Source organism: Amycolatopsis sp. NBRC 101858, from assembly GCF_030269325.1.
In the GTDB taxonomy this organism is placed as follows: domain Bacteria; phylum Actinomycetota; class Actinomycetes; order Mycobacteriales; family Pseudonocardiaceae; genus Amycolatopsis; species Amycolatopsis ponsaeliensis.
In genome coordinates this window covers 789561-888161 of the sequence record NZ_BSTD01000006.1, presented here as the reverse complement: position 1 = coordinate 888161, position 98601 = coordinate 789561, and the positions used below count along the sequence as shown (strand labels likewise).

102 protein-coding genes and 1 rRNA gene (1 of these 103 cut by a window edge) are annotated in these 98601 nt (G+C 71.9%); 54 read left to right on the top strand and 49 right to left on the bottom strand.

The window, feature by feature from the left end; all coding sequences use genetic code 11:
- The first annotated feature begins 4 nt into the window (after window positions 1-4).
- Window positions 5-121: ribosomal RNA gene (gene rrf / locus QSK39_RS43410) — 5S ribosomal RNA — on the top strand.
- Between the two features lie 496 nt (window positions 122-617).
- On the opposite strand, the gene QSK39_RS43405 is transcribed toward rrf, so the two are convergent.
- Both QSK39_RS43405 and QSK39_RS43400 read right to left on the bottom strand, forming a co-directional pair.
- On the bottom strand, window positions 618-1829 hold the full coding sequence (locus QSK39_RS43405; RefSeq protein WP_285483612.1) for a L,D-transpeptidase: 1212 nt from the start codon (window positions 1827-1829) through the stop codon (window positions 618-620).
- Window positions 1830-1933: 104 nt separating this feature from the next.
- A complete protein-coding gene (locus QSK39_RS43400; RefSeq protein WP_285483611.1) occupies window positions 1934-2803 on the bottom strand; it encodes a patatin-like phospholipase family protein in 870 nt (289 codons plus the stop codon).
- Window positions 2804-2873: 70 nt separating this feature from the next.
- Between QSK39_RS43400 and QSK39_RS43395 the strand changes: the two genes are divergently transcribed.
- From QSK39_RS43395 to QSK39_RS43385, 3 genes are all read left to right on the top strand, one after another.
- Window positions 2874-3833: a LysR family transcriptional regulator gene (locus QSK39_RS43395; protein WP_285483610.1), complete on the top strand. Its 960-nt coding sequence runs from the start codon at window positions 2874-2876 to the stop codon at window positions 3831-3833.
- A gap of 99 nt (window positions 3834-3932) precedes the next feature.
- Entirely contained in the window at window positions 3933-4496 is a 564-nt protein-coding gene (locus QSK39_RS43390) for a papain-like cysteine protease family protein (protein WP_285483609.1), read from the top strand.
- 2 nt (window positions 4497-4498) lie between these two features.
- Window positions 4499-5248: a hypothetical protein gene (locus tag QSK39_RS43385; protein ID WP_285483608.1), complete on the top strand. Its 750-nt coding sequence runs from the start codon at window positions 4499-4501 to the stop codon at window positions 5246-5248.
- 120 nt (window positions 5249-5368) lie between these two features.
- Here QSK39_RS43385 and QSK39_RS43380 read toward each other — a convergent pair whose 3' ends face one another.
- The 4 genes from QSK39_RS43380 to QSK39_RS43365 are packed head-to-tail and all read right to left on the bottom strand — an operon-like array spanning window position 5369 to window position 8582.
- The gene (locus QSK39_RS43380) at window positions 5369-6019 is read right to left on the bottom strand and encodes a DedA family protein (RefSeq protein ID WP_285483607.1); all 651 of its coding nucleotides are present in this window, start codon (window positions 6017-6019) and stop codon (window positions 5369-5371) included.
- Window positions 6020-6064: 45 nt separating this feature from the next.
- Complete coding sequence (gene lipA, locus QSK39_RS43375; RefSeq protein ID WP_285483606.1) at window positions 6065-7066, bottom strand: lipoyl synthase; 1002 nt, start codon at window positions 7064-7066, stop codon at window positions 6065-6067.
- A gap of 25 nt (window positions 7067-7091) precedes the next feature.
- Complete coding sequence (locus QSK39_RS43370) at window positions 7092-8042, bottom strand: oxidoreductase (RefSeq protein ID WP_285483605.1); 951 nt, start codon at window positions 8040-8042, stop codon at window positions 7092-7094.
- An 18-nt stretch (window positions 8043-8060) separates the two neighbouring features.
- Window positions 8061-8582 (bottom strand): hypothetical protein, encoded by a 522-nt coding sequence (locus QSK39_RS43365; protein WP_285483604.1) that lies wholly within the window; start codon window positions 8580-8582, stop codon window positions 8061-8063.
- A gap of 129 nt (window positions 8583-8711) precedes the next feature.
- On the opposite strand from QSK39_RS43365, the gene QSK39_RS43360 reads away from it, so the two are divergent.
- Together QSK39_RS43360 and QSK39_RS43355 are read left to right on the top strand one after the other, a co-directional pair.
- Entirely contained in the window at window positions 8712-9323 is a 612-nt protein-coding gene (locus tag QSK39_RS43360) for a TetR/AcrR family transcriptional regulator (RefSeq protein ID WP_285483603.1), read from the top strand.
- Window positions 9324-9328: 5 nt separating this feature from the next.
- On the top strand, window positions 9329-10264 hold the full coding sequence (locus QSK39_RS43355; protein WP_285483602.1) for an LLM class F420-dependent oxidoreductase: 936 nt from the start codon (window positions 9329-9331) through the stop codon (window positions 10262-10264).
- A 37-nt stretch (window positions 10265-10301) separates the two neighbouring features.
- On the opposite strand, the gene lipB is transcribed toward QSK39_RS43355, so the two are convergent.
- Genes lipB through lpdA form a run of 6 tightly spaced genes read right to left on the bottom strand, consistent with a single transcriptional unit; the run spans window position 10302 to window position 16699 of the window.
- Window positions 10302-11045, bottom strand: a complete 744-nt coding sequence (gene lipB / locus QSK39_RS43350; protein WP_285483601.1) for a lipoyl(octanoyl) transferase LipB — start codon at window positions 11043-11045, stop codon at window positions 10302-10304.
- On the bottom strand, window positions 11042-11665 hold the full coding sequence (locus QSK39_RS43345) for a phosphatase PAP2 family protein (protein ID WP_285483600.1): 624 nt from the start codon (window positions 11663-11665) through the stop codon (window positions 11042-11044). The genes lipB and QSK39_RS43345 overlap by 4 nt, the downstream gene beginning before the upstream one ends.
- A complete protein-coding gene (locus QSK39_RS43340) occupies window positions 11662-12537 on the bottom strand; it encodes a TIGR01777 family oxidoreductase (RefSeq protein ID WP_285483599.1) in 876 nt (291 codons plus the stop codon). The genes QSK39_RS43345 and QSK39_RS43340 overlap by 4 nt, the downstream gene beginning before the upstream one ends.
- A complete protein-coding gene (locus QSK39_RS43335) occupies window positions 12525-13490 on the bottom strand; it encodes a serine hydrolase (RefSeq protein ID WP_285483598.1) in 966 nt (321 codons plus the stop codon). The genes QSK39_RS43340 and QSK39_RS43335 overlap by 13 nt, the downstream gene beginning before the upstream one ends.
- Before the next feature lie 10 nt (window positions 13491-13500).
- Window positions 13501-15270, bottom strand: coding sequence for a 2-oxoglutarate dehydrogenase, E2 component, dihydrolipoamide succinyltransferase (gene sucB / locus QSK39_RS43330; RefSeq protein ID WP_285483597.1), 1770 nt, complete (start codon window positions 15268-15270; stop codon window positions 13501-13503).
- A gap of 55 nt (window positions 15271-15325) precedes the next feature.
- Window positions 15326-16699 (bottom strand): dihydrolipoyl dehydrogenase, encoded by a 1374-nt coding sequence (gene lpdA / locus QSK39_RS43325; RefSeq protein ID WP_285483596.1) that lies wholly within the window; start codon window positions 16697-16699, stop codon window positions 15326-15328.
- Between the two features lie 182 nt (window positions 16700-16881).
- On the opposite strand from lpdA, the gene QSK39_RS43320 reads away from it, so the two are divergent.
- Window positions 16882-17226 (top strand): oxidoreductase, encoded by a 345-nt coding sequence (locus tag QSK39_RS43320; RefSeq protein WP_285483650.1) that lies wholly within the window; start codon window positions 16882-16884, stop codon window positions 17224-17226.
- Here QSK39_RS43320 and QSK39_RS43315 read toward each other — a convergent pair.
- From QSK39_RS43315 to QSK39_RS43295, 5 genes are all read right to left on the bottom strand, one after another.
- A complete protein-coding gene (locus QSK39_RS43315; RefSeq protein ID WP_285483595.1) occupies window positions 17223-17675 on the bottom strand; it encodes a GNAT family N-acetyltransferase in 453 nt (150 codons plus the stop codon). The two genes, QSK39_RS43320 and QSK39_RS43315, sit on opposite strands and share 4 nt — an antisense overlap.
- Before the next feature lie 10 nt (window positions 17676-17685).
- Complete coding sequence (locus tag QSK39_RS43310) at window positions 17686-18909, bottom strand: SMI1/KNR4 family protein (RefSeq protein ID WP_285483594.1); 1224 nt, start codon at window positions 18907-18909, stop codon at window positions 17686-17688.
- A gap of 9 nt (window positions 18910-18918) precedes the next feature.
- Entirely contained in the window at window positions 18919-19893 is a 975-nt protein-coding gene (locus tag QSK39_RS43305; RefSeq protein WP_285483593.1) for a TAXI family TRAP transporter solute-binding subunit, read from the bottom strand.
- Window positions 19890-21860 (bottom strand): TRAP transporter permease, encoded by a 1971-nt coding sequence (locus QSK39_RS43300; RefSeq protein WP_285483592.1) that lies wholly within the window; start codon window positions 21858-21860, stop codon window positions 19890-19892. The genes QSK39_RS43305 and QSK39_RS43300 overlap by 4 nt, the downstream gene beginning before the upstream one ends.
- A gap of 118 nt (window positions 21861-21978) precedes the next feature.
- Entirely contained in the window at window positions 21979-23478 is a 1500-nt protein-coding gene (locus QSK39_RS43295) for a leucyl aminopeptidase (protein ID WP_285483591.1), read from the bottom strand.
- 110 nt (window positions 23479-23588) lie between these two features.
- Between QSK39_RS43295 and QSK39_RS43290 the strand changes: the two genes are divergently transcribed.
- Window positions 23589-24434, top strand: coding sequence for a hypothetical protein (locus tag QSK39_RS43290; RefSeq protein ID WP_285483590.1), 846 nt, complete (start codon window positions 23589-23591; stop codon window positions 24432-24434).
- A complete protein-coding gene (locus QSK39_RS43285; RefSeq protein WP_285483589.1) occupies window positions 24427-25101 on the top strand; it encodes a ribonuclease FAU-1 family protein in 675 nt (224 codons plus the stop codon). The genes QSK39_RS43290 and QSK39_RS43285 overlap by 8 nt, the downstream gene beginning before the upstream one ends.
- On the opposite strand, the gene QSK39_RS43280 is transcribed toward QSK39_RS43285, so the two are convergent.
- Window positions 25058-25357, bottom strand: a complete 300-nt coding sequence (locus QSK39_RS43280) for a hypothetical protein (RefSeq protein WP_285483588.1) — start codon at window positions 25355-25357, stop codon at window positions 25058-25060. The genes QSK39_RS43285 and QSK39_RS43280 overlap by 44 nt on opposite strands.
- Before the next feature lie 107 nt (window positions 25358-25464).
- Between QSK39_RS43280 and QSK39_RS43275 the strand changes: the two genes are divergently transcribed.
- Complete coding sequence (locus tag QSK39_RS43275; protein WP_285483587.1) at window positions 25465-26568, top strand: branched-chain amino acid aminotransferase; 1104 nt, start codon at window positions 25465-25467, stop codon at window positions 26566-26568.
- A 53-nt stretch (window positions 26569-26621) separates the two neighbouring features.
- Here QSK39_RS43275 and cobT read toward each other — a convergent pair whose 3' ends face one another.
- On the bottom strand, window positions 26622-27731 hold the full coding sequence (gene cobT, locus QSK39_RS43270) for a nicotinate-nucleotide--dimethylbenzimidazole phosphoribosyltransferase (RefSeq protein ID WP_502873359.1): 1110 nt from the start codon (window positions 27729-27731) through the stop codon (window positions 26622-26624).
- Between the two features lie 53 nt (window positions 27732-27784).
- Between cobT and QSK39_RS43265 the strand changes: the two genes are divergently transcribed.
- Window positions 27785-28462, top strand: coding sequence for an IspD/TarI family cytidylyltransferase (locus QSK39_RS43265; protein ID WP_284750104.1), 678 nt, complete (start codon window positions 27785-27787; stop codon window positions 28460-28462).
- A 12-nt stretch (window positions 28463-28474) separates the two neighbouring features.
- Here the strand turns inward: QSK39_RS43265 and QSK39_RS43260 are convergent, their stop codons facing one another.
- Window positions 28475-28939, bottom strand: a complete 465-nt coding sequence (locus QSK39_RS43260; protein ID WP_284750105.1) for a hypothetical protein — start codon at window positions 28937-28939, stop codon at window positions 28475-28477.
- A 138-nt stretch (window positions 28940-29077) separates the two neighbouring features.
- On the opposite strand from QSK39_RS43260, the gene QSK39_RS43255 reads away from it, so the two are divergent.
- From QSK39_RS43255 to QSK39_RS43245, 3 genes are read left to right on the top strand one after another with little or no spacing between them, the layout of a single operon-like run.
- Window positions 29078-29827 carry a GntR family transcriptional regulator gene (locus QSK39_RS43255; RefSeq protein WP_285483586.1) on the top strand — a complete coding sequence of 250 codons (750 nt, stop codon included), beginning with the start codon at window positions 29078-29080 and terminating at the stop codon, window positions 29825-29827.
- Window positions 29824-30666, top strand: coding sequence for a phosphoribosylaminoimidazolesuccinocarboxamide synthase (locus QSK39_RS43250; RefSeq protein ID WP_285483585.1), 843 nt, complete (start codon window positions 29824-29826; stop codon window positions 30664-30666). Before QSK39_RS43255 ends, QSK39_RS43250 begins: the two co-directional genes overlap by 4 nt.
- Window positions 30659-30871, top strand: a complete 213-nt coding sequence (locus QSK39_RS43245) for a hypothetical protein (protein ID WP_285483584.1) — start codon at window positions 30659-30661, stop codon at window positions 30869-30871. Before QSK39_RS43250 ends, QSK39_RS43245 begins: the two co-directional genes overlap by 8 nt.
- Here the strand turns inward: QSK39_RS43245 and QSK39_RS43240 are convergent.
- The 3 genes from QSK39_RS43240 to QSK39_RS43230 form a co-directional block, all read right to left on the bottom strand.
- The gene (locus QSK39_RS43240; RefSeq protein WP_285483583.1) at window positions 30868-31857 is read right to left on the bottom strand and encodes an aldo/keto reductase family protein; all 990 of its coding nucleotides are present in this window, start codon (window positions 31855-31857) and stop codon (window positions 30868-30870) included. The genes QSK39_RS43245 and QSK39_RS43240 overlap by 4 nt on opposite strands.
- Before the next feature lie 59 nt (window positions 31858-31916).
- On the bottom strand, window positions 31917-32090 hold the full coding sequence (locus QSK39_RS43235; RefSeq protein ID WP_285483582.1) for a hypothetical protein: 174 nt from the start codon (window positions 32088-32090) through the stop codon (window positions 31917-31919).
- A gap of 364 nt (window positions 32091-32454) precedes the next feature.
- Window positions 32455-33102, bottom strand: coding sequence for a DUF3043 domain-containing protein (locus QSK39_RS43230; RefSeq protein ID WP_285483581.1), 648 nt, complete (start codon window positions 33100-33102; stop codon window positions 32455-32457).
- Window positions 33103-33248: 146 nt separating this feature from the next.
- On the opposite strand from QSK39_RS43230, the gene QSK39_RS43225 reads away from it, so the two are divergent.
- On the top strand, window positions 33249-33626 hold the full coding sequence (locus QSK39_RS43225; RefSeq protein WP_086681079.1) for a HesB/IscA family protein: 378 nt from the start codon (window positions 33249-33251) through the stop codon (window positions 33624-33626).
- Between the two features lie 70 nt (window positions 33627-33696).
- Here the strand turns inward: QSK39_RS43225 and QSK39_RS43220 are convergent, their stop codons facing one another.
- Entirely contained in the window at window positions 33697-33867 is a 171-nt protein-coding gene (locus tag QSK39_RS43220) for a hypothetical protein (RefSeq protein WP_285483580.1), read from the bottom strand.
- A gap of 149 nt (window positions 33868-34016) precedes the next feature.
- Here QSK39_RS43220 and QSK39_RS43215 point away from each other — a divergent pair, with 149 nt between their 5' ends.
- Entirely contained in the window at window positions 34017-35006 is a 990-nt protein-coding gene (locus QSK39_RS43215) for a carbohydrate kinase family protein (protein ID WP_285483579.1), read from the top strand.
- Between the two features lie 89 nt (window positions 35007-35095).
- On the opposite strand, the gene QSK39_RS43210 is transcribed toward QSK39_RS43215, so the two are convergent.
- Both QSK39_RS43210 and asnB read right to left on the bottom strand, forming a co-directional pair.
- Window positions 35096-35749: an alpha/beta fold hydrolase gene (locus tag QSK39_RS43210; protein ID WP_285483578.1), complete on the bottom strand. Its 654-nt coding sequence runs from the start codon at window positions 35747-35749 to the stop codon at window positions 35096-35098.
- 1 nt (window position 35750) lies between these two features.
- Window positions 35751-37685, bottom strand: a complete 1935-nt coding sequence (asnB, locus tag QSK39_RS43205; RefSeq protein ID WP_285483577.1) for an asparagine synthase (glutamine-hydrolyzing) — start codon at window positions 37683-37685, stop codon at window positions 35751-35753.
- 184 nt (window positions 37686-37869) lie between these two features.
- Here asnB and ctaC point away from each other — a divergent pair, with 184 nt between their 5' ends.
- Window positions 37870-38814 (top strand): aa3-type cytochrome oxidase subunit II, encoded by a 945-nt coding sequence (gene ctaC, locus QSK39_RS43200; protein WP_285483576.1) that lies wholly within the window; start codon window positions 37870-37872, stop codon window positions 38812-38814.
- 32 nt (window positions 38815-38846) lie between these two features.
- Window positions 38847-39272 (top strand): cytochrome c oxidase subunit 4, encoded by a 426-nt coding sequence (locus QSK39_RS43195; RefSeq protein WP_285483575.1) that lies wholly within the window; start codon window positions 38847-38849, stop codon window positions 39270-39272.
- On the opposite strand, the gene QSK39_RS43190 is transcribed toward QSK39_RS43195, so the two are convergent.
- A complete protein-coding gene (locus tag QSK39_RS43190; protein WP_285483574.1) occupies window positions 39220-40152 on the bottom strand; it encodes a DMT family transporter in 933 nt (310 codons plus the stop codon). The two genes, QSK39_RS43195 and QSK39_RS43190, sit on opposite strands and share 53 nt — an antisense overlap.
- A gap of 83 nt (window positions 40153-40235) precedes the next feature.
- On the opposite strand from QSK39_RS43190, the gene QSK39_RS43185 reads away from it, so the two are divergent.
- The gene (locus QSK39_RS43185) at window positions 40236-41189 is read left to right on the top strand and encodes a GlxA family transcriptional regulator (RefSeq protein WP_285483573.1); all 954 of its coding nucleotides are present in this window, start codon (window positions 40236-40238) and stop codon (window positions 41187-41189) included.
- A gap of 153 nt (window positions 41190-41342) precedes the next feature.
- Here QSK39_RS43185 and trpD read toward each other — a convergent pair whose 3' ends face one another.
- From trpD to QSK39_RS43170, 3 genes are all read right to left on the bottom strand, one after another.
- Complete coding sequence (trpD, locus tag QSK39_RS43180; RefSeq protein WP_285483572.1) at window positions 41343-42377, bottom strand: anthranilate phosphoribosyltransferase; 1035 nt, start codon at window positions 42375-42377, stop codon at window positions 41343-41345.
- 5 nt (window positions 42378-42382) lie between these two features.
- Window positions 42383-42793, bottom strand: coding sequence for a hypothetical protein (locus QSK39_RS43175; RefSeq protein ID WP_285483571.1), 411 nt, complete (start codon window positions 42791-42793; stop codon window positions 42383-42385).
- Window positions 42794-42854: 61 nt separating this feature from the next.
- The gene (locus QSK39_RS43170) at window positions 42855-43268 is read right to left on the bottom strand and encodes a ribonuclease E inhibitor RraB (protein WP_285483570.1); all 414 of its coding nucleotides are present in this window, start codon (window positions 43266-43268) and stop codon (window positions 42855-42857) included.
- A gap of 95 nt (window positions 43269-43363) precedes the next feature.
- Here QSK39_RS43170 and ctaE point away from each other — a divergent pair, with 95 nt between their 5' ends.
- The 4 genes from ctaE to qcrB all read left to right on the top strand — a co-directional run bounded on the left by ctaE (window position 43364) and on the right by qcrB (window position 47708).
- A complete protein-coding gene (gene ctaE, locus QSK39_RS43165; protein WP_086681061.1) occupies window positions 43364-43987 on the top strand; it encodes an aa3-type cytochrome oxidase subunit III in 624 nt (207 codons plus the stop codon).
- 66 nt (window positions 43988-44053) lie between these two features.
- Window positions 44054-44872 (top strand): cytochrome bc1 complex diheme cytochrome c subunit, encoded by an 819-nt coding sequence (qcrC, locus tag QSK39_RS43160; RefSeq protein ID WP_285483569.1) that lies wholly within the window; start codon window positions 44054-44056, stop codon window positions 44870-44872.
- Window positions 44869-46035, top strand: a complete 1167-nt coding sequence (gene qcrA, locus QSK39_RS43155; RefSeq protein ID WP_285483568.1) for a cytochrome bc1 complex Rieske iron-sulfur subunit — start codon at window positions 44869-44871, stop codon at window positions 46033-46035. Before qcrC ends, qcrA begins: the two co-directional genes overlap by 4 nt.
- Window positions 46032-47708, top strand: coding sequence for a cytochrome bc1 complex cytochrome b subunit (qcrB, locus tag QSK39_RS43150; RefSeq protein WP_285483567.1), 1677 nt, complete (start codon window positions 46032-46034; stop codon window positions 47706-47708). The genes qcrA and qcrB overlap by 4 nt, the downstream gene beginning before the upstream one ends.
- A 50-nt stretch (window positions 47709-47758) precedes the next feature.
- Here qcrB and QSK39_RS43145 read toward each other — a convergent pair whose 3' ends face one another.
- From QSK39_RS43145 to QSK39_RS43135, 3 genes are read right to left on the bottom strand one after another with little or no spacing between them, the layout of a single operon-like run.
- On the bottom strand, window positions 47759-47950 hold the full coding sequence (locus QSK39_RS43145) for a YdeI/OmpD-associated family protein (RefSeq protein ID WP_284750246.1): 192 nt from the start codon (window positions 47948-47950) through the stop codon (window positions 47759-47761).
- Window positions 47947-48228 (bottom strand): Lrp/AsnC family transcriptional regulator, encoded by a 282-nt coding sequence (locus QSK39_RS43140; protein WP_285483566.1) that lies wholly within the window; start codon window positions 48226-48228, stop codon window positions 47947-47949. The genes QSK39_RS43145 and QSK39_RS43140 overlap by 4 nt, the downstream gene beginning before the upstream one ends.
- 41 nt (window positions 48229-48269) lie before the next feature.
- Window positions 48270-49004: a maleylpyruvate isomerase family mycothiol-dependent enzyme gene (locus QSK39_RS43135; RefSeq protein WP_285483565.1), complete on the bottom strand. Its 735-nt coding sequence runs from the start codon at window positions 49002-49004 to the stop codon at window positions 48270-48272.
- Window positions 49005-49048: 44 nt separating this feature from the next.
- Here QSK39_RS43135 and QSK39_RS43130 point away from each other — a divergent pair, with 44 nt between their 5' ends.
- Window positions 49049-49954 (top strand): MerR family transcriptional regulator, encoded by a 906-nt coding sequence (locus tag QSK39_RS43130; RefSeq protein ID WP_285483564.1) that lies wholly within the window; start codon window positions 49049-49051, stop codon window positions 49952-49954.
- Window positions 49955-50158: 204 nt separating this feature from the next.
- Here the strand turns inward: QSK39_RS43130 and QSK39_RS43125 are convergent, their stop codons facing one another.
- On the bottom strand, window positions 50159-51862 hold the full coding sequence (locus tag QSK39_RS43125) for a DEDD exonuclease domain-containing protein (RefSeq protein WP_285483563.1): 1704 nt from the start codon (window positions 51860-51862) through the stop codon (window positions 50159-50161).
- A gap of 142 nt (window positions 51863-52004) precedes the next feature.
- On the opposite strand from QSK39_RS43125, the gene QSK39_RS43120 reads away from it, so the two are divergent.
- From QSK39_RS43120 to QSK39_RS43105, 4 genes are all read left to right on the top strand, one after another.
- A complete protein-coding gene (locus QSK39_RS43120) occupies window positions 52005-53393 on the top strand; it encodes an NYN domain-containing protein (RefSeq protein ID WP_285483562.1) in 1389 nt (462 codons plus the stop codon).
- A 67-nt stretch (window positions 53394-53460) separates the two neighbouring features.
- Window positions 53461-53715 carry a hypothetical protein gene (locus tag QSK39_RS43115; RefSeq protein WP_284750252.1) on the top strand — a complete coding sequence of 85 codons (255 nt, stop codon included), beginning with the start codon at window positions 53461-53463 and terminating at the stop codon, window positions 53713-53715.
- A 416-nt stretch (window positions 53716-54131) separates the two neighbouring features.
- Entirely contained in the window at window positions 54132-55184 is a 1053-nt protein-coding gene (locus QSK39_RS43110; RefSeq protein WP_285483561.1) for a C40 family peptidase, read from the top strand.
- Between the two features lie 82 nt (window positions 55185-55266).
- Window positions 55267-56433: a glycosyltransferase family 4 protein gene (locus QSK39_RS43105; protein WP_285483560.1), complete on the top strand. Its 1167-nt coding sequence runs from the start codon at window positions 55267-55269 to the stop codon at window positions 56431-56433.
- Here the strand turns inward: QSK39_RS43105 and QSK39_RS43100 are convergent.
- Complete coding sequence (locus tag QSK39_RS43100) at window positions 56421-57044, bottom strand: nucleoside/nucleotide kinase family protein (protein ID WP_285483559.1); 624 nt, start codon at window positions 57042-57044, stop codon at window positions 56421-56423. The two genes, QSK39_RS43105 and QSK39_RS43100, sit on opposite strands and share 13 nt — an antisense overlap.
- A 64-nt stretch (window positions 57045-57108) precedes the next feature.
- Here QSK39_RS43100 and QSK39_RS43095 point away from each other — a divergent pair, with 64 nt between their 5' ends.
- The 10 genes from QSK39_RS43095 to QSK39_RS43050 all read left to right on the top strand — a co-directional run bounded on the left by QSK39_RS43095 (window position 57109) and on the right by QSK39_RS43050 (window position 69476).
- Window positions 57109-57522 (top strand): SRPBCC family protein, encoded by a 414-nt coding sequence (locus tag QSK39_RS43095; RefSeq protein ID WP_285483558.1) that lies wholly within the window; start codon window positions 57109-57111, stop codon window positions 57520-57522.
- A gap of 20 nt (window positions 57523-57542) precedes the next feature.
- Window positions 57543-58745 (top strand): cytochrome P450 family protein, encoded by a 1203-nt coding sequence (locus QSK39_RS43090; RefSeq protein WP_285483557.1) that lies wholly within the window; start codon window positions 57543-57545, stop codon window positions 58743-58745.
- A gap of 17 nt (window positions 58746-58762) precedes the next feature.
- Window positions 58763-60043, top strand: a complete 1281-nt coding sequence (locus QSK39_RS43085) for an adenosylmethionine--8-amino-7-oxononanoate transaminase (RefSeq protein WP_285483556.1) — start codon at window positions 58763-58765, stop codon at window positions 60041-60043.
- Window positions 60044-60260: 217 nt separating this feature from the next.
- Window positions 60261-62492, top strand: coding sequence for a bifunctional SulP family inorganic anion transporter/carbonic anhydrase (locus QSK39_RS43080; protein WP_285483555.1), 2232 nt, complete (start codon window positions 60261-60263; stop codon window positions 62490-62492).
- A 199-nt stretch (window positions 62493-62691) separates the two neighbouring features.
- Window positions 62692-64866, top strand: coding sequence for a SulP family inorganic anion transporter (locus QSK39_RS43075; RefSeq protein ID WP_285483554.1), 2175 nt, complete (start codon window positions 62692-62694; stop codon window positions 64864-64866).
- Between the two features lie 878 nt (window positions 64867-65744).
- Window positions 65745-66464: a dethiobiotin synthase gene (gene bioD / locus QSK39_RS43070; protein ID WP_285483648.1), complete on the top strand. Its 720-nt coding sequence runs from the start codon at window positions 65745-65747 to the stop codon at window positions 66462-66464.
- Window positions 66465-66536: 72 nt separating this feature from the next.
- Window positions 66537-67550: a biotin synthase BioB gene (bioB, locus tag QSK39_RS43065; RefSeq protein WP_285483553.1), complete on the top strand. Its 1014-nt coding sequence runs from the start codon at window positions 66537-66539 to the stop codon at window positions 67548-67550.
- Complete coding sequence (bsaP, locus tag QSK39_RS43060) at window positions 67537-67743, top strand: biotin synthase auxiliary protein BsaP (RefSeq protein WP_285483552.1); 207 nt, start codon at window positions 67537-67539, stop codon at window positions 67741-67743. The genes bioB and bsaP overlap by 14 nt, the downstream gene beginning before the upstream one ends.
- A 72-nt stretch (window positions 67744-67815) precedes the next feature.
- Complete coding sequence (locus QSK39_RS43055) at window positions 67816-68412, top strand: DUF2567 domain-containing protein (protein WP_285483551.1); 597 nt, start codon at window positions 67816-67818, stop codon at window positions 68410-68412.
- A 44-nt stretch (window positions 68413-68456) separates the two neighbouring features.
- Window positions 68457-69476, top strand: a complete 1020-nt coding sequence (locus tag QSK39_RS43050; protein WP_285483550.1) for a M48 family metallopeptidase — start codon at window positions 68457-68459, stop codon at window positions 69474-69476.
- 1 nt (window position 69477) lies between these two features.
- On the opposite strand, the gene QSK39_RS43045 is transcribed toward QSK39_RS43050, so the two are convergent.
- Window positions 69478-70194: an LON peptidase substrate-binding domain-containing protein gene (locus QSK39_RS43045; RefSeq protein WP_285483549.1), complete on the bottom strand. Its 717-nt coding sequence runs from the start codon at window positions 70192-70194 to the stop codon at window positions 69478-69480.
- A gap of 40 nt (window positions 70195-70234) precedes the next feature.
- Window positions 70235-70867 carry an NUDIX hydrolase gene (locus QSK39_RS43040; protein WP_285483548.1) on the bottom strand — a complete coding sequence of 211 codons (633 nt, stop codon included), beginning with the start codon at window positions 70865-70867 and terminating at the stop codon, window positions 70235-70237.
- A 111-nt stretch (window positions 70868-70978) separates the two neighbouring features.
- Here QSK39_RS43040 and nadA point away from each other — a divergent pair, with 111 nt between their 5' ends.
- From nadA to QSK39_RS43020, 4 genes are all read left to right on the top strand, one after another.
- Window positions 70979-71992 (top strand): quinolinate synthase NadA, encoded by a 1014-nt coding sequence (gene nadA, locus QSK39_RS43035; protein ID WP_285483547.1) that lies wholly within the window; start codon window positions 70979-70981, stop codon window positions 71990-71992.
- Window positions 71989-73632, top strand: a complete 1644-nt coding sequence (locus tag QSK39_RS43030; protein ID WP_285483546.1) for an L-aspartate oxidase — start codon at window positions 71989-71991, stop codon at window positions 73630-73632. The genes nadA and QSK39_RS43030 overlap by 4 nt, the downstream gene beginning before the upstream one ends.
- On the top strand, window positions 73629-74522 hold the full coding sequence (gene nadC, locus QSK39_RS43025; protein WP_285483545.1) for a carboxylating nicotinate-nucleotide diphosphorylase: 894 nt from the start codon (window positions 73629-73631) through the stop codon (window positions 74520-74522). Before QSK39_RS43030 ends, nadC begins: the two co-directional genes overlap by 4 nt.
- Before the next feature lie 87 nt (window positions 74523-74609).
- On the top strand, window positions 74610-75773 hold the full coding sequence (locus QSK39_RS43020; RefSeq protein ID WP_502873366.1) for a S8 family serine peptidase: 1164 nt from the start codon (window positions 74610-74612) through the stop codon (window positions 75771-75773).
- 243 nt (window positions 75774-76016) lie between these two features.
- Here QSK39_RS43020 and QSK39_RS43015 read toward each other — a convergent pair whose 3' ends face one another.
- The 6 genes from QSK39_RS43015 to QSK39_RS42990 all read right to left on the bottom strand — a co-directional run bounded on the left by QSK39_RS43015 (window position 76017) and on the right by QSK39_RS42990 (window position 80193).
- A complete protein-coding gene (locus tag QSK39_RS43015) occupies window positions 76017-76388 on the bottom strand; it encodes a hypothetical protein (RefSeq protein WP_285483543.1) in 372 nt (123 codons plus the stop codon).
- Window positions 76385-77725, bottom strand: coding sequence for an alpha/beta hydrolase (locus QSK39_RS43010; protein ID WP_285483542.1), 1341 nt, complete (start codon window positions 77723-77725; stop codon window positions 76385-76387). Before QSK39_RS43010 ends, QSK39_RS43015 begins: the two co-directional genes overlap by 4 nt.
- Window positions 77726-77754: 29 nt before the next feature.
- Window positions 77755-79047 (bottom strand): WXG100 family type VII secretion target, encoded by a 1293-nt coding sequence (locus QSK39_RS43005; RefSeq protein WP_285483541.1) that lies wholly within the window; start codon window positions 79045-79047, stop codon window positions 77755-77757.
- The gene (locus tag QSK39_RS43000; RefSeq protein WP_285483647.1) at window positions 79044-79430 is read right to left on the bottom strand and encodes a hypothetical protein; all 387 of its coding nucleotides are present in this window, start codon (window positions 79428-79430) and stop codon (window positions 79044-79046) included. Before QSK39_RS43000 ends, QSK39_RS43005 begins: the two co-directional genes overlap by 4 nt.
- A gap of 98 nt (window positions 79431-79528) precedes the next feature.
- Window positions 79529-79831, bottom strand: coding sequence for a hypothetical protein (locus tag QSK39_RS42995; RefSeq protein WP_020644701.1), 303 nt, complete (start codon window positions 79829-79831; stop codon window positions 79529-79531).
- Between the two features lie 17 nt (window positions 79832-79848).
- Window positions 79849-80193: a WXG100 family type VII secretion target gene (locus QSK39_RS42990; protein WP_155541946.1), complete on the bottom strand. Its 345-nt coding sequence runs from the start codon at window positions 80191-80193 to the stop codon at window positions 79849-79851.
- A gap of 255 nt (window positions 80194-80448) precedes the next feature.
- On the opposite strand from QSK39_RS42990, the gene QSK39_RS42985 reads away from it, so the two are divergent.
- Window positions 80449-81912: a class I adenylate-forming enzyme family protein gene (locus QSK39_RS42985; RefSeq protein ID WP_285483540.1), complete on the top strand. Its 1464-nt coding sequence runs from the start codon at window positions 80449-80451 to the stop codon at window positions 81910-81912.
- On the opposite strand, the gene QSK39_RS42980 is transcribed toward QSK39_RS42985, so the two are convergent.
- The 3 genes from QSK39_RS42980 to QSK39_RS42970 are packed head-to-tail and all read right to left on the bottom strand — an operon-like array spanning window position 81909 to window position 83591.
- Window positions 81909-82385, bottom strand: coding sequence for a nucleotidyltransferase domain-containing protein (locus QSK39_RS42980; protein WP_285483539.1), 477 nt, complete (start codon window positions 82383-82385; stop codon window positions 81909-81911). The two genes, QSK39_RS42985 and QSK39_RS42980, sit on opposite strands and share 4 nt — an antisense overlap.
- Window positions 82385-82828, bottom strand: coding sequence for a YdeI/OmpD-associated family protein (locus QSK39_RS42975; RefSeq protein WP_285483538.1), 444 nt, complete (start codon window positions 82826-82828; stop codon window positions 82385-82387). Before QSK39_RS42975 ends, QSK39_RS42980 begins: the two co-directional genes overlap by 1 nt.
- A 58-nt stretch (window positions 82829-82886) precedes the next feature.
- The gene (locus QSK39_RS42970) at window positions 82887-83591 is read right to left on the bottom strand and encodes a S1 family peptidase (RefSeq protein ID WP_502873358.1); all 705 of its coding nucleotides are present in this window, start codon (window positions 83589-83591) and stop codon (window positions 82887-82889) included.
- Window positions 83592-83763: 172 nt separating this feature from the next.
- Here QSK39_RS42970 and QSK39_RS42965 point away from each other — a divergent pair, with 172 nt between their 5' ends.
- Window positions 83764-84252: a hypothetical protein gene (locus QSK39_RS42965; RefSeq protein WP_285483536.1), complete on the top strand. Its 489-nt coding sequence runs from the start codon at window positions 83764-83766 to the stop codon at window positions 84250-84252.
- 16 nt (window positions 84253-84268) lie between these two features.
- Window positions 84269-84574 carry a hypothetical protein gene (locus tag QSK39_RS42960; RefSeq protein ID WP_285483535.1) on the top strand — a complete coding sequence of 102 codons (306 nt, stop codon included), beginning with the start codon at window positions 84269-84271 and terminating at the stop codon, window positions 84572-84574.
- Here the strand turns inward: QSK39_RS42960 and eccCa are convergent.
- Window positions 84571-88500 (bottom strand): type VII secretion protein EccCa, encoded by a 3930-nt coding sequence (eccCa, locus tag QSK39_RS42955; RefSeq protein ID WP_285483534.1) that lies wholly within the window; start codon window positions 88498-88500, stop codon window positions 84571-84573. The genes QSK39_RS42960 and eccCa overlap by 4 nt on opposite strands.
- Window positions 88501-88643: 143 nt before the next feature.
- Between eccCa and QSK39_RS42950 the strand changes: the two genes are divergently transcribed.
- From QSK39_RS42950 to eccD, 6 genes are read left to right on the top strand one after another with little or no spacing between them, the layout of a single operon-like run.
- Complete coding sequence (locus QSK39_RS42950) at window positions 88644-89417, top strand: WXG100 family type VII secretion target (RefSeq protein ID WP_285483533.1); 774 nt, start codon at window positions 88644-88646, stop codon at window positions 89415-89417.
- A 38-nt stretch (window positions 89418-89455) separates the two neighbouring features.
- Window positions 89456-90523 (top strand): WXG100 family type VII secretion target, encoded by a 1068-nt coding sequence (locus tag QSK39_RS42945; protein WP_285483532.1) that lies wholly within the window; start codon window positions 89456-89458, stop codon window positions 90521-90523.
- Between the two features lie 3 nt (window positions 90524-90526).
- Window positions 90527-91888 carry a WXG100 family type VII secretion target gene (locus QSK39_RS42940; RefSeq protein ID WP_285483531.1) on the top strand — a complete coding sequence of 454 codons (1362 nt, stop codon included), beginning with the start codon at window positions 90527-90529 and terminating at the stop codon, window positions 91886-91888.
- Window positions 91888-92358, top strand: a complete 471-nt coding sequence (locus tag QSK39_RS42935; RefSeq protein ID WP_285483530.1) for a hypothetical protein — start codon at window positions 91888-91890, stop codon at window positions 92356-92358. The genes QSK39_RS42940 and QSK39_RS42935 overlap by 1 nt, the downstream gene beginning before the upstream one ends.
- Window positions 92355-92675 (top strand): YbaB/EbfC family nucleoid-associated protein, encoded by a 321-nt coding sequence (locus QSK39_RS42930; RefSeq protein ID WP_284740983.1) that lies wholly within the window; start codon window positions 92355-92357, stop codon window positions 92673-92675. The genes QSK39_RS42935 and QSK39_RS42930 overlap by 4 nt, the downstream gene beginning before the upstream one ends.
- Window positions 92675-94048, top strand: coding sequence for a type VII secretion integral membrane protein EccD (gene eccD, locus QSK39_RS42925; protein ID WP_285483529.1), 1374 nt, complete (start codon window positions 92675-92677; stop codon window positions 94046-94048). The genes QSK39_RS42930 and eccD overlap by 1 nt, the downstream gene beginning before the upstream one ends.
- A 20-nt stretch (window positions 94049-94068) precedes the next feature.
- Here eccD and QSK39_RS42920 read toward each other — a convergent pair whose 3' ends face one another.
- Together QSK39_RS42920 and QSK39_RS42915 are read right to left on the bottom strand one after the other, a co-directional pair.
- Window positions 94069-94944 carry a hypothetical protein gene (locus tag QSK39_RS42920; RefSeq protein ID WP_285483528.1) on the bottom strand — a complete coding sequence of 292 codons (876 nt, stop codon included), beginning with the start codon at window positions 94942-94944 and terminating at the stop codon, window positions 94069-94071.
- A 77-nt stretch (window positions 94945-95021) separates the two neighbouring features.
- Window positions 95022-96068: a type VII secretion protein EccE gene (locus QSK39_RS42915; RefSeq protein ID WP_285483527.1), complete on the bottom strand. Its 1047-nt coding sequence runs from the start codon at window positions 96066-96068 to the stop codon at window positions 95022-95024.
- 142 nt (window positions 96069-96210) lie between these two features.
- Between QSK39_RS42915 and eccB the strand changes: the two genes are divergently transcribed.
- The 3 genes in view from eccB to QSK39_RS42900 are tightly spaced (at most 11 nt apart) and all read left to right on the top strand, a layout consistent with a single transcriptional unit that may run on beyond the window.
- A complete protein-coding gene (gene eccB, locus QSK39_RS42910; RefSeq protein WP_285483526.1) occupies window positions 96211-97632 on the top strand; it encodes a type VII secretion protein EccB in 1422 nt (473 codons plus the stop codon).
- Between the two features lie 11 nt (window positions 97633-97643).
- Window positions 97644-98339, top strand: a complete 696-nt coding sequence (locus QSK39_RS42905) for a response regulator transcription factor (RefSeq protein WP_285483525.1) — start codon at window positions 97644-97646, stop codon at window positions 98337-98339.
- Window positions 98336-98601: the start of a response regulator gene (locus tag QSK39_RS42900; RefSeq protein ID WP_285483524.1), read on the top strand. It continues 391 nt past the right edge of the window; only the first 266 of its 657 coding nucleotides appear in the window; its start codon is at window positions 98336-98338; its stop codon lies beyond the right edge, outside the window. The genes QSK39_RS42905 and QSK39_RS42900 overlap by 4 nt, the downstream gene beginning before the upstream one ends.

Genomic DNA, 98601 nt, shown 5'->3' with positions numbered 1-98601 from the left:
GTGTTTCGGTGGTTTTAGCGTCAGGGAAACGCCCGGTCCCATTCCGAACCCGGAAGCTAAGCCTGATAGCGCCGATGGTACTGCAGCCGAAGGGTTGTGGGAGAGTAGGACACCGCCGAACTTACTTGGGGAAGGGCCTGGGCCCGGTTGAGACGTAAAGTCTCCCGGCCCGGGCCCTTTTCTTATGCCCGCATCCACTCTGCCCGACCCTCCAGGCACGCGACCCGACCGTCCGGGTACGCGAGCCGTCCCTCCAGCTACGTGTGTCGTCTGTCTGGGTACGCGTGTCGTCTGTCCAATCACGCGAGTTGGCTCCTCAATCACGCGAGTCGACCGCTCGGGCGAACGCTACCGGGGTGCTCGGGCACGTGACTGGCGCGAGCAGAACCGGAACTGGCGTGATCGAAGCCGGGTCCGTGTGTCTGAAGGGGGATCACGTGTGATTGGAGAGGCATCACTCGTGATTGGGAGGGCATCACGCGTGATTGAAGGGTCGACTCGCGTACCTGGGGAGTCGGGTCGCGTGCCTGGAGGGTCGGGGCGGGAGAGTCCGGTGGGGATAGAGAAGGGGGCCGGGAGCGGAGCTCCCGGCCCCCCTGGGGCAAGACTGAGGTGCGTTACTTCAGGGCCGAGCCGGCTTGCCAGTCGGCCCAGGACTTGGACCAGTCGCCGTACAGGTCCCACACCGGGAGCTGCGGGCCGCCGGAGTTCGTCACCTCGACGACGTCACCCAGCCCCATGTTCTGGAAGAACCACTGGGCGTTCGCGCCGTTCAGGTTGATGCAGCCGTGCGACACGTTCGAGCTTCCCTGCTGGCCCACGCTGTTCGGGTTCTCGTGGACGAACTCGCCGTCGTTGGAAATCCGCTCCGAGAACTTCTCGTTCGACCGGTACGCCTTCGGGTCGGGCGGGCAAACGCCGTACGTGCACGAATCCATCGTGTAATTCGCCTGTTTGTCCGAAATGACGTGCGCGCCCAAATGTGTCGGCGTTGCGTCCTTGCCCATCGAGATCGGCATGGACTTCACCATCGCGCCGTTGTGGAAGATCTGCATCTGCTCGGTGTTCCCGTCCGCCTTCGCGATCCAGGAATCGTGCACCTTGTACGTCTCCGTGCGGTCCTCCGCGCCGAAGACGCCGTTGCCGAAATCGACGCCGTAGATCTTGGCCGTCACCTTCAGCGTCGTGCCGGCCTTCCAGTACTCCTTCGGCCGGTAGTGGACGTTCGAGTCGTCGATCCAGTACCAGCTGCCCTCCTGCTTCGGCGTGGACTCCACCGTCAGGGCCTTCTCCACCGCCGCCTTGTTCTTCACGGCGATCTTCCCGAAGCTGAACACGATCGGCTGCCCGACGCCGACGCCCGAGCTCGCCACCGCGGACGGCGCCGGGATCAGGTTGGCGTTCGCCTGCTTCTTCGGCGCGATCGTGCTGATCTGGTTGTCCTGCTCGACCGGCTTCCCGTCGGCGCCCTGGGCGTGCGCGACGATCTTGTACGTCGCTCCATAGCCGAGTGGCTCGGTCGACGTCCAGCTGGCCCCGTCGTCGGCGAGCTTGCCGCCGACCTTGTTCCCCTTCGCGGTGTTCGTCACCGTGACGTCGAGGAGCTTCCCGTTGGCGGCCTTGACGACGACGGGCGTCGCCGGGTTCACCCCCGTGCCGCCCGCGGGCTCGAACGACACGGCGACCGGGGTCGCCGCAGCCGACGCGGAACCGGACACGGGCGCCCCACCGCCGGGTGAGCCGCCGTCGTCACCGGACGAGCAGGCGGAAACCAGCAGTGCTCCGGCGAGGATTCCGGCCACCGAAAGTAAAATCTTCTTGGGGGGCATATTGTCTCTTTTTGGGAAATTGGGGTCGGCGGGCATTCGTCATCAAAACTACGCGATAGCGATGACGTTCCTACCGGCGGATAGGTGCATCGGCGTGACGCGGATCACGTGACGACGAGGCCCGGCGCCCCGTACAGTCCCGGCCCGCTCACCGAGATCCCGTCGAGGAACTCCCGCGCGGCCGAGTACGCCTCTTCCGCCAGTGCTTCGGTGTGCCCGAAATCGAGCGGGTTCACACGTACCGGCGCCGGCCCCGGCAGGTACACGACCGGCACCCGCGCGGCCGCGACCGGCGCTTCCAGCACCGCCTGGTTCCGCATGGAGATCATCGCGGTGAACATCATCACCTCGGCGAACGTCCGCGGCGCCTCGGGCAGCTTCCCGGGGAACGCGCAGTCGAGCACCACCAGCGACTGCGCACCCATCGCCAGTGCCTGCCGCATCGGCACGTTCGCGACGAGCCCGCCGTCGTAGAGCAGCCGCCCTTCGTGCTCGACCGGCGGGAAGATCCCCGGGATCGCGCAGCTGGCCAGCAGCGGCTCGAGCAGCCGTCCCGACCGGATCAGCAGCGGCTCGGCGGTGTCGACCTGCGTCGTGACGACGCCGAGCGGCAGCGCCAGGTCCTCGAAGCGCGTTTCGGCGCCCAGGTGGTCGGCGATGATCGCGGTGAGGCCGGTGTTGGGGAACAGATGCGTCTTGCTCTGCGTCAGCGTCCGGACGCGGCTCAGCACGCCGCCGGGGAAGGCCTCGGCACGCGTCATGTGCGCCCAGATGCCGTGCAGGCGCGCCAAGGCGTCGTCGCCGGGCAGGGCCAGCACCGCCGCGTTGAGCGAGCCGACCGACGTGCCCGCCACCAGGTCGGGCGTGACGCCGGCTTCGGCGAGCGCGCGCAGCATGCCGACCTGCATGGCACCGAGGCTGCCGCCCCCGCCGAGGACGAACCCGATCGGCCGGGGAAGATCCGCGAGACTCATACCGCCGAATGTAGTAAGCCCGACTTTCGCAGGTCGTGCCGCCCGGGAAGACGGCGTTAGCCTGCTGGACGTGGCCGAGCTGGAGCTGCGGCATCTCAGGGCCGTCCGCGCCGTCGCGGACGGCGGCAGCGTGAGCCGGGCCGCGACCGTCCTCGGCGTCAGCCAGCCCGCCCTCACCGCGCAGCTCAAGCGGATCGAGCGGATCCTCGGCGGCGACCTGTTCGTCCGCGGCCCCAGCGGCGTGCGCCCGACCGAGCTCGGCCGGTTCGTGCTCGCCCGCGCCGACGCGCTGCTGTCCGACATGCAGGCCCTCGTCGCCTCCGCCCGGCGGCACGGCGAGGACGGGCCGGAGACCCTCCGGATCGGGTACATCCCGCTGCTCATCATCGGCCGCTTCATCGAGGAGCTGGGGGAGCTGGACGTCGACGTCCAGACCTACGCCGAACCGGCGTCGCTCACCCTGCTCAAGCTGCTCTCGACCGGCCGCGTCGACGTCGCCCTGCTCGAACGCTTCGACGGCACGGAGGCACACCACTTCGCCGGCCTGACCGTCCGGACGCTCGCCACCGAGCCGATCTTCGTCGGCATCGCCCACGGCCACCCGGCGATCCGCGACGGCGTCGTCGACCTCGCCGACCTGGCCGGCTGCGACTGGATCCTCCCGCCCCCGCACGAAAACTGCGTGCGCGTGCGGTTCCTGCAGGCCTGCGCGGCCGCCGGGTTCAGCCCGCGCGTCCGGCACTTCACGTCGGAGGCGGGCACCGCGGGGACGCTCATCGCGCAGGGCGCGGTCTGCCTCGCGCAGGCGGCTTCGGCGCCACCACCGGGTCTCGTCGCGCTGCCGCTCGCGGGTGACCCGCTGTGGACGACTTTGCTGTTCGCGACGCGCGAGGACGACGCCCGCACGCCGACGACCGACCGGGTGTTCCGGTGCGCGGAAGTGGCGTATGCGGCGTCGCGGCAGCGGAATCCGCATTTCGCGCGCTGGTGCCGCGAGTATTCGGGAAGCGGGCTGGCGCCTGCCCGATAGGCGGCATAACGCCGGTGTTATCCCCGCTGGGATTACTGCCCGGCGCGGCAACGGGAGAAGCTCACGAAGTCCCCACCTGTTGCCGACAAGGAGCAACGAATGCACTTCAGACGAGCAATGGCGCTCGGCGCGCTGTGCGTGGCCCTCACCGGCCTGCTCTCCCCGCCCGCGAGCGCGACCACCGAAGCGACCACGCTGTCGATCAGCCAGCTGGTCCAGGAGCAGGACCAGTGGTGCTGGGCCGCGAGCGGCCTGACCATCGCCCGGTTCCTCGGGTACGGCGCGAACGTCAGCCAGAACACCTTCTGCGACTACTCCCGCGGCTACCCGGCCGGTTCGCAGTGCCCCAACCAGGCCGGCGAGCTGACGTACGTCCAGCGCGGCTACCAGGCGCTCGGGCTGCGGCCCGGCACGGTGACCAACGCGTTGAGCTTCGCGTCGGTGCAGACCGAGATCGGTGCGCGGCGCCCGATCGAGACGGGCATCTACTGGACGGCCGGCGGCGGGCACGCCCAGGTGATCTACGGCTACGACGCGAGCGGGCTCGTCTACTACGGCGACCCGTGGCCGAGCAGCCAGCGCTACAGCGCGATGGCGCACTCGAGCTACGTGCGCAACGGGCAGTTCCAGTGGGCGCAGTCCCTCTACCGGATCGGGGCGTGAGCATGAACGTCTTCCGTGGACTCGCTGTCCTGGTCGCGGGTGCGGCCCTGGTGTTCGGTTTCGGCGGGACGGCTTCGGCGTCGGGGTCGCCCGACGAGGTCGCCGCGGCGGTCAAGGCTGCCGACGGGCAGCTTTCGGCGTTCTTCGGCCAGCTCGACCGCCGGGCGGGTGTCGCGCGCGCGGACGTCGCGCAGGCGCCCAAGGTGGACGGTGCGCCCCAGTCGGTGTACTCGCTGGACCCGGCTTTCGTCGCCGGGAAGCCGGGCGCCGCGCCGGCGTCGTTCGCGTACTACGCGGTGCGCGCTTCGGCGTCGACGGGCCGCCAGGCGACCGTGTGGGTGACGCCGGAAGCAGGCGGCTGGACCGCGAGCAACTTCACCACCGGCACCGAGGAGCTGACGTACCCGGCGCAGGCGGCCGGTGACCTCGTGTTCACCGAACCGCAGGTCAATGCGTGGTACCGGGTACGCGACGGTCGCGTGCTGGCGCTCAACGACCCGGCTCGCCAGCGGGTCGGCGAAGGCGTGACGCTGGCGGCGTACCAGCAGTTGGTGCACCGCCTGTACGGCGACAAGCTGCCTGGTTCGGCCTATCGGGAGCAGGGGAAGCTCGGCGGGTACGACCTCGCGGCGGCTCCTGCCCCGGGCGTGGCGCCGGGGACCGGAACCTGGCCGTTCGTCGCCGGTGGGGCGCTGCTGGCGCTCGGCTTGGTCGGCTGGGCCACCGGCAAGGCGGCGCGCGCCCGCCGCTGACGCCGGGAGGGTGCGGTCCGGGTTCGCTCGGGCCGCACCCTCGTGGGCTCGGGATGCGGCGGCTCTGCTCGGCTTCGCCTGCGCACCGAGGTGGCGTTGGGTGCGGTGCGCCGGTTCAGGTCAGGGGACTCGCTCGGGTTCGCGAGGCGGCTCGGCGGCCAGCGCCTTCCGCTTCTTCAACCGCAGCAAGAAGAACACTCCGACCGCCGCGAGCACGCCGACCACGATCAGGCCGCCCGTGTTCATCACGCCTTCGATCCGCTTCGCCGCCTCGCCCAGGGCCGCGCCGATGCTGATGTGGACCAGGGACCAGCAGAACGCGCCCGCCGCCGCGGCCGGGAGGAACTTGCGGAACGGCAGGCCGGACGTTCCCGCCGCCGCTGGGGTCAGGGTGCGGATCACCGGCAGGAACCGGGCGAAGAACACCGCCCACGCGCCGCGGCGCTCCAGGACCGCGGTTGCCTTGTCCCACGCCTCGAGGCCGTACTTGCGGATCAGTTTCGTCTCGCGCAGCCGGGGCCCGAAACGGCGGCCGATCAGGTAGCCGAGCGCGTCGCCCGCAGTTGCGCAGAGTGTGACCACCAGCCACAGGACCACGAACCGGGCGACCGTGGTGGCCGTCGTCGCGGCGATGAGCAGGCCGGACTCGCCCGGCGCCAGGAAACCCAGCCCGATCGTGCACTCGGCAAAGACCAGCCCGCCGGTCACCGCGACGAGCCCCGGTTCCGGGAGTCCTTGCAACCAGCTGAGGAGGTCCGAAACCAGGGCCATGCCACCCACTTTACCGATCCTTTAAGGAAGGTGGGGTGACGCGCGTCACCGTGCCAGCAGCGACGCGGCTTCCTGTGCGGCGGGGCCTTCGGCGGCCAGGTGCGCCAGGTTCTCCGGCAGCTCCTCGCCGCGGTGGGCCTTCGTCTGGGCGTACAGCCGTCCCGCGCGGTACGACGACCGCACCAGCGGCCCCGCCATCACACCGGCAAAGCCCATCGCCTCGGCAGCCTGAGAGTGCTCGACGAACTCCTCCGGCTTCACCCAGCGATCGACCGGGTGGTGCCGCGGCGACGGACGCAGGTACTGCGTGATCGTCAAGATCTCGCACCCCGCGTTGACCAGGTCCTGCATCGCGGGCGCCACCTCGTCCGGCGTCTCGCCCATGCCCAGGATGAGGTTGGACTTCGTCACCAGGCCCGCTTCACGTGCGGCCGTGATGACCTCGAGCGAACGCGCGTACCGGAAGCCGGGCCGGATCCGCTTGAAGATTCGCGGCACCGTTTCGACGTTGTGGGCAAGGACTTCCGGCCGCGAGCCGAACACCTCGGCCAGCTGCGCCGGATCGGCGTTGAAGTCCGGGATCAGCAGCTCGACACCGGTACCCGGGTTCAGGGCGTGGATCTGACGCACGGTCTCGGCGTACAGCCACGCACCGCCGTCGTCCAAGTCATCGCGCGCCACACCGGTCACGGTCGAGTACCGCAGACCCATGGCCTGCACGGACTCCGCGACCTTGCGGGGCTCAGTGCGGTCGAGGGCGGCGGGCTTGCCGGTGTCGATCTGGCAGAAGTCACACCGACGCGTGCACTGGTCACCACCGATGAGGAACGTCGCTTCGCGGTCTTCCCAGCACTCGTAGATGTTGGGACAACCCGCCTCTTCGCAGACGGTGTGCAAGCCTTCACGGCGCACGAGCCCCTTGAGTTCGGTGAACTCCGGCCCCATCCGCACCCGCGTCTTGATCCACGGCGGCTTCTTCTCGATCGGCGTCTCACTGTTGCGGACTTCCAGACGCAGCAGCTTCCGGCCTTCAGGCGCAGCACTCACGCCCTCAACCGTACGCCCGTCCGGGCTAGGCGGGATCGGGGGTGATGCCCGTCGACTTCGCCGTGAGCTCCCACAATGCGGACCCCAGCGGCTCGAGGCGGGCGGTCGCGAGCGTGGGCACCCGAGCCGGGTGACCACGCAGGTTGCCGAGCCCGCGGGGACCGAAATACGCACCGCCTTCGACGCCGTCCGCGGTCGCCGCGTAGAGCTGGGGGAGGGCGCCGATCCGGGGGCCCTGCGCGAACAGGACCTCGCCGACGCGGTGGCCGCCGGCGATCACGGACCGGACCACCGGGTTCGAGTACGACCGCGCCATGCCGCTGCCGAGCCCGGTCGCGGTGTACCCGGGGTGCGCGGCGACGCTCAGGATGTCCGAGCCCGCCGCGCGCAGGCGCCGGTCCAGCTCGAGTGCGAACACCTGGTCGGCGAGCTTCGACTGGCCGTACGCGGTGGCCGCGTTGTAGCGGCGGTGCTCGAAGTTCGGGTCGTCGAGGTGGATGCGCGCGCCCGTGGCGGCGAGGCTCGACAGCGTGACGACGCGGGCGTGCCGTCCACCGCGCAAAGCGGGCATCAGCAGCCACGTCAGCGCCGCGTGCCCGAGGTAGTTGGTGCCGAACTGCAGCTCGAAGCCGTCGGCGGTGCGGCCGCGGGCGGTCGCCATCACGCCGGCGTTGTTGACCAGGAGGTCCAGCTTGTCGCCGGTCAGCTCCCGGGCCGACGCGGCGGCCGCGCGCACCGAGGCGAGCTCGCTCAGGTCCAGTGGGATGAGCTCGGGCTCGGCGCCCGCGGCGGCCGCTTTGACGATGTCCAGTGCCTTCGCGCCGCGTTCGGCGGAGCGGCAGGCGAGGAACACGCGGGCCCCCTTGCCCGCGAGCACCTCGGCGGTGCGCAGCCCGAGCCCCGAGTTCGCCCCCGTGATCAGGGCGGCCCGGCCGGTCTGGTCGGGGATGTCGGCGTCGGTCCAGCGCTCCGTCATGCGTTGTATGTACTCCTGTTACGCACTGGGCGCGAGCAGGCGCCGCAGGTGTCCCATGACGGGACGGCGGCGGGCGGGCTCTTCGCGGCTCGTGCGCAGCAGCGCCTCGAGCGCGTGACCCACCTTGACGATCTCTTCACCCGGCTCGCGCGGGTCGGCCAGCCCGGCCGTGACGGCGAGCATCCGCAGCTCGCCTTCGTGCATCCGGCGCAGCGACGCGTGCCGCTCGTAGCCGCCGTCGAGCACCGCGCGCAGCGTCTCGTGCTCGTCGGCGGACGCGCGCCAGGCGCGGGTGACGGCGTCGACGTGGTCGCCGAGGCCGTCGGCGTCGTCCGGGTCGGTGACCTCGGCGCGCAGGCGGCCGCTGAGCGTCCTCGTCCACTGGTACTGCAGCGCCAGGAGGACGTTCTCCTCGGTACCGAAGTGCTCTTCGGCGCCGGGGACCTCGTCGAGCGCCAGCGGCGCGGCCGGGTTGCGGCCCGCCAGGCGGACGGTCGCTTCGAGGATTTCCTGACGTCGGTAGAAGTCTGTCCAGCTCATCGTGGGCTCCCCTTCCGTGGCCCGGGTCATACCGCGGGTCTGCGGCATACTCCCGGTACGGACCTGACCAGGCGAACATACCATGAGTATGGAGAGATCCTCCCGGCGTAAGGTGTGAAGGTGGCGACAATGAGGTCCAGGCGGCTCGACTACTCCGAGTCGACCCGGTCGGCGCTGGTCGACAGCGCGGTGGAACTGTTCACCAAACGCGGTTACGCGGGTACCTCGCTCGACGAGATCGCCAAACGTGCCCGCGTCACCAAGGGTGCGCTCTACCACCACTTCAGCGGCAAGCAGGCGCTCTTCGAAGCCGCGTTCGACCAGGTCGAAAGCCTCGTCTACGACCGTCTCGACAAGATCATGACCGGCGACGGCTCGCCGTGGGAGCGGGCCCTCGGCGGGCTCAACGCGTTCATCCGGGCCTGCCTCGACCCGGCGTACCAGCGGATCGCCATCCACGAAGCCCCGGTCGTCATGGGCTGGGAGCGCTGGCGCGAGGCCGAGGAGCGGTGCAGCTTCGGGCTCGTCCGGTCCGGCCTGCAGTCCTTGATCGACGCGGGCGAGGTCGAGCCCGTGCCGGTCGAGGTCACCGCGCGGCTGCTCTTCGGCGCGCTGTCGAGCGCGGCGACCGAGATCGCCAGCTCGCCGGACCCGAAGAAGGTCGGCGCCGAGATCGAGGACGTGATCGTCCGGATGCTGGTACGGCTGCGGCGCACGGAGCCCGACGTCTCTATAGGCTGACTTTCGTGGACTTGAGGATCTTCACCGAGCCCCAGCAAGGGGCCAGCTACGACGACCTGCTGCGCGTCGCCAAGGCGACCGAAGCCGCCGGCTACGACGCCTTCTTCCGCAGCGACCACTACCTGAAGATGGGCTCGGCCGACGGCCTGCCCGGCCCGACCGATGCCTGGATCACGCTGGCCGGCCTGGCGCGGGAGACCAGCCGGATCCGGCTCGGCACGCTCGTCACCGCGGCGACGTTCCGGTACCCGGGGCCGCTGGCCATCTCGGTCGCCCAGGTCGACCGGATGTCCGGTGGGCGCGTCGAGTTCGGCCTCGGTTCGGGCTGGTACGACGCCGAGCACGAGGCGTACGGCCTCACGCTGCCGCCGCTGAAGGAGCGCTTCGACCGCTACGCCGAGCAGCTCGAGATCATCACCGGGCTGTGGAAGACGCCGGCGGGCTCGACGTTCTCCTTCGCCGGTCAGTACTACACCTTGACGGAGTCGCCGGGCCTGCCGAAGCCGGCGCAGTCCCCGGCGCCGCCGGTGATCATCGGTGGCCAGGGCAAGAAGCGCACGCCGGCGCTGGCCGCGCGGTTCGCGGACGAGTTCAACCTGCCGTTCACCGACGCCGACACGGCGGCCGCGCAGTTCGCCCGCGTCGACGCGGCGGCCCAGGAGATCGGCCGCGACCCCAAGGAGATCCTGCGTTCGGTGGCGCTGACCATCGCCGTCGGCCGCTCCGACGCGGAGGTTGCCCGCCGGGCCGAGGGCATCGGCCGGGACGTCACCGAGCTGCGCGCGAACGGCCTGGCCGGGACGCCCGCCGAGGTCGTCGAGCGGATCGGGCAGTGGCGGGAGAAGACCGGGATCACCCGGGTCTACCTGCAGCTGCTGGATCTGTCCGATGTGGACCAGATCGAGCTGGTCGCGGCCGAGGTCGCGCCGCAGCTGGACTGAACGGGAACGGGCGCCTCCCGCGGGAGGCGCCCGTTTCTCAGTTCTGGAGGGCGAACGTCACGCCGGGCGCCTGGGGTGCTTCGGGACGCGGGAGCCAGCGGTCTTCGCTCACCGGCAGCTCGCCTTCGAGGGCGGCCAAGACGGCGTCGCGGGCCAACGGCAGCACGGCCTCCACGCTCACGTCGCGCTGCAGCTCGTACGACAGCGACGTCACGCCTGCGTCGCGGATCCCGCACGGCACGATCGAGTCGAACGCCGAGAGGTCCGCGTTGCAGTTGAGCTCGAAGCCGTGCATCGTCACGCCGCGCTGGACGCGGATGCCGATCGCCGCGATCTTGCGCTCGATGCCGCGCTCGTCGGCCGGGATCCAGACGCCGCTGCGGCCTTCGACGCGGCCGCTGCGCACGCCCAGCCGGTCGCACACGTGGATCAGCGCCTCCTCCAGGCGCCGCACGTAGTGCACGACGTCGATCGGGTCGCCGAGCTTCACGATCGGGTAGCCGACCAGCTGGCCGGGGCCGTGCCAGGTGATCTTGCCGCCGCGGTCGACGTCGATCACCGGGGTGCCGTCGGCCGGGCGGTCGGCCGGCTCCGTGCGCTTGCCCGCGGTGTACACCGACGGGTGCTGCAGCAGGAACATCGTGTCCGGCGCGGTGCCGTCGGCGCGCTCGGTGAGCCGGCTCCGCTGGAGCTCCCAGGCTTCGGTGTACTCGATCGTGCCGAGCTCCACGACGTCGACGGGCTCGGTGGTGGCGCGGCAGGAGGTGCGGGAAGAACTCACCCGTCGAGGCTACGCCCGTCACCCGGGGGAAGCAGCCGCAAGGCGCACGCTGAGAGCAGCCCGACACCGGTCACCGCGAGCACTGCTCCGATCGTGTCGGTGACCCAGTGCACGCCCAGCACGACGCGGCAGGCGGCGCCCAGCACGACGGCCACGACGACCGCCACCGAAACCCGGCGGACCAGCCGCGGCCACAGCCACGCGCACAGCAGGAGCAGGACGAACCCCGTGCTCGCCACCGACACCACGTGCCCGCTCGGGTAGCTCAGGTCCGGGTAGTCGCGCGGGCGTTCCCGCAGGAAGAGCGGCTTGAACACCAGGCTGGTCAGCCGGCAGAGCACCAGCACCACCGCGAGCCGCACGCACAGCCCGAGATGCGCCCGCTGCCGCAGCGCCAAGGCGAGCAGCGCGGCGCCCAGGACGAAGGGGAGCACCGGCCCGAGAACGTCGCTCCCGGCCTGCGCCACCCGGCCGAGTGGCTCCGCGTAGACGCCGTGCAGCGCGTCCGCGACTTCGACGTCGAGGGTCAGCGGCTGCCGCGCCACGCTGAGGCCGAGCACGACGAACGCGGCGGAGAGCACCACGCCGACGACGAGCCAGCGCTGCAGCGGAACGCTCATGCCGCGGCGAGTGCGCTGTCCAGGGTCCGGTGCCGGAACTCGTAGCCGGACCGCTCCAGCGCGGCCGGGACGGCCCGCTGCCCGAACAGCGCCATCTCCTCGCCGGCCTGGCCGAGCACGGTCTTGAGCGCGATCCCGGGCACCCACCACGGCGCCGGGCGGTGCAGGGCCTGCCCGACCGCCTTGGTGAACTCGGCGTTCGTCACCGGGGCCGGGCCGCTGAGGTTGACCGGGCCGGCCAGGTCGTCGTGCGTGAGGACGTGGACGATGGCGCCGACCTCGTCCTCGAGGGCGATCCACGGCATGAACTGGCGGCCGTCGCCGAGCCGCCCGCCCAGGGCCAGCTGGAAGAGCGGGCGCAGCGTTTTGTAGAGACCGCCCTTCGTGGACAGCACCAGCCCGGTCCGGATGTTCACGACGCGCGCGTCGCCCGCACCCGCCGTCGCCGCTTCCCAGGCTTCGCAGAGCTCGGCGAGGAAACCGCCGCCGCGCGGTCCCGATTCGTCCACAGTGGACTCGTGCGTGTGGCCGTAGTACCCGACGGCGGAAGCGTTGACGAGCACGCCGACGCCGTGTTCGGCAACGGCTTCGGCGAGCACCTCGGTCGGCTCGACCCGGCTGTCGGTGAGCTCCTGCTTGCGCATCGCGCTCCACCGCCCGGGGAACAGCGGCTTGCCACCGAGGTTCACGACGGCGTCCACGCCTTCGAAGGCGCCGCCGGCGATGGAGCCCGACGGCGGATCCCAGCGGAATTCGCCGCCGCCGCGCGCCTCGCGCCGCACCAGCCGGCGGACGTCGTGGCCTTCGCGCCGCAGGCGCTCGCCCAGCGCCGACCCGATCAAGCCGCTCGCTCCGGCGATCAGTACTCGCATGGGTCGATCGTTGCGCATCCGCTGCGCGCCCGCACGCCCAGGTCTCGCGCGAAACCGGGCAGGTCGGCGAGGATCGCCAGGCCCAGGTCGGCGAGCGGGACCTCGGGGAAGTCCGTCCCGGTGAAGAACATCGCGACGGTCCCACCGGACGCGGAGAGGCCGAAACCCCGGCTGCGCGGCAGGGCGCCGCCCTTGTAGCGCACGTCCCGGCCGAGCTTGCGGCGCGCGAGGGCGACGGCGGGAGAGGCCGCGGTGGCGAGGTGGCGGTGGAAGGCGAAGAGCCGCGCGGCCGTGCCGTGCGCGGTCCCCTGTGTCCATTCCCACTCGGCCTCGGCGGAGATCGGCTCGCCTCGGACGCGGTCGAGGACTTCCTGCCGGAACGCGGGATCGCCGGTGAACCGCGCGGTCAGGTCCGGCTCGGCGGGGTGAAGCGAGCGGAGGGTTTCACCGCAGAACCAGCGCAGGTCCGCGGCCGGCCAGCCGCCGTCGGCCGCGGCGGCCCGGACCGCCTCGTCGCCGAGCCGGGCGCGGAGGTAGTCGGGGGCCGCGTTGTCGCTTTCGGTGATCATCGCCGTGGCGATCGCGTCGAGCGGGACCGGCCGGCCCGGATCGTGGGCCACGCCGTACTCGTCGCAGGCGATTCCCAGTGCGGTCAGCGCCCGGTGGTGGGCACCGGCGCCGAGGGGGCCGTCGCCGTCGAACGGGTGGAACGCGTCCCAGTCGCCGACCCGGACCGGTTCGGCCGGGTCGAGCGTGCCGCCGGCGACCGCGGTCGTGTACGCGAGCAAGGGGACGACCTTGATCGTCGAGGCCAGGACTCGCGGGACCTCGGCGTGGTGGGTCAGGTGGCGCCGGCCGTCGTCCGCCACGACCGAGACCGCGTCGCGGTGGGTGGACAGCCAGGCCCGGAACGCCGTGAAGGGCTCCTCACCCGCGGATGAGGAGCCCTTCACGGTCAGGAACTCAGAGGCCGAGCTCGTCCTCGAAGTTGCCCTCTTCCAGACGCTGCTTGATCGTCATCAGGAAGCGGCCCGCGTCGGCGCCGTCCACCAGGCGGTGGTCGTACGTCAGCGGGAGGTACGCCATCGACCGGATGGCGATGGTGTCGTTGCCGTCCGCGTCGGTGGCGACGATCGGGCGCTTGACGACCGCGCCGGTCCCGAGGATGCCGGACTGCGGCTGCACGATGATCGGCGTGTCGAACAGCGCGCCGACGCTGCCGATGTTCGTGATGGAGAACGTGCCACCGGACAGCTCGTCGGGCTTGATCTGCCCGGCGCGCGCCCGGCCCGCCAGGTCGGCGATGCGGTGCGCGATCCCGGCCAGGCTCAGCTCGCCCGCGTCGTGGATGACCACCGAGAGCAGGCCGCGGTCGGTGTCCACCGCGATGCCCAGGTGCACGGCACCGTGGTAGGTGATCTCCTTCGTGTCCTCGTTGTAGGACGCGTTGACGTTCGGGTGCTGCTTGAGCGCCTCGACGGTGGCCTTCGCGAAGAACGGCAGGAACGTCAGGTTGACGCCCTCGCGCTCCTTGAAGTTCGCCTTCGCCCGCTGCCGCAGCTTGGCGATCTTCGTGACGTCGACCTCCTGGACCTGCGTGAGCTGCGCGGCGATCTGCAGCGACTCGCGGGTCTTGGTGGCCGTGATCTGGCGGATCCGGCTGGCCTTCTGCACCGTGCCGCGCAGCGCCGCGAGCTCCGGCGACACCGCGGCCGCCGGACGCGCGGCGGGCGCCGCCGGGGCGGCCGCGGCCGGAGCGGCAGCGGCGGGAGCCGGCGCGGCGGCCGCCTTCTGCTTCTCCTCGGCCGCGGCCAGGACGTCCTGCTTGCGGATCCGGCCGCCGACGCCGCTGCCGGTCAGCGACGCGAGGTCGATGCCGTGCTCCGAGGCCAGCTTGCGGACCAGCGGCGTGACGTACGGGCCGTCCGCCGAGCTCTCCTTCGCCGCGGCCGGGGCGGGCTCGGCCTTCGGCTCCGGCTTGGGCTCGGGCTTCGGTTCCGGCTTGGCCTGCTGGACCGGCTCGGGCTTCGGTTCCGGCTGGGGTTCCGGCTTCGGCTCGGGCTTGGCCTCCTGGGCCGGCTCCGGCGCGGACTCCGCCTTCGGCGCGGCACCGGCGGCACCGATCACGGCCAGGACACCGCCGACCTCGACGGTCTCGTCCTCGCCCGCGCGGATCTCCAGCACCGTGCCGGCGACCGGCGACGGCACCTCGGTGTCGACCTTGTCGGTGGAGATCTCGAGCAGCGGCTCGTCGACCTCGACCGAGTCGCCGACCTGCTTCAGCCAGCGCGTGACGGTGCCTTCGGTGACGCTCTCGCCCAGCTCGGGCAGCTTCACCTCGGTGCCTTCACCCCCGGCGGCCGGCGCGGTGTCCGGCTTGCTCGGGGCGCTGTCCTGGGCCTGCGGCTCGGGCTGGGACTCCGGCTCGGGCTCGGGCGCGGACTCCTGCGCGGGCTCTTCCTGCGCCGGGGCCGAAGACTCGGGCACGCCGCCCGAGCCGTCGTCGATCACGGCGAGCTCGCCGCCGACCTCGACGGTCTCGTCTTCGGCGGCGCTGATCTTCACGACCGTGCCCGCCACCGGGGAGGGGACCTCGGTGTCGACCTTGTCGGTCGAGATCTCGAGCAACGGCTCGTCGACCTCGACGGTGTCGCCCTCCTGCTTAAGCCACCGGGTGACGGTGCCTTCGGTGACGCTCTCCCCGAGCTCCGGCAATGTGACGGAGTAGGCCATCGTTCGCTGACTCCTCTTCCAAGTTCTGCGTGGTCTGGATTCTGCTGGTGGGACGTCAGCTGTGCACGTGCAGCGGCTTCCCCGCGAGGGCGAGGAACGCTTCACCGAGGGCCTCGGTCTGGGTGGGGTGCGCGTGGATGAGCGGCGCGACGTCTTCGGGGAAGGCCTCCCAGCTGTAGATCAGCTGCGCTTCGCCGATCAGCTCGCCGACGCGGTCGCCGACCATGTGGACCCCGACGACCGGGCCGTCCGGGGCCTTGACCAGCTTGACCCCGCCGGAGGTCTTGAGGATCTGGCTCTTGCCGTTGCCGCCGAGGTCGTAGGTGAACGTCGTGACGTCGGCGCCGTACTTGTCCTTCGCCTGCGACTCGGTCAGCCCGACCGACGCGACCTCCGGGTGGGAGTAGGTGACGCGCGGGATGCCGCTCTCGTCGATCACGCGCGGGCTCTGCCCGGCGATCTCCTCGGCGACGAAGATGCCCTGCTGGAAGCCGCGGTGCGCGAGCTGCAGGCCGGGGACGATGTCGCCGACGGCGTAGACGTTCGGCAGGTTGGTGCGCAGCCGGTCGTCGGTGAGGACGAAGCCGCGCTCGATCTTGACGCCGGCCTCCTCGTAGCCGTGGCCCGCCGAGTTCGGCCCGCGGCCGACGGCGACCAGCAGCAGGTCGGCCTCGATGGTCTCGCCGGACTCCAGCGAGACGCTCACGCCGTTCTCGTCCTGCTTCGCACCGGTGAACTTCACGCCGGTCTTGAAGGCGATCTTGCGACGGCGGAAAGCGCGCTCGAGCTGCTTGGACGCGAACTCGTCCTCGTTCGGGACGAGCCGCGGCAGCGCTTCCACGATGGTGACGTCGACGCCGAAGGAGGCCCAGACGCTCGCGAACTCGACGCCGATCACGCCGCCGCCGAGGACGACGACCTTCTTGGGGACGTAGTCGAGGGCGAGGGCCTGCTCGCTGGCGATCACGCGGCCGCCCAGCTCCAGGCCGGGCAGCGTGCGCGAGTACGAACCGGTGGCGAGGATGACGTTCTTGCCGGTGTAGCGGGTGCCGTCCACCTCGACGGTGGTGCCGCCGACGAACGTGCCGCTGCCCTCGACGAGGGTCACCTTGTGCGCCTTGGCCAGGCCCTGCAGGCCCTTGTACAGCCGGGAGACGATCCCGTCCTTGTACTTGTTGACCCCGGCGATGTCGATGCCCTCGAAGACGGCTTTGACGCCGACCGCTTCGGCCTCGCGGGTTTCGTCGGCGACCTCGGCGGCGTGGAGCAGGGCCTTGGTCGGGATGCAGCCCCGGTGGAGGCAGGTCCCGCCCAGCTTGTCCTTCTCGATCAGGATGACGGAAAGGCCCAGCTCGGCCGCGCGGAACGCTGCGGCGTAGCCGCCCGATCCGCCTCCCAGGATCACGAGGTCGGCGGAGGTGTCGGTCACTTCAATAGCTCCTCGGCAAGCAGTGGGGTGGTGCTCTGTCGTCGCCCCTGCCCGGTATAACCGCGCGCGCGACACCCGCCATCTTGTCACTACGCCGGAGGAGGCTGCGAGCTAGCCGGGTGTGCGACACCGACCACACGCGGACATCGGGATAATGAGTGGGGAAAGTCTCGGGAGGGAAGGTGGTCGCGGTGGGGTTGTTCGACTCCCTGCGCAGGCGCGCCAAGGGCGGGCAGAAGGCCGGCACGCTGCGGAAAGCCAGTTCCGAAGACACCCATCACCTCGACGAGTGGGCGGCCTCGCGCCGCGGCGTCGAGGCGTTCGTCGAGCCGAAGACGAACGTCACCGAGACCACTGTGGTGTTGATCGCCCACGACGGCGAGTGGACCCGGCGCCGGATCGGCAGCCTGGAGGCGGCCCAGCAGTTCGGCCACCGCCGTTCGATCCCGGTCTACGAGGTCGCGCGGGTCGGCTACCCGAAGCGGATGCGCGAGTACACCGAGCGGAAGAAGCGCGGTCAGGCCTAGAGCTCGACCCGGCCGACCACCTCGCCGTTGAAGGTCTGGCCGGTGGGGCGGAAGCCCAGCTTGAGGTAGAAGCCCTCCGGGCCGCCTTCGGCCGGGAGCCACAGCACCGTGGCGGCCTGCTGACCGCGTCGCCGGGCCTCTTCGAGGACGGTTTCGACCGCGAACCGGCCGTGACCGCGACCCTGGACGCCGGCGCCGACGTTGAGCCGCCAGATCCCGCAGCGGAAGAAGTCGAGCTCCGCGCCGGGGTTGAAGCCGCCCATGACGAAGGCGACCGGTTCGCCGTCGTCGAGGATCAGCCGCGGCCAGGCGACCTCCGGCTGGGTGTAGGCCTCGGCGAGCGAGACGGCGACGGGCGCGACGAAGTCCTTCTGGTGCGGCTCGACGGCCAGCTGGCACGCGGCGGCGACGTTGTCCGGGGTGATCTTCTCCGCGGTGAGGGTGGTCACCGGGACCAAGCTAGCCTGCCTGGGCCAGCAGCGTGGCGTGCTGGACCAGCGCCGCGCGGAACGACTGGTGGACGGTGGTGCCGAGCACCGGGTCGACCTCCACGACGTGGGACGCCGAAAGCAGCAGCACCGCGGGTTCGGCGAGGATCACCACGCCGTTCTCGGACCGCAGGTCCGCGGTGCCGAGCAGCCGGGGGAAGACGACGTCCGCGGGCAGGCCGTCGCAGGTGCGCAGGAACTCGCGGAAGTCCTCCGGCAGGTCGACGCCCAGCCGCAGCTCCGCCGAGCGGATCGCCGCTTCCGACGCCGGGGGCGGGAGGGTGGCCCGGGTGCGCAGAAGCGGCCCGGCCGTCGCGGTTCCGCCGCGCAGCAGCGCCGGCCCGCCTGGGCCGGTCGCGCCGTCGCCGAGGAGTGGCTCGGCCGGTCGTGGTTCCCGCGGCCCGGCCGTCGCGGTTCCGCCGCGCAGCAGCGCCGGCCCGCCTGGGCCGGTCGCGCTGGTGCCGCCGCCGACGAGTGGCCCGGCAGGCAGCGGTTCCCGCGGGCCGGCCGCCGTGGCTCCGCCGCGTGGCAGCGCCGGTTCCGCTGCTCCGCGCAGGCGCATGATCTCCGTGATCAGCTCGGGCCAGGTGCCGAGGTCCGGCGGGTACCGCTCGTGCAGCGCCGCGACCAGCGCACCCGCGCACCCCGGTGCCCAGTCACGCAGGCCCAGCGGGTCCGCGCCCTTCACCAGCGCCGGAGCCAGTGCACGGGTCGCCGCCAGCGTTGCGACATCGGGGCGCGGTCCGGCCGAGGCGGCCCATGACGCGAGGTCCCCGTCGGCGAGGGCCGTGCGCACCCGGTCCGGGCGCGCCGGCGCGACCTGCTTGACCACCTCGGCGATCGGCCCCGGCGGCAGGACGCCTTCGAGATCCGAGACCGGGCGGTGCAGGGAAGCCGTGTGCAAGCGCTCTTCGGCATCCAGGTCGAGCGGCGCCAAGCCCGCCGCCCACTCCGGCCGGTCGCCGCGGGCTTCGAAGAGCATCGCCCACGCGCGGGCCCGGACCGGCGTCGCGGCCAGCGCGGTCACCGGCCGTTCCGTGCGGGCCAGCCACTGGCCGGCCAGCCGGTCGGCCTCGTCGAGCGCGCCGGTGACCGCGAGCAGCAGCGCGGCGTACCCGACCTGGTCGTCGAGGCCCGGTTCGGTGGCGGTCAGGACGTCCCGGACCGCCCCTTCGAGGTACTCGCCAGCATCCACGGTCCGACCCTAGCCGAGTGCTTGCTTCGCCCCCGGGTGCAGCGGGACCGGGTCGGTCCGCGTGGCCAGCTGCTTCGTGATCTCCTTCGCCGCCGGGTGGACCTTCGCGAGCTCCGCCTGCTTGTCGAAGAGCAGCTTGGTGATCGCGCACGCGTTGTTCGCCGGGAAGTCTTCGCGCACCAGCAGCAGGTTGGGCACGACGACCGTCGGCACGTCGGCCGGCTGCCCGTACGTCGCCGCCGGGATGACGGCCTGGTCGTAGACGTCGTTGACCTGCTTGAGCTTCGGCAGCAGCGGCGTGATGTCGAGGAACTTCACCTTGTCCTTCAACGCCGTGGTGATGTCGGTGATCTGCGCGGTCGGCAGCCCGCCGGACCAGACGAGCCCGTCGAGCGTGCCCGCCTTCATCCCGTCCGCGGTCTTGGCCAGGTCGAGCCGCTGCGCCTGGACGTCGGTGTCCGGCTTGAGGCCCGCCGCCTGCAGCAGGCGGTTCGCGATGACCTCGGTGCCCGACTTCGGCGAGCCCGTCGAGATCCGCTTGCCCTTCATGTCGGCGACCGAGTTGATGCCGGAGTCGGTGCGCACGAGCACCTGCGTCGAGTTCGGGTAGATCCTCGACAGCGCCTGGATCTTCTGCGGCTTGCCGTCGAAGGAGCCCTTGCCGTGCACCGCGTCCGCGGCGGTGTCCGCCAGCGAGAACGCGACGTCGTAGTTGCCCGCCACCAGCTGCTGGATGTTCTGCACCGATGCGCCGGTCTCGGCGGCCGTCGCGCGCAGCTTGGTGGTGTTGCTGATCAGCTGGGCCAGCCCGCCGCCCAGCACGTAGTAGACGCCGCCGCTGTTGCCGGTGGCGATGGTGATCCGGCCTTCGCCGGCTTCGCAGGCCTGCCCGCAACTCTGGGCCGGCTGGTCGGTCTGCTGTTTGCCGCCGCAGCCCGTGACGGCCAGAGCGAGTACCGCGGCAGCGGCGAGTGCGCGTTTCATGCTGTCCTCCTCTTGATCACGGCGTGGGCGAGCACGGCGACGACGCCGACCGCGGCGCCGACCGCGATCGGCACCGGCTCCAGGTAGAGCAGGCAGAGGGCGGCCGGGACGAACAGCAGCCGCACGGGCAGGCTGACCGGCCCGAACAGCCGGCCGCCGGTCACCACGGCCAGCGCGGCGACGGCCACCGCCGACACCGCCGTCACCCACAGCACGGTGAGCACGTCGGACTGCAGCAGCAGCGCCCCGCCGTTGTCGGTGAGCACGAAGGCGATCGGCACCAGGAACGCGGGAAGCGTGTACTTCCAGCACTGCCACATGGTGCCGAGCACCGACCCGCCGGTGATCGCGGCCGAGGCGACGGCGGCGAGCGCGGTCGGTGGCGTGACCTCGGAAAGCACGGCGTAGTAGAAGATGAACATCGCGCGCTCGGCGTCGGCGACCCCCAGCGTCTCCAGGGCCGGGCCGATCACCACCCACGCGATGATGAAGCTCGCGGTGACCGGCACCGCCAGCCCGAGCACGCCGACCGCGACCGCCGAGAGCAGCACGGTCAGGATCAGGATCACCGTGCCGTTGTCGGTGAACGCGCCGGCCAGTTCGACCAGCGCGTCGGCGAGTTCGAGGCCGAGCCCGGTCTTGGTGATGGTCGAGGTGATCACGCCGGCCGCCGCGCACACCGCGATCACCGGCAGCGCCCCGCGCACGCCGGCCGAGAGCGCGTCGACCATGTCCTTCGCCCAGCCCCGGACGTCACGGCGCCGGGCGATGAGCGCGAAGAGCGCGGCGACGCCGGTGGCGTAGACGACCGCGGCGAACGGCGGGATGTCCAGGGCCAGGAACACGACGATGATCGCCAGCGACAGGAAGTGGTAGCCGCCCTGGCGCAGGAGCTGCCAGGGACGGCCGTGCGGGACGTCGACCGGCTCGGCCTCGAAGCGCCGCGCGTCGGCCTCCATCGCGAACACGATGCCGAGGTAGTAGAGCAGCGTGGGGACGGTCGCCCAGATCAGCACGGTCAGGTACGACGTCTGCAGGTACTCGGCGATGATGAACGCGGCGGCGCCCAGCGTCGGCGGCGAGAGGATCGCGCCGATGCCGGACGCGGCGAGCAGCCCGCCCGCGTTTTCCTTGGGGTACCCGGCTTTCTTGAGGATCGGCCAGGTGATCGAGCCGAGGCTGACCGCCGTCGCGGTGCCCGAACCCGAGACGGTGCCGAGCAGGAAGCCCGACAGGACGGTGGTGCGCCCCGGCGCCGTCCGGGACTTCCGGAAGGCGGCGAACGAGATGTCCACGAAGAACCGGCCGGCACCGGAGGCGTTGAGGACGGCGCCGTAGAGGGTGAACAGCACGATGTAGCTCGCCGCGACGTCGAGCGGGGTGCCGTAGAAGCCGCTCGCGTCGTTGTAGAGCGCGTTGACGATCTGGCTGAAGTCGATGCCGGCGTGGGCGATGCCCCAGTTCTGCGGGAGGAAGCCGCCGTAGTAGGCGTAGGCGAGGAAGAGCAGGCAGACGATCGGCAGCACCGGCCCGGTCGTGCGGCGGGTGGCTTCGAGGATCAGCACCAGCAGCAGTGCGCCGGCGACGATGTCCAGCGGGGACAGGATGCCCTGGCGGTCCAGGAAGTCGTCGTAGCCGATGAGCACCGGGTAGAGGCCGACGGCCAGGGCGATCGCGGCGAGCGCCCAGTCGGTCCAGCCGGGGTCGTCGCGGCCGCGCAGCCGCGGGCGGTAGCAGAGGAAGACCAGCGGGAGGGTCACGCCGAGGAAGAGCACCAGGAAGAACTGGTTGCCCTTGGCGAAGGGGAAGAACACCTGCTTGAGCACGAGGATCGCGACGGCGAGGGCGACGAAGTAGACGACGCGATCCGGGACCCGGGAGAGGGCGCGCGCCGGGCGTTCTTCGTCGTGCTCGGCGGCGATCGCGGCGGGAGTGTCCTCTTCGACCGGTGGGGTCGGTTGGGTCATCACTGCCCCCTTTGCGATGAGGACACTTTATGGTGTCGCGGATCACACCGAAAGGGACGTTCGGGGGCAAAAGAAGGGGCCCTCGCCGTGGCGAGAGCCCCTTCGGGAGAACCGGTCGTCAGCCGTTGGCGGCGATGTCCGCCAGCACCGCGGCGATCGTGCGCACCGGGACGCCCGTGCCGCCCTTGCCGGTGTAGCCCCACGGCGCACCCGTGTTGAACGACGGGCCCGCGATGTCGATGTGGACCCAGTCGAGGCCGTCGGCCACGAACTCGCGCAGGAAGATGCCGGCCGCGAGCATGCCGCCCCAGCGGTGGCCCGTCACGTTGGCCAGGTCGGCCAGGCGCGAGTCGAGGTCGGCGCGCAGCTCCTCCGGCAGCGGCATCGCCCAGCCGTTCTCGCCGGTGGCCTGCATGACCCCGGCGACGCGGTCGCGGAAGTCGTCCGAGCCCATCACGCCGGCGGTGCGGTTGCCGAGCGCGACGACCTGGGCGCCGGTCAGCGTCGAGGTCTCGATGAGGTAGTCCGGGTTCTCCTCGGCCGCGCGCACCATCGCGTCGACCAGGACGAGCCGGCCCTCGGCGTCGGTGTTGAGGACCTCGACGGTCTTGCCGCCGTACATGGTCAGCACGTCACCCGGGCGGTACGACGTCCCCGACGGCAGGTTCTCCGCCAGCGGGATGTGCGCGACGACTTCCAGCGGGTACTTCAGCTTCGCGGCCAGCACCACCGACGCGAGCACGCCGGCCGCGCCGGACATGTCCGAGGTCATGTGGTCCATGTTCGCGGCGGGCTTGAGCGAGATGCCGCCCGAGTCGAACGTGATGCCCTTGCCGACCAGCGCGACCTTCTTGGCGGCCTTGGCCGGCTTGTAGGCGATGCGGACGAGCCGCGGCTGGCGCGCGGAGCCGCCGCCGACGCCGAGGATGCCGCCGAAGCCCTTGCGCTTGAGGGCCTTCTCGTCCAGGACCTCGAACTCGAGGCCGTTGTCCTCGGCCAGCTTCTTCGCGCGGTCGGCGAAGGAGGCCGGGTAGAGGTCGTTCGGCGGGGTGTTGATCAGGTCGCGGGCGGTGAGGACGGCCTCGGCGATGCTGGTCGCGGCCTTCAGCGTCGCCTTGTGCTCGCGCGCGGTGCCGGTGCCCGGGCTCGCGAAGTCGACCTTCGCGACCGGCGCGTCACCCTTCTCGGAGCGGTAGGCGGTGAAGACGTAGGAGCCGAGGATCGTGCCCTCGACGGCGGCCTGCAGGTCGAGCTCCGACAGCGTCACGAACGCGCGGTCGGTGCCGGCCAGCGCGCGACCGGCGGCACCGGCGGCCCGGCGGACCTGCTCGGGCGTGACGCCGGCACCCTCCTTGCCGAGGCCGACGGCGAGCACGACACCCGCCGGGAGCTTGCCCAGCGTCGGGATCTTGACGACCTCTTCGGCCTTGCCGCTCGCGCCGAGCGTGGCGAGCAGGCCGGCCAGGCGGCCGTCGAAGGCGGCGTCCACGGCGGCGGCACCCGCGGCGAGCAGCGGGCCGTCCTCGCCGGCCAGGGTGCCGATGACGATCACGTCGGCGCGCGTCTTGGCCAGTGCCTCCCCGGTGTTGTCGGACAGGGCGAGCTTAGGCACGGTCACTTCTGGCTCCTCGCGCGTTCGCGGTGGTACCGGGCGCCGGCCCGGTCGGGATCGTGAGCCATGCTAATGACGACCGGACCACGGGTGAACGGCGGGAGAGGGAGGGCCGCGTGCGGCTGGGCGGTGGGTTGCTGGTGGCGCTGGCGGCCGCGGCGGCGGGCGCGGGCTGGTGGCTGCTCGCCGGGCTGGTGCTGGCGGCGATCGCCGCGGGCGTGACGGCGCGGGTCCCGGAACCGGGGGACGCGCAGGTCGACCGGGTCGTGGTGGCCGTCGCGCGGCTGGCCGAGGTGACCGTCTACGCGATCGCGTTCGGTGCTTACGTCTTCCCCGCGCACCGCGAACTGGCGGCCGCGGCGTTCGCCGTCGTGGTGACCGGCGCCGGGTTCGCCGGGCTGAAGATCCCGACGATCGTCGTACGGATCGCGGGCGTGCTCCTGCTCCTCGCGGGCCTCGTGCTCGTCGTGGTGTGCGTGGCCGTGCCGCCGGTGGGGCGGGCGGACGGCCTGCAGCCGCCCGACTTCGCGGGTGTCCTCGTCGCCGCCGTGCTGATGCTGCCGTTCCTGCGGCCGGGCGGGCGCGAGGGCGCGGGCCGGCGCGTGCTGTTCCTCGCCGCGGTCGCCGTGCTGGCCGCCTTCGCCGCGCTGTACCAGCTCGGCGCGGTCCGGCTCGGGCTCTCCCTGACGTCGTTGCGCGACCTGCTGTCCGCCGCCGACGCGGACTCGCTGCAGCCGCTGCTCACCGTCGTCGCCGTGGTCGCGACCGTGGTGCCGGCGCTCGCCGCCGGCGCCGGGGTCCGGGCGCGGGCCGGGGTGCCGGGACTCGCGGGGATCGCCGTCGCCGCGGTGGCCGCGTACTTCCTGCCGGCGCTGCCCGTGCTCGTCGTCGCGGGCCTGGTCACGGTGATCGAGCTGCTACTGGGCGTACGCGCGCGCCGGTACAGTGAGCAGCGTGAGTGATCGACGCTGGCGGCCGGGGGAGACCGTGGTCGAGCGGTTCCACCGCCCCGACGGCTCGATCGGCCAGGTCCACCCGCTGCGCGTGCTCGCCGACGACGGCCGCGTCCTGCACGCCTGGCTGCCGGCCGGCACCCCGATCGTCGGCAGCAGGCTGGTGGACGGCCGGCACATGGCGGACGCGCCCCTGGACCAGCGGTTCCGCATCCCGCGCGTGCCCGTGCCGGACTTCTGGCACCGCACGTCCACGCTGCGGCGCATCGCCGACGACGAGTGGTCGTCCGTCTGGTGGTTCTTCGACGCCGCGGGCGCCTTCACGAACTGGTACGTCAACCTCGAGGTCCCGCTCGGCCGGACCCCGGCCGGGGTGGACCGCATCGACGGCGTGCTCGACGTCGTCGTCGAGCGGGACGGCACCTGGCGCTGGGACGACGAAGACGAGGCCGAGGTCGCGATCGACGCCGGCCGCCTGACGCACGAGCAGCTGGACCGGCTGCGCGCGGAGGGCGAGCGGATCGGCGCGCTGGCCGAGCGCGGCGCCTACCCGTTCGACGGGACGGACACCGACTTCCGCCCGGACCCGGGCTGGCCGGCGCCCGAGCTGCCACCGGGCCTGCTCGAAGAGCTCAGCCCGCGGTCAGGAAGAGGACCAGCGCCAGCACCGCGTTGACGACCGCGAGGATGGCGACCGACCTCGTCGGGAGCACCTGCGGGAACGCCTTGCCGTGGATCTTCCGCCACCACACGACGCCGAAGACGCCCGCGACGAGGCCGAGGAAGCCGCCGAAGCCGCTGCTGAGCACCGCCCAGCCGACCATGCCGAGCAGGCCGACGCCGAAGGTCAGCAGCACCGCGGTGACGAACGTCTTGACGTCGGCCCCGCCGGTCTTGGGCCGGGGGACCGGCTCCGTGGAGTGGTAGGTCACGGTGTCATCCTAGGGTCTTCGCGGCGCGGGTGCGGGGAGGCCGCGAAGACGCCGGAACAGTGGGACATCCGACTAACGCGCCTCCGACCAAACGGTATCGTGTAGCCATGACGACCTCGACACAGTTCGCCCCTGTCCCGCACCCGAGTCCTGCGAGCGCGGACCGTGTCGCGGAGGTACTCGAGACGCCCGGTTTCGGGCTGTACTTCACCGACCACATGGTGACCGTCAAGTGGTCGAAGAGCGAAGGCTGGCACGACGCCCAGGTCGGCCCCTACGCCCCGTTCACCCTCGACCCGGCGACGTCGGTGCTGCACTACGGCCAGGCCATCTTCGAGGGGCTCAAGGCCTACCGCCAGCCGGACGGCACGATCGCGTCGTTCCGCCCGGACGCCAACGCCGCGCGGTTCCGCCAGTCCGCCGAGCGGCTCGCGATGCCGCAGCTGCCCGAAGAGGTCTTCGTCGATTCGCTGCGGGAGCTCATCGCCGTCGACAGCCGGTGGGTGCCCACCCGCCAGGGTGATTCCCTCTACCTGCGGCCGTTCATGATCTCGACGTCCACCGGGCTCGGCGTCAACAGCCCGGCGGCCGACTATCTGTACACCGTCATCGCGTCCCCGGCCGGTTCGTACTTCTCCGGCGGCGTGAAGCCGGTGAGCGTCTGGCTGTCGACGGAGTACGTGCGCGCGGCGCCCGGCGGCACCGGCGCGGCGAAGTGCGCCGGCAACTACGCGGCGTCGTTCGTCGCGCAGGCGCAGGCCGTCGAGAAGGGCTGCGACCAGGTGGTCTGGCTCGACGCGGTGGAGCGGCGCTGGGTCGAGGAGATGGGCGGGATGAACCTGTTCTTCGTCTTCGGCTCCGGCGAGAACGCCCGGGTGGTCACGCCCGAGCTGACCGGCTCGCTGCTGCCCGGCGTCACGCGGAAGTCGCTGCTGCAGCTCGCTTCGCGGCTCGGGTACAAGGTCGAGGAGCGCCGGATCTCCACCGAGGAGTGGGAGAAGGCGTCGGCTTCCGGTGAACTGACCGAGACGTTCGCCTGCGGCACGGCGGCGGTGATCACCCCGGTCGGGCACGTCAAGCACGCCGGCGGCGAGTTCACCATCGCCGACGGGCAGCCGGGCGCGCTGACGATGAAGCTGCGCGAAGAGCTGACGGGGATCCAGGAGGGCACCCGGCCCGACGCCGACCACTGGATGGTCCCGCTCGGCTGACCTTTTTTGGAAAAAGGGCCCCGCACGCGCCGTGCGGGGCCCTTTTCGCGGGTTCAGGTGGCGGTGGCCGGGATCACCGGGCCGGAGACGCCGGCCTGGTCGTGCGTCGCGGTTTCGGCGAGGACGCGGGCGGCCATCATCAGCAGCGGCAACGCCGTCACCGCGCCGGTGCCTTCGCCGAGCCGGACGTCCAGCTCCAGCAGCGGGCCCAGGTCGAGGTGCTCCAGCGCGAGCCCGTGGGCGGGTTCGGCGGTCCGCTGCCCGGCCACCCACCAGCGCCGGGCACCCGGCGCGAGGTCTTCGGCGACGAGCGCCGCGGCGCACGCGACGAGCCCGTCCAGCACCACCGGCGTCCGGCGGGCCGCGGCCTGGGCCAGGAACCCGGCCATCGCCGCGATGTCCGCGCCCGCAGTGGTGCGCAGCAGGTCGACGGGGTTCGCCAGGACCGCGCGGGCCCGGCGCAGCGCGTCGCGCACCGCGGTGGCTTTGCGCATCCACGCGTCGTCGTCGATGCCGGAGCCGCGGCCGACCACCGCGACCGGCTCGGTGCCGGTCAGGGCCGCCACCAGCACCGACGCGGGCGTGCTGTTGCCGATCCCGAGGTCACCGGGGATGAGCAGGTCCGCACCGCCGTCGACCTCGGCGTCGGCGATCGCGATCCCGGCGCGGACGGCTTTCTTCACTTCGGCGTCGGTGAGGGCGTCCTCGACGTCGATGGACCCGGACCCGCGGCGGACCTTGTACTCGCCGATCGAGCGCGTCGCGGGGGCTTCGGTGTCCACGGCCATGTCGACCACGCGGACGCTCGCGCCCGCGGCCGCAGCCAGGACGTTGATCGCGGCGCCGCCGGTCAGCATCGTGCCCAGCAGCTGCGCGGTGACCTCGGCGGGATAGGCGGAGACGCCCTTCGCGGCGATGCCGTGGTCCCCGGCGAAGACGATGACGCGCGGCCGGGTGAACGGCCGCGGCGGCGACTGGCCCTGGCACGCCGCGATCCAGACGCCCAGCTCCTCGAGCCTGCCCAGCGACCCGGCGGGCTTGACCAGCTTGTCGTGCAGGGCGATCGCGTCGGACCGGGCGTGGTCGTCGGGCGGGGTGATCTCGGGGAACTCGATGTCTTCCGGCTCCACACCAGGCCCTTTCTCGTCCACGGCAGCGCTCATGACGACGCCGTGGCCAACCTACCGGTGACCCGGCCCCGGTAGTCTCGCGGCTCGTGGAGACGACGGCGGCCGCGGTGGTGCTGGCCAGTGGCGCGGGCACCCGGGTCGGGGCGAAGCTGAACAAGGTCTACCTGCCCCTGGCCGGCCGGCGGGTGGTCGCCTGGTCGCTGGACGCCTTCAAGCGCGTCCCCGGCATCGGCGTGCTCGTGCTCGTCATCCGGCCGCAGGACCGGGAACTCGCCGAAGAGGTCGTCGACGACAGCGTCGAAATCGTGCACGGCGGGGACACGCGGCAGGCGTCCGAGCTCAACGCGCTGCGCCACCTCGCCCCGAGAATTGCAGGCGGCCGGGTCGACGCCGTGCTGCTGCACGACGCGGCCCGGCCGCTGGTCCACCCCGAACTGGTCGGTGCGGTATTGGCCCGGACACGCGAGGACGGGGGGGCTGTGCCGGGCCTGGCCGCTGACGACGTCGTCGAGGTGGATGCCGGGCACCTGGTCGCCCAGGTGCCCGGCGCGATCCGCGTCCAGACGCCTCAAGGCTTCCGGGCCGGACCGCTGCTCGAGGCCTACGAACAGGCCGAGCGCGAAGGCTTTCTGGGGACGGACACTTCGTCGTGCATGGAGCGGTTCTCCTCCCTGCCGATCCGGTGGGTCCCGGGGGCTCCCGAGAACCTCAAGATCACCTACCCCCACGACCTGGTGGTCGCGGAGCGGCTGCTCGCCCGCTGAGCCCGAAGACCGCTAGGCGCACGCGGGCGGGCCGCCGCCACCGTCGCCCCCTTCGCGCTCGGGCTCCGGTCTGGTGCTCGTCGGCCGGACCGTCACGTCGTGACGCAGCTCCGGCGGGATGTGGCACTGCGGCTGTGGCCGCAGCGCCTGCAGCGGCGCGCCCGGGGTGCCGGGCTCCGCCAGGGTGAGCACCGCCCGCAACGTCCAGACCGGGGTGGCGTGGTACTGCCAGGTCACCACCCGCGGGCTGAACACGTCGGTACCCGGGAACAGCGGTACGCGGTAGGCGCTAGCGCGGTGCTCGTCCCGGAGGATGATGACGTCCGCGCAGGTCGGCCACGTGTGTACCGCGGCGTAGATCTCCGGCGCCTCACGGCCGCCGAACAGGTGCAGCACCCACTTGCGGCGCCGGAGCTCCTCGAGGAGTTCCTCGAGGCCCGAGCCGCTGGAGCCGTTGTGTGCTGTGGGCGGGGACACACTTTCGAGGGTAACTTGCGAACTAGAGCACAGTCCAGCATGTGTACTAGTACACCTGGGTGGTTCTGAACAGGCCTTTGTCGGAGACACTCCGGCGTGCTAGAACACTTGTGCGTGTTGTCCCCGTGAGGAGCCGCCTTGCCCACCCTCGACCGTCCTGAGCCGCCGTACCTGCAGATCGCGGGCCGGATCCGGGAAGACATCCTGTCCGGCCGGCTGCAGGAGGGCGACGCGGTGCCGTCCGCCCGCGAGATCGCGCGCACCTGGGCCGTCGCCATGGCGACGGCCACCAAGGTCCTGGCCACGCTCCGCTCACAGGGGCTCGTGCGCCCGGTGCGCGGCGTCGGCACGGTCGTCGACCGCGGCGGCCTGCACCGCACGGCCCGCGACCGGAGCACCGCTTCGGCGCGGTCGGGCCGCATCTACCCGCCCGGGCACTACGCGGTGATCCGGTCGGCCGGCCTCGAGCAGGCGCCCGAACGCGCCGCGGCCGCGCTGGGCCTGGAGGAGGGCGCCCCGGCGATCCGCCGGCGGCGCACCACCTACGGGCCGGATTCGCGGCCGCTGTCGACGTCGACGTCGTGGTTCGACGGCACGTTGTCGGCCAAGGCACCGGCCCTGCTGGTGCCCGAGCGGATCGTCGAGGGCACCTCGGCCCACGCGGCCGCGCGGCTCGGCACGAAGATCGCGAACACGCAGGAACGGCACGCGGCGGGGCGCGCGAGCGAGGAAGAGGCGGTCGAGCTGGGGCTGCCCGCCGGGTCGCCGGTGCTGCTGGGCCGGAGCACCTTCCTGGCGGCCGACGGGACGGTCGTCGAGTACGGTGAGTCCGCCGCCTTGCCCGACCACTGGGTTTTCTACGAGTACACGACTGAGGACGGCGAATGAAGCACATCCACGCGGGCAAGGTCCGCGACCTGTACGAGCTCGACGGCGGGGACATCCTGCTCGTCGCGTCCGACCGGGTCTCGGTCTACGACGTCTCGCTGCCGACGCCGATCCCGGACAAGGGCGCGCTGCTCAACCAGCTGTCGGCGTGGTGGTTCGAGCGGATGTCGGGCGTGGTCCCGAACCACGTCGTCTCGACGACCGACGTCCCGGAAGAGTTCGCCGGCCGCGCGATGCGCTGCAAGCCGCTGAAGATGGTCCAGGTCGAGTGCATCGCGCGCGGCCACCTCGCCGGCCTGGGCCTGCGCGAGTACCAGCGCGACGGCAAGATCTCCGGCGTCGCGCTGCCGCCGGGCCTGGTCGAGGGCGACAAGCTGCCGGAGCCGATCTTCACGCCGACGACGAAGATCTCCGACACCGGGCACGACGAGTTCATGACCTTCGACGAGGTGCTGAACGAGATCGGCGAAGACACCGCGAAGCGGCTTCGCGAGCTGACGCTGGAGATCTACACGAAGGGCGCCGAGCACGCGGCGAAGCAGGGCGTGATCATCGCGGACACGAAGCTGGAGTTCGGCTTCGACGCCGACGGCACGCTGACCCTCGGCGACGAGGTCCTGACGTCGGACTCCTCGCGGTTCTGGCCCGCCGACGAGTGGGAGCCGGGCCGCCCGCAGCACGCGTTCGACAAGCAGTTCGTCCGCGACTGGTCGCGCAGCACGGGCTGGGACCAGACCCCGCCCGGGCCGGAGATCCCGGAGGAGATCGTCGAGCAGACCCGGCAGCGCTACACCGAGGTCTACGAGCGGATCACGGGGAAGACCTGGGTCCGTGGGTGACTGTGACCCGTACCGGCTGATCGACGACGTCGAGACGCTGCTGACCGAGCGCGGCCTGTCGCCGACGCGCGTACCCGGGCGCGGAGGCGACCGGCTGGCCGGTGCCAGCCGCCTCCTGCGCGGGTTCGGGCTGGAGCCCCGGATGGCCCCGGAGGACGCCTTCGACGTCGGCGTGCCGTTCCAGGGCCGGATCAACCAGGACTAGGGGCTCTTCGTCAGGCTCGCGTCGCGCTCGACGACGTCGCCGAGGGCGTCGTCGATGGCGGTCAGCAGGTCGGCGTCGAGCTTCTTGCCGGCGGCCTTGACGTTCTCGTGCACCTGCTCCGGGCGCGAGGCGCCGATGATCGCCGAGGCGACGTTCGGGTTCTGCAGCACCCACGCGACGGCCAGCTGCGCGAGCGTCAGGTCGGCCTGCTTCGCGAGCGGCTCGAGCTCGGCGACGCGCTTGAGGACGTTCTCGTCGAGGAAGCGGGCGACCATGTTGGCGCCGCCCTTCTCATCGGTGGCGCGCGAGCCGGCGGGGTAGTCCTGGCCGGGCTTGTACTTGCCGGTCAGGACGCCCTGCGCGATCGGCGACCAGACGATCTGGCTCAGGCCTTCGCGCTCGGAAGCGGGGATGACCTGGTCCTCGATGACGCGCCAGAGCATGTTGTACTGCGGCTGGTTGGAGACGAAGGGGATCTTCAGCTCACGGGCGAGGGCGGCGCCGCGGCTGATCTGCTCGGCGGTCCACTCGGAGACGCCGACGTAGAGGACTTTGCCCTGGCGGACGAGGTCGGCGAAGGCGAGCATGGTCTCTTCGAGCGGGACGGTCCGGTCGAACCGGTGCGCCTGGTAGAGGTCGAGGTAGTCGGTGCCGAGCCTGGTCAGGGACGCGTTCGCCGACTCGAGGATGTGCTTGCGGGACAGGCCCTTGTCGTTGGGGCCCTTGGGGCCGGTGGGCCAGAAGACCTTGGTGAAGATCTCCAGGCTTTCCCGCCGCTGCCCCTTCAGCCCGCGCCCGAGCACGGACTCGGCGGCGGTGTTGGCGTAGACGTCGGCGGTGTCGAAGGTGGTGATGCCGGCGTCGAGGGCGGCCTTGATGCAGGCGTGGGCCTGCTCCTCCTCGACCTGGGAACCATGGGTGAGCCAGTTCCCGTACGAGATCTCACTGACGTTGAGGCCGCTGCGGCCGAGACGACGAAACTCCATGGCCGTGAGCTTAGGCGGTAATCGTTTGCTTTGCTAACGACCCTGGAGTGACTCCAGCTTCACTCGTCCTTCTTCTCGGCCGGCGGGCCGGTCTCGATCTCGAAGAATGGCAGCTTCAGCCGGAACCGCTCGCCGTCCTTGCGCTTCGCGAGGTGGAGGCGGTAGATCAGCCAGGCGCCCAGGAAGACGATGACGAGGATGGCGGCGATGGCCCAGAGACTCGCCGCGGACATCCCAGCGACACGGGACAAGACGACTTCGAACGACACGCGCAGCCCTCACCGCGGCGAGATCCGGGTCACCCGCCGACAGCTCAGGTTTGCTTGCTGTCGCCAACTCACTGCCAGAACCTGTGGGCATCGATCCCGGACGGCTGCCTGGGAAGCCGATCGACGCACGTGGCCCCTGCTGAGATGAGAGGCCTGCGAGCCGCGGGAACCGCGAGTCCGTACCTTTTCGCGCAGGTACTAACTTCAGCTCCCGAAGCTGTGGTCTCCAAGATACCGCAGTTTGGCGAGAAACATGCGGGCGCCGAGCTGGTCTCGGACAGCAAGAAGCCGGGTGGAGGCTCGCTCCACCCGGCTTCTCGAAACCGGCTCAGTTCGGGATCGGGTCCCCGGGCTTCAGCCGCGGCTTCGGCACCCGCAGCTTGCGGATCTGCGAAGCCCGCACGAACGCGTACCAGCCGAGCGACCGGCCGCTCACCGCTTCCTTCGGGAACTTCTCCCGCACCAGCTTCGCGATCTTGCGCCCGTTCACGAAGCCCTCGACCGCCATCACCAGGAGCATCGCCGTGCACAGCAGGGTGATGTACGACTGCACCTGGGGCAGCGGCACCAGCAGCGCCAGGAACACCAGGATCGCCAGCGGCATGAACAGGCCGAGCAGGTTGCGCCGGGAGTCGACCAGGTCGCGGACGTACGCCTTCACCGGCCCGCGGTCGCGTGGGAGCAGGGCCTTGTCGTCGCCCCGCATCATCGCCTCGCGGCGGGCCTTCGCCGCCGCACGGCGGTCTTCCTTGGTCTGCGGGTTCGCTTTGCGCAACTCCTTGTTGCGCTTCATCGCCTCACGCATCGTGGTCGGCGGGGGCGCGACCGGGCCCCGGCGCTTCGCCTCCGCCTCGCGGCGCTTGGGCGTGGCCTTGCCCTTACCGGGCGTGAACGCCTTGCCGCCGACGTCGACGGCATCGGCCGTCTCCGGCTCGTCGGCGGCGGTGTCTGTGGTGCTTCGGCGCAGGAACCTCACCTCACCAGGGTATTGCAGGCGTCACGCCGCCGTTCACCAGGTCGATCGATGTGCGACCATGGTGGGGGAACAGATCGGGCGCTCCGGGTGTTGAAGACGTCAGCACGAGGAGTATCCGCAGTGAGTTCGAACTTAGAGGGAGTGCCATGACGACCGCTGAGCACGCCGGCGCGACGCAGGCCGAGACCGCCGAAGAAACCCACGGCGTCACGCTGACCGACGCCGCGGCTTCCAAGGCGAAGGCCCTGCTCGAGCAGGAGGGCCGCGACGACATGCACCTGCGCATCGCCGTCCAGCCCGGTGGCTGCGCGGGCCTGCGCTACCAGCTGTTCTTCGACGAGCGCTCGCTCGACGGCGACCTGTTCCGCGACTTCGACGGCCTCAAGGTCGCCGTCGACCGGATGAGTGCGCCGTACGTGTCGGAAGCCGTCATCGACTTCGTGGACACGATCGAGAAACAGGGCTTCACGATCGACAACCCGAACGCCACCGGCTCCTGCGCCTGCGGCGACTCGTTCCACTGAGTCTCAGCGTCACGCGAGAAGGCCCCGCGCTCCGATCCGGAGGGCGGGGCCTTCTCACGTTCCTGCGGGCCTACACGTAGGCGTCGAGCTCCGCGACCTGGGCGTGACACGCCTCGTCGACTTCCCACGGCTTGGCCGCGGAGCGGGGCAGCGGCAGGTTCTCCGCCTGGAGCGTCGCCGGGATGAGCGCGCAGTCGGCGATCAGCTCGGACAGGGTCTCGGGTTCGGTGACGGCGTTCACGATTCGTAACGCTATTGATCCGCTGTCGACTGGAGAAGGAGTACCAGCCGGTAGTGTCGGCTGGGCGCGCGCGAACTACCCGGACGGGGCATGACCCGGGGGTAACTTCGTGCCATTTGCCGTGAGGTCGACCACATAAGGAGCAGCCGGTGGCAGCCAAAGCCAGGATCGCGGTGTCCGGCAGTATCGCGACCGACCACCTCATGCATTTCCCGGGGAGGTTCGCCGAGCAGCTGGTCGCCGAGCAGCTGCACCGGGTCTCGCTGAGCTTCCTCGCCGACGACCTCGTGGTCCGCCGCGGGGGCATCGGCGCGAACATCGCCTTCGGTCTCGGGGTGCTCGGCGTGCAGCCGGTGCTCGTGGGCGCCGTGGGCGCCGACTTCGCGGACTACCGCTCCTGGCTGGAGCGGCACGGCGTCGACACGTCCGGGGTGCACGTCTCCGAGGTCGCGCACACCGCGCGGTTCGTCTGCACGACCGACGAGGACCTCTGCCAGATCGCGACGTTCTACGCCGGCGCGATGGCCGAGTCCCGCAACATCGAGCTCCAGCCGATCGCCGAGCGCGCCGGCGCGCTCAGCCTGGTGCTGATCAGCCCGGACGACCCGGAGGGCATGGTCCGCCACGCCGAGGAGTGCCGCCAGCGCGGGTACGCCTTCGCCGTCGACCCGTCGCAGCAGCTGGCCCGCATGACCGGTGAGCAGGCACGCGAGTTCGTGGCCGGCGCGAAGTACCTGTTCAGCAACGACTACGAGTGGGAGCTGCTGCTCCAGAAGACCGGCTGGACCGAGGCCGACGTGCTCGACCAGGTCGGCCTGCGGATCACGACGCTGGGGGAGAAGGGCGTCGAGATCGTCGGCAAGGAGGGCATCGCCCTGCAGATCGGCGCGGTCCCCGAGCGCGCGAAGGCCGACCCGACGGGTGTCGGTGACGGCTTCCGCGCGGGCTTCCTGGCGGGCCTCGACGGCGGCTTGAACGTCGAGCGCGCGGCCCAGCTCGGCTCGCTGATCGCGGTCCTGGTGCTGGAGACGGTGGGCACCCAGGAGTGGACGTTCGACCGCACGGACGCGCTGGCCCGCATCGGCGACGCCTTCGGCCCCGAGGCGGCCGCGGAGATCTCGGCGGTCCTGCCCGCCTGACCCGGACGCCGCAACGGCCTCCCCGCACGCCGCGGGGAGGCCGTTTCACGTCGGCAGAGCGGCCAGCGCGGGCCGCAGCAGGCCCGTCGTCAGCCGCTCGTGAGCAGGGCGGCCAGCTCGGCGGGCCGTGACACGTGCGGGCAGTGCCCGGCGTCGATCAGGACCGGCTCGACGCCCAGCCGTTCGCGGGCCGCGCGGGCCATCCAGTCCGCCCGCAGCGTGCGGTCGGCCGTGGGCACCACCACCGTCGACGGGATCTCCGGCGCCGGCCCGGCCGGGTGGGCCGGGAGCGCCGGCGGGTGGAACAGCCGCAGCGTCCCGTGGGCCCACTCCCGCACGTCGGGCGCGCAGTCGTGGAACAGGAACCGGTCCGCGAGGGCCGGGTCGCGGGTCGGGTCCACGCCCACCCACTCGGGGTGGAACGTCGCCTCGATGTCCTCCTCCGCGAGACTGCGTCCGCCCGCGAAGTCGGGGATGTACGCGCCGACCCACACCAGCCGGGACGCGCCGAGCGCCGCGGCGACCGCGGGCAGCAGCACCCCCGACCCCGAGTGGGCGACCACCACCGGCTCGCGCACGTCCGGCAGCCCGCGTCGCACCGAAGCGGCGAGGGCCGGCACGGACGACGTGTCCGTGCCGGCCAGCAGGTCGACCGCGACGACGCGGTGGCCCGTCAGCTCCCGCGCCAGCAGGTCCCAGCCGCGGGGCGTCTGGGTGGTGCCGTGCAGGAGGACGAAGTCCACTTCAGAGCTTGACCGGGTACACCGGCTCCGGGATCTCGGGCTTGATCCGGTGCTCGACGAAGATGCCGTGCCACAGCATGAACACGATCAGCGCCCACAGCTGGCGGCTGCGGTCCAGCTGGCCCGCCTTGTGCTCCTCCAGCAGCGCCAGGATCGCCTTCTTGTCCAGCAGCTCCTCGGTCCGGGAATCGTTGATGATCCCCTTCGCCCAGTCGTACATCTCGTTGCGCAGCCACAGCCGGATCGGCACCGGGAAGCCGAGCTTGCGCCGGTTCAGCACGTGCGCCGGGATGATCTTGGCCAGCGCCTGGCGCAGGGCGTACTTCGTCGTGCCGTGCGCGAGCTTCTGGTCCAGCGGGATCGACGCCGCGACCTTGAACACCTCGGCGTCGAGGAACGGCACCCGCAGCTCCAGCGAGTTCGCCATGGTGACCTTGTCGGCCTTGACCAGGATGTCGCCGCGCAGCCACGTGTAGAGGTCGACGTGCTGCATGCGGGCCACCGGGTCCCAGCCGCGCGAGACGTCGTACCAGGGCGCCGTGACGTCCTTGAAGCCCACGCCTTCCTGGTACGTCTTGAGCACGTGACGCAGCTGGTCGTCGCGGAAGTTGCGGGCGTTGCCGTAGTAGCGGTCCTCCAGCGGCAGCGCGCCGCGGCGGAGCAGGTCCTTGCCGCGGGTGCCCTCCGGGATCTTCGTGGACACCTTGCCGATCAGCTTCCGCATGCCGCCCGGGATCTTCTCGAACGGCGCCAGCGAGATCGGCTCGTTGTAGATCGTGTAGCCGCCGAACAGCTCGTCCGCGCCTTCACCCGAAAGGACCGCCTTGACGTGCTTGCGGGCCTCGCGCGCGATGAACCACAGCGGGACCAGCGCCGGGTCGGCCACCGGGTCGTCGAGGTACCAGACGATGAGCGGCAGGACCTCCATCATCTCGTCCGCCGTCACCGTCCGGACGACGTGCTTCACGCCGATCGCGGCGGCCGACTCGGCGGCGACGTCGACCTCGGAGTAACCCTCGCGCTCGAACCCGGTGGTGAACGCGATGAGGTTCGGGTTGTGCTCCTTGGCCAGCGTCGCGGTGGCCGTGGAGTCGATGCCGCCGGAGAGGAACGCGCCCACGGTGACGTCGGGGTCGGAGATCATGTGCTTGCCGACCGAGTCGCGCATCACATCGGCGATGCGCTGGTGCAGCTCTTCGGCTTCGGCCTGGGTGTTCACCGGCTTCGCGGTGAACTGCGGGTGGAAGTAGCGGGTGAACTTCACCTCACCGCCGGGCACGACCTCGAACGACGTCCCGGACTCGACGCGGCGGATCGCGGTGTGCAGCGACTCGGGCTCGGGCACGTACTGCAGGACCAGGTAGTGCTGGAGCGCCTTGCGGTCCAGCTCCTGCGCGACGCCGAGGGTGTCCGACAGCTCCAGCAGGCTCTTCTTCTCGCTGGAGAACGCCACCCCGCCGGGGCCGGCCGAGTAGAACAGCGGCTTGATCCCGAACGGGTCGCGCGCGCCGAAGACGCGCTTCTCCTGCGAGTCCCAGATCATGAAGGCGAACATGCCGCGCAGCCGCTTCACCCAGTCGGCGCCGAGGTAGTGGAAGCCGGCGACGATGGCCTCGCCGTCACCCTCGGTCTCGAACTTCGCGCCGTGCTGCTCGGCCAGCTCGGCGCGCAGCTCCAGGTAGTTGTAGATCTCGCCGTTGAAGTTCATCGTGTAGCGGCCCGGCGCCTCCGGCGGCCCCCAGACCAGCGGCTGGTGGGCGTGCTCGACGTCGATGAAGGCGAGCCGGTTGAAGCCGTAGACGACCTCGGCGTCGGCCCAGGTGTCCTGCTCGTCGGGGCCGCGGTGGCGCTGGCAGCGCATGGCCGCGCCGACGGCGTCACGCGCGTTCGCGGCGCCGGTCTCGGTCGCGCAGATCAGTCCAAGCAGGCCGCACACGGGTACTCACACACCTTCAGGGTCTTCGTGGGGCTGGGGAGCGCCCAGTATGCCGGGCGGGCCGTGGCGAGGACCACGCGCGTCGAGAGTTACCCCTTGGTCAGCGCGGAGCGCCAACTCGGCTAGGCTCCGGCCTGTCACAAAGATCTGTCGTAGGAGGCTCTGGGTGAAAGGGCGAGGCGCAGTGGGACAACCCAAGCGCACCCTGGGGAAGCGGACCGCGCGCGTCGCCGCGCTGGCCGTGCTGGTCGCGCTGACCGCGACGGGCTGCTCCGGCGACGAGATCCTGCGGTTCGGCTGGCCGGTGGGCGTCACGCGCCAGGCGAACGAGATGCGCACGCTGTGGACCTGGACCGTGGTGGCCGCGCTGGTCGTCGGCGCCATCGTGTGGGCCCTGATCTTCTGGACCGCGACGTTCCACCGCAAGAAGAAGACGGCCGACGGCGAGCCGGAGGAGCTGCCCCGGCAGTTCCAGTACAACATCCCGCTCGAGCTGTTCACGGTCGTCGTCCCGACGATCATGGTCTGCGTCCTGTTCTTCTTCACCGCGACGACGGAGTCGAAGGTCCTGGACAAGATCCCGAACCCGGACGTCAAGGTCCAGGTCGTGGCCTTCCAGTGGAACTGGGAGTTCAAGTACGAGGACGCGAACGCCGCGAAGCCCGACGGCAGTGGCCAGGTCAGCACGGTCGGCTCGTCCGGCGAGATCCCGCTGCTGGTGCTCCCGGTCGGCAAGACGATCCAGTACGACCTGATCTCGACCGACGTCATCCACTCCTTCTGGGTGCCGGAGTTCCACTTCAAGCGGGACGTCTTCCCGAACCCGGACAAGAACAACCAGGACAGCTCCTTCCAGAACACGATCGACCGCGAAGGCTCCTTCGTCGGCCGGTGCGCGGAGCTGTGCGGCACCTACCACTCGGTGATGAACTTCGAGGTCCGCGCCCTGTCGCCGGACAAGTACGACGCGTACATCGCGCTGCGCAAGCAGGTGAACCCGGCCACCGGCCAGACGTTCACCGCGTCCGAAGCCCTCACGAAGATGAACTGCGGCGAGCTGTGCACCCCGCACGCGGTCACCACCCAGCCGTTCAACACCGACCGCACGGCGCGGACCGCGTCCAACTGACGCCGCCGGTACACAGGGAGTAGGAAAGACCCATGAAGGTCGAAGCGCGCATCTTCTTCATCGTGGCGGTCTTCGCCGTGATCATGGCGGGCGTGTACTGGGCGTGGGCCGTGCTGGACCCCCGCTTCGGCGGCCGGCCGGAGCCGGTGGGCATCGTCTCGCTGATCCTGACCGGCGGCCTCGCGTTCCTCGCCGGCAGCTACATGCAGTTCGTCTCCCGGCGCATCGAGCCGCGCCCTGAGGACCGCGAGGACGCCGAGATCAGTGACGGCGCCGGCGAGCTGGGCTTCTTCAGCCCGGGCAGCTACTGGCCGGTCTCCATGGCGGCCACCGCCGCCCTCGCCGCGCTGGCGCTCGCGTTCTTCCACATCTGGCTGCTGGTCATCGCGCTGGTCGCGCTGCTGATCACGATCGGCGGGCTGGTGTTCGAGTACCACACGGGTCCGTCGCACGACTGACCTGCGCATTCCTCGCTGACTGGCCGCCCCGCTGAGGACTCAGCGCGGCGGCCAGTACTGCGAGCATGCCCAGCGCCTCCGGCCAGGTCGGGCGGTGGCCGTAGAACGCGACGTCCACCAGTACCGCGACCACCGGGTAGAGATAGGACAGCAGCGCCACCGTCGTGGTCGGCAGCTTGCCGATGCTCGCGTACATCAGCACGTACATCAGTGCGGTGTGGACGGTGCCCAGCAGCACCAGCCAGAGCAGGTCGCGCGGGGCCGTCGGCAGTGGCGTGACGAGCAGCACCGGCGCCAGCAGGACCGCGCCCACCGTCGTCTGCACGGCCGCGAGCAGGTGCGGGCGGATGTGCTTCAGCTGCTTCGCGACGAAGGACGCACCGGCGTAGAGCACGGCCGCGCCGAGCGCCAGCCCGATCCCGGCGAGCTGGACGGGTTTGCCGTCCTCGCCGTGCGCGGACAGGGAGATCAGGGCCACGCCGCCGAACGCGATCGCGGCCCGGACCAGGTGGCTCTTGGCGACCTTCTCGCCGAGGAACGCCGCCGCCAGGCCGACCAGGATGAGCGGCTGGGTGTGGTAGACGACCGTGCTGACCGAGATCGACGACAGCGCGTAGGACGCGAACAGCAGTACCCAGTTGCCGACGAGGAACAGTCCACCGAGGACGGCCAGCCCGAGGTCGCGCTTCGACGGTCGCCAGGCGGGCAGCCAGCCGCGGGCGAGGCACCAGAGCACCAGCAGCGCCCCGCCGACGAAGCAGCGGGCGAAGGCCACGGCGGGGGCGGCCGCGCCGCTCTCGAGGACGACGGCGCCGATCGTGCCGGACATCGCCATCGCCGCGGACCACTGGAGCAGCGGGCGGGTTTCGGAGTTCGTCATGGTGACCAGGTTCGTCCGGTCGTCCTCGGCCGACCAGTGTCAGAGATGACAACGGCCGCAAAACTTGTGACATGCTGGCCGGCATGGACGTCAACCGGGTCGCGGTGGTGCTCGCGGATCACGTTTCGCCGTTCGAGCTGGGGGTCGCGTGCGAGGTGTTCGGCACCGACCGCAGTGCCGACGGCATCGAGGGCTGGGAGTTCGGGGTCTGTTCGCCCGCGGGTGCCGCGGTCTCGAGCTGGTCGGGCTTCGGGCTGACCGGGCTTCGCGGCTTGGACTTCGCGGCGGCGGCCGACCTGCTGATCGTGCCGACGTGCGCGCCCCGGACGGCGGCCCCGCCGGCGCCGGTGCTGGACGTCCTGCGTGACGCGGCGGCGCGGGGCGCGTGGGTGGCGGGGTTCTGCGCGGGCGTGTTCACGCTGGGCTACGCGGGCCTGCTCGACGGCCGCCGCTGCACGGTCCACTGGGTGTACGAGGCGGAGTTCCGCGCCCGCTTCCCGACGGCGGTCGTGGACACCCAGGCGCTGTACGTGGACGACGGCGGGGTGCTGACGAGCGCGGGCACGGTGGCGGCGGTGGACCTGTGCCTGCACCTGGTCCGCCGGCTGCGCGGCGTCACGGCGGCGACGACGCTGGCCCGCCGGATGGTGGCGGCGCCGTTCCGGGCGGGCGGGCAGGCGCAGTTCGTCCAGGCACCGGTGCCGTCGGCCCCGGACGACTCGGTGGTGGCGGAGGCCCTGGAGTGGGTGGAGCGGCGGCTGGACCAGCCGTTCACGGTGGCCGAGCTGGCCCGGCGGAGCGGCGTGGGAGAACGAACGTTCCTCCGCCGCTTTTCCGCGGCGACGGGGACGACGCCGCACCGATGGTTGACGGAGCGGCGGCTGGACCGGGCCCAGGCGTTGCTGGAGGAGGGCCGGCTGTCGGTGGAGGACATCGCGACGGCGTGCGGGTACGCCTCGGCGGCGGCGCTGCGGCACCAGTTCAGCCGGTTGCGGGGGACTAGTCCGACGTCGTACCGGACGGCGTTCCGCGGCTGAAGCTTGTCAAGCCCGCGCCGGCCGAAACCGCTGAGTTGTCCACATCGGCGCCGGCCGTCCACAGATTTCGCGAACGGCGGTTGCGGGCCACCAGCGCCGATAGACTGGACAAGGGCACGCCCCCCAGGAGGAGGGCGGGGAGCGCGCTCTCGCTCAGCCGAAGGCGATCCAGCGCTCCAAAAGGGCCGCCGCCGCCCCGGAATCGATGGCCTGGGCCGCCCGGGTCAACCCGGTGCGCAGATCGTCCTCGAGGGACTCCGAGAACCCGCTGAACGCCGCCAGCGCCGCCGCCGCGTTGATCAGTACCGCGTCCCGGACCGGGCCCGGCTTCCCGCCGACCAGCTCACGGACCACCTGGGCGTTCGAAGCCGCGTCGCCGCCGCGCAGGTCCTCCGCCGTGGCCCGCGGGATGCCCACGGATGCCGGGTCGAACGTCGTCCGGGTCACCTTGCCGGCCGACACCACCCACACCGACGAAGTCGTCGTCGTCGTGATCTCGTCGAGGCCGTCGTCGCCGCGGACCACCAGTGCCGTCGTCCCGCGGCGGGCGAACACCTCCGCCAGCACGTGCGTCTTGTCCTCGTACGCGCAGCCGATCAGCGCGCTTCCCGGCTGGGCCGGGTTGGTCAGCGGGCCGAGCAGGTTGAACGTCGTCGGGATGCCGAGCTCGCCGCGGACCGGGCCCGCGTGCCGCAGGGCGGGGTGGAACGCCGATGCCAGGAAGAATCCCACCCCGACCTCGGTGAGGCTGCGCTGGACCTCTTCCGGGGGCAGCGAAATCGTGACGCCGAGCGCCTCCAGGACGTCCGCCGCGCCGGACTTCGACGACGCGCTGCGGTTGCCGTGCTTGGCCACCGGGGCGCCGGCCGCCGCCGTGACGATCGTCGCCATCGTCGAGATGTTCACCGAGTTCGAGCCGTCGCCGCCGGTGCCGACGATGTCGACGGCCGGGCGGTCCAGCTCGACCCGCCGGGCGTGCGCCAGCATCGTGGCCGCCATGCCCGAGATCTCCGAAGGCGTTTCGCCCTTCGCGCGCAGCGCCACCGCGAACCCGGCGATCCGGGCCGGGCTCGCCGCGCCGCTCATGATCTGGTCCATCGCCCACGCCGTGTCCTCTTCGGACAGGTCGACGCGGGCGACGAGCTGCTTGAGCAACGGCGGCCAGGTGCGGGGGACCGGGGTGGTCACCGGGCTCAGCCGTTCACGACGGGGACCCGTCGCGCGCGCAGCACGTCGGCGACGGTTTCCGCGGCGGTCAGCGGGTCCAGCGGGTGCACCAGCACGGCGTCCGCCTGCGACCACGTCGCCAGCCACCGGTCGTCCCGGCGGCGCACCGCGACCACGATCGGGGGACAGTCGGCGATTTCGCTCTTCAGCTGCCGGCACAGGCCGATGCCACCGGTCGGCTGCGCTTCGCCGTCGAGGATCGCCAGGTCGACGTTCCCCGCGTCCACCTCGGACAGGACGTCCGCGATCCCGGCCGCCTCGACGTAGTCCACGCGCGCCAGGTCGACGGCAGGCCGCCGGCCGACCGCGTTCACGATCGCTTCGCGCACCTCAGCCTTGTGGCTGAACACCAGGACCCGCACCGACTGCTCGGCCATTTGAGCTGCCTCCGTCTCATTGCCGCACGACTCGCCCCGATCGTATCGGCCGAGACCGACATCACGCGGGCGCCTCCGGCTGGAGCGCGTCCCAGCCCAGCGCGTCGCCGCCGAGCCGCTGCGCCAGCCCCGCCATCCGGGACCGTTCCTGGGCGCAGTGCAGGGCGTCGAGCACCTGGACGCGCACCGCGTGCACCCGCACCGGACCGTCCGAAGGTGACACTTCTCGCAGGTCGTAGCCGTCCTGGGCGAGGATCGACGCCGCTTCGGCCACCCGGTCGGGCGGCAGGAGCAAGTGGTGCCGCAGGACGGCCGGTGCCGTGCTGACCCAGGCGGGTGAACCGGCGAGGACGGCCGAGTCCGCGACGACCGGGTCGAAGGCCTCGGCGACGATCTCCAAACCGGGCGAATCAGCGGTCAGACCGGGGCTTTCGCGCTTCTTGACCAGGTCAAGCAGCCGGTCGAGTAAACCCATGAGTAGCTCTCACCTTCCCGGGCATCCGGTGTGATCGGTTACGCAGACGGCTCGCCGTGGACCCACCCGGCGGAGCGGTGGTGCGAGAGGACATAATGCGACGCGTGACAACGGCAGCTCCCACCATCAGTCAGCGGGTCCACTCGCTGAACCGGCCGAACATGGTCAGTGTCGGCACCATCGTGTGGCTGTCCAGCGAGCTGATGTTCTTCGCCGGACTGTTCGCGATGTTCTTCACCGTCAAGGCGCAGAACTCCTCCGGCCAGTGGCCGCCGCCGTTGCACGGCGAGGAGTTCCACCTCAACGTGGCGTACGCGATCCCGTTCACGGTGATCCTCGTGCTGTCCTCGCTGACCTGCCAGTTCGGCGTGTTCGCCGCCGAGCGCGGCGACGTCTACGGGCTGCGCCGCTGGTACATCATCACGTTGATCATGGGCGCGATCTTCGTCGGCGGCCAGGCCAACGAGTACCACAACCTCGTCGAAGAGGGGATGACGATCCCGTCCGGCCCGTTCGGCACGGTCTTCTACCTCGCGACCGGGTTCCACGGCCTGCACGTCATCGGCGGGCTCATCGCCTTCGTGTACCTGCTCATCCGCACGAAACTGAGCAAGTTCACGCCCGCCCAGGCCACGTCGGCGATCGTCGTGTCCTACTACTGGCACTTCGTCGACATCGTGTGGGTCGGCCTCTTCGGTGTGATCTACCTCCTGCCGTGAGGCAGCCACACCCAGCCGCCACCACCTTCACCATCGGCCTGAACTGACAGCAAGGGTTGCCGCAAGATGACCACCAGCACGAAATCCTCGGAGCGCCGCTACCGCGCGCGGTCGAAGCTGCGGAGGCGGTTCGCCGGCCTGCTCGCGCTCGGTATCGCGCTGGTGGGCGCCGGCGCCCTGTACGCCGTGTTCGCCCCGGAGCCGCAGACCGCGCAGGCCCAGGGCACGCCGGCGCAGCTGCGCCTCGGCGAGCAGGTCTACAACAACACCTGCATCGCGTGCCACGGCGCGAACCTCGAGGGCGTGCAGGACCGCGGCCCGAGCCTGATCGGCATCGGCGACGCCGCGGTGTACTTCCAGACCTCCTCGGGTCGCATGCCGGCCTCGCGCCAGGAAGCGCAGATCGAGCGCAAGCCGCCGAAGCTGACCGAGGCCGAGATCGACGCGGTCGGCGCCTACATCCAGGCGCACGGCGGCGGCGCCCAGCGTCCCGCCGAGAAGGGCGAGGCCCTGCGCGGCTCCGACCCGGCCCGCGGTGGCGAGCTGTTCCGCCTCAACTGCGCCTCGTGCCACAACTTCACCGGCCGCGGCGGCGCGCTGTCCGCCGGCAAGTACGCGCCGAACCTGGACCCGGCCAGCGAAGAGCAGATCTACACGGCCATGCTCACCGGGCCGCAGAACATGCCGAAGTTCTCCGACCGGCAGCTGTCGCCGGAGGAGAAGAAGGACATCGTCGCCTACGTGAAGTCGGTGTCCGACGGCAACAATGACCCGGGTGGTAACGGCCTCGGCGGGGTCGGCCCCGCTTCGGAGGGCGTCATCGCCTTTATCGTCGGGATCGCCGCGCTGATCGGCGTGACGTTGTGGATTGGATCGAAGGCATGAGTGCCGAGGGGCCTAAGCCGCCGACGGAGGCGGAGCTGGCGGAGATGGACCGCGACCAGCTGGTCAAGCTGGGCGGCGCGCTCGACGGCGTCGAGATCGTCGAGTACCCGACGCCGTGGCCCGTGGAGGGCACCCGCGCGGAGAAGCGGGCCGAGCGCCTGGTGGCGTTCTGGTTCGGCCTGTCCGCGCTGGCCGGGATCGGGTTCGTCGTCTCGCTCATCTGGTGGCCGTGGCAGTACGAGGCGCCGGACAACGAGAGCGCCCACTTCTGGTACAGCCTCTACACCCCGATGCTCGGCATCACGCTCGGCCTGGCCATCCTCGGCCTGGGCATCGGCGTGATCCTGTACACGAAGAAGTTCGTGCCCGCCGAGGTCGCGGTGCAGGAGCGCCACGACGGTGACGGGCAGGGGTCGGCCGAGGTCGACCGCCAGACGATCCTCGCGCACCTGGCCGACGCCGGGAGCCGCAGCACCATCGCCCGCCGGTCGCTGGTCAAGCGCTCGGCGATCGCCGGGGCCGGCGCGCTCGGCCTCGCTGCCGCGGCGCTGCCGCTCGCGTCCTTCATCAAGGACCCGTGGAAGGACACCGACAACCGGGCGTCGCTCTGGCACACCGGCTGGCAGCCGAACTTCCCGGGCGAGAAGGTCTACCTGCGCCGCAACACCGGCAAGCCGGTCGAGGTGGAGCACGGCAAGCAGACCGAGATCGCGCTGGTCAAGGCCGAGGACCTCGACGCCGGCGCCATGGAGACCGTCTTCCCGTTCCGCGAGTCCGAGCGGAACGACCAGGAGGCCCTGGCGGCCGCGCTGACCCGGATCGACAACCCGGTCATGCTGATCCGCCTGCGCCCGACCGACGCCGCCAAGGTGGTCAAGCGGGCCGGCCAGGAGGACTTCAACTTCGGCGACCTGTACGCGTACACGAAGATCTGCAGCCACGTCGGCTGCCCGACCTCCCTGTACGAGCAGCGGACCAACCGGATCCTGTGCCCGTGCCACCAGTCGCAGTTCGACGCCCTCCACTACGGCAAGCCGATTTTCGGCCCGGCGACCCGTCCGCTGGCCCAGCTACCGATCACGGTGGACGAAGAGGGATACTTGATCGCGCGAGGCGACTTCATCGAGGCCATCGGTCCGGCCTTTTGGGAGCGTAAGTCATGAGTTCACTCACCACGCCGACCAAGGGCGCGAGTGCCGTCGAAAAGGCGCTGGGCACCGCCGCGAACGACGCCGACCAGCGGTACCACGCGGCCAAGGGCCTGCGGCACCAGCTGAACAAGGTGTTCCCGACCCACTGGTCGTTCCTGCTGGGCGAGATCGCGCTCTACAGCTTCATCATCCTGCTGCTGACCGGGGTGTACCTGACGCTGTTCTTCGACCCCTCCATGCAGGAGGTCGTCTACCAGGGCAGCTTCAAGAACATGCAGGGCCTGGAGATGTCGCGGGCCTTCGCCACCACGCTCGACCTGTCCTTCGACGTGCGCGGCGGCCTGTTCATGCGGCAGCTGCACCACTGGGCCGCGCTGATCTTCGTCGCGGCGATGGCCGTGCACATGCTGCGGATCTTCTTCACCGGGGCGTTCCGGCGCCCGCGTGAGGCCAACTGGGTGATCGGCGGGCTGCTGCTGATCCTGGGCTGCTTCGAGGGCTTCTTCGGCTACTCGCTGCCCGACGACCTGCTCTCGGGTACCGGTATCCGCGCGACCCTGTCGGGGATCGTGTTGTCGGTGCCGGTGATCGGCACCTGGATCCACTGGGCGTTGTTCGGCGGGGAGTTCCCGGGTGATCAGATCATCCCGCGGTTGTACACGCTGCACATCCTGCTGCTGCCGGGCATCATGCTCGCCCTGGTGGGGGCGCACCTGGCGCTGGTGTGGTACCAGAAGCACACCCAGTTCCCGGGGGTGCGGCGCAAGGAGACCAACGTCGTCGGCGTCCGGATCATGCCGTACTTCGCCCTCAAGGGCGGCGCGTTCTTCACGCTGGTCGTGGGCGTGCTGGCGCTGATGTCGGGGCTGTTCCAGATCAATCCGGTGTGGAACTTCGGCCCGTACAACCCGGCGCAGGTGTCGGCGGGCTCGCAGCCCGACTGGTACATGGCCTGGGCCGACGGCATGCTCCGGATCTGGCCGGCCTGGGAGGTCTACCTCGGGAACTACACGATCCCGGCGGTGTTCTTCCCCGGCGCGGTCGGCATGCCGATCCTGATCGGCCTGCTGCTGGTCTACCCGTTCCTCGAGCGGAAGCTGTCCAAGGACACCGCGCACCACAACCTGCTCCAGCGGCCCCGGGACGCCCCGGTCCGCACGGCGCTGGGCGCGATGGCGCTGGGCTTCTTCATGGTCATCGAGCTGTCCGGCTTCAACGACATCATCGCCGACAGCTTCGACATCTCGCTGAACGCGACGACGTGGGCGGGCCGGATCGGCGTGCTCATCGTGCCGCCGATCGCCTACTACCTGACCTACCGGCTCTGCCTGGGCCTGCAGCGGGCCGACCGCGAGGTGCTGGAGCACGGCGTCGAGACGGGCATCATCAAGCGGCTGCCGCACGGTGAGTTCATCGAGATCCACCAGCCGCTCGGCGGCGTCGACAGCCACGGCCACGCGCTGCCGCTCGAGTACCAGGGCGCCTCGGTGCCGAAGAAGATGAACAAGCTGGGCTCGGCGGGCCACGCCGTGCCGGGCACGTTCTGGTCGCCGGACCCGGCCGAGGAGACCGTCGCGCTGCAGCGGGCCCACGGCAACGGGCACGGCAACGGCAACGGGAACGGCCAGCACGGCGAGATCGAGAGCGTGGAGACGGCCGAGGCCGCGAAGCACTCCGACCACTAGTTCCACCCACGACGAAGGCCACCTCCCGCGGGAGGTGGCCTTCGTTCGTTTCAGCTCTTGCCGCTCTCGCGGAGCCGTACGACGGTCTTCTGAGCCCGTGAGACGCGCGTTTCGGGCTTCTTGGCCTCCGCCACCCACTGGACGTATTCGCGCCGGTGTGAGGGCGGCAGGGCCTCGAACGCGGCCTTCGCGTCCGGCGCCGCGGCGAGGGCGTCGGTCAGCTCGGCCGGGAGCTCGCTCACTCCTCCGCGCCGATCGCGAAGGCCTGCTCGGTGTCGGCTCGGGAGTACGACCGGAACGCGATGTGCGTGACGGTGTCCAGCACGCCCGGCACCTTCCCGATCCGGCCCGGGATGAGGTCGGCCAGCTCTTCGTGCGCGGACACCTTGACGGTGGCGATGAGGTCGACGTCCCCGGCGCACGAGTAGACCTCGCCGACGCCGTCGATGTCGGCGATCGCCTGCGCCGCGTCCGGGATCGCGTCCGCCTCAACCTGGATCAGCACGATCGCGGTGATCACCTGGGTCCTCCAAGACTCGACTGCGGGTGTCGCCCGCGATCCTAGGCCGCGGTGTGCGCCAGCCAATGGTCAGCCAGGGCGCGGTCACCGGTGATGGTGACGTCGCCGGCGGGCCGTCGCCGGGTGAGGACGAGCAGCAGGTCCTGGACGGGGCCGGTCAGCGTGACGTCGGCGGGGCTCGTTTCCCGGGTCCACCGGACGCCTCGTCCGCGGGTGATCAGCCAGCCTTCGCCGTCTTCCGGGCGGAGCTGGAGCGTCTGGCCGGTGCCGTGCAGCTCGGCGAAGCCCGGCCGGAGGCTCGCCGTGACCGGGTCGGACAGCACCTCCAGCCACTCGCCGATCGCGTCGGCGGCCAGGTCCGGGGCGATTTCGACGGTGGTTCCGGTCGTGAGCGCCGCGTCGGCGTGGTGGATCGTGGTGTCGTGGAGCATCCGGCGCAGCCAGAACTTCGCCGGTTGCTCGCCGAAGAACGTCCAGACCGGCGTTTCGCCCGCGTCCAGGACCGTCTTGGCGAGGTCGTCGGCGCCCCGGCGGAGCCAGTCGGCCCAGGCGTCCGGGGCGCCGGGGTCGGCGTCGAGCGGGTCGGGGACCGGCGACGGCCCGGACCGGACGATGCCGGCGGACCAGCGGTGGGCCTGGCCGATGTGGCCGACGAGCACGCGCAGCGGCCAGTCCGGGCAGGTGGGGACGCGGGCGTCCGGGTCGGCGCCGGTGACGGTCTCGGCGAACGCGGCGGTGCGGGCGTGCAGCGCCTCGGCGAGTTTGGTGGTGTCCATCGCCGTACCGTAGGAATTCCACCCGGCTGGAGGTTCGACCGAAGGTGACCGAAGACACACTGGGGATCGGCGACCTCGCGCGGCGGACGGGGGTGCCGGTCCGCACGATCCGGTTCTACTGCGACGAGGGGCTGCTGGAGCCCGCTCGCAGCGTCGGCGGCCATCGCCGGTTCGACTTCGGGGCGGTCGACCGGTTGACCCTGGTCCGGCGGCTGCGCGGGCTCGGGCTGGGGCTGCGGTCGATCACCGACGTCCTGACCGGCGCTCGTTCGCTGGACGAGGCCGTGGCTTCCGAGCGCACGGCCCTGGACCGCGAGATGGCGACGCTGGCCTGGCGGCGGTCGGTGCTGCGGGCGGTGGAGGAGTCGTCGCCGGCGGACCGGGCGGCCCGGCTCGAGCTGCTGTCGGCGGTGCAGGACGGGTTCGCGGCGCACGAGGCGCTGGTCCGCCTGTGGCACCCGATGACGACGGGCCCGATCCCGCCGGACACGGCCCGCATGTTCCTCGACATCAGCGCGCCGCGGCCACCGGAGCGGCCGTCGACGGGGCAGGTGGTGGCGTACGCGTCGCTGGTGGTGCTGGCGGCGGACCGCACGCTGGCCGGGCACGTCCGGGCGAGCACGTTGCTGGGCGGTGACCGGGTGGCGGACTTGGGTGCGCTGCACGCGGAGGTGGCGGAGGCGTGCTCGCTGGCGTTCGGGCCGGTGGCTTCGGGAGCGGCGCCGTCGCCGGGGCCGGCGCTGGACCGGTTCGTGGCGGCCCACGCGGCGGCGGTGGGGGCGGGGGACACGCTCGAGTTCCGCCGGGCGTTGAACATCCGGACGGCGCCGGACCGGGATCCGCGGGTGCGGCGGTACTGGCGCTTGGCGGGCGAGGTCACGGGGGAGACGGCGCCGATGGGGGTCACGCACACGTGGCTGCTGGACGCCCTGGACCGCTCTGTCGCCTGAACCCGGGGGAGCGGAGACCGGGCCGGTTCCCCGCGGGGTGCGGGTCAGGGAGGGAACCCGCGAGATCCGGCTCGGATCGCGCGAGTTCCGCGGTCGGGTGGGCGCCAGGCCGCGTGCCAGCGCTGCCGGGTCCGCCTCAGCTCACGTGCCAGCAGTGCCCCGGTCCGTCTCAGCTCACGTGCCTGTGCTGCCCCGGGGTCCGCCTCAGCTCACGTGCTCCAGGGAATGTGCGGTCGAAACCAGGTCCAGCCACCCCCGCCACCCGGCCACCGCGGCCGGCTCCGCCCAGGGCCTCGTCGTCCGCACCAACCTCACTCCCGGGCGGGCCAGCCAGCGCAGCAGCACCCCCACCTCCTCCGGTGGCGCTCCGTTCAACGGGCCCGGGTCGGGCAGGACCGTCTCCGCCGAGGCCACCAGCGCCTCCACCACCGGCATCGGCGGCACCCCGCGCCGGGCCACGCCCGCCGAGGCCAGGCGGCCGTAGCGGATCACCGACAGCTCCCAGCCGCCGTTGCCGTCCGGGGCCGCCGCGATCAGCTCCGCGATCGAGGCCAGCGCCGTCTGCCGGTGGGCCCGCCCCAGTGCGCGGATCAGGCCCGCCAGCTCGTCGCGGTGGCGCGCCGCCTGCTCGAAGTGCCTGCCCTCCGCCAGCCGCTCCACCTGGGCCGCCGCCACGTGCAGCGGGCGGCCGTCGAGGCCCGCGATCAGCCCCGACACCGACTCGACCGCCGGCACGTACGCCTCCACGCTCTGCCGCCCCGCGCACGGTGCTCCGCAGCGCCCCAGCTCCGCCAGCACGCACGGGGTCCCGTTCGCCGACCGGGGTGAGATCCGCTGCGTGCACGTCCGCAGCCCCGACGCCCCGGCCAGGGTGTCCGCGGTCGCCCGGGCGTCAGCCTGGTTGCGGAACGGGCCCAGCACCCCCGGCCGCGGCAGCCGGACCACCGACAGCCGCGGGAACGCCTCCTCCGTCAGCCCGATCCACCAGCCCTGGTGCCGGTTCTTCGACCGCCGGTTGTACGCGGGCCGGTGCGCCGCGATCAGCCGCAGCTCGCGCACCTCCGCCTCCAGCGCGTGCGCGCACACCACGTGGTCGACGCGCTCGGCCAGCGCGACCATCTCGCGGATCCGGCTCCGCCCCTCCGACCCCGTGAAGTACGTCCGCACCCGCCGCCGCAGGTCCTTCGCCGTGCCGACGTAGAGGACCTCCTCCTTCGGCCCCTTGAAGAGGTAGACGCCCGGCGCCGACGGCAGGTCCGCCGCCAGGTGCCGCTTCGCCCGCTGCGCCACCGTGACCTCGGGCAGGTAGCCCATCAGCTCTTCGAGCGAATGGACGCCCAGGTTGCCGACCCGCTCCAGCAGCCCGTGCAGCACGTCGACCGTCGCGCGGGCGTCGTCGAGCGCGCGGTGCGTCGGCCGCGTCCGCGCCCCGAACAGCAACGCCAGCGCCGTGAGGTTGTACCGGCCGACCTCGTCGCGCGGCACCACCCTGCGCGCCAGCCGGACCGTGCAGACGACCGTCAGCTTCGGCCACGCGTACCCGTGCCCCTCGCACGCCGCGCGCATGTGGGACGTGTCGAAGCCCGAGTTGTGCGCCACCAGCACCGCACCGCCGATGAACTCGAGGAACGCCGGCAGCACCTCCTCGATCGGCGGCGCGTCGTAGACCATCGCCTGGGTGATACCCGTCAGCGAGACGATCTGCGGCGGGATCACCGCTCCCGGGTTCACGAGTGTCGCGAACTCGCCCAGCACCTCGCCCGCGCGGACCTTCACCGCGCCGATCTCGGTGATCCCCGACGGACCCGGCGCGGCCCCGGTCGTCTCGAGGTCGAACACCACGAAAGTCGTGTCCCGCAAGGGAGTTCCGAGCTCGTCGAACGCGAGCTGGGCCTGGATCGAACTCATGTGCGGGAGACTAGGGGCGACCACCGACAGTTTTCGGGGGGTCCGGGTGGCGGTGCCCCGAATGGGCGCTGTCGGTTTTCGCTCCTTGCCGGACCGTGTGCCGCGCGGCGCGTGCCGGGGGGCCGGGGCCTACCCTGGACCAATGCACCCGCAGCCGCTCGTGCCGGAGCCGCCCGGGGACCCCGGTGGTCCCTCGGGCGTCGCGTCGCGGCCTGAGCAGGCCGAGGAGCTCGGAGAACGGCCGGATCCGGCCACCTGGCCGGCCCTCCCGGAGCCGGTCCGCGACCGGATCGCCGAGCTCTCGGCGGCCGCCGTCGCCAAGCTGCCCGCCACGGACGTGCCCCGCCAGCTGCGGCCCGTCGCCAAGTTCGCCCCGGCGAAGCGGGCCAAGCTCGGCGGTGCCGCGCTGCTCACCGCGCTCGGGGAGTCGTCCCAGTTCCGCACCGCGGTCATCGAATGGCTGCGCGAGCACCGCACCGACGCGCTCGACCCGAACGCCGCCGACTCGGTCGCCGCGGCGGCCGCCGCCGTCCTGCTGGGCGAGTCGGGCGCTGCCGGGCGGGTCCGGCTCGTCGCCAAGAACGCCGAGGAAAACGCCCTGCGCGCCGAACGCGACGCCGCGCTGGCACGCAGCCAGCGCCTCGAAGCCGAACTCACCCAGCTGCGGGTCGAGCTCGCCGACGCCAGGAAAGCCGCTGAGAGCGCGCGGGGCGAGCGCGAGGGCGAAGTCGAGAAGCTCTTGAAGCGCCTTCGCGAGCAAGGCGTCCAGCTCCGCCAAGCCAAGGACGCGGCCGAAGCGGCGTCGGCCGAGACCGCGCGCGGGTCCGCCGCCCGCGCCGACGAGATCGCCGCCCTCACCGCCCAGCTCGAGCGCGAACGCCAGCGCGTCGCCACCGAACGCGCCCGTGCCGAACGCGCGGTGGGCGACGCCGAAGTGGCCCGCCAGTCCGCCCGTGAGGCCCGTGAGGCCGACGAGGTGCGGCTGGCGCTGCTCATCGACACGATCGACGGCGCGGTCACCGGCCTGCGCCGCGAGCTCGCCCTCGGCGCCCGCGGCGCGCGGCCCGCCGACATGGTCCGCGGCGCCAGCACCGGCAGCGGCCAGGGCGGCAAGATCGCCGACGTGTCCACGTTGGACCGCTACCTGGCGCTGCCGAACGTGCACCTGATCGTCGACGGCTACAACGTGACCAAGACCGGCTACCCCGAGCTGGCGCTGGCCGACCAGCGCGACCGGCTGATCCACCAGCTGTCCGCACTGGCCGCGCGCACTTCGGCCGAGGTGACGGTCGTGTTCGACGGCGCGGGCGTGCTGTCGGTCCCGGCTTCGGTGCCCCGCGGGGTGCGGGTGCTGTTCTCCGACCGCGGGGTGCTCGCCGACGACGTGATCCGCAACATCGTGGCGGCCGAGCCCGCGGGCCGGCCGATGGTCGTGGCGACGTCCGACCGCGCGGTGGCGGACTCCGTGCGGGGCGGCGGGGCGCATCCCACGCCGTCCGCGGTGCTGGTCAGCCGCCTCTCCAGGGTCTGACCGACGGAAATTGTCGGTGGTGGCGCCTACCGTCCTCCTCAGTCAGTCCCGACGTGAGGAGGAGCACATGAACGACACCCCCGAGCTGTCCGAAGTGGACGTCTCGCACATTTCGGTTTCGGACATCGAAAGCGTCGTGGTCGACTGCGACCGCTGCGTCGTCCGGGGCATCTCCTGCCACGACTGCGTGGTGACCGTGCTGCTCGGCGCGCCACCCGCCGCGTGGGACGCCGACGAGCGCCGCGCCCTGGACGCGTTCGCCGACGCGGGGATGGTGCCCCGGCTGCGATTGGTCGAAGGACCCCTGCCGCACACGGCCTGACGCGCCCGTTTCGTGTCGGCGCGCCGAGTGGTCGATCGGATCAGGTGAACGGTAGGTAGCCGAATCGGGCCCGAAAGAAACCCCAGCGTGTAACGCCCATCACAAGTTTTCTCCGACGCTGGTCCGATGGTGTTTCGCGGCGCTACGGAGAGTTTTTGCCCTCGGGGTGGTGGACGTGGTGGCGGTCTTTTCGTAACCTGTCCGAGATCTCGTGGCCCCTGGCCGTCGATAAGGCGGCGACACGGGATCGCCGCCGGACGCAGCTTTGTCGGGAAGCTGGGAACCGGAACCACCATCGCGGGCTCACCTGTTGCGGGAGAGCGCGCGGTGCGGGACAGCGGCGAAGAGGAAACCCCCGACCTCTTCGTGCCCCGGTCCCCCTCGGCGGCCGAGACGCAAAGGAGACCCGCGCGACCGTGCAGTCGCATCCAGTAAGGCGCGTGGTTTCAGGTGCCCTCGCCGCGGCTTCGGTGATCACCCTCGTCACCGTGGCGCAGCCGTCGGCCACCGCCGCCCCCATCCCCGTCCTCCAGGCCCCGCCCACCGGTTCGGACGCCCTCGCCAAGTACCGCGACCTCGCGGCCCAGGCCGAAAAGCTCAACGAAGACCTGCTCAAGGCCCAGGACGACCTGAAGGCCAAGCAGGGTGAGCTCGACAAGGCCACCGGCGACGTCAACGCGGCGAAGGACCAGGCCGCAGTCGCGGCCGAGAACCAGAAGAAGTACCAGACCGAGGTCGACAAGTTCGCCGGCGCGTCGTTCACCAGCGGCGTCCAGCTGAACAAGCTGTCGGCGCTGCTGGCCGGGACGTCCACTCAGGACTTCCTCGACCGCTCCTCGGCCCTGGAAGTCATCGCGACCGAGAAGAACGGCGCGATGGGCAACCTCACCGGCGCCGTCCAGCAGGCCACCGATGCCACGAACAAGGCTTCCGACGCGGCGAAGCGCGCCACTGACGCGCGTGACGCGGCCGCGAAGCTGACCGATGACATCCGGGGCAAGCAGAAGGCGCTGAACGACCAGATCGACCAGCTCAAGGCGGCGAACAAGAGCCTGAGCGCGCTCGACAAGGCCCAGCAGGGTGACAAGGGTGGTTCGCCCACCGGCCTCAAGGCGCCGACCGCGGCCGCCCAGACCGCGCTGGACGCGGCGCTGAGCAAGCGTGGCAGCGCGTACGTCTGGGGCGCCACCGGGCCGAGCACGTTCGACTGCTCGGGCCTGATGCTGTGGGCCTACAAGCAGGCCGGCATCACGCTGCCGCGGTCGAGCCGCGAGCAGTCCACCTTCGGCGCCGCGGTGCCGAGGGACCAGCTCCAGCCGGGCGACCTCGTGTTCTACTACTCGCCCGTTTCGCACGTCGGCATGTACATCGGCGACGGCAAGATGGTCCACGCCCCCGACAGCGGGGACGTCGTGAAGATCTCGCCGCTGCAGAGCCAGTACGCGGGAGCGCGACGCCCGACGTCGTGACCCTGGCAGCACTCCGAAGGGGCGGTACCGCACACGCGGTGCCGCCCCTTCGCTGTCGGTGGGGGCCGCTAGCCTCAGGGGCGTGCTCAAGACCCTGCTCGTGACCAACGACTTCCCGCCGCGGCCCGGGGGGATCCAGAACTACCTGAACTCCCTCGCCACCCGGCTGCCGGCGGACGACCTGGTCGTCTACGCGCCGTCGTGGGAGTCGCGGACGGGGTCGCACGAGGAGTTCGACGCCGAGGCGCCGTTCGAGGTCGTCCGGCACCCGACGTCGCTGATGCTGCCGACGCCGGACGTTCTTCGCCGGGCGAAGCAGATCATGCGCGCGCGAGACTGCGAAGCCGTCTGGTTCGGCGCTGCCGCGCCGCTCGCGCTGCTGGGGCATTCCTTGCGCCAGGCCGGGGCGCGCCGCATCGTGGCGTCCACGCACGGCCACGAAGTCGGCTGGTCCATGCTCCCGGGTTCGCGGCAGGCGTTGCGGCGCATCGGGGACACCGTGGACGTCGTCACCTACGTCAGCCGCTACACCCGCGGCCGGTTCGCCGCCGCGTTCGGCCCGATGGCCGGGCTGGAGCTGCTGCCGTCCGGAGTGGACACCGAACTGTACAAACCGGATCCCGCGGGCCGTGCGGAAATCCGGGCGCGGCACGGGCTTTCCGACCGCCCGACGATCGTCTGCGTGTCCCGGCTCGTCCCGCGCAAGGGCCAGGACCAGCTGATCCGCGCGCTGCCGAAGATCCGCGAACGCGTGCCGGACGCGGCGCTGCTGGTCGTCGGCGGCGGCCCGTACCGCAAGGCGCTGACCGGGCTGGTCACCGAGCTGGGCCTCGACCGCGACGTCGTGCTCACCGGGTCCGTGCCGTGGGCCGAGCTGCCGGCGCACTACGCCGCGGGCGACGTCTTCGCCATGCCGGCCCGCACCCGCGGCAAGGGGCTGGACGTCGAGGGGCTCGGCATCGTCTACCTGGAGGCGTCGGCGACCGGCCTGCCGGTGGTCGCGGGCAACTCCGGCGGCGCACCCGAGACGGTGCTCGACGAGGTCACCGGGCACGTCGTCGAGGGCCGGGACGTCGATCAGCTCGCCGAAACCCTCTCCAGCCTGCTCGCGGACCCGGTGCGCGCCCGCCGGATGGGCGAGGCCGGGCGCGCCTGGGTGAGCGAGAAGTGGCGCTGGGACGCCATGGCCGCGCGGCTGTCCGGGCTGCTGGACGGCGATCCGGTGGCCCAGCGGGCTCACGGCGTGTAGAGCGCCGGGTGCCGCGGATCGTCGACGCGCACGACGACGTCGGCCAGGGAACTCGGATCGACCTCCGCCTCGTACCGCTCGTAGGCCGGGACCGCCCAGGCGTCCGGCACCCGGCGGCGCAGGGCGGCGGGGGAGAGCCACAGGTGCACCGCCAGGTCGAAGGCCAGACCGGCCCCGAGCAGCAGTTCGCCGTCGAGGAGCACGACCCCGCCTTCGGGCAGCGGCACCCGCTCGGCTCGGGTCGCGCGGTCGCGCTCGGCGTCCCACAGCGAGGGCAGGACCTCGCCGGACCCGGTTTCCCCCAGCGGGTCGAGGACTTCGCGGCGCAGGGCGCCGAGGTCGAGCCAGTCGGTGTAGCGCGCGTCGGGATCGGTGCGGCCGTGCTCGAAGCGCAGCGACGCGGGCCGCAGGAAGTCGCGCGCCGACACCCGCACGGTCGCGCGGCCGCGCAGGCGCAGCGGGCCGACCAGGGCGTCCGCGAGTTCTGTGGTTTCCGTCGCACCCGCCGCGCCGTCGACGGCGACCGCGATCCGGCGGCGCTCGGTGAGGGCGTCGATGCGTTCGGTCAGCTCTTCGGCCAGGACGGCGGGGGAAATGGGGCGGTAGCGCACAGTCGGAGATCCTGCACCCGGACCGGGGCCGGGTTTTGTCGTACCCCGATGGGATGATGCCGGCATGACTTCTTCAGTGGGGAAGACGGCCGATGTCGGGTGGAACATCGGGGTTTCCCGCACGCTGCCCTACCGCGCCGAACAGGTCTGGGACTTCCTGGTCAGCCGGGACGGCGTCGCCATCTGGCTCGGCCCCGGGGTCGAGCTGCCGCGGGAAACGGGCGCGGAGTACGAAACGGCCAACGGCACGGTCGGGGAGATCCGCAGCTTCGTCGAGGGCGACCGGGTGCGGCTGACGTGGCGGCCGAGCGACTGGGACCACGACTCGACGGTCCAGGTGCGGCTCAGCGGCTCGGGCGCGAAGACCACGCTGCGGTTCCACCAGGAATGGCTTTCGGACGCGGAGGAACGCGAGGAACAGCGGGCATACTGGCAGGACGTGACCGAGCGCGTGGTGACGGCACTCGCCGAGCGCTGAGGCTGACTGCAGGGGGCGGCATGACCACGATCGAAGTGGCGGAGGATTTCGCACAGGACGCGCACCTGTTCGCGGGGCTGCTGCGCGCGGGCGGGCCGGTGCGCCGGGTCCGGATGCCGCGCGGCCTGGACTGCTACATCATCACGGACTTCGCGCAGGCGCGGGCGCTGCTGGCGGATTCGCGGCTGCACAAGGACAACCGGCGCGCGTACGAGCTGTTCGAGTCGAAGCTCCCGGCCGGGCAGACGAACCAGGGCGGCTTCGGCGAAGCGCTCGGCCGGCACATGCTCAACACCGACCCGCCGGACCACTCGCGGCTGCGCAAGCTCGTGAACAAGGCGTTCACCGGGCGGACGGTCGCCCGGCTGCGACCGCGGATCGAGGAGATCACCGCCGAACTGCTCGACGCGCTGGCCGGGCAGGAGCGGGCCGACCTGCTGCCGTCGTTCGCCGCGCCGCTGCCCATCACGGTGATCTGCGAGCTGCTCGGCGTCGCCCCGGAGGACCGGACCGAGTTCTCCGCTTGGTCGAAGACGTTGCTGAGCTCGTCGACGCCGGAAGACGCGCAGCACGCGGCGCAGAGCATGCTGACCTACCTCACCGGCCTGGTCACGCAGAAGCGCGCCGAGCCGGCCGAAGACCTGCTGTCGGACCTGGTGCACGCGAGCGACGACGGCGACTCGCTGTCGCAGGACGAGCTGATCTCGATGGCGTTCCTGCTGCTGGTGGCCGGGCACGAGACCACGGTCAACCTGATCGCCAACAGCGTCCTGGCGCTGCTGCGGGAGCCGGAGCAGCTGGCGCTGCTGCGCGCCGACCCGTCGCTGATGCCGGGCGCGGTCGAGGAGTTCCTGCGCTTCGACGGCCCGATCCACCTGGCCACCCTGCGGTTCACCGAGGAGGCGGTCGAGGCGGGTGACGTGACGATCCCGGCGGGCGAGTTCGTGCTGATCTCGCTGCTGGGCGCGAACCGCGACGACGAGCGGTTCCCGGACGCGGACCGCCTCGACGTCACGCGCGCGGCCGGCGGGCACCTGGCCTTCGGGCACGGCATCCACTACTGCGTCGGCGCGCCGCTGGCCCGGCTGGAGGCCGAGATCGCCCTGGCCGGCCTGCTGGCGCGGTTCCCGGGCCTCGCGCTGGACGCGAAGCCGGACGAGCTGGTCTACCGGTCCAGCTCCCTGGTACACGGGCTGGAGGCCTTGCCGGTCCGCCTGCGGTGAGGTCGTAGGGTCGGCGGATGGACTCCGCCGACCTGCTCGCCCTCGACGCCCAGCACGTTTGGCACCCGTACGCGCCCATGCCGGCGAAGGTGCCTTCGCTGCTGGTCACCGAGGCGAGTGGCGTCCGGCTGAAGCTCGCCGACGGCCGGGAGCTGGTCGACGGGATGTCGTCGTGGTGGTCGGCCGTCCACGGCTACCGGCACCCGGTGCTCGACGCCGCCCTCGCCGAGCAGGCCGGGCGGATGAGCCACGTCATGTTCGGCGGCCTGACCCACGAGCCCGCGATCACCCTGGCCAAGACCCTGGTCGACCTGACGCCCGAGGGCCTCGAGCACGTCTTCCTCTGCGACTCCGGTTCGGTGTCGGTCGAGGTCGCCGCGAAGATGTGCCTGCAGTACCAGCGTTCCCGGGGGCTGCCGGAGAAGCGGCGGCTGCTGACCTGGCGCGGCGGCTACCACGGCGACACGTTCACGCCGATGAGCGTGTGCGACCCCGACGGCGGCATGCACTCGCTCTGGCGCGGGGTGCTGCCCGAGCAGGTCTTCGTGCCCGCCCCGCCGACCGGCTTCGACACCCCGCCCGAGCAGTCCTATGTGGACACGCTGGCCGACGCGATCGGGGCCCACGCCGGGGAACTGGCCGCGGTGATCGTCGAACCGGTCGTGCAGGGCGCCGGGGGGATGCGCTTCCACCACCCCGCCTACCTGCGCGCGCTGCGCGAACTGACCGAAGCTCACGACGTCCTGCTGATCTTCGACGAGATCGCGACCGGCTTCGGCCGCACCGGCGCGTTCTTCGCCGCCGAGCACGCGGGCGTGACGCCGGACGTGCTCTGCCTCGGCAAGGCGCTGACCGGCGGCTACCTCAGCATGGCGGCGGCGCTGTGCACGCCGGAGGTCGCGGCGGGAATCTCCCGCGGCGCGCTGCCGGTGCTCGCGCACGGGCCGACGTTCATGGGCAACCCGCTGGCCTCGGCAGTGGCGAACGCCTCGCTGGGGCTCCTCGCCGACGGCGCGTGGCAGCAGGACGTCAGCCGGCTCGAGAAGAGCCTGCTGGACGGCTTGGCACCGGCACGCGACCTCGGCTCGGTGGTGGACGTCCGGGTGCTCGGCGGGATCGGCGTGCTGCAGCTCGACCACCCCGTCGACATGGCCGTGGCCACGGACGTCGTCACCGAGCAGGGTGTCTGGCTGCGGCCGTTCCGGGACCTCGTCTACGCGATGCCGCCGTACGTTTCGACTGACGACGACCTGGCCGCGATCACCCGCGCGATGCTTGCCGTGGCCGAAAAGGCGTGAATTCAGCACATCGGGTGTGACCACGCGCACACCGAGACCCGAAGGTCTCTCACCGTCGCGCTCCGTGCCGGTGTGCGGCCCACACCACGCGATCGGCGGAGGTTCCCGGGCGCGGTTCGCCTGAAAGATCCGGGAAACCGAACCGGTCCGTACCGGGACAAACGCGAGAAATGCTTGCGTAGCGGACTTTTCGCGCGGTTTCGGCGATCCTGCCTCCATGATCGAGATCGTTCGCGGTGAACACGACACCGGACCCCCGACGGCCCCGCAGCCCCTGGAGAACCTCAAACACGATGTCCTCGCTTCGATAGTCGTCTTCCTCGTCGCCGTCCCCCTGTCCCTCGGCGTGGCCTTCGCCGCCGGGGCGCCGCTGCTCTCGGGCCTGATCTCCGCCGTCGTCGGCGGGCTGGTCGCGAGCCTCTTCGGCGGATCGCCGCTGCAGGTCAGCGGCCCGTCCGCCGCTCTCACCGTGGTGCTGGCCGACACGATCGCCACCCACGGCTGGCCCGTCACCTGCGCGATCACCGTCGCCGCGGGCCTGCTCCAGATCCTCTTCGGCCTGACCCGCCTCGCCCGCGCCGCGCTCGCCGTGTCGCCGGCCATCGTCCACGGCCTGCTCGCCGGCATCGGCGTCACGCTCGTGCTGGGCCAGCTGCACGTCGTGCTCGGCGGCTCGGCGCAGGGCTCCGCACTGGCCAACGTCCTCGCGCTGCCGCGGCAGATCGCCGCGCACCACGACCAGGCCGTGCTGGTCGGCGTCGTCACCCTCGCGGTGCTGCTGGCGTGGCCGCGGCTGCCTGGCCCGGTCCGCCGCATACCCGCGCCGCTGGCCGCCGTCGCGCTGGCCACCGGCCTGTCCGTCGCGACCGGCATGTCCCTGCCGCGCGTCGACCTCCCCGCCGGGCTGCCCACGCTGGGCATCGTGCCGCGGCTGCCCGACGGCGGCTGGGGCGGCTTCGCGGTCGCCGCGCTCACCATCGCGCTGATCGCCGGCCTGGAGAGCCTGCTGTCCGCGGTTTCGGTGGACAAGCTCCGTTGCGGCCCGCGCACCGACCTGGACCGCGAGCTGATCGGGCAGGGCGCGGCGAACGTCGCCGCCGGCGCGCTCGGCGGGTTCCCGGTCACCGGCGTCATCGTGCGCAGCATGACCAACTACGAAGCGGGGGCGCGCACCCGCGCGTCGGCGATCCTGCACTGCGTCTGGATCCTCGCCGCGTGCCTGCTGTTCACCGGCGTGCTGCGGCTGATCCCGCTGGCGGCGCTCGCCGCGTTGCTGGTCTACGTCGGCGCGAAGCTCGTGAACGTCAACGGGCTCAAGGAAGTCCGGCGTCACGGCGACCTGCCGGTGTACGCCGTCACGCTGGCCGGCGCGGTCGCCGTCAACCTGTTGACCGGGGTTGCGGCCGGGATACTGCTGGCGCTCGCGCTGATGCTGCGGCGGATGATCTTCTCGGGCATCCACGTCGAGAAGGACGGCGACCGCCACCGCGTCGTCATCGAAGGCGCGCTGACGTTCCTGTCCGTGCCGCGGCTGACCCGGGTGCTCGCCGAGGTGCCCCCGCACGCCGAAGTCCGGCTGGAGCTGCTCGTCGACTACCTCGACCACGCCGCGTTCGACTGCCTGCGCGGCTGGCAGCAGGCCCACGGCGGGCCGGTGACGGTCGACGAGATCGGGCACCCGTGGTTCGAACGCGGCAGCTCGGACGCGCCGACCGTGCGCCGCAGCGTCGCCGCGCGGGTCGTGCCGAGGTGGCTCGCGCCGTGGTCGGAGTGGCAGGCCGAGCACGTCGTGCTGCCGGCCCAGCGCACCGCCAGCTCCCTGCTGTGCCGCGGGGCTTCGGAGTTCCACCGCCGCACGGCGCCGCTGCTGCGCGACACGTGGAGCGGGCTGGCGCACGGGCAGCAGCCGCACACGCTGTTCATCACCTGCGGGGACGCGCGGATCGTGCCGAACCTCATCACCACGAGCGGGCCGGGGGACCTGTTCACCGTGCGGAACATCGGCAACCTCGTGCCGCCGGCGGACGGGGACGACTCGTCGGTCGGGGCGGCGATCGAGTACGCCGTCGGGGTGCTCGGGGTCGCCGAGATCGTCGTGTGCGGGCATTCCGGCTGCGGGGCGATGAAGGCGCTGCTCGGGCGGGCACCGGACGGCCTGGTCCGGCTCGGCAGCTGGCTTCGGCACGGCGAAGCGACGTTGCGCCGCCGCGCCCGCGAAGCGCCGCTGCTGCTCGGCGGCGAACGGCCCGCGGCCGAGGCCGACCAGCTCGCGCTGCAGAACGTCGTGCAGCAGCTGGAAACGCTGCGCGGGTACCCCGTGGTCGCGGAGGCGCTGGCGCGGGGCGGGCTCCGGCTGACCGGGATGTACTTCGACGTCGGCGCCGCGCAAGTGTCCCTTTTGGACGATGCGGCGCGCGGGTTCGTGCCGGCGGGTGCGTTGGAGCATTGACGCGGCGAAGGCCGTCTCCGGACTTCCGGGGGCGGCCTTCGCTTGTGCGGTACGGGTTTCACCTGTCACGTGACAGGTATTCGATCTTGTGAACGGGACGTGAACGGGCTGTCCGGTTTGTGACGTTCGAGCTAAATATGGCGAGTTATTCACTCGAACGGGTGGTGCATAGCGGACATTTCACACGATTTCCGGTTGCATGGTGATCATGAGACCCCTCGCCGTGCTCCGCCACGACCTGCCGGCCTCACTGGTCGTCTTCCTCGTCGCAGTGCCCTTGTCCCTCGGCATCGCCCTCGCTTCGGGCGCGCCGGTCGCCGCCGGGCTCGTCGCCGCCGTCGTCGGTGGCGTCGTCGCCGGTGCCCTCGGCGGCTCCGTGCTCCAAGTCAGCGGGCCCGCCGCCGGCCTGACCGTCGTCATGGCCGAAACCATCCAGACGTTCGGCTGGGCCGTCACCTGCGCGATCACCGTCGCCGCCGGCGCGCTGCAGATCCTGCTGGGGCTGAGCCGGATCGCCCGCGCCGCGCTGGCCATCTCGCCGGCCATCGTGCACGGCATGCTGGCCGGCATCGGCGTCACGATCGTGCTCGGCCAGCTGCACGTCATCCTCGGCGGGAAGGCCCAGAGCTCGGCGGTGGAGAACATTGCCGAGCTGCCCGGCCAGATCGTCGCCCACCACGACTCCGCCGCCCTGATCGGCGTACTCACCATCGTCATCCTGCTGCTCTGGCCGAAGCTCCCGGCCGCCGTCCGGAAGGTGCCCGGGCCGCTGGCCGCGATCGCCGTCGCCACGGTCGTGTCCGTGGTCGCCGGGATGACGCTGCCCCGCGTCGAACTGCCCGGTGACCTGCTGGACATCCACCTGGTGCCGCAGCTGCCGGGCAGCTGGGGCGGGTTCGCGCTCGCCGTCGTCACCATCGCCCTGATCGCCAGTGTGGAGAGCCTGCTCTCGGCGGTCGCGGTCGACCGCCTGCACACCGGCCCGCGCGCCGACCTCAACCGCGAGCTCGTCGGCCAGGGCGCGGCCAACATGCTGTCCGGGGCGGTGGGCGGGCTGCCGGTCACCGGCGTCATCGTCCGCAGCTCCACGAACGTCGCCGCCGGCGCGAAGACGCGGGTGTCGGCGGTGCTGCACGGCGTCTGGGTGCTGCTGTTCGTCGTCCTGCTGGCCGGGCTGATCCAGAGCATCCCGCTGGCCGCGCTCGCCGGGCTGCTGGTGCACGTCGGCGCGAAACTGGTCAACCCCGGGCACATGAGGACGGTCCTCGCCCACGGTGATCTGCCGGTGTACCTGCTGACTCTGGGTGGCGTGGTCGTGTTCGACCTGCTCACCGGCGTCCTCGCCGGGATCGGCCTCGCGCTGGTGCTGATGCTGCGGCGGACGTTGTGGTCCGGCATCCACGTCGAGACCGAAGGCGACAGCAGGCGCGTGGTCGTCGAAGGCGTGCTGACGTTCCTGTCGGTGCCGCGGCTGTCGAAGGTGCTCGGCGCGATCCCGGCCGGGGTGCCGGTGCGGCTGGAGCTGGTCGTGGACTACCTCGACCACGCGGCGTTCGAAAGCCTCACCACGTGGCAGCAGGCGCACGAGCGCGCGGGCGGCACGGTGGACGTCGACGAGGTCGGCCACCCGTGGTTCGGCGAGGGCAAGGCGGGCCGTCCGACGCGGTCGCGGCTGGCGGCGAGCCGGGCGGTGCCGCGCTGGCTCGCGCCGTGGTCGGAATGGCAGGCGGTGGAAGGGATCCCGGCCCAGCAGACCCGCCGCGGCGCGACGGAGTTCCACCGCCGCGCGGCCCCGCTGCTGCGCGACACGCTGTCCGGGCTGGCGGACGGCCAGCGCCCCCGCACGCTGTTCATCACCTGCGGCGACTCCCGGATCGTGCCGAACCTGATCACCACGAGCGGCCCGGGCGACCTGTTCACGATCCGCAACATCGGCAATCTGGTCCCACCGGGACAGGCCGACCCGTCGATGAACGCGTCGATCGAGTACGCGGTGGGCGTGCTGGGCATCGAGGAGATCGTGGTGTGCGGCCATTCGGGCTGCGGCGCGATGGCGGCGCTGGCGGAGGGCCCACCACCGGGCCCGCTGGCGGTCTGGCTCCGGCACGCGGAGCCGAGCGCCCATCGCACGGGATCGGCGACCTTGGACGGAGCGGTCCCGGACCGTGAGGGCGACCGGTTGGCGCTGCACAACGTGCTGCAGCAGCTGGAGCACCTGCGGGAGTACCCATCGGTGGCGTCCGCCGAGGCGGCGGGGAGGGTGCAGTTGACCGGGATGTACTTCGCGGTGGGGACGGCGCAGGTGTACCTGTTCGACGGGGCGGAGCGGACATTCCGCCCGGCGGGGGCATCGGTGGGGGTACCGGGCGGGTGAGGTTTCGCGCGGGCCGGGCCCGGTGGGGCCCGGCTCGCGGCACCGCGGCAGGTCGGTACCGCGGCAGGCCGGGCCCGGCGCAGCCGGTACCGCGGCAGGTCGGTACTGCGGCAGGTCGGTACCGCGGCAGGCCGGGCCCGGCGCAGCCGGTGCGGCTTGCAGGTGCCGACGCTCCTGATCGGAGCCGGGTGCAGTGGCGGTGGCCGGCGGCTGTCGCCCAGCCCTGCCCGGCCCTGCCCGGCCCAGCCCAGCCTGGCCGGGCTCGGCCCGGCCCGGCCAGGCCGAGCCGGGCTCGGCACGGCCTGGCTTGGTCCGGTCCAGCCTCGCCTTGCTCGGTCCGGCCTGGCCTGGCTCTTGGCTCGGACCGGCCTGGCTCGGCCTTGCATGGTCCGGCTCGACCCCGCCGAATCGGGCCCAGCCCGGCGGGCTGGCCCGTCCTAAGTACGGCCCGCCCGGGCTCACCTGATCTGGCTCGGCTCGGCCTGTTCCGGCTCAGTCGGCCGAATCCGGCTCGGCTCGGCCTCGCGCGACTCAGCTCGGCCTGATCCGCCTTGGCCTGAGCCGGGCCTGGCCCGGCGTTGGGGCAGATCACGGGGCGAGTCCGGTTCCGCCGGCGGGTTGCGGTCGGCGCCGCCGAGTCGATGCAGCCGGCGGTTGCCGTGCACCCTCGGGCCGGGGCCGGGGCCGGAGCCCGGGCCCGCCAGCTCCGGCTCACCCCGGTCGGAGATTCGTCCCCCGGCACCGCACCCCGGCCGCGTTCCACCCCCGCCTACCCCGAACCCCCGCCCGACCTGGGAACCTTCTTCCCCCACCCCCTCTCATCCGGTGCCCGCGGTGCGCGCCCCAGTGCCCAGTCACTAAGTTGATGGTTCGTGACCATGCTGGTGATGACGGGGACCGGGACCGGGGTCGGCAAGACGATCACCACGGCGGCCATCGCCGCCCTGGCGGTGGCCGGGGGGCAGCGCGTTGCCGTCCTGAAACCCGCGCAGACCGGGGTTGGCCCCGATGAACCCGGGGATCTCGCCGATGTCCGGCGGCTCGCGGGCGATGACGTCACCACGCGGGAACTGCGCCGGTACCCCGACCCCCTGTCGCCGGAAGCCGCCGCGCGGCGCAGTGGGCTTCCCGGGCTCGATCCCGGGGAAATCGCGCGGGCCGCCTCCGAGCTCGACGGCGGGCACGATCTCACCCTGATCGAAGGTGCCGGGGGCCTGCTCGTGCGCTTCGACAAGACCGGCTCCAGCCTCGCCGACGTCGCCTGGTCGCTCGGCTCGCTCGTGATCGTCGTCGCCGAGGCCGGGCTCGGCACGCTCAACGCCACCGCGCTCACCGCCGAGGTCGCCACCAAGCGCGGCCTGACCGTCGCCGGTGTCATCATCGGCTCGTGGCCCGCCGAACCGGACCTCGCCGCGCTGTCCAACCTCGAAGACCTGCCCGTCGCGGCCGGGGCGCCGCTGCTCGGCGCGCTGCCCGCCGGGCTCGGCCAGGCTTCGCCCGAGGAGTTCCGGTCCGCCGCGCGGGCCGGGCTGTCGCCGTGGTTCGGCGGCGAATTCGACCCCGAGCTCTTCGCGGGCTGCGCTTCCGCCGGGAAGTGACCTGCGTCGCTGTCGTCCCGCGGTGCCTTCGTGCACGATGAGGGACGCTTCCACCACGACCAAGGAGACGCCGTGACCGCAGTCCCGGACACCGATGTCCTCGCCTACGCGCGCGAGCACGTCCTCGAAAACGGCGTCGGCCTGGGCGAAGCCGAAGTCCTGGAGGTGCTGCGGCTGCCGGACGACCGGCTGCCCGACCTGCTCGCCCTCGCGCACGACGTCCGGATGCGCTGGTGCGGCCCCGAGGTCGAGGTCGAGGGCATCATCAGCCTCAAGACCGGCGGCTGCCCCGAGGACTGCCACTTCTGCTCGCAGTCCGGCCGCTTCCCGACGCCGGTGCGCTCGGCGTGGCTCGACATCCCGAACCTGGTCAAGGCCGCCCGGCAGACCGCCGAGACCGGCGCGACGGAGTTCTGCATCGTCGCCGCCGTCCGCGGGCCGGACAAGCGGCTGCTCTCGCAGGTCCGCGAAGGCGTGAAGGCCATCCGCGCGGACGGCAACGACATCCAGATCGCCTGCTCGCTCGGCATGCTCACGCAGGAGCAGGTCGACGAGCTCGTCGAGATGGGTGTGCACCGCTACAACCACAACCTCGAGACGGCGCGCTCACACTTCCCGGCTGTCGTCACCACCCACACGTGGGAAGAGCGCGCGGACACCCTCCGGATGGTCGCGAAGGCGGGCATGGAGGTCTGCTGCGGCGGCATCATCGGCATGGGGGAGACGGTCGAGCAGCGCGCGGAGTTCGCGGTGCAGCTGGCCGAGCTGAGCCCGCACGAGGTGCCGATGAACTTCCTCATCCCGCAGCCGGGCACGCCGTACGAGCACTACGAAATCGTCGAGGGCAAGGACGCCCTGCGGACGGTCGCGGCGTTCCGCTTGGCGATGCCGCGCACGATGCTGCGCTTCGCCGGCGGCCGTGAGCTCACGCTCGGCGACCTCGGCGCGGAGCAGGGCATGCTCGGCGGCATCAACGCGATCATCGTCGGCAACTACCTGACCAACCTCGGCCGCCCGGCCAGCGCGGACCTGGAGATGCTCGACGAGCTCAAGATGCCCATCAAGGCCCTCAGTGACAGCCTCTGACGCTCCCGCCTTCTGCGTCCACTGTGGACAGGAGTCGCCGGGTGGGACGGACCACCCGGCTTGCCACAACCCGAGGACGGCATTGGAGCCGCCGCGCTACTGCACGTTCTGCGCGCGGCGGCTCGTCGTCCAGGTGAGCCCGCTCGGGTGGACGGCCAAGTGCAGCAGGCACGGCGACACGGCGAGCGGCTGACACTCACCACGCACCGACCGGTTACCCTCGGTCGCACCGTGTCGCAGGAGCGCGGCGCAGGAGGGAGTCCGGGTGAGTGAGTCGTCGGGGCCCGCGCACCGGCCGTCGGCCGTCGCCGGTCCGTGGTCGGTGCCCGTGCTGTTCCGCGAGCGGCGGCCGCGGGTCGTCGTCAAGGCCGACCTGCTGCCCGCCGTGAGCGTGCTCGGCACCCTCAGCCTGCTGAGCTTCCCGCTCGCCTTCGCCTGGTCCCGCCTCGCGCCGCCGGAGCGCGTGCGCATCATCGGCTCCGACGGCACCCAGGGCGCCCTCGAGCTCGAGAGCTGGCACCGCTTCGACGACCTCGCCGTCTTCGGGCTCATGACGCTCGGGCTGGGGATCGTGGTCGGCGTCGTCGTCTGGCTGCTGCGCGAGCGCCGCGGGCCGGTCGTGTTCCTCGCCGCGGTCCTCGGCGTCGCCCTCGCGAGCGCGCTGGCCATGATGCTCGGCGTCGGCTGGGCGAACAGCCACTACGCCATCTCCGCCGCGCCCGCGCTCGGCTCGGTGATCGAACTCGCGCCGCGCCTGGAGTCCTGGTGGGTGCTGCTCACCGGCCCGCTCGGCGTGACGCTGGCGTACAGCCTGCTCGCCACCTGGAACGGCCGCGACGACCTCGGCCGCCGTCTCGGCTGAGGCAGTCTCCCCCTAAGCTGGTTCCCTCGATCACAGGGGGTTCAGTGACTGAAGACATCGAGGTTTCGCGGCACCACGCCGTCCGTTTCCCGGGCATCAGCCCGCGCGCCTACGAGCACCCGGTGGACCGCGGCGCGCTCGCCACGCTGCGGGCCATGCCCGGGTTCGCGCAGGTCGTCAAGGCCATCTCGGGTTTCTACAACGAGCGCGGCGAGCGGCTGATGGCGCTCGCCTCGTCGATCCGTGTCGGGCTGAAGCAGTACCCGGAGCTCGACCGCCTGCGCCACGAGTGCGCCGAGACGCTCGACCTGCCGGTGCCGAACGTGTTCGTCTACCAGGACCCGCGCATCAACGCGGAGGCCGTCGGCATGGACGAGCCGTTCATCCGGGTCAGCACCGGGCTCGTCGAGCTGATGAGCCACGAGTCGCTGCGGTTCGTGCTCGGCCACGAGATGGGGCACGTGCTGTCCGGGCACGCCGTCTACCGCACGATCATGGTGCGCCTGATCAGCCTGCAGCTGTCGATGTCGTGGACGCCGGTGAGCGCGCTCGGCATCCGGGCGATCATCGCGGCACTGCGCGAGTGGTTCCGCAAGGCCGAGCTGTCGTGCGACCGCGCCGGCCTGCTCTGCGCCCAGGACCCGACGGCCGCGCTGCGCGCCCAGATCCAGGTCGCGGGCGGGATCGACCCGGCCCGCATCGACATCCCGTCGTTCCTGCGGCAGGCGGCCGAGTACGAGTCGGTCGAGGACATCCGCGACAGCTTCCTCAAGCTGAAGTTCGTCGAGACGGAGTCGCACCCGTTCGCGGTGGTCCGCGCGGCCCAGCTGCAGAAGTGGGCGGCGTCGGAGGAGTACCGCGCGATCCTCGCGGGCGACTACCCGCGCCGCGACGACGACGCGCCGACGTCCGACTGGAAGGACGACCTCAAGTCGGCGGCCAAGTCGTACAAGGATTCGTGGAACTCGTCGGCCGACCCGCTGACGAAGGTGTTCAGCGACGTCGGCGAAACGGTTTCCAGCACGGCCGGCAAGGTGTGGAGCAAGTTCGGCTCCGGGGACTGACTCAGTTCAGGCTGGCCGGCTTGCCGAGGTCGGTCAGCTCTCCCGGCGGCAGCGGCACCGCGCCCAGCGTGTCCAGGAACCCCGCCTCCCGCGTCAGCAGCCGGCACGCGATGCGGAGCCGGCGCAGGGGGTGGCGTTCCTCCAGCAGCCGCTGGCGGTCCTCCAGGGGCAGCAGGCAGTCCGCGGCCAGCTGGTAGGCCAGCTCGGCGAGCTCGGTGTCGGCGTCCGGGGTGGTCCAGTCGTCGCTGCGCCACGCCGTTTCGCAGTAGCGCCGGTGCGCGGTGCGGGCGACCACCGCGAGACGCTCGGCCATGTCGCCGGACGGCGCGACCGGGTCGTCGTCGACCCATTCGACCGACGCGATCATGTACGGCGCCGAAACGCAGTCGAGGTCGGTCAGGCGGAAGCGGCGCTGGGCCTGCGTCACGACGTCGAACCGGCCGTCCGGCAGGCGCTTCGCCTCGCGCAGCACCGTGCTGCAGCCGATTTCGTACAGCTGGTCCAGACCACGGACCTCGCGGGTCAGGGACGACCGCAGGGCCACCACGCCGAACTCGCGCCCCGGCACCGTGCCGCTGACGAGGTCCGCCGTCAGCTGCCGGTACCGCGGTTCGAAGATGTGCAGCGGCAGCTTGGTCCCCGGGAGCAGAACCGTCTGCAACGGGAACAACGGCAGCAAGGTCGTCGTCGCGTCACTTTCCGATTCCGGCTCGGTCACGCGTCAACCGTAAGGGCAGCGCACCCAAACCGCAGCACGGTCACCGATTCGGCGGCCTGAACACCGCGAACGGATCCGTGATCTGCATGCCCTTGCCGGCGAAGGAGAACAACGCCGCCGGACGCCCGCCCGCGCGGCCCGGCGCCGCCGTGTGGCCGGTGGGGACCAGCAGGCCCCGGCGCGAGAGGACCCGCTGCAGGTTGGTCGCCGAGACGCGGTAGCCCAGCGCCGCCGAGTACAGCCCGCGCAGCGCGGAGATCGTGAACTCCTCGGGCGCCAGCGCGAACCCGACGTTGGTGTAGGAGAGCTTCGAGCGCAGCCGGTCGCGGGCGCGCAGCACGATCGCTTCGTGGTCGAACGCCGTGCGCGGCAGCTTCGCGACGTCGTGCCACTCGGTGTCCTCGGGGACCTCGGGGTCGGCGTCGGAGGGGACCAGGGCGAGGAACGCCGTCGCCACCACGCGCGGGCCGGGGACCCGGTGCGGGTCGCTGAACACCGCGAGCTGCTCGACGTGCTCGATCCGGCGGACGTCGACCTTCTCCTTGAGCTGGCGCCGGACCGACGTCTCGACGTCCTCGTCGGGCCGCAGCCGCCCGCCCGGCAGCGACCAGCGGCCGAGGTGCGGGTCGAGCGCGCGGCGCCACAGCAGGACCTGCAGTGTGTCCGAGCGCACTTGAAGGACCGCGCCCAAAACCTCGTGGGCCAGGGGGGCCTGGGTGTTAAGATGACTTCGCACGGTTTTCGATTATAAGGCGAAAACCGGAGACAGGTCCAGGAGGGCCAGATGACCAGCACGTTGGTTCCGGAAGGCCTCACCCCGTTCGGCGGGGGCGAGGCGAACGCGGCGTGGGCGGAGGAGGTGCGGCGCCTGGCGAAGCAGCGCGACGCGGTCCTGCTCGCGCACAACTACCAGGTCCCGGAGATCCAGGACATCGCCGACCACACCGGCGACTCCCTCGCGCTCAGCCGCATCGCGGCGAGCAGCGACGCCTCCACCATCGTCTTCTGCGGCGTGCACTTCATGGCCGAGACCGCGAAGATCCTCGCCCCGGAGAAGACCGTCCTGATCCCGGACGCGCGGGCCGGCTGCTCGCTGGCCGACTCCATCACCGGCGCCGAGCTGCGCGCCTGGAAGGCCGAGCACCCGGGTGCGGTGGTCGTCTCCTACGTCAACACCACGGCCGAGGTGAAGGCCGAAACGGACATCTGCTGCACGTCCTCGAACGCGGTCGACGTCGTCGCTTCGATCCCCGCTGACCAGGAAGTCCTCTTCCTGCCGGACCAGTTCCTGGGTGCGCACGTCAAGCGCGTGACCGGCCGGGACAACATCCACATCTGGGCGGGGGAGTGCCACGTCCACGCCGGGATCAACGGTGCGGAGCTGGCCGAGCGCGCGGCTTCGAACCCGGACGCGGACCTGTTCATCCACCCCGAATGCGGGTGCGCGACGTCGGCGCTCTACCTGGCCGGCGAGGGTGCCGTGGCGCCGGAACGGGTCAAGATCCTCTCGACCGGCGACATGGTCCACGAGGCCCGCGACACGAAGGCCAAGACCGTGCTGGTGGCCACCGAGATCGGCATGATCCACCAGCTCCGCAAGGCCGCGCCGGGCATCGACTTCCGCGCGGTGAACGACCGCGCGTCCTGCCGGTACATGAAGATGATCACGCCCGCGGCCCTGCTGCGGTGCCTGCGTGACGGTCTCGACGAGGTCCACGTCGACCTCGAAACCGCTTCGAAAGCTCGTGCTTCGGTGCAGCGGATGATCGAGATCGGGCAGCCTGGCGGCGGAGAATGACCACGCCGGTTAATGACCCACGGGCGAAAACCCCGGCTTGGGAAGCTCGTGCCGATCTGGTCGTGATCGGCAGCGGCGTCGCCGGGCTGACCGCGGCGCTGCGGGCCCAGTCGCTCGGGCTGCACGTCCTGGTGGTCACCAAGGCGGCGGTCGAGGACGGCAACACGCGCTGGGCCCAGGGCGGCGTCGCCGTCGTCCTGGAAGACCAGCACGACCTCGACGACTCGGTCGCCAAGCACGCGGAAGACACGTTCACCGCGGGCGCCGGGCTGGTCGACGAGGCCGCCGCCCGCTCGATCCTCGACGGCGGCCCGGCCGCGGTCGCGCGCCTGCGGGAAGACGGCGCGAAGTTCGACGCGGCCGGGGACGGCCTGCTGGCCCGGACCCGCGAGGGCGGGCACAGCGCGTTCCGCGTCATCCACGCGGGCGGCGACGCCACCGGCGCCGAGGTCGAACGCGCCCTGGTCGCGCAGGCCGGGCAGGCGCGGGTGCCGGTGCTGGAGCACCACATCGCCGTCGACGCGCTGCGCACGCCGGGCGGGCGGGTCGCGGGCGTCACCGTGCTCGACCACAACGGGGTGCCCGGCGTCGTCCGGGCGCCGGCGGTGCTGCTGGCCAGCGGCGGGATCGGGCAGCTCTACCAGGTGACGTCGAACCCGGAGATCGCCACCGGCGACGGGCTCGCGCTCGCGCTGCGGGCGGGGGCGACCGTGGCGGACATCGAGTTCGTCCAGTTCCACCCGACCGTCCTGTACACCCCGGGCGCGCGGGGACGCTGCCCGCTGGTCACCGAGGCCGTCCGCGGCGAGGGCGCGACGCTGGTCGACGGCGCCGGGCAGGCGGTCATGGCGGGCGTGCACCCGCTCGGCGACCTGGCTCCCCGTGACGTCGTCTCGGCGGCGATCACGCGCCGGATGGGTTCGGCGCCCGGCGGGATCGACGACCACGTCTTCCTGGACGCGACGTCGATCGCGGGGTTCGCCCAGCGGTTCCCGACGGTGTCCGCGGCGTGCGCGGTGCTGGGGCTCGATCCGGCGCGTGATCCGATCCCGGTGGCGCCCGCGGCGCACTTCTCGTGCGGTGGCGTGGTGACCACTGTGGACGGACGCTCGTCGGTGCCCGGGCTGTACGCCGCGGGTGAAGTGGCGCGGACGGGCCTGCACGGCGCGAACCGCTTGGCGTCCAACAGCTTGCTCGAAGGACTGGTCGTCGGGCAGCGCGTCGCCGAGGCGGTCGCGGCGGACCTGGCCGCCGGGCTGCTGGCCGATCCTTCGCGCGGCCGGCTGCCGTCGTGGACGACCGCGCCGACGGCCGAGCGGGACGCGTTGCAGCGCGTGATGAGCCGGTACGCGGCGATCGGCCGGGACGCCGACGGCCTGGCAGCGGCGGGTTCCGTGCTCGACTTGTCGACACAGGACAGTCCGTTGTGGACGCACGCGGCGGTGGAGGACGCGGCGCTGACCGTGGTGGCGCAGGCGTTGCTCGCCGCGGCCGTCCGGCGCACCGAGTCGCGGGGCTGCCACGTGCGGACCGACTTCCCGGCGCGCGACGACGGCTGGCGCCGCAGCCAGCTCATCCGGCTCAGCCCGTCCGGTCAGCCGGTGCTGGCCGACCCGATCCCCCTGGAGGGCGTGGCATGACTTTCCCGATCTCCGAACCCGTCCTGCGCTTGCTCGCCGCTTCCGGCCTCGACGTCGAGGACGTCACGCGCGTCGTCACCACGGCTTTGGGTGAGGACCTGCGGTACGGGCCGGACGCGACGACCGCGTCGACAGTGCCCGCCTCCGCTTCCGCGGTGGCCGAGCTGACCCCGCGCGTCGACGGCGTCGTGGCCGGGCTGCCGGTAGCGCTGGCCGTGTTCGACCTGGTGCTGGGCTCTTCGTACGAGGTGCTGGCCGGGCGTGAGGACGGCGATCGGCTGGTCGCGGGGGAGCCCGCGCTGGTGCTGCGCGGTCCCGTGCGCGGGCTGCTCACGGCCGAGCGCACGGCGCTGAACCTGCTGTGCCACCTCTCCGGCGTCGCCACCGCGACCGCCGCCTGGGTGTCCGAAGTGGACGGTACCGGCTGCGCGATCCGGGACTCCCGCAAGACGTTGCCGGGCCTGCGGCTGCTGCAGAAGTACGCCGTCCGGTGCGGCGGCGGGGTGAACCACCGGCTCGGGCTGGGCGACGCGGTGCTGATCAAGGACAACCACGTCGTCGCCGCGGGTTCGGTGACCGCGGCGCTGGCCGCGGCCCGGGCGCACGCGCCGGAACTGGCCTGCGAGGTGGAGGTCGACACGCTTGCGCAGCTGGAGGAAGCGCTGGCCGCGGCCGCCGATGAGGTGCTGCTGGACAACTTCACGCCCGAGCAGTGCCGGCAGGCGGTGGCGCGCCGCGACGAGGTCTCCCCGAAGACGCGGCTGGAATCCTCTGGTGGGCTCACCCTCGACCGTGGTAAGGCCTACGCCGAGTCCGGTGTGGACTATCTGTCGGTGGGCGGGCTGACCCACTCTTCACCCGCGTTGGATCTGGGTATGGACCTTCGCTGAACGGCCTTTCCCGGGTAAACTGGCGGTGGCGGAAGTCCTTTTCCGCCACCGTCTTTTCGTTCGGGGGTTCGGGTGCGGTTACCGGCGCTGCTCGCGGTCGCGGGCCTCGTCGCGGGCGCGGCCGTGTCCGGCGCGCCGGTGGCTTTCGCGCAGGGGCAGTGCGCCAACCCGTCCGGCACCTACACCGGCGAGGTCCCGTGGGGGCAGCGCCTGGTCGACCCGGCGCGGCTCTGGCCGCTGACCCGCGGTGAAGGCCAGCTGGTGGCCGTCATCGGCACCGGCGTCGACGGGCAGAACACGCAGTTCGCGCCCGGCCAGCTCGAAGGCGGAGCCGGCACCGAGCGGTCGGACTGCGACGGCCGCGGCACGATCGCGGCCGGGATCGTCGGCGCGCAGCCGGACGCGTCGACGACGTTCGCCGGCGTCGCCCCCGGTGCCCACCTGCTGCCGATCCGGTACACCGAAGGCTCGGGCTCGTCGGCGGCCGACGGCGGCGGGGGCGACCCGGGCGCGCTGGCCGACGCGATCGACACGGCGGCGGACCGGCGGGCGAGCGTGATCCTGATCGCGGTGCCCGCGGCGTTCGACAGCCCGGCGTTGTCCGGCGCGGTCGCGCGGGCCCGTTCCCAAGGCGCGGTGGTGGTTTCGGCGGCGTCGGCGACCCAGCAGGGCGCGCGGTCGTACCCGACGGCGACGCCCGGCGTGCTGTCGGTCGGGTCGGTGAACCCCGCGGGCGAGCCGGTGCAGACGGAGGCGGGGGACTACGTCGGCGTCGCAGCGCCGGGAGCCGAGCTGGTCAGCACGTCGGCGGGGGCGGGCGGCGCGGTGGCGCACCGCTGGCCGGTGACCGATCCGGGACTGGCGGCGGCGTACGTCGCCGGCGTCGCGGCGCTGGTCCGGGCGTACCACCCGGACCTGACCGGCGACCAGGTCGTGACGCGGCTCGAGCTGACGGCGCACCGCCCGGGTTCGGGCGGCCACGACCCGCGGCTGGGCTGGGGAGTCCTCGACGCTTACGCGGCGGTGTCCTCGACACTGCCGGCCGACGTCGCGCCGCCGGGCGCGGTTCCCGTGCCGGGCTCGGCTCCGGCGGTGGTCCCGGCAGCGGCTCCGGCCCCGGCGCCGTCCGACATCGCGGCGGGCACGATCGCGCTGGCCGGCGTGGCTCTCGCGGCAGCGGCCGGAGTGGCGGTGGCGGCGGTGCGGCGGGCCCGTCGCCGTGGCTGGCGCCCCTCCCGCTTCACGCCGTAAGCCGTGTCGTCCCTTCAATCACAAGTGATGCCCCTCCAATCACGCGAGATACCCCTTCAATCACGCGAGTTGCGCGCTCAATCACGCGAGTTCGGTGCACCGGAACGGTCGGCTCGCGTACCTGGAGAGTCGGTTCGCGTACCTGGAGGGTCGGCTCGCGTGATCAGAGAGCGATCTCGCGTGATTGGCGGGGCGACACGCGTGATTGAAGGGGCGACACGCGTGATTGGGGAGTCGACACGGTCAGGCGGGGACGGGGCGGGTTGAGCCGATGATCGCCACCGCGTGGCTTGCCCTGGCCACGTGGACCGTGAAGTCCGCGCCCTCGCGGCTGAATCTTGCGATCAGCTCGCGGGGGGTGCTGCGGTCGTGGGCCTGCCAGCCTTGCTGTTCCAACGTCGGGATCACTTCGGTGAGGCGGGTCTCCGGGTCTCCCGGGTGCTCCAGGCGGACGCCGTACTGCCAGCAGAGCAGGTGGCCGGGACGCGTGGGGTCGCAGTCCAGCTCGCCGTTAACCGTCGGGTCCGCCGCGTCGCCGAACACCGCCGCGACGCCGTCGATCACCTCGGTCAGCTCGACTGCCAAGCGGTCCAGGTCCGAAGACGAAGAAGTCATCGCAGCACACCCCCGTCGTTCAGGAACTCGACGCCGTGCTCGAGGATGCCATGCGGGTCGAAGGTCCCGTTCGCCGTGGTGGGTCCGGACGTGAGCACGCGGTACATGTTCGTCCACGACTCCGAACCCGGCTTCAGCACGTCACTGTGCGAGGACAGGCCCCACAGCTGATCGCCGGAAGCGTCGCGTCCTGTTTCCAGCTCCGTGACGCCCGGGAACGTGTCCGGGTCCGCGCCGTGCCCGATGCCGGTCCACTCCAGGCCCCACGCGTTGCCCTGGGCGATCTCGATCGGGTCGAGCGGCGCCGTCATCGAGAACCGCTGGACGCCCGCCTGGCTCGCCGGCAGGTCCGCGGGCGACCAGACGCCGTGCCCCATGCCCGCCGACTCGACGTGCAGGACGCGGTCGACGTCGAGACCCTGCGTCTCGGCCAGCCCGACCGTCGCGCCGCCGTAGCTGTGCCCGATCGCCGTCAGCGTGACGTCGGAGCCCGCGTGGCTCGCGATCTCGCCGCGCAGGTCGTCGGTGAAGTGCTTGAGGTCCGGCGCCATCGCCTCCGCGTAGCTCGCGGACGGTCCCTGCACCACCGGGTTCTGCGGGAACACGCCGTCGGCCCAGACGACCATCGCCGTGCGCCCGGTCGGGTCCGCGGCCACCAGGCTGCGCCCGAGGCCGGCGTAGGCGTCGAAGTTGGACATCTGCGTGTTGACGCCCGGCACGAACAGCCCGACGTTGCGCGTCCCCGGCTCGATGTGCCCGACGAGCTCGGCGATCCGGCCGTTGCCCGCCGGGTCGAACTTCAGGATCTGCCGGTTGTTCGCGAGGATGTCTTCGTACAGCTTGATCCGCGACTGCGACCGCGCGATCTCGTCGGCGTCGGTCAGCGACGCCAGCTTCGACCGCTCGGCCGTCAGCGCGTCGGCGACCTTCGCGCGGTTCTGCTCGATCGCCTGCCCCCACGCGCCGGTGTCGGCCGCACCGCCGATCCCGGCCGGGTTCCCGGCGGCGGGCAACGGGTCCTCGGGCAGGAGCGCCCGGTACATCGCGGCGACCTGCGTGTCGGCCCGCCGGTAGCCGGCCGCCGACTCGGTCAGTCCACTTTGGATGGTCCGGAGCCGGGACACGCCCGATTCGAGCTTCCCGCCCAGCTCCTTCATGGTCTTCTCGAACGTCTTCGCCGCGGCCTTGGCCGCTTCGACCTGGCCGAACGCCGTGGCCGGGACGTTCTCACCCGAGACCGCGGTCTGCGCTGTGTGCAGTGCGTCGGCCCGTTGGCCGGATTCGGCCGCCGCGGTGTCGAGGCGGGCCGGGGCGACGCGATAGCCGGCAGCCGTCACGGCCCGCCTCCGTTCTCGAGATGGGTGAGTCAGTACGCTTCCGGCTCTTCGCCGATCACCGGGGGCGCGACCGGGGCCGACTGGCCCCAGACGTTCTCCGTCTCCACCAGCCACGCCGGGATCCGGCGCCCGGACCCCATGTCGCCGCCACCGCCCATGCCCATCGGCATCATGGGCATCATCGGCATCGCGCCCTTGGCCGCCGCCGCACCCGCGGCCCCGGCCGCGCCGCCGGCGAGCCCGCTCAGCGCGTTGCCCGCGCCGCCGTCGCCGGCCAGGCCGGAGTGCGCCGCCGGACCGTCGGCACCGCCGCCGATCCCGGCCCCGCCGGGGACACCGCCGCCGATCGACGGCGCGTCACCCCCGCCGATCGGGATGCCGCCGCCGGCCCCGCCCTCGACGCCGGCCCCGCCGCCGCCGAGCTTCGTGCCTGCCGCTTCTTCCTTGCCGTCCTTGGGATCCTTGCCGGTCGCCCACGACGGCACCTTCGGCATGATCGAGCCGAACCGGCCGAACGCGGCGGCCGAAGCCGCGGCGAGCCCGGCGGTGAACATGTCGCCGAACAGCGGGTTCGACGTCGGCACGGTGCCCGGCTGCGGAGTGCCGGTCGAGGGCAGCGGGTGCCCGTCGGCCGGGGTGACCACGACGCCGGGATCGGTGACGCCGTTGCCGACGAGCCCGGGCGTGCCCGCGCTTCCGGCACCGCCACCGGCGGGCGGGGCGGTGGGCGTCTGCACGGCGTTCGGCGACGCCGGGATCGACTCCTCGGCGGTGCTGTACTCGCCGGCCAGCTCGGTCATCACGACGATCGCCTTGCCGTGCGCGGACCCGGCCGCGTTGGCCGCGGACTGCTGGGCCTCGACGTTCGCGATGGCCTGCTGGCGCTGCTGCGCCGCGGCCTGGACGACGGCGGGCGAGGAGTCCGGCGGCAGCAGCGGCGGGTTCACCGCGAGCGCGACGTCGGCGGGGGAGACGTCCGGCACCGAAACCGGCGGCGGCATCTCCTTCTTGGCCTTCACCAGCGCGTCGGCGGCGTCGTCGAGCATCACGTTCATCGCCTCGGCGGTCTGCGCCACCTTGGAGATGCCGTTCGCGAGGTCGACGATCATGTGCTGGTACTGGTCGGCGGCGCCACCGGTCCACTGGTCCTTGAACTCGGTGAGCTCCGAGTTGAGGTTGTGGGCCTGCTCGTGCAGGTGCAGCGCGGCGGACTTCCACTTGTCGGCGGCGTGCCGCGCGCTGTTCGGGTCGCCCGCCTGCAGCATCGCGTAGAGCTGCTGGTGGCTGTACGCGGCGAAGTTCGTGTGCGCGGTGTTCGTCATCCCTTGCGGCTCCCGTCCGAGTCGCCCAGGCCGAGCAGGCCGAGCACGGGGTCGAGCAGGCCGGTGACGGCGCCCGAGGTGTGGAGGTCTCCGGCGACCGCCTCGTCGGCGTTCTGGTAGCCGTCGGCGACGGTGTTCGTGACGTCCTGCGCGAACCCGATCGCGCTGCGGACCTGGTCGAGCAGGCCCTGCATCTCCGAGACCGCCGCGCGGTGGGCGTCGGCCAGCGACCCGGCCTCGCCGAACTCGCCGAACAACAGCGGCTCCTCGCCGAGGGTGAGCAGGAAGTCGTTCGGTTTGGCCATCGCGTGGATCTGGGTTTCCAGCTCCCGCACGAAGTCCTTCAGCGATTCCAAGTGGACGTAGTACGACTGGTCGTGCATCGGGTCCCGGCTCTCTCGTCGCACGTAGGGAGGGAAAGCCGGTCGGCCGGTGCGAGCGGGGGGTTTCCCGCACCGGCCGACCGACGTCTGGGCGCGGTTCAGCCCGCGAACAGCCCCTGGTTGCGGTTCTCCAGCGACTGCTGGAGGTCGTGGGCCTCGCCGACCTTGCCGCCGAACTGCGCGATGATGGCGACGATGTCCGCGGTGGCCTGGCGCAGCCGGGTCTCCGACTGGCGAGCGGCGTCACCGGCGGAGCTGCCGGAGGCGTACCAGGTCGCGGTGATCGGCTGGAGGTTCTGGTGCAGCTGCTCCAGCTGCGAGGTGAGCGCCTTGGCCTTGGCAGCCAGGGACGCCGAGCTGTGCTGCAGCGCGGCGAAATTGATTTCGACGACGTCGGCCATCGATCTGTCCTCTCAGGTCAGGGGTTGAGGCGGGGGATCACGCCCGAGCCCTCGAGGGTGTTGCCGACCCCCTGGAAGCTCTGGTGGACGTCGGCGTCGCCGCGGCCGTAGTTCTGGTGGCTGGTGTGCACGAGCTGCGACATGGTGTCGAGCTCCTTCACCGCCACGGTCATCTTCTCCTGGAGCCGGCGCTGCAGGTCCCAGAACGCCACGGCCTGGTCACCCTTGTAGTTGCGGAGCGCCTCGGTCAGCTCGGACTCCAAGCTGGCCATCGTGGACTTGGCGTTCGTCGCGGTTTCCTCGAAACCCTGGACGGCGCGCGTCATGGCAGCGGAATCTGCCTGGAATCCCGGACTGGACATGGACGGGCCACCTCCTTCCTGAAGCGAATACCCCTGGCGCGGTGGTCCGCGCGTTGTGAAAGTCACGCTAGAAAAGAGCCAGGTCCGGTCAAACGGCACAACTGCCGGTCGTACTGACGGCACTTATACCCACAGGGGGCGTCCCGTCCGTCCGTCTGCCGTGGCAGACGGACAAAACCGCTGTTCAGCGCCGTTCTGCCGAAATTCTGAGATCCGCCCGGTAGACCCGGACGCCCCGGGCGAGAGGCGGTCGAAATGGTCCACCCGCAGGCACTGCTGGACGAGCTGGGGCGCGCCCCGGAAGTTCCCGCGTTCGAGCACGGCTCGCGCGTCACGTCGCGCCGCGAGCTGCGGGAGCTGGTCGGCCGGTTCACCGCGGGCCTGCGGGCGGCCGGGCTGGGGCCGGGGGACGGCGTCGGCATCGCCACCGCCGTCACCCCGGAGGGGTTCGCCGCGATCGTCGCCGCGCAGGTGCTCGGCTGCCGGGTCGTCGGGGTGCGGCCCGGCCTGCCCGTGCCGCAGCTGCGCCACGTCGTGAGCGACGTCGGCGCGCTGGTCGTCGACGCGGCGTCCGAGACGCCGGAGCTGCTCGGCACCGTGGCCGGCCTGCCGATCCTGCGGGTCGGGCCCGAGCTGCTCGCGAGCCACGAAGAGCCGGTCCCGCAAGGACGCCTCGACGACATCGCGACGGTCGTCTACACCAGCGGCAGCACCGGCGTGCCGAAGGGCGTCGCCTACAGCTACCGCGCCCTGACCGAAGGCCGGGTGTGGCGGGCGCCGGTGCCCGGCTCGGCCCACGAGCGGCTCGGCGCCGGGTTCGGGCGGTTCCTGCTGTTCGGCACGCTCACCAGCGCGGTGATGGTCGAGCAGCTGGGGGTGTGCCTGCTCGCCGGCGGGACCGCGGTGGTCCCGGAGGAGCTGCCGGACTTCCCCTGGGTGCTGCCGCGGCTGCGGATCACCGCGGCGCTGATGACGGTGCCGCGGCTGCACCAGGTCCTCGACGTCCTGCGCGCCGAGGACGTCGACCTGAGCGACCTGCGGACCCTGGTGGTGGCCGGCTCGCCCGTGCCGCCGCACAAGCTGGCCGAGGCCCTCGAGCTGATCGGGCCCGCGATGCACCACGCCTATGGGCAGACCGAGACCGGGATGCTGACGATCTGCGGCGCCGGCGAAGGAGCCGGATCCGTCGGGAAGGCCTGCGACACCGTCGAAATCGAGGTCCGCGACGCCGCGGGGACGCCGCTGCCGGCCGGCTCGGAGGGCGAGGTCTGGGTGCGGACGCCGTCGGCGCTGGCCGGGTACTGGCGCGACGAGACCACGACTTCGCAGGTGCTGCGCGACGGCTGGGTCCGCACGCAGGACCTCGGTTCGCTGGACGCCGCGGGGTACCTGCACCTGTCCGGGCGGGCGCGGGACGTCGTGATCGTCAACGCGGTCATCCACTACACCGGCCCGATCGAGCGGGCGATCGCGGCGCACCCGGACGTGGACCAGGCGTACGTGGTTTCGGTGCCGGACGAGCGGACGGGCGAAGCGGCGCACGCGTTCGTGGTCCCGGTCCCGGGACGCGAGCCGAACCTCGACGCGGTGCGCAAGGCCGTGGCGGCGGAGCTGGGGGAGGCGGCGGTGCCGGCGCGGTTCAGCTTCGTGGGCGCGGTCCCGATCGCGCCGTCGGGGAAGCCGGACAAGGCGGCGCTGCGGGCGTCCGTCGTGGACTAGAAGTGGGTGCGGACCCCGAAGGCCTCGCGGAGGTGGCGCATGTCCGCGAGGTCGCGGTCCGCGGGTGCGTACCCCTGGTGGAAGAAGACCTGCTGGGCCACCGAAACGCACGGCACCTCGACGCCGTCGACCCGCCCGGTGACGAAGCAGTCCGCGGGGTAGGGGAAAGTGCCCTCCGGGGCGGCTTGGACGGCCGAGCCGTCCGCGGCGAAGACCAGCGGGTGCAGGTCGAGCTCCGTGGCGCCGTCGGAGAGCACGAACCGGACCGGGCGCAGGTCGAGCGTCTCGCGGTAGCCGAGGCGGCTCAGCGCCGCGAGGACGGCGGGTTCTTCCTCGACGCGGTGCAGCAGGTCGAGGTCGCGGTGTTCGCGAGTCCGGCGGCCCAGCAGGGCGTCGATGCCCCAGCCGCCGGCCAGCCGGACTTCGGCGGGCTTCACGGCGTCGAGCACGCGCAGGACCGTGCCCGCGTCCATCACTTCCCGGCGCGCAGGTCGGTGATCACCTTGGCGACGCGCCGCTGCCGGGTCTCCTCGGTCTTCGCCTGGCCGATCGGCAGCACGAACCGCTGTTTCGCGCTGTAGGACAGGCTTTCGAAGCGGGTCCGGGCCGCGTCGTCGGCCGCGAGCGCTTCCGCCAGGTCGGGCGGGATCTCCAGTTCGCGCGGGGCCGTGTCGAGGGTGACCTCGACGTCGACCTCGTCGCCCGCGGCGACACCGGCCTGCTCCCGGTTCTCCGCGCTCAGCGGCAGCAGGTACTGCCCGCCGCGGCTGGCGATCGTCGACCGGTAGGTGTGCCCGCCGAGCGTCACGGTGACCGCGGGCTTCTTGCCGGCGCCGAGCGCCTCGACGACGTCGTCCGGGACCGGGAGGCCGGTCGCGGTCTTGCCGCCGAGCAGGACCGTGGTGCGGAACTTCATGGCGCGAGTATGCCCCGGGCCGGCCTCCCGGGCGGTGAGGCCGGCCCGGGGCCGCGTGTCAGACGCCGGCCGTGGTGCGGATCCAGCTGCGGCTCGACGCGATGCTCGCGTAGTTCTGCGTGCCCTGCGTGTTCGACCCGGAGTTGCTGCCGGTGGAGCACACCCCGACCTGGACGCCGTTGTAGAGCTCCGGCCCGCCCGAGTCGCCGTGCCACGCCGAGCCGTTGACACCCTGGCTGGCGATGGCCGTGCCGCCGAACGCGTCCGAGCTGGTGCCCGTCACGCGGACGTTGGCCGTCTTGAGGGTGCTCGACGGCGGGCTGGTGCCCTGCGTGCGGCCCCAGCCGTAGATCTGGTTGGTCGACCCCGTTGGCGGGTTCCCGGTGCCGAGCTTCATGTAGGTGGTGTTCACCGCCGTCGTCAGGTGCAGCAGCGCGATGTCGCCGTTGGGCGAGGCCTTCTGCTGGTCGACGTTCGCGTTCGTGCCCTGCTGCAGCGTCACGTTGCCGACCTTGACGTGCATGCCCGGCGAGTTCAGGCAGTGCTGCGCGGTGAGCACCCACTGCGGGGCGATGATCGTCCCCGAGCACTCGAACCCGCCGTAGGTCGTCACGTTGTTCCAGTAGATCTGGGCGCCCCACGGCGCGGAGGAGACGGTGCTCCCGCCGATGATGTCCTGCTGGGCGTCCGCAACCCCTGCGGAGACCAGGCTCAACGCCGCGGCGGCGGCACCCACCACGGAAACAGCCCTCGACATTCGCATGAAAATGCCCTTCGGCCGGGTGATCCGGAAGTCGCCCCCGAAACGGGCGACGAGGACAAAAGTAGGTTCGTGAGGGGTTCTCAGGTACCTACCGAAGTCGGTAACTTGCCGACGGTAACCGGTTTCGTCGCCTGCGCGGCCGATCGCTAAGGTTCCCCGCCGGGGGGAAACGATGTCCACACCGCACGATCCTGAGCTCTTCGACGAGCTGATGCGCGAGGAGCGCCGCCGACGGCCGCGCGGCCGGTACGTGGCCGGGGCGCTCGTTTTCGGCCTGCTGGCGGTCGTCGGCGTGCTCGCCTACCGGGCCACCGGGACCGCGCCCGGCGACCGGCTGCCCGCGGGCGAGGCGCACGGGCTCGACGTCACCGCGGGCCAGTGCTTCTGGTCCCCGACGGGCACGGGCGAGGTCGACGTGCTGCTGACACCTTGCACCGGCCCGCACACCGCGGAGGCGTTCGCGGTGCTCCCGCTCGCCGGGGGTTCGATGTCCGGCACCGACCAGCCCTACCAGCGGACGCTGGACCGCTGCACCGCCGCCGCCCGCCCGCTGCCGGGGGCACGCGTCCAGGTCATGACGCCGAACGGCGGGAACGACGGCAAGCAGCGCGCGGTCTGCTACTACCGCTTCGACGCGGAAATGACCGCGCCGGCCCGCTGAGCCGCAGGAGGAAGCCGTGTCGGGAAACCTCGTGCTGCCGGACGGGCGGTGGTGGACCGCTTCCAGCGGCGTCTACCACTGGGTCGTCGACCACCTCGCGGGCGCCGTCACCGATCCGGCGGTCGCGGAGCGCTTCCGGCAAACCGCCGAGCACGGCTTCCGCACTCTCGACCTGGGCGACCTCCCACCGGCCGCGTGCGAGGAGGTGCTGCGGGTGCTGCGGGATTCCCTGCTGCCGACCGTGGAGGCGCGGTTCCCGGGACCGGACGGCGAGGCCGTCCGCGAGTCGGTCGCCCGGTCGAGGGACCTGGCGCGCCCCTAGGACTCCACCGGTTTGGTCCACGCCACCTGGACCAGCCCCGTCCCGTGCCGGCGTGACACCAGCGTCCCGCGGCCCGGCGGCTGCGGCGACGGCTTCACGTCCGCCAGCAAAGCCCCCTCGTCCTTCGTGCCCGACATGATCAACCCCGGCGAGCCCAGCTCGCGCAGTCGCTGCAGCACCGGCTCGAACAACGCCCGTCCCGCGCCGCCCGAACCCCGGACGATGATCACGTGCAGGCCGATGTCGCGCGCCTGCGGCAAGAACTCCAGCAGCGGCTGCAGCGGGTTGCGCCCGACCGTTGCCACCAGCTCGTAGTCGTCCACCAGCACGAACAGCTCCGGCCCGCGCCACCACGAGCGGTTGCGCAGCTGCTCCGGGGTCACCGACGGGCCCGGCAGCCGGTTGCGCATCGCCGTCGCGCACTCGGTGATCAGCTCCGTCAGCTTGCCCTCGGCGCCCGCGTAGCCGAGCAGGTGCGGCTCCGGCACCGCCCCCAGCAAACCGCGGCGGTAGTCCGCGACGATGATCGCCGCCTCGTCCGGTGTGTACGCCGACGTGATGCCCTGAGCCAGCGCACGCAGCAGCGAAGACTTGCCGGACTCGACGTCGCCGAACGCCACGAAGTGCGGGTCCGCCGAGAAGTCCAGGCACACCGGGCGCAACGTCGACTCCGCGATGCCCAGCGTGACCTGCTTGCCCGGGGCGGCGGGCAGCGTGTCCAGCGGCACCTCCGGCGGCAGCAGCCGGACCTGCGGTGCGCGCGGTCCCTTCCAGGCCTCCGAAATCCGGCGCACGAGGTCGACGCCGCCCGCGCCGATCGTCTCCGGGCGCTGGTCGCCGTCGATGCGGGGGAGCGCGGCGAGGAAGTGCAGCTTCTCCGCCGTGATGCCGCGCCCGGGCCGGTCGGCGGGGACGTTCACCGCGACCTTGCGGTCGATCGAGGAGTCCATCGGGTCACCCAGGCGCAGCTCGAAGCGCGTGCCGATCGCGTCGCGCAGCTGGGCGCGGACGCCGATCCACTGGTTGAGCGAGACGATCACGTGGATGCCGAACCCGAGCCCGCGCGCGGCCAGCCCGGTGATCTGCTCCTCCAGCTGCTCGTACTCCTGCCGGATCGTGGTCCAGTTGTCCACGAACAGGAACACGTCGCCGAACTCGCGGCCGTCGGTGCTTTCGGTGAACTCCGCCCGCCGTTGGCGGAACGTCGTGATCGACTCGATCCCGTGGGCGGAGAAGTACTCCTCGCGCTGTTCGAGCAGCGTCGTCAGCTCGGCGACGACCCGGCGGCAGCGCTGCGCGTCGCGGCGGGTGGCGTAGCCGGACGTGTGCGGCAGCCCGGCGATCGGGGCCAGCGCGCCACCACCCATGTCCAGCACGAACAGCTGCACCTCGGCCGGGGTGTGGGTGAGCGCGAGCATGCCCGCGATGTCCTTCATCAGCGTCGACTTGCCGCTCTGCGGAGCCCCGACGATCAGCGCGTGCCCGCCCGCGCCGGAGAAGTCGGCCCACAGCATGTCCCGGCGCTGCTCGAACGGCTTGTCCACCAGCGCCACCGGGATCGTCAGCTTGCCGTTGCCGCCCCAGCCGAGCGGGGACAGGCCGCGCGCGGCGTCCTCGCCCAGCGGCGGCAGGAGCTGCTCCAGCGTCGGCGGCTCGTTCAGCGGCGGCAGCCAGATCTGGTGCGCGGCCGGCCCGCGGCCCTCCAGGCGCGAGAGCATCGCGTGGATGATCGTCTCGCCGGTGCCGTCCGGCGCGGCCGGGGCTTCCGAGATCTCGGTCGTCACCGGGATCTCCACCGGGGCCAGGGAGAACGGCAGCACGCCGAGCTCCTGCCCGTCCTCGCGCACGACCGTGCTGCGCGGCGGCAGCTCCCCGGAGACGTAGGCGGCCTTGAGCCGGATCAGCGTTTCGGTGTCGGACTTGAGGTAGGCCGACCCCGGCACCGGCGGCAGGTGGTAGGCGTCGGCGACACCCAGCACGGTCCGGCTTTCCGACGCCGAGAACGTCCGCAGGCCGATCCGGTACGACAGGTGCGAATCGAGCCCGCGCAGCCGCCCTTCTTCCAGCCGCTGCGACGCCAGCAAGAGATGAATACCGAGCGAGCGCCCGAGCCGGCCGATGGCGACGAACAGGTCGATGAACTCCGGCCGCGCGGACAGCAGCTCGCTGAACTCGTCGATGATCACCAGCAGCGACGGCAGCGGGTCGAGCGCCACGCCGTCCGCGCGCGCCTTCTCGTAGTCGCGGACCGACGCGTAGTTCCCGGCCGCGTGCAGCAGTTCCTGGCGCCGCAGCAGCTCGCCGTTGAGCGCGTCGGCCATGCGGTCGACCAGCGCGAGGTCGTCGGACAGGTTCGTGATGACCGCGCAGGTGTGCGGCAGATCGGTCATCCCGGCGAAGGTCGCGCCACCCTTGAAGTCGATCAGCGCCAGGTTCAGCGTCTCCGACGAGTGCATCACCGCCAGCGCCGTCACCAGCGTGCGCAGCAGCTCGCTCTTGCCGGATCCGGTCGCGCCGATGACCAGGCCGTGCGGGCCCATCCCGCCCTCGGCCGACTCCTTGAGGTCCAGCTCGACCGGCCGGCCCTCCGGGTTGACGCCCAGCGGGATCCGCAGCCGGTCCCGCGCCGCGCGCGGCGCCCACGTCACGGTGGTGTCGGTGTCGCGCGGGTCGCCGATGCCGAGCAGCCCGGACAGCCCGAACGTCGCCGACATCGGCTTGTCGCCGACGACGGCGGCCGGGGTGTGCAACGGCGTCAGCATCCGGGCCAGCGCCTCCGCGGCGCCGCGGTCCAGGATGTCCGGGCGGCCGAGGAACCCGAGCCGCTGCTCGGTGGCGTCGCCGACGACCATGCCCAGGGAGTCGGGGGTGGTGTGCAGGCTCAGCAGCCGCTCGGTCGAGTACGTCCGCGGGTGTTCCTGCCCGATCTCGATCACCGTGACGCCGAGCCGGCCGTCCTCGCCGATCAGCCGGGGCTCGCCGTGGGCGTTGCCGCCGTCGACGAGCACCACCAGGTGCGGCAGGTCGAGCTCGGCCGCGGCACGCCGGCTGAACGCGGGCCGGTCGCCGAGGTCCGCGCCGAGCAGCTCGGCCAGCCCGGCCGCGGAGTCGGCGGCCAGGCGCCGGGAGCCGACGGCGTCGGCCGCGCCGGCCGCGGTCGCGTGCGGCAGCCACTTCGCCCACTCCCAGTCGTGCTGCCGGTCCGCCGACACGCACAGCGCGACCCGCAGGTCCCCGGGGGAGTGGAAGGTGACGAGCTGGCACAGCAGCGACCGCGCCAGGCCGAGCACGTCCGGCCGCCGCCCGGCCACGGTGACCGCGGCGAACGAGCGCAGCGACAGCGCCACCGGCAGGCCGTCCACCGTCGAGTAGGTGCGGATGAAGTACTTGAGGCTGGTGGAGCACACCGGGTCCAGGTCCTCCAGGGGCACCGTCTGCGGCGCCTTCAGCGGCGTCGCCAGCCGCTGCGGCCCGGTGCCCGCGCGCACCTGCGCGAACTGGCCGTCGGTGCGCCGCCGGTCCCACAGCTTCCCGGTCTCGACGTAGGCCCAGAGGTCGGCGGGGTCGGGCTGGACGGCGACCATCGCGGCGCGCTGGCCGTCGGCGATGTCCCGGACCTGGGCCCGCAACCCGGAGAGATACCGCTGGTAGTCGCGGCGCTCGTCGTTGATCTGCGCCTTCTTCGCCATGCCGCCGCGGCCCAGCGACATCACCACCATGCCGCCCATGGCGCAGAGGAACAGCGCGCCGAAGACGTAGGTCATCACGCCGCCGTCGCGTCCGATGTAGACGAACGACATCGCGCCCATGCCGAGCATCATCGGCAGGAACATCATCAGCTGCATCATCCCGCCGGACGAGCTCTTCGGGAGCATCGGCGGCGACTGCAGCACGATCTCGGTCGGGCGCTCGGGCGAGAGGCTCATGGGGTAATGCTCCAGCGGATCGAGGCGGCTCTGACCGGTATTTTGGCCACTTGCCGACACGCTGCGGTGGGTACTTTTGCCGTCCGCCCGCTTCCGGGGCCGAACTTACGCTCTGCCGAGCAGCCACCCGCGGAAGGAGAGCCATGGCCGGCGAGTACCGGGCTGAGCCCGAGGCGATGCGCTCGTCCGTCGGCAACGTCGGAGGGATCATCGCCCACGGCATCAACGCCGTGGCCGACCTCGAACGGCTCGTCGTGCAGCCGATGTCGTTCGCGGGCTTCGGCAGCGCGGTCGCCGCCGCGAACGCCGCCCTGCACTCCACCCAGGTCACCGCCGTCCGGACGCTCCTGCAGCTGCTGCAGCAGGTCAACGGGCTGGTCAAGGCCAGTGCCGACGCCTACCAGGCGGCGGACCGGGCCACCGCCGCCGGCTACGGCGGCGGGCACGACGGGTCCACCGCGCCCACGTCGTCGATCTGGGGGAGCTCGCACGCTTCGGAGCTCGCCACCCTGGCGATCAACGACAGCGCGGGCGCCCACGGCGAGCCGTCGTCGGTCGGGAACGTGCTGCGCTACCTGGGGGACGCGCAGCTCGGCCGGCTCGGGGACCACCCGATCACCGACACCCGCTTCCACGGCGTCGCCGACTTCAACGACTGGCTGGCCGGTGACGCCGACAACCAGGCGCGCATCGGGCTCATCGAGGTCTACGCGGGCACCGCGCGGACCTTCTCCGACGTTCCCGGCGGCGTGCACAGCGGCGACGTCGTGGTCGTCGAGCCGCTGCTGTTCTCCGACCGCCAGCCGGTCATCGGCGTCGCCGGCGACGGCGGCCGCCTCTACAACCACGGGCTCCTCGACGCCCGCATCGGCGGGCTGGCGAAGGTCAGCGTCTACCGGCCCGCCTCCGTCGTCTGATCGTCCTGTCTGGCACTACAGAACCTTTGTGAGGTCCGATGCTGACTTTCCCGAACTCCAGCGCGATGGACGCGACCGCGTCCTCGGGCGGGCCGATCACCATCCTGCCGCAGATCGTCACCGGCCAGCCGGAGCAGATCGCGCAGCACGTGGTCGACCTGGTCAAGAAGGCCGAGCAGTTCCTGAGCATGTACACCGAGCTCACCAAGGCCGCCGACCAGCTCGGCAAGATCTGGTCGGGCGCGGCGAGCGAGTCGGCGCTGAAGAAGATCGGCGACTCCCTCAAGCAGCTCGAGACGATCATCAACGTCGTGCAGAAGGGCGCCGAGCTGCTCGGCGTGTCCGGCACGCTGATCAAGACGGCGCAGCAGGCCTACCGCTCGGTGGTGGCCGCGGTGAACCCGACGGTCGCCTCGCTGATGTCGAACCCGTGGACCTACGGCGCGGCGGTCGCTTTGTCGACCGCGACCAGCGCGTCGCTGCGGGCGTTCATCACCTCGATCGGCGCGCTGCTCAAGGCGCTCGGCGCGGGTGACCTCGCCCAGCAGGTCACCCAGCTCGCGCAGGTCATCGGCGCGATCGAAAAGCTCTTCCACCACGACTCCGGCAGCTCGGGCGCGACGACGCCGTCGATCGGGACCACCCCGGTGACGGCGCCCCAGGCCCCGCCGTCGGTGGCAAGCCCGGCCGGGCAGCAGGCGGTGGCGGGCGGGAGCGGCGGGGGGATCCCGCAGCAGCCTTCGTTCACCGACTACACCCCGCCCGCTCTCGCCACCGGCGGCGGTTCCAGCGGCGGCGCGACCACGCCGGTGACCGGCAACGGCACCCCGCTGGACCCGTCGAACAGCTGGATCGCCGTGAACCCGGGGCAGCAGAACGGCGCCACCGTGCCGACGCAGCCGGCCCCGGTCACCCAGCCCGCCCCGGTCACCGGCGGCGCGGGCGCGCTCGGCGGCGCGAACGAGGTCACCATCCACACCAACCTCACCACCGGCGAGTCCACTGTGGAGGCTCCGGGCGGCCGGGACTTCGACCTCGACATCGACCTGGACTACAACGGCAAGCACTTCAGCCAGCACGTCGGCTACGACGCGGCCGGGAACTAGCCCATGTGGGGCTCGGGGGTCGTCGACGCGTCGGGGGTGGTCAGCTCCGTGCTGTCCGGCTACCGGCAGGTCCTGGTCGAGTGCCAGAGACGGGTCACCGGTGACCCCGGTGCGCTGAGCGCCGCGTCGCAGCGCGTCGCCACCCAGGCCTCGACGGTCTCGGGCAAGGCGAAGGAGATCGACGACTCCGCCAAGACCCTGCACGCGGACTGGGACGGCGACGCCTACACCGCGTTCGCGACCGCGGCGGGGAAGCTGGGCGAGGAGCTGACGGACGCCGCCACGAAGCTCGACGACCAGGCGAAACGGCTTTCGACGGCGGCGCAGCTGGTGCAGTCGGCGAAGGCCGCGGTCGACTCGGTCATCGCGCAGTTCGACCAGTACGCCCAGCAGCTGACCGCGCAGGCGCGCGCGGTGAACTCCGGCTCGGTCGGCGCGTTCATCCAGGCGGCGCGGCAGCTGGGGGAGCAGAGCGTCCAGGCCGCCCGCCAGGTCGTCGACGAGTACTCCGACGCGCTCGCCGAGCTGTTCCCGCCCGAGGGCACCCAGCGGCTGGAGTACAAGCTGGGCAAGAAGACCGGCGGCCCGCTGGGGTGGCTGAACGGCAGCCCGCTCGACGGGCGCAAGCGGCCGCGCGACGCGCCGTCGTGGTTCAAGAACTCGGGCTGGAAGAAGCTCACCTGGGACGGCCTGGAGGGCACGCGCGCGCCGAAGAAGGCGGACACACCGTTCGGGCAGCCGAAGCCGGAGAGCGTCAAGGACAAGCTCGGCAACAACACCGAGATCACCTACTACAAGTTCAAGCACGAGCAGGACGGGCTCACCCCGGAGTACGACGGCAAGATCACGTCGAAGGGCTGGGACATCGGCGCGTCCGGGCACACCGAGCTGGCCGCGGTGAAGGAAGAGGGCGAGCTCAAGGGCGACTGGGGCGTCAGCTCGGCGCACGCCAAGGGCACGGTGTTCGCCGGCGGTGAGGCGAGCGCGTCCGGCACGATCGGCGCGCACGGCGTCGGCGCGCACGGAGGTGTCTTCGCCGGCGGCAAGATCGAGGGCGAGGTCGCCGCGGACGTCGCCGGGGTCGGCGTCGGCGCGAACGGCACGCTGCAGTACGGCATCGGCGCGCAGCTCGACGCCCAGGCCGTCTACGACGCGGGGCACCTCAAGGTCAACTTCAAGGCGGGCGCCGCGCTCGGCCTCGGTGCCGGGATCGGCGCGAAGATCGACATCGACCTGCCGAAGCTCGGCCACACCATCGGCGAGTACGGCGGCGCGGCGGCCGACTACGTCGGGACCGCGGCGCACGACGCGGCGAACGCCGTCGGATCCGCTTGGGACGACGCAGTTTCGTACGTGGGGCTGTGATGACCCTTCCCCTGGACTTCGTCATCCCGGACGGCTGGACGGCCGTCGACCCGGGTGACTCGGGCGCGGTGTTCGTCGCCGTGCACGACGCCGCGCCGGGCGAGTTCGTCCCGAACATCACGGTCAGCGTCCAGCAGCGGCCCGACGACGCGTCGATCGACGCCATCGCCGCCGAGGCCGTCGAACGCCTTTCGCTGACGCTGGCCGGGCTCGAAGTGCTGAGCCGCCGCGACGTCGGCGCCCCGGCCGCGCCCGGCGTCATGCAGCTGCTGCGCCTGCGCACCGGCGAAGGCGAAGAGCTGATCCAGACCCAGGTGCACCTGACGGTTCCCGGCTCCGTGCCGGCGGACCGGCTGGTGCTCGAGCTCGCTTGCACGGCCGCGCCCGCGACCGCGCGGCGGCTCTCACCCGGTTTCCAGCGGTTCGTGGGCAGTGTCCGCGTCCGCCAGCACGAAGGGATGCAACAGTGACCGATCCGTACGCGGTGCCGGACATGGACGAGCTGCTCGCACAGGTGCGCAAGCAGACCGAAGAGGTCCAGCGGATCCAGCGCACGGTCGAGGCGATGGAGGTCAAGGCGCACTCGCGGCAGAACGAGGTCACCGTCACCCTCCGCGGCGACGGGCGCTTCACCTCGATCGACATCGACCCCCGTGCGATCCGCGAGTACGACGCCCGCAACCTCTCGGAGATCGTCCTCGAGGCGGTGAACGCGGGGCTTTCGAAGCTCGCCGAGGCGTCGAACGCGAAGTTCGCTCCGGTGATCTCGGCCGCGAAGAACGTCTGATGACCACGGCCGCTCTCACGGGCACGACGCGACGGGTCACGGTGGTCACGCCGAGGGCCCGGGTGGACGTCGCGCTGCCGCAGCAGTCGACGTTCGCCGAGCTGGTGCCGCAGCTGGTCCGGCTGGCCGGAGCGTCCGGGCAGGCGTCGGCCGAGCACCCGGGCTGGGTGCTCTCCCGGCTCGGCGGCGCGCCACTGGCGCTCGGCCTGAGTGTCGCGGCCGCCCAGATCCGGGACGGCGAAGTGCTCCACCTGACCCCGCGGGAACGCCCGCGGGGTCCGTTGCTGTTCGACGACGTCGTCGACTCGATCGCCAGCGTCGCCGATTCCTCCGGTGGGTGGGGGCCGTCGGTGGCGCGGCGGTCCGGGCTGGTGGCCGCCGTGGTGCTGCTGCTGGCCGGCGGGCTGCTGGTGCAGGCGGCGGCGTCCGGCAGCGTCCTGGCGCCGATCGGGACCGGGCTCCTGGCGCTGGTGCTGCTCCTCGGCGGCGGCGCGCTGAGCCGCGCGTACGGCGACGCCGAGGCCGGCGCGGCCGGCGCGGTGGCGGGCGTCGGCGTCGCGCTGCTGGCCGGGATGGCGATCCTGCCGCCGCACCCGCTGTTCTCGCTGGCGGCGGGACCGCTGGCGGCGGGGCTGGCGGCGGTGACGGTGTACGGCGTCCTGGCGGCCGTTTCGGTGGCCGACCGGCTGCCGTGGTTCGTGGCGATCACGGCCGCGGCGGGCTTCGGCGCGATCACGACGGGCGTGGTGCTGCTGGCGGGCGTCAAGCCGGTGTCGGCCGCGGCCGTGGTCGCGGTGCTGTGCACGGCGCTGGCGGCGGTGGCCCCGATGCTGGCGCTGCGCCTGGCCCGGCTGCCGCTGCCCCGGGTGCCGGACGACATGGAGGCGTTCCGCGCGGACGAACAGCCGTCTCTGGGCACCGAGATGATCGGCCGGACGTCCCGCGCGCAGGCGGTCCTGACCGGGTTGCTCGTGGGCCTGGGCCTGGTGGTGCTGGCGTCGTCGGTGGTGCTGTCCGCGGGCGGGCCGTGGGACGCGGGCCTGGCGGCCCTGCTCGGCGTGGCGTGGATCCTGCGGTCCCGTTCGTACGCGGGCCGCGTCCAGCGCTTGGTGCTGATCGGCTTCGGCGTGCTGTCGCTGGTGTGCGCCGGGGTGTGGCTGGTGGCCTCGGGCAACCGGACGGTGGTCTTCGCGGCGGGCTGCGTGGTCGTCCTGGCCGCGGCGGTGTGCGTGGTGTACGCGACGCGGGTGGCGCGCGGGCTGCGTTCGCCTTACTGGTCAAGGCTTTTGGACGTTTCGGAGTTCCTGGTGCTGCTGTCGCTGGTGCCGTTCGTCGGCATGATCGCGGGGGTGTACGAAGCCGTCCGCGGCTGAGGGCCTGCCTTTTGCGCAATTTAGGTTCGGTTACGTGGTAAGCGGTGCCTCAGCCGTACGGCTACGAGCTTGTCCGTGGGAAGGATGTCGGCTTCGCCAAGAGAACGATTGTCGCCGTGCCGGATGCGCCGATCGCGGTCGGCGACTTGCACGACTTTTCCGGTGCGAAGGTTGATGAGCTGCCAACTTGTCCCGTAGGTGTACGGCTCGACGAAAGGGGAGATCGCGCGATAGACGAAGTCCAGGAATTCCTGCACCGTGGTCGTGTCGTCGACGAGCAACTCCGCCACCTCGTCGGTGCCCTGAACGATTTCGTCGATTTTGACGTGGATGACGTTGTTTCGGATTGCGTTGGTGATGCTGTCGATGATCTCCTCTTGGGTTGGTTTGTCCGCACCCAATTTCGTGAGTTCGCTTTCGAGCGACTCCGAAGTCGATCGGATGATCGATTCGGCAGTCTTGATCTCCGATCGCGTACGTCTGGTCAGCGCCGTGGTGAACTCCGCTACTGTCGTCTCGGGCCCGTAGTCACCAGGTGCATAGAGGACTTCCGGCTTGCACCAAAGCAAAACGAAGAACCCGATGGCGGTCACGAGTGGGAATCCGGTGGCGAACACGGCTAGCAGACCTTGAATCCAGCCCGACGCCTTGAGCAGGACGACAGTGACGATCGTCTCGGAGAGACCGAGGAACAACGAGATGACCCAGAGCGGGCTCCGAACACCGGGTCCGCCCTGTCCTGCCATTTCGACCTCGATTCGCTGGGCTCCGGGACGCACATCGAGGTCGCCATCCCCCATCAGGTTGTTACAGCTCGCCGCACAAGCTCCGCGCTCGGCGTTAAGCGTGAAGGTGAAGTAGTCGGAAAGCTTTTCACCCTCGGCCTGCGGCAGCACACACCTTCGGCGACGAGCAGTACCGGCCGAATCGGGGAGCGCACGGTGACGGCGCACAGCGGCGCCGTTCCACCGGGTCAGCTGTCCAACGCCAGCGGGAGAGTCTGCCGCACCGCGGCACCGTGCCGCCCGTGCAACGGGACCGCTGCCCCCGGGGACGGCACCGCAGCCCCCTGCCGGGCCCCCACCCGCACCGTCACTTCGGCCTTCTCCCGCCCGCCCGCACCCCGCGTCAGCGTGTACGAAGTCGCCGTGAAAGCCGCTCCCGGCACCGCGAAATCCACCGTCCGGGCCGAGCGCGGCCGGAAGCACTTCTGTGTCGCGTCGCCCCACGTCCACGACTTCCAGCGGTCCGGTGGGGCGGAAGCCGGCCCCTGGACGCCCAGCGCGACCCGCAGCTCCTTCGCCAGCTCGCCGGCCTCCAGCACCGTGCTCTGGTACCCGGCTTCGGCCAGCGCGCCCATCAAGCTCAACGCCGCCGACGCCGTGCTCCGCAGTGCCCCGAGGTCGCCGCCACCGCGGGCCAGTGCCGCGATCGGCGCCAGGTCCGGCCGGTAGCGCACCGCCAGCCAGCGGACCCGCAGCACCTGGTCCCCCCGGGGGATCGCCCACGTCAGCAGCTGCGCCGACGCGAGGGGGACGTCGGTCCGCCGGTAGGCCGAGTGCAGCGCCTCCACCAGCGGTCCCGGTGCTCCCGGGCCCTGCGTCAGCCGGACCAGCGCGCTCCACCCGCCGTCGACCTCGGCGACGCCGAAGCGGTTGCCCGCGCGGTCGACGTGCTGGCGCACCTTCACCGACCCGGCCACGCTCAGCAGCGGGTCGGGGCTGTCGCGGCGCGTGTCGTGGCGCCGCAGCCGGAACGCCGTCCAGGTCAGGGCCCAGCCCGCCAGGTGCCGTCCGGCGAAGCGCACGGACGTCAGCAGCACCACCAGCCCGGCCGCCACGCTGACCCCGATCCGCACCGGCTGCGAGACCGTGTCGACCATCCACGCGAGCAGGACCGCGATCCCCGCGATCTCCCACAGCGCGGCCTGCAGCGGCCGGATCGGCAGCAGCCAGGGCAGCGGCGTGGACGCGGGCCGCGGCGGTGCCGGGCGCACGGCGCCGGCGGTTTCGACGGACACGGGCTCCCCTTTCCCCGGGTCTGCGACGCTACTGCTTACCCGGATACCGCGTGGGCGTAAAAATTACCCTCGCCGCCCCCGCGGGCGCGGCTTTAGCATCGGGCACTCGGGAGGAAGACGCACACAGCCGGGGGCACAGCGCGTGTGGACGCAGCGGGACCAGATCCAGGCGTACCAGTTCCTCCGGCGCAGGCTCGTTTCCGCGCTCGTCGCGGCCGACGCCAACCACCCCGTCTCGCCCAGCCGCCGGCTCGTGCTCGGCACCGTGCTGGGGCTCGTGGCCGCGCTGCTCGTCACCGCCGTCTTCGGGATCATCGGCCTGCTGAACCCCTCCGGGGGCAAGGACTGGCTGGCCGGCGGCAAGGTGATCGTCGAGGAGGGCACCGGCGCCCGGTTCGTGCTCGGCGCCGACGGCGTCCTGCACCCGGTCCTCAACTACGCCTCCGCGCGGCTGCTGGCCGGCGGCAACGGCGACGCGACGGTGTCCGTCTCCTCGGAGAACCTCGGCAAGGCCGGCCGCGGCACCCCGATCGGCATCCCGGGTGCGCCCGACTCGGTGCCCGCCGCCGGCGCGCTCGTCACGACGCCGTGGACGACCTGCAGCCGCACCACCCAGGACGCGCCGGCGTCGGCCGAGCCGCGCACCGCCGTCCTGCTCGCCGCGCCCGCGTCCGGGGTCGAACTGCCGCGCGACCAGGGCGTGATCGTGCGGCTGCCCTGGGGCGACCGGTTCCTGCTCGCCGGCGGCCGCCGCTACAAGCTCTCCGACGAGGCCGCGACCGCGCTGCAGTTCGACAGCTACCCGACGATCGCGGTGTCCGCGCGGTGGATCGACACCGTCCCGGCCGGGCGCGACCTGACCGCGCTGCCGGTCGACGGCGCCGGTGACCGGGGACCCGACGTGGGCGGCCGCGGCACCCGCGTCGGCGAGGTCCTGGCCGTGGTGGACGCGCTGGCCGCGCCCGGCACGGCGTCGTCGTACTACCTGGTCCGCCGCGACGGGCTCGAGCCGGTCGGGCAGACCGAGGCGAGCCTCCTGGTGACGACGGCGGCCAACGCCGCCGCCTACCCGGGCACGCCGGCGCCGGTGGACGTCCGCGCGGCCGACGTCGCCGCCGCGCCGAAGGCCGGCGCGCCCCGTGCCGGTGGTGCCGACCCCGCGGCGTTCCCCGACCGCATCCCGGGCAAGGCGCCGATCACCGGCAACTCCATCGCGTTGTGCATCCAGGGCAACCGGTTGCTCGTTTCGGCCGAATTCCCGCTTTCCCCTGGCGCCAAAGCAATCCAGGTCGCCACGAGGACCGAAGCACGGGTGGCGGACGAGGTGTGGGTACCTCCGTCGGGGGGAGCCGTCGTCGTCGAATCCGGCTCGGCCACCACGTACCTGGTGACCGACACGGGCCGGAAGTACCCGGTGGTGAACGCGCAGGCATTGGCCTCGCTCGGCTACGGAAGCGTGGCGAAGTCACCGGTCAACGGTAGTTTGCTGGCATTGGTGCCGATGGGCCCCGCGCTGGACCCGGCCACGGCCGGGCGGCCGGCCCCGTCGGGTGGAACGGGGTGAAAGTCGTGCACATGACACAAGAGCGCTCGGCAGAAGACGACCTGGACTCCGGCCGCGTCCGGGTCGCGGTCATCGAAGACCACCCGCTGTACCGCGTTTCGGTGGAGCGGGTGCTGGCCGAAGCCGAGTTCATCGAGCTCGGGGCGGTGGTCGACTCGGTGGCGCGGTTCCACGTCCACCGGCAGCCACCGGGCAGCGTGGTGCTGCTGGACCTGGGCCTGCCCGGCGTCGCCGGGGCGGCGGCGGTCCTGGAGGTCTGCGAGCTCGGGCACCACGTGCTCGTGGTCTCCGCGCAGGCGGAGCCCGAAGTCGTGCTGGGGGCGATCGCCGCGGGGGCGCGCGGCTTCCTCTCCAAGGACGTCGACGCGGAGGAGCTGCTGATCGCGATCAAGACGGTGGCCGACGGCGGTGCGTACGTCTCCGCGGTGGTCGCCGGGATGATCATGAAGGACAACGCGGACCGGCCGGCGGTCTCGGCCGACGTCGAGCTGTCGCCGCGGGAGGAACAGGTGCTGCGGCTGGTGGCGGCGGGGGAGCGCGACGTCGACATCGCGCTGATCCTCGGCATCGGCGTCCGGACCGTGCGGGGCTACCTGGACCGCATCCGCGACAAGACCGGCGAACGCCGCCGGCCCGGCCTGGTCAAGGAAGCCATCCGGCGCGGCCTGATCGGCGGCTCCGGCCCGCGGCGCGGCGGCCGCAAATGAGCGACGACGACCAGACGGTCAAGGCGCCCCGGCGGATCCACGTCGGGGTCATCGAGGACCACCCGCTCTACCGGTACGCGCTGACCCGCGTGCTCACCGAGGCCCCGGACATCGAGCTCGGCGCGGTCGCCGACTCGGTGGCCCGGTTCGCGGTCCAGGACCAGCCGGCGGGCAGCGTCGTGGTCCTCGACCTGAAGCTCCGGGGCGTCCAGGACGCGGCCGCGGTCCTGGAAGTGGGGCAGATGGGGCACAAGGTGCTGGT

Coding starts and splice junctions, on each gene's coding strand:
- QSK39_RS42980 (WP_285483539.1), bottom strand. CDS start 82,385: ATGGACGCGGGCACGGTCCTGCGCGTGCTCGACGCCGTGAAGCCCGCC.
- QSK39_RS43135 (WP_285483565.1), bottom strand. CDS start 49,004: ATGGACACCACCAAACTCGCCGAGGCGCTGCACGCCCGCACCGCCGCG.
- QSK39_RS42970 (WP_502873358.1), bottom strand. CDS start 83,591: ATGCGAATGTCGAGGGCTGTTTCCGTGGTGGGTGCCGCCGCCGCGGCG.
- QSK39_RS43175 (WP_285483571.1), bottom strand. CDS start 42,793: ATGGCCGAGCAGTCGGTGCGGGTCCTGGTGTTCAGCCACAAGGCTGAG.
- bioD (WP_285483648.1), top strand. CDS start 65,745: ATGCTGGTGATGACGGGGACCGGGACCGGGGTCGGCAAGACGATCACC.
- QSK39_RS43030 (WP_285483546.1), top strand. CDS start 71,989: ATGACCACGCCGGTTAATGACCCACGGGCGAAAACCCCGGCTTGGGAA.
- QSK39_RS43095 (WP_285483558.1), top strand. CDS start 57,109: ATGACTTCTTCAGTGGGGAAGACGGCCGATGTCGGGTGGAACATCGGG.
- QSK39_RS42950 (WP_285483533.1), top strand. CDS start 88,644: ATGGCCGGCGAGTACCGGGCTGAGCCCGAGGCGATGCGCTCGTCCGTC.
- QSK39_RS42975 (WP_285483538.1), bottom strand. CDS start 82,828: ATGAAGTTCCGCACCACGGTCCTGCTCGGCGGCAAGACCGCGACCGGC.
- qcrA (WP_285483568.1), top strand. CDS start 44,869: ATGAGTGCCGAGGGGCCTAAGCCGCCGACGGAGGCGGAGCTGGCGGAG.
- QSK39_RS43380 (WP_285483607.1), bottom strand. CDS start 6,019: ATGGCCCTGGTTTCGGACCTCCTCAGCTGGTTGCAAGGACTCCCGGAA.
- QSK39_RS42990 (WP_155541946.1), bottom strand. CDS start 80,193: ATGTCCAGTCCGGGATTCCAGGCAGATTCCGCTGCCATGACGCGCGCC.
- QSK39_RS43225 (WP_086681079.1), top strand. CDS start 33,249: ATGACGACCGCTGAGCACGCCGGCGCGACGCAGGCCGAGACCGCCGAA.
- QSK39_RS43405 (WP_285483612.1), bottom strand. CDS start 1,829: ATGCCCCCCAAGAAGATTTTACTTTCGGTGGCCGGAATCCTCGCCGGA.
- QSK39_RS42935 (WP_285483530.1), top strand. CDS start 91,888: ATGACCCTTCCCCTGGACTTCGTCATCCCGGACGGCTGGACGGCCGTC.
- QSK39_RS43195 (WP_285483575.1), top strand. CDS start 38,847: ATGAAGGTCGAAGCGCGCATCTTCTTCATCGTGGCGGTCTTCGCCGTG.
- QSK39_RS43075 (WP_285483554.1), top strand. CDS start 62,692: ATGGTGATCATGAGACCCCTCGCCGTGCTCCGCCACGACCTGCCGGCC.
- QSK39_RS43390 (WP_285483609.1), top strand. CDS start 3,933: ATGCACTTCAGACGAGCAATGGCGCTCGGCGCGCTGTGCGTGGCCCTC.
- QSK39_RS43170 (WP_285483570.1), bottom strand. CDS start 43,268: ATGGGTTTACTCGACCGGCTGCTTGACCTGGTCAAGAAGCGCGAAAGC.
- QSK39_RS43400 (WP_285483611.1), bottom strand. CDS start 2,803: ATGAGTCTCGCGGATCTTCCCCGGCCGATCGGGTTCGTCCTCGGCGGG.
- QSK39_RS42985 (WP_285483540.1), top strand. CDS start 80,449: ATGGTCCACCCGCAGGCACTGCTGGACGAGCTGGGGCGCGCCCCGGAA.
- QSK39_RS43090 (WP_285483557.1), top strand. CDS start 57,543: ATGACCACGATCGAAGTGGCGGAGGATTTCGCACAGGACGCGCACCTG.
- QSK39_RS43235 (WP_285483582.1), bottom strand. CDS start 32,090: ATGTCCGCGGCGAGTCTCTGGGCCATCGCCGCCATCCTCGTCATCGTC.
- QSK39_RS43345 (WP_285483600.1), bottom strand. CDS start 11,665: ATGAGCGTTCCGCTGCAGCGCTGGCTCGTCGTCGGCGTGGTGCTCTCC.
- QSK39_RS43300 (WP_285483592.1), bottom strand. CDS start 21,860: ATGACCCAACCGACCCCACCGGTCGAAGAGGACACTCCCGCCGCGATC.
- nadC (WP_285483545.1), top strand. CDS start 73,629: ATGACTTTCCCGATCTCCGAACCCGTCCTGCGCTTGCTCGCCGCTTCC.
- QSK39_RS42965 (WP_285483536.1), top strand. CDS start 83,764: ATGTCCACACCGCACGATCCTGAGCTCTTCGACGAGCTGATGCGCGAG.
- QSK39_RS43125 (WP_285483563.1), bottom strand. CDS start 51,862: ATGAGTTCGATCCAGGCCCAGCTCGCGTTCGACGAGCTCGGAACTCCC.
- eccCa (WP_285483534.1), bottom strand. CDS start 88,500: ATGAGCCTCTCGCCCGAGCGCCCGACCGAGATCGTGCTGCAGTCGCCG.
- QSK39_RS43365 (WP_285483604.1), bottom strand. CDS start 8,582: ATGAGCTGGACAGACTTCTACCGACGTCAGGAAATCCTCGAAGCGACC.
- eccD (WP_285483529.1), top strand. CDS start 92,675: ATGACCACGGCCGCTCTCACGGGCACGACGCGACGGGTCACGGTGGTC.
- QSK39_RS43185 (WP_285483573.1), top strand. CDS start 40,236: ATGGACGTCAACCGGGTCGCGGTGGTGCTCGCGGATCACGTTTCGCCG.
- QSK39_RS43340 (WP_285483599.1), bottom strand. CDS start 12,537: ATGCGAGTACTGATCGCCGGAGCGAGCGGCTTGATCGGGTCGGCGCTG.
- QSK39_RS43000 (WP_285483647.1), bottom strand. CDS start 79,430: ATGCACGACCAGTCGTACTACGTCCACTTGGAATCGCTGAAGGACTTC.
- QSK39_RS43190 (WP_285483574.1), bottom strand. CDS start 40,152: ATGACGAACTCCGAAACCCGCCCGCTGCTCCAGTGGTCCGCGGCGATG.
- QSK39_RS43370 (WP_285483605.1), bottom strand. CDS start 8,042: ATGACGGAGCGCTGGACCGACGCCGACATCCCCGACCAGACCGGCCGG.
- QSK39_RS43360 (WP_285483603.1), top strand. CDS start 8,712: ATGAGGTCCAGGCGGCTCGACTACTCCGAGTCGACCCGGTCGGCGCTG.
- QSK39_RS43250 (WP_285483585.1), top strand. CDS start 29,824: ATGAAGCACATCCACGCGGGCAAGGTCCGCGACCTGTACGAGCTCGAC.
- cobT (WP_502873359.1), bottom strand. CDS start 27,731: ATGAGCGCTGCCGTGGACGAGAAAGGGCCTGGTGTGGAGCCGGAAGAC.
- qcrC (WP_285483569.1), top strand. CDS start 44,054: ATGACCACCAGCACGAAATCCTCGGAGCGCCGCTACCGCGCGCGGTCG.
- QSK39_RS43275 (WP_285483587.1), top strand. CDS start 25,465: ATGACGACCTCGACACAGTTCGCCCCTGTCCCGCACCCGAGTCCTGCG.
- QSK39_RS43385 (WP_285483608.1), top strand. CDS start 4,499: ATGAACGTCTTCCGTGGACTCGCTGTCCTGGTCGCGGGTGCGGCCCTG.
- qcrB (WP_285483567.1), top strand. CDS start 46,032: ATGAGTTCACTCACCACGCCGACCAAGGGCGCGAGTGCCGTCGAAAAG.
- QSK39_RS42940 (WP_285483531.1), top strand. CDS start 90,527: ATGTGGGGCTCGGGGGTCGTCGACGCGTCGGGGGTGGTCAGCTCCGTG.
- QSK39_RS43015 (WP_285483543.1), bottom strand. CDS start 76,388: ATGACTTCTTCGTCTTCGGACCTGGACCGCTTGGCAGTCGAGCTGACC.
- QSK39_RS43115 (WP_284750252.1), top strand. CDS start 53,461: ATGAACGACACCCCCGAGCTGTCCGAAGTGGACGTCTCGCACATTTCG.
- QSK39_RS42905 (WP_285483525.1), top strand. CDS start 97,644: ATGACACAAGAGCGCTCGGCAGAAGACGACCTGGACTCCGGCCGCGTC.
- QSK39_RS43240 (WP_285483583.1), bottom strand. CDS start 31,857: ATGGAGTTTCGTCGTCTCGGCCGCAGCGGCCTCAACGTCAGTGAGATC.
- QSK39_RS43120 (WP_285483562.1), top strand. CDS start 52,005: ATGCACCCGCAGCCGCTCGTGCCGGAGCCGCCCGGGGACCCCGGTGGT.
- sucB (WP_285483597.1), bottom strand. CDS start 15,270: ATGGCCTACTCCGTCACATTGCCGGAGCTCGGGGAGAGCGTCACCGAA.
- QSK39_RS43305 (WP_285483593.1), bottom strand. CDS start 19,893: ATGAAACGCGCACTCGCCGCTGCCGCGGTACTCGCTCTGGCCGTCACG.
- ctaE (WP_086681061.1), top strand. CDS start 43,364: ATGCGACGCGTGACAACGGCAGCTCCCACCATCAGTCAGCGGGTCCAC.
- QSK39_RS43085 (WP_285483556.1), top strand. CDS start 58,763: ATGGACTCCGCCGACCTGCTCGCCCTCGACGCCCAGCACGTTTGGCAC.
- QSK39_RS43080 (WP_285483555.1), top strand. CDS start 60,261: ATGATCGAGATCGTTCGCGGTGAACACGACACCGGACCCCCGACGGCC.
- nadA (WP_285483547.1), top strand. CDS start 70,979: ATGACCAGCACGTTGGTTCCGGAAGGCCTCACCCCGTTCGGCGGGGGC.
- QSK39_RS42995 (WP_020644701.1), bottom strand. CDS start 79,831: ATGGCCGACGTCGTCGAAATCAATTTCGCCGCGCTGCAGCACAGCTCG.
- QSK39_RS42945 (WP_285483532.1), top strand. CDS start 89,456: ATGCTGACTTTCCCGAACTCCAGCGCGATGGACGCGACCGCGTCCTCG.
- QSK39_RS43005 (WP_285483541.1), bottom strand. CDS start 79,047: ATGACGAACACCGCGCACACGAACTTCGCCGCGTACAGCCACCAGCAG.